This is a genomic window from Microbacterium sp. NPDC079356, assembly GCF_049545465.1.
Classification (GTDB): domain Bacteria; phylum Actinomycetota; class Actinomycetes; order Actinomycetales; family Microbacteriaceae; genus Microbacterium; species Microbacterium gawkjiense.
This window is the reverse complement of record NZ_JBMWDN010000003.1, coordinates 111,927-222,220: the sequence shown is the minus strand read 5'-3', so window position 1 is coordinate 222,220 and position 110,294 is coordinate 111,927. Positions and strand designations below refer to the sequence as shown.

Here is a 110,294-nt window from a genome sequence, read left to right as displayed (position 1 = left end):
GCCGGCACGAAGGTCACCGTGCACGACACGTTCGGGATCTGGCGCGCCGTCACCGCGGGGTCGACGAAGGGCTGGATGCGGGACTCCGAGCTGAAGAAGCTGAGCGCGTCTCCCGCAACGAGTGTCAAGACCACCACCGCAGCGCTCAACCTCCGCGATCAGCCGTCCACCTCGGGCAAGATCCTCGTCGTGATCCCGAAGGGGACCAAGGTCACCACCACCGCATCCTCGGGGATCTGGCGGAAGACGTCGTTCCAGGGCAAGACCGGCTGGGTAAGCAGCGACTTCCTGCGCTGACGCGACACGACCCCGCCGGAGGTCGTTCAGGAACCGTCGGATAGGATGATCGACGGCCTGAACGGCACCCGCCTTCGCAAGGAAACCCGTGACACAGATCGATTACAGCGCCTTCGACACGCCTGGACGTGGACGCGGCATCCTCGACGTCTTCGAGTACCGCTACCTTCTCCGGCTGCTGATCGGCAAGAGCACGTCCCTGCGATACCGCAACTCGGTGCTCGGGTGGTTCTGGTCCTATGTCCGACCCACGGTCCAGTTCCTCGTCTACTTCCTCGTGGTCGGGCAGATTTTGGGGCTCCACAGGAGCGTGCCGGCGTTCCCGCTGTACCTCTTCAGCGGTCTCGTCCTCGTCAACCTGTTCAACGAGACGCTGGGGGCGGCGACGCAGTCGATCGTCAGCAACCGCGCCCTCGTCCGCAAGATCTACCTGCCGCGCGAGCTGTTCCCCCTCGCCGCCATCATCGGTGCCTTCACCCACTTCCTCCCGCAGCTCGCCGTCCTCATCATCGTGAGCCTGCTGTTCGGGTGGCTGCCGAGCTTCGCCTCGGTCGGGTTGGTCCTCCTCGGGATGCTGCTGGTCCTCCTCTTCGTGACGGGCCTGGGGCTCTTCTTCGCCGCCCTCAACGTGCGCTTCCGCGACGCGAGCAACACCGTCGACATCATCCGGACGATCGCGACGTGGTCGGTCCCCGTCCTCTACACCTGGGCCATGGTCTACGAGCGCACCGAAGGTTTCCGGTGGCTGTTCCACGTCTGGATCTCGAACCCCCTCGCGGTGGCCGTCGAGATGTTCCACCACGCGTTCTGGGGCGCGCTGCCCGTGGTGAACGAGGCCTCGCCCGCGCCCGCCAACCTCGGCTGGCCGCCGGAGTTCGGGTGGCACGTCGCGGCATCCGCCGGCGTCATCCTCGTCACCCTGGTCATCGGCCAGCTCGTCTTCCGCCGCGCCGAGCGCACCTTCGCCCAGGATCTGTGATGTCCCGTACCGCCACCGAAGCCCAGCCCCGGATCATCGTCGAGCACGTCTCGAAGTGGTTCAACAAGCGCTCCGCGCGCTCCCTGAAGGACGCCTTCATCAGCGTCATCAAGAGGCAGTCCACGCGCTCGCGCCAGTTCCAGGCGCTCGATGACATCTCGTTCCAGATCGCCGAGGGCGAGTCCGTCGCCATCATGGGGCTGAACGGTTCGGGCAAGTCGACGACGCTCAAGCTCGTCTCCGGCGTCCTCGAGCCCGACGAAGGCCGTGTCTTCACGCGCGGCCGTGTCGCCGGTCTCATCGAGGTCGGTGCCGGCTTCCACCCCGACCTCACCGGCCGCGAGAACGTCTTCCTCAACGCCGCCATCCTCGGGATGACCGAGAAGGAGACGAAAGCCCGTTACGACGAGATCGTCGAGTTCAGCGGCATCGGCGACTTCATCGACCAGGAGGTCAAGCACTACTCCTCGGGCATGTTCATGCGTCTCGCGTTCAGCGTCGCGATCCATGTCGAACTCGACGTGCTGCTCGTCGACGAGGTCCTCTCGGTGGGTGACGCACCCTTCCGTGCGAAGTGCGACGCGAAGCTGCGCGAGCTCGCCGACAAGGGTGTGACGATGATGATCGTCAGCCACAGCAAGAACATCGTGAAGAGCCTGTGCTCGCGGGGCGTCGTCATCCGCAAGGGCAAGGTCGTCTTCGACGGACCGATCGACGATGCCCTCGAGGTGCTCGAGAAGGGCTGAGCGTTCCGCTCGCCCCGCGCGCTCAGCCGAGGTGGTCGCGCAGCGACTCCCGCCAGTCGCGCGGGGAGTACCCCGTCGCCTCGATCTTGCCGAGGTCGAGGACCGACCACCGCGGGCGCGGCGCGACGGGGGCGGTCGCGTTCGCGAAGTACTGCTCGGTGCTGACTCCCGAAACCGCCGTGCGGTCGTGGCCGGTGAGCTCGTAGACCTCGGCGGCGATGTCCGCCCATGACGCCGGAGCGCCCCCGCCGGTGAGGTTGTAGGTCCCGTAGGGCGCGGCGCTGGTGAGCAGGTGACGGATGCCGCCGGCGATGTCGTCCGTGAACGTGAGCCGACCGATCTGATCGTCGACGACCGAGGGCGCGACGCCGCGCTCGGCCAGGGAGGCCATCGTGCCGACGAAGTTCTTGCCCTCGCCGATCACCCAGGACGTGCGGACGATGTAGTGGCGCGGGACGGTCGCGACGATCGCGTCGGCGGCGGCCTTCGTCTGCCCGTAGACACCGAGGGGAGCGACCGGCTCGTCCTCGGTGTACGGCGTCGTGGCCGTTCCGTCGAAGACGTAGTCGCTCGAGACGTGGACGAGGGTGAGGCCGTTCTCGGCCGCGATCCGCGCCAGCTGGGCGACCGCGGTGACGTTCCCCGCCCACGCGCCGGCGCGGTCGGTCTCGGCGGCATCGACGGCCGTGTAGGCCGCGGCGTTCACGATCGTGCCGTAGTCGCGCCACCGGCGAGCGGCGTGCAGATCGCCGGTGAGGTCGAGCTCCTGCCGGCCGGCGAACTCGACGCTCTCGTCCTCGCCGTAGGCGGCGCGCAGGGCGCGTCCGAGCTGTCCGTTCGCCCCCACCACCAGGGTCTTCTTCGGCGGGATCGGCACGACGTCGGCCAACCGCGGGTGGGCCAGGTCCTTCGCCGAGATCTCGACGTCGGCCAGCGGGATCGGCCAGTCGATCGCCGCCGTCTCATCGGCCAGGTTCAGGAAGGAGTACGACGCGTCGGGGGACCAGTGGTCGTTGACGAGGTACGTGTAGGCGGTGTCGGGCTCGAGCGTCTGGTAGGAGTTTCCGACACCGCGCGGCACGAAGATCGCGCGCGACGGGTCGAGCTCGGCCGTGAAGACCGTGCCGAACGTCGGGCCTTCGCGCAGGTCCACCCACGCACCGAAGATCCGGCCCGTCGCGACCGAGACCCACTTGTCCCAGGGTTCCGCGTGGATGCCGCGCGTCGTCCCGACCGCGTCGTTGAACGAGATGTTGTTCTGCACGGGACCGAAGTCCGCGAGCCCCGCCGCGGTCATCTTCTCCCGCTGCCAGTTCTCCTTGAACCAGCCGCGGCTGTCCCCGTGGACGGGGAGGTCCCAGACGACGAGACCGGGGATCCCGGTCTCGGTGGCCGACAGCGCCTTACCGAAATCCGTCACTCTCACTGGCCCTTCGAGGCGTAGAAGGCTTCGACGCCGTCCTTGGCGGGGGCCCACCAGGCTTCGTTGCGGCGGTACCAGTCGATGGTGGCGGCGAGGCCGGCTTCGAAGTCCTGGTAGCTCGGGGTCCAGCCGAGTTCGGTGCGGAGTTTGGTGGAGTCGATCGCGTAGCGCAGGTCGTGCCCGGCGCGATCGGTGACGTGGTCGTAGGCGTCGGGGGACTGGCCCATGAGCTCGAGGATGAGTTCGACGACGGTCTTGTTGTCCTTCTCCCCGTCGGCGCCGATGAGGTAGGTCTCGCCGATCTCGCCCTTGTCGAGGATGGTGAGGACGGCCGAGGAGTGGTCGTCGGCGTGGATCCAATCGCGGACGTTCTCGCCCTTGCCGTACAGCTTGGGACGGATGCCGCGGATCACGTTGGTGATCTGGCGGGGGATGAACTTCTCCACGTGCTGGTACGGGCCGTAGTTGTTGGAGCAGTTGCTGATCGTGGCGCGCACCCCGAACGAGCGGACCCAGGCGCGCACGAGCAGGTCGCTGCCGGCCTTGGTCGACGAGTACGGCGAGGACGGGTTGTAGGGGGTGTGCTCGGTGAACCGGGCGGGGTCGTCGAGTTCCAGGTCGCCGTACACCTCGTCGGTGGAGATGTGGTGCAGCCGGGTGTCGTGGCGGCGTGCCGCCTCGAGCAGCGTGTACGTGCCGATGATGTTCGTGTCCAGGAACGGACGCGGGTCGTGCAGCGAGTTGTCGTTGTGGGACTCCGCCGCGTAGTGGACGACGGCATCCGCCTTCTGGAACAGGGTGTCGACCAGTTCCGCATCGGCGATGTCCCCGACGACCAGGTCGACCCGGTCTTCAGGGAGACCGGCGAGGGATGCTTCGTTGCCGGCGTAGGTGAGCTTGTCGAGCACCGTCACGGTGTGGTCGGTGTGCCCGATCACGTGGTGGACGAAGTTCGACCCGATGAAACCGGCGCCGCCGGTCACGAGAAGGTGTGCCATGGTCACAGGCCCCTGTTCAGGATGTCGAGAAGGTACGTGCCGTACCCGGATTTGACGAGCTTCTCGGCCCGTTCGCGGAGCTGATCGTCGGTGAGGAACCCCTGCCGCCACGCGACCTCCTCGGGCACCCCGATCTTCAAGCCGGTGCGGCGTTCGATGGTGCGGACGTACTCACCGGCATCCAGCATCTGATCGAACGTGCCCGTGTCCAGCCACGCCGTTCCGCGCGGCAGCACCTGCACCTGCAGGGAGCCCGCCGACAGGTACGCCTTGTTCACGTCCGTGATCTCGTACTCCCCACGCGGGGACGGCTTCAGGTCGCGGGCGATCTGGACGACGTCGTTGTCGTAGAAGTACAGACCCGGCACCGCGTAGTTGCTCTTGGGCTGCGCCGGCTTCTCCTCCAGGGAGATCGCACGACCGTCGGCGTCGAACTCCACCACGCCGTACGCCTCGGGCTCGCCGACGTAGTACGCGAACACCGCGCCCCCGTCGACATCCCGGAACCGTGCCAGCTGCGACCCCAGCCCCGGCCCGTACAGCAGGTTGTCACCCAGGACCAGAGCGACCTTGTCGCCGCCGATGTGGTCCGCCCCGATCGTGAACGCCTGCGCGAGACCATCGGGTGAGGGCTGCTGCGCGAACGACAACGACACCCCGAACTGCGACCCGTCCCCCAGCAACCGCTCGAAGTGCTCCGCATCATGCGGAGTCGTGATGATGAGGATGTCGCGGATGCCGGCGAGCATCAACGTCGACAACGGGTAGTAGATCATCGGCTTGTCGTACACCGGGATCAACTGCTTCGACACACCGAGCGTGATCGGGTGCAACCGCGTCCCCGAACCCCCCGCGAGAATGATGCCCTTCATGGCTCCCATCGTTCCACAAGCGGTGTCGTGCGCCCGACGCCGAAATCCTGCGAGCCGTGGGACCGCGCCCGTAACATGGCCTGGTGATCAAGGTCTCGGTCGTCGTGCCCACCTACCAGACACCTCCCGAGGGACTGACCCGGCTCGTCGGGTCGCTCGATCGGCAGACCCTGCCGACGTCGGAGTTCGAAGTGATCTTCGTCGACGACGGCTCGCCGGACGACACCCTGCAACGGCTCCGCGGACTCCAGTCCACGCACCGCAACGTGCGGGTCGAGGCGATCGAAAATTCCGGATGGCCGTCGAAGCCCCGGAATGTGGGCATCGACCTCGCTCGGGGCGAGTACGTCGCTTTCATGGACCACGACGACGAGCTCTACCCGGATGCGCTCCGAGCGGCGTACGAGTTCGCCGCAGCCCATCGCGCAGACGTCGTCAGCGGCAAGGAGTCGCGAACCACCGATCCCGGGTGGGCGCTCGGAAGTTACGACGTGGATCGCCCCCAGGCGAAGGGGCGCGAGGACGTGCACCCGCTCCTCCCGATGAATCCCCACAAGCTCTACCGGAAGGCGTTCCTCGACCAGCACGGAATCCGTTTCCCCGAGGGGAGGCGGGTGCTGTGGGAGGACATCTTCTTCAACCTCCAGGTCGCCCGGGACGCGAAGGTGGTGTCCTCGCTCGCCAGCGTCCCGTACTACCACTGGGTGACGACCGAGGGCAGCGGGTCCACCACGTTCCTGAAGTCCAACGACGACTACTGGGAGTGGCTGCGTCGCGTCTGCTCCGCCACCGTCGAGACGCTGCCCGGCGAAGAGAACCGGATGCAGCGCGAACAGCTCGAGTTGCATCAGTACAACTCGCGCGTGGTCGGCGCTTTCGACCTCAAGTTCACCGAGCGATCCGAGCGCAACAAGAAGTTCATCTTCGAGCACGCGGCTGCCCTGCAGGCCGATTACGGCTACCGGCGTCTGGACAGTCGGCTCGCCGTATCGCGTCGGTTGCGCGCTGAGCTGCTCCATGCGGGTCGTCAGGATCTAATCGAGACGGTGTGCGCGCTGGATGCCGCTGTGCCCGGATGGGGGAGTGCCGACGCGGTGCAGTGGCGCGATGGCGTCCTCCACGTCGAGGGGGTCGTCGAGTGGGCCGATTCCTCGGGCCGTCGCCCCGCTCTGCGGCGCATGGGCAGCCGGATCGTCAAGGATCTTCCCCAGGAGGTCCTCGATGCGGTCTCCAGCGACGCGATCGACGTGACCCGGGAGATCGACGCGATCGAGCTCACGGCATTCGGTCACTCGCGACAGTCGCGGGTGGCCTGGGCCCTTGAGACGACCTCGGAGGTGAGCGTCGAGGATCGCCCCGACGGCACGGTCGGGATTGCCGGCCGGATGAGGTTCTCGATCGATCCGCGCCGCGCCGCGTTCGGTCGTCCTCTCGATAGCGGATCCCACTGGGACATCCGCCTGCATACGAGGTTCGGCAGCGCGACGACTGCACGCGCCGTCAAGTCCGCGATCCCCGCGTCCGTCTCGGTCGCCGACGGCCACCTTCACCTCGTCTACCCGAACGACGGCGGAGCCGCCACTCTCATCCCGGACGGCCAACAGGAAGCCGTTCGGCGGCTCAGCCCGACGGCTGCTTCTCTGGAGGGTGGCGATCTCGTGATCAGCCTCGATGGCCGACACGACGGCTCGGGGTCCGTCGACGCATCCGTGGGCGAGTGGAAGGCCGGCGCCGCCGGACCGCGAGCGACGGCGGCGACGCTGACGGTGAAGGACGGGCACGCTCTCCTCCGCATCCCCGGACCGCACCCCGACGTTCGTGAGCTCCGCATCGGAGACCGTGCTCCCGGAGGCGCCACATCGTGGTCCTTCCGGCGGCGGCCCGGCGGTGTCGACATGGCGCGCACGGCGCGTACGGCGCAGAGCGCGCGTCCCACGGCGAAGCCCGCGGCGCCGACCCTCCGCCGCAAGGTCGGCAAGGTGCTGCGCAAACTCGGGCTCCGTTGAGACGGCCCGGCGCTCAGGGCGATCGCGAACCGGTGCCGTAGAATCGGCAAAATGCCTGAACACACACCCCGTGGCGATGGAACGACCGCGACGGCACCCGTCGTCCGCGTGACCGGGAGCGCCGTCATCGACGGCGACATCGCCGAGATCGTCGGGCAGCCGCTCCCGTGGGAGCGGCTCCAGGGTGCCACGGTGCTCGTGACGGGCGCCGCAGGGATGATCCCCTCCTACGCCCTCTACACGCTGCTGGGTCTCAACGACGTTCGGGACGCGGGCATCACCGTGATCGCGCTCGTGCGCGACCTCGACAAGGCACGGGCTCTTCTCGGCTCGGTGACCGACCGGGACGACGTCGTCCTGGTGAAGGGGGACGTCCGCGAAAGGATCGAGCTCGACCGCACGGTGGACCTGGTGATCCACGGCGCCTCTCCCGCACGCCCCGCGTTGCACGCAGCGAATCCCGTCGACTCCATCCGCGCGAACGTCAACGGCGCTTTCGGACTGCTCGACCTCTGCGTCGCCTCGGGGGGAGCGCGCTTCGTGCTGATGTCGTCGGCGGAGGTCTACGGCCAGCGCGCCGACGACGGATCCCTCGTCGGCGAGTCCGATTACGGCGCGGTCGACATCCTGACGCCCCGGGCGTCCTACATCGAAGGCAAGCGTGCGGCCGAGACGATCGCGGTGAGCTACCACGCACAGCACGGTGTCCCGATCACGATCGGCCGTTTCGGTCACATCTACGGACCGGTCATGGCTCTCGACGACGGCCGCGTCCAAGCCGATTTCGCTTCGGACGTCCTCGCGGGGCGCGACATCACGCTCAACAGCGACGGCAGCGCCCGCCGCACCTACACCTACCTCGCGGATGCCGTGTCCGGAATGTTCGCGGCGATCCTCCTGGGGGAGGACACCGCGTACAACATCTCCGATCGCGACGGGTTCATCAGCATCCGGGAGCTCGCCGAGGCGTTCACGCAGGCGCGACCCGAGAAGGGGCTCAGCGTGCGGTTCGCGGAGGGCGTCGACCTCAGCCGCTACAACGCCGTCAAGGGTCAGGGACTCGACGACGCGCGGCTCCGGGGCCTCGGGTGGGCCCCGCACGTCGGTCTGCAGCGGGGGCTCGACCGCACGCTGGCGTGGCACGAGGAGCGCGAAACGGGGTCCGGGTCGTGACGGATGCCGCTGTGCCTCCGGCATCCGTCGTCCCGGTGAGCGAGGCGGAGATCATCCGGCCTCTGCCGCCGTTCGACGTCACCGTCGACGAGCTCAGCTGGGAGAGGGCGAAGCTCACGATCCGCCTGTCGGTCGTCCAGGTGGGGGACTGGACGCCGCTGCCCCCTGAGCGGGGCGAGGTGCCCCCGCCCGCCGTCGACTTCCGACTCATCGACGGCAAGCGGCGCATCCCGGTGCCTTTCACCGCGGTCGGACCCGGCTCGTTCGAACTGCATGTCGACGTCCCGACGTTCCGGGACCGTCAGGCGATCCCCAACGGCACCTGGCGCATCGTGATGTTCGCGCACGGGGAACGGGTCGCGCCGGCGCGTTTCGACGGACGTTCGCTGCTCGAACTCGACGAGGGGTCCCGCGTCTTCCTGTACGACGGCAACCGCGCCGTCACGACCGTCTCGTTCGGCATCGCCGAGAACGCGGTCGACCTGGAACGGCTCGACTTCCTCATGCGGAGCTACCACCTCTTCCGCTCCCGACCGAAGCCGAAGAAGTTCCGTCCGATGAAGCGCCTCAAAGCGTTCTTCCTCGGCGCCCCCGCGAAGCAGCGGTACGCGGGACTCATCTACCAGCTGATCACCCGCACGGTCGGGGTGAAGCCCGGCCGCATCCTCTTCGCGTCCGATCAGCGTCTGCGCATCGAGGGCAACCTCCGTCGCGTCCAGGAGCGGATCGTCGAGCGCGGTCTGCAGGACCGCTTCGACATGAAGTACTCCTTCCGCCTGCCGCGCTCGGGCGGCTGGGGCACGACGCTCCGGATCATCTACCTGCTCGCGACGAGCGAGATCGTGCTGCTCGACGACTACTTCGGCATCCTCAAGAGTCTGCGGATGGACCCGCGCACCAAGGTCATCCAGCTCTGGCATGCCGGCAGCGGATTCAAGTCGGTCGGATACAGCCGCTTCGGCAACCTGGGGTCGCCCAAGCTCTGGCACCCGCACCGGCAGTACACCTTCGCCATCACGGGCTCGGAGCACCTGCGTCACGTCTACGCGGAAGCGTTCGGCATCGAGGAGGCCGCCGTCATCCCGACGGGCCTGCCGCGCGTCGACTGGTTCCTCGACACCACCTTGCGCGACCGGTTCCTTACGACGTTCGCCACCGAGTATCCGCAGATCGCCGGGAAGAAGGTCGTGCTGTTCGCGCCGACGTTCCGCGGACGGTCGATCTACACGGCGTTCTACGACTACAGCCAGATCGACTTCGACGCCCTCTACGAGGTGTGCGGCGACGACACCGTCGTCCTGTTCCGGATGCACCACTTCGTGAAGAACCCGATCGAGATCCCCGAGCAGTACCAGGATCGCTTCTTCGACTTCACGCACTACCCGGACGGGCTCAACCTGCTGCACGCGACGGATGTGCTCATCACCGACTACTCGTCGATCATCTACGAGTTCTCGTTGCTCGATCGCCCGATGCTGTTCTTCGCGCCCGACAAGGTGAACTACGCCGCGACGCGAGGCTTCCACCGCGACTACGACGAGACCGCTCCGGGCCGCGTCGCCGACACCTTCGACGACGTCATCGACGCGCTCCGCACCGGCGAGTTCGAGCAGGAGAAGGTCGCGCAGTTCCGTCGCCTCAACTTCGACCGCGTCGACACCGGGGCCGCCGACCGCGTCATCGACTGGCTGATCCTGGGCAACCCCGACACCGAGAAGATCACCGAGAGCCCGGTCCCGACCGAGCGTTCCGATGCGAACACCACCGAGTCCAGTGAGAAGGACGTCCCAGAAGAGGAGATCGCGTGAACATCGCCATCATTTTCGCCGGCGGGATCGGATCCCGGATGACGTCGGCGACCCTGCCGAAGCAGTTCCTCGAGATCCACGGAACACCGCTGATCGTCCACACGCTGCAGCACTTCCAGGACCACCCCGAGATCGACCGCATCGCCGTGTCGATCCTGCCGGAGTGGCGCGACCGTTTCGCGCGTCTGGTCGCCCGGTACGAGCTGACCAAGGTGAACTGGATCGTCGACGGCGGCGCGACCGGTCAGGAGTCCCGCCACCGCGCGCTGCGGGCCGTCGCCAACGAGGCTCCCGGTGACACCGTCGTCCTCCTGCACGACGGGGTGCGTCCCCTCATCAACGCGAACGTGATCTCGGCGAACATCGAGACCGTCCGCTCGCAGGGGCCCGCCATCACCAGCACGAAGTTCAACGAGACGATCATCTCCTCGGCCGCGGGCGCCGTCGACGAGGTCATCCCGCGCGACCACCTGTACGTCGCGCAGGCGCCGCAGAGCGGCCGTCTCGACACCGTCCTCGGCGTCTACGACCAGGCCGTCGCCGACGGCGAGAGCGACTCGATCGACACCTGCAGCCTGCTGCGCCGGTACGGGCACACCCTGTACCGCGTCGACGGTCCGCGTTCGAACATCAAGATCACGACGGCAGAGGACTACTACGTCTGCCGCGCGTTCTTCGACGTCATCGAGCGCAACCAGATCGGCGGCTGAGGCGCGGGCTCAGCCCGCGGCGTTGCGCATCGCGGCGACGTTGACCGTGACGATCTGACCGGTGAGGTCGGACGCCGCCACGTTCAGAGTGACGCGCGCGACGTCGGCCGGGTCGAGCAGGCTGTCGACCGGCTCGTCGCCGAAGGCCTGCGTCCGCATCGGGGTGCGGGTGCGCTGCGGGTTGATGCAGTTGATGCGCACCCGGGACGCCTCCCACTCCTCGGCGAGGGCCTGCGTGAGGTTCACGACACCCGCCTTGGTCGCCGAATAGGCGCTGTAGCCGGCCCGTCCGCGGGTGTATGAGCTCGAGGTGAACAGCACGACCTGCCCCGCCGTCTCGGCGAGGTAGGGGTGCGACTCGCGAGCCACGACAGCCGGCGCGATCAGGTTCACCTGGATCGTGTCCTTCAGGTCGCGCTTGCGGCTCTCCACCAGCGGAGCGATGCGCAGCACGCCCGCGGTCACGATGACGACGTCGATACGACCGCTCCGGGAGTGCGCCTCGGCGAGGGCGGCGCGCACGGCCTTGGCGGAGCGGATGTCGGTACCCGTCGACGACCGGCTGAACTCGTGGACCGTGGCCCCGGCATCCGTCGCCTGCTGGACGATGCTCTCACCGATCCCGTAGCTGCCGCCGAACACGACGACGGACTTCCCCGACAGGTCGGGGACCGTCGTCATGCTCTCGAGCGACAGGCTCGCGGACTGCAGCTGGAAGAGCTTGTCGGCGATGTGGACGTCGATGGGCTCCGTCACCTTCATGTTCTCGGCGGTGCCGTCGACGACGTAGATGGGGACGTCGGGCAGGTAGGTGAAGACGACGCCGCAGTCGTCGGTCGCGCGGAAGTGCGGATCGGTCGCGGCGATCTCGTACGCCTTGCGGATCGTGCCGAGACGGAAGGCCTGCGGCGTCTGTCCACGACGGAGCAGGGAGCGGTCCGGGATGCCGGTGATCAGCCGATCCGCGTCGACCTGGATGATCGTGTCCGCCGAGGGGATGGCGGTGTCGACGGCCTCGTAGGTGTCGAGGGCGCGCACGCAGTCCTCGATGATGCGGTCGTCGATGAAGGGACGGACCGCGTCGTGGAAGAGGACCTTCGTGTCGTCGCCCTCGAGCGCGGCGATGGCCAGCTGGGTCGTGTCGTTGCGGGTCTCGCCGCCGGGGAGGATGCGGCTGAGCTTCGTGAACCGGCCGGTGTCGAGCAGGTGGTCGAGCTCGCCGATCGCGGCCGCGTTCATCATGATGATGATCTCGTCGATGCGGGGGCTGGCCTCGAGCGCCTCGAGCGTGTGCTCGACGATCGCCTTGCCGGCGATCTTGATGAGCTGCTTGGGGATGCCGAGACCCACCCGGACTCCGATGCCACCCGCGAGGACGACGGCGACGGTACGGGCTGTGGTCACGGCGAGGGCTCCTCGTGAGTCGGTGCGGGCGTGCGCTGGCACGTCCGCACCATCCTATGCGAGGGGCTCTGCGGGCCCCCTGCCGGCCACGCGGTCGAGCACGAGTCGCGCGATCCGTTCCGTGCACGGGTGCCCGGTGGCGGCGCCCGTCTCGGCGACCCAGCGTGCGGCGAACGCCGCGGCATCCGTCGTCGTCGCGGTCTCGGCCTCGACGGCGGCCGCGAGCTCCCCGACGGTGGTGCATACGGGGCCGGGCAGGTCGCGCCGGTAGTCGAGGTAGAAGTCGCGGGTCGCCAGGTACTCGTCGAGGTCCGGAGCGAGGAAGTAGGTCGGGATGCCGCGCACGGCCGCCTCGAACAGCGTCGAGGAGTAGTCGGTGATGAAGACGTCGGCGACGGTCAGCATCTCCTGCGTCGAGAAGCCGTCGGCGGTGTCGACGGCGCTCCCGCGGAGCGTCATCAGGGGGTGGAGCTTCACGACCACGTGGACCCCGATCGCCGCGAGGGCGGCGACGACGTCGTCGGGGGCGGACATGGCGGTGTCCTCGATCCGGAACGTCGGGGCGAACACGGCCACACGCGCGTCCCGCAGATGCGGATGCCGGCGGTAGATGCGCTCGCGCGTGCGACGGGTGAGCTCCTCGTCGCGCAGGCGGTCCACGCGGGGCAGGGGAGCCACCACGATCCGGCTCTCGTCGGTGCCGAACGCCTCGGCGTACGGCGCGCGGCACACCTCGCCGCTGGCCAGCACGAGGTCGTACCCCGCATGCATCCGCATGGCCTGCGCGAGGCGCGCATCGCGTCCTTCGCCGGTGCCGAGGATGCTGAGACCGAACTTCTTGAAGGCTCCGAGAGCGTGCCAGATCTGGATGACGCTCAGTTCGTCCTTATGCCGCAGCATGCTGGCGACCATCGAGTAGGTGTCGACGACCAGGACGCGCGCGGTGGCGACGTGGTACATCTGCACCAGCAGGTGCCCGGCGTAGCCGATCTTGCGGAGGAGGCCGGGCGGGACCATCCGCACGAGCGACACGACCGAGACGGACGGGTCCATGGCGGCGATCGCGGTGCGCAGGTCGATGAAGTCGTCGGTCTCCTCGGGGTGCTCCCGGCTGATCATCACCACCTTGCGTCGGGTGGGCAGCAGCTTGAGCGGCGCGTAGCAGACCCCGAGCACCGTCCGCGCGACGCGGGCCGCGAACACGTGCCGGCCGACCGGGCCGTCGATGCGGGTCGGCGCGACGGGGGGTGCGTCGAGCATCGCGGGGCGGTCGTGGACCTCACGGGGAGTGAGGATCATCTCGCGCACGATGCGCTCGGTCGATCGGCCGTCGCACGCCGACATGAACCGCTCCCGGAACGCGGCGAGGTCCGCGCCGGCGCGCGCGTCCCGGATGGCGCCGGCGAGGTCGGCGCCGTCGGTCACGAGGGGACCGGCGAGGTAGTCCTCGAACGGGTGGTAGAACGAGCGCTCCGCGGCGTAGACCTCGACGTCGGGGCAGAAGAAGACCATCGGGCGGCCGAGCAGGGAGAACTCGAAGATCGCCGAGGAGTAGTCCGTGATGAGGACGTCGGCCGCCATGAGCAGATCGTTGAGCTCGCGTTCCGCGGAGACGTCGAGGATCCGCTCGTGCGACGGGATTCCGGCGGTGGCGCGCGCGACGAACGGGTGCAGCTTGACGAGGACCACCCATTCCTCGCCCAACTCCTCGACGAGCCGGAGCCACGGCACCCAGTCCACGTCGTAGTGCGCGCTCAGCTGGCCGTTGCCCCGGAAGGTCGGCGCGAACACGGCGATGCGCTGCTCGGGTCGGATGCCGAGGCGGGTGCGGACCTCGGTGGCGCTGCGCGCGATCAGGTCGGTGTCGAAGAAGACGTCGGTGCGCGGCACGCCCAGCGCGTGGACCCGCGCGACGTCCATGTCGAACGCCTCCGCGTAATCGGGACGGATCGCCTCCGAGCTCACCGTGGCATCCGTGTAGTTGCGGTGCGCGACCGACCCGGGGAGGGGGCCGCCGGGAAGGCCCGCGCGGCTCCAGCCGACCTTCTTGTAGGCACCGGCGGCGTGCCAGACCTGCAGCAGACGCGTCTCGGGACGCAGCTGCAACGGGTAGATCATCGGGTAGTAGTCGTCGAGGACGATGGTCTGCGCGCGGGCGAGCTCCCAGGGCAGCCGCAGCGAGTCGCGGAGGGGGCGCCGCTCGGCGAGGCTTCCCTTGAAGATGCCGACGACCTTCGCCTCCGGCCGCTGACGTCGGATCTCGTCGCGGAGGAAGGCGATGTTGCCCGAGAAGCCCCGGCGGGAGTCCGAGAGGAAGAGGGTGCGTCCCTGCTGGACGCGCGCGATCCGCGAGGCGAGGGCATAGAGGGCGATCCACAGCCCGAAGCGCCACCTCTGCAGGAAGGCGTTCCCTCGCAGACGCCGGCGAAGTGATCGCACGGTGGAACCTCCTGGATCGTGGCGGGTGTCGCTCGATTCTAAGCCGGTGCTCCGAGCCCGAACGTGTCGGGACGCTCCGACGCATCCGGGGGCAGGGGGCGCTCGCGCCGCCAGCCGCGCACGAGGGACGCCTGCGTGGCGCACAGCACGAGGAGGAACCACCCGAAGCCGCCGAGGGGGGAGCTCGTCACGACGGAGTCGGTGAGGAGCACGATGATGACGAGGGCCGGCCACACGTAGACGGTCGAGCGCCGCTCGCTCGCCGTCGCCCACGCGCGGGCGAGGGCGAGGCCGACGAAGGCGACGAGGAGCACGACCCCCACGGCGCCCGCCTGCAGCAGGACGTCCATCCAGACGTCGAGGGCCGAGGCATGCGAGCGGCCGGTGACGAGGCGGATGTACGTGAAGGGGGAGAGGTGGTCGGGCCAGGTGCCGACCCACCCCCATCCCTGGACCGGACGCAGCGCCGACATGTCGAGGATCACGTTCCACAGGCGGGAGCGGGTGAAGAAGTCGGGTTCCGCGTTGAGCCAGTAGACCAGCGGTCGGCGGAAGATGTAGACGAGCACCAGCCCCACGGCGACCGCGCCGGCCAGGACCCCTTGCAGGACCGGGCGGACGTGGAGGGGGACGCGACGAAGGACGGCCAGCGCGCCCGTCGCGGCGCCCGAGACGAGGACCATCCCCAGGACGATGGGGGACGCGGTGAACATCGCCAGGACGGCCGCGAGCGAGACGGACCCGATCGCGACGCCCGCACTCACCGATCGCGTGCGCCATTCGACGAGGAAGGTCACGAGGGCGATGATCGTGACCACCCCGAGGACGGTGCGCGTGCCGAAGATCCCCTGGACGGGACCCCCGTCGGCGAGGTTGCCGGCGATGCCGAGGAAGGCGATGGGCAGGTCGAGCAGGATGCCGCTCAGGATCTCGAGTCCGAGCGAGACGCCGAGGAGCACGCGCAGGACGTCGCCGGTGGCGCGCACGGTCTGGAGCGTGTCGCGGAACTGGGCGACGACGACGGCGAGGAAGGTCGGGGCGCCCAGTTGCAGCCACCCCGTCAGGGTCGCCGAGGGCGACGCGGACCACCCCGCCGTGATGATGAGCCAGAGCAGGAGCATCAGGAGCGTGGTCGGGATGAGGTGGATGAGGCGGAGCTCCGCGCGGCGGGCGATCATCATCCCCGCGCCGATCAGGCAGAGACCGCTGAGGACGGCGCCATACCCCGCGTTGCCCATGAGTTGGCGCAGCGCATGGGTGGAGAAGAGGGCGCCGACGGTGACGAGGGTGTAGGCGGCGGCGACGTCGGGGGTCTGCAGCGCGGCGATGAGCCGGGGGAGCGCGCGCACGGTCCTCATCGCTCGGTCGGCCTGTCGCCCTGTTCGCCGATGAGGCGCTCCTCGGACGGTCCGCGGCCGACCAGCGGCGCCTGCTTGATCTTGAACGCGAAGAGAATGAGCAGGAACCATCCCCAGTTCAGCAGTGGCGTCGACTCGGCGAGGCCCTGCACGAGGAGGATCGCGCCCGTGAGGGTCGGGAGCAGCGTCAGCGCGGTGTACGGCCGATCCGCCACGAGGTCCCACCGGGGGCGGTCGACGGCGAAGAACCACGACCGCCAGACGAACGCGACGTACGCGGCGCTGATGAGGACGACACCGACGGCGCCGAGCTGCAGGAAGACATCCGCCCACATGTTGTGCGCCTGCATGACGGTCTGACCGTGGTCCACGATCCAGCGGTCGAAGGCCGGCTCGGTCGGGATCCAGGGCGTGGAGAAGCCCCAGCCGATCACGGGGTGCTCGACCGCCCGCTCGAGGACCTTCTCCCAGATCGACTCGCGGCCGGTGAGGTCGCTCGAACGCCCGAGCGCCGAGAAGACGCGGTCTCGCAGCGCCCAGATCGCGAGCAGTCCGCCCACCGCGACGATCGCGTAGACGAGGTAGTAGCGGGTGCGCTCGCCGGCCCGGGTCGTCGTGCGCATCATCAGCACGGTGATGAGCACGACCACGACGGCGACGGCCGACACGGTCGCGGTCGCGGACCCCGCCCGGACGAAGAGGTACACCGCGAGGAGGATCCACAGCACGAGGACCGGGCGCCGAGGCGCGCGGGAGGCGATCCGGATGGCGAAGACGACGATGGCGAGGAGCGCGACGTAGGCGAGCGCGTTGGCGTTGCCGAAGACGCCCTGGATCCGCCCGCCGTCGAGCAGGTTGTCGCGAGACCACAGCACGATCGGATCGTCGACGGGGCCGTCGGGGCGGACGAAGTGCGGCAGGATCGGGCCGTTCCAGACGAAGCTGACCCAGAGCTCGAAGAGGATCGACAGTGCCAGCATCCACTTTAGAGCGGATGCCAGGGCGCGCACGACCTCGCGCCAGGTGAGCACGGCGCCCACGAACAGGGCGCCGACCGTCGTCACGATGAGGAGGGCGACGGTGGCGAGGGTCGCGTCCGGCCAGTGCGACCAGAAGAGGGAGAGGACGGCGAAGGCGAGGTAGGCGAGCGCGTACCACGGCAGTCGGCGCCACTGCACGCGCGGGCGGATCGTCACCCACAGCACGACCGAGACGAGGAAGCTCACGATCCCGATGCCCGCGGCGACCTCTATACCGAAGGCGAGGGGGAGGGCCGTGCCTGACAGGGTGATGACGAGCAGGAGGATGCACCAACCCCGCAGGAGGATGTGGCTCGTCCGCTCGCGCGGCGGGGCGGCCGGCGGCGCCGAGACCGGGTGCGAGGAATGGACGGCCATGGTGACAGAAGGGTATCGCGCGGCCCTGTGCTTCCTGCTGCCTTGTGCTTCCTGCTGCCTGGTCGTTCCTCCGCACGCCCTAGGCTGATCGCGTGCTGGAGACCCTCTCGAACGAGCCCCGCGACTACGCCTGGGGATCCCCGTCCGCGATCGCCGACCTGCAGGGGCGGGTGCCGACCGGCGACCCCGAGGCCGAGGTGTGGTTCGGCGACCATCCTGGCAGCCCCGCCCGCCTGGGGGACGGGCGGTCCCTGCCCGAGGCGCGCGCGGCGGCCGGAGAGCCGCCGCTGCCCTTTCTCCTGAAGATCCTCGCCGCCTCGTCATCGCTGTCGATCCAGGCCCACCCCGACCTCGCGCAGGCGAAGGCGGGCTTCGCCGCCGAGGAGGCCGCCGGGGTGCCGCGCGACGCCGGCGACCGCATCTACCGCGACGACAACCACAAGCCCGAGGTCATCGTGGCGCTGAGCGATCCGTTCCGCGCGCTCGTCGGTCTCCGCCCCGTCGCGGACACCCTCCGGCTCCTCGACGGGCTGGGGGATGCCGCCGGGGTCGACCGTCTGCGCTCCGCCCTGACGGCGACCGACGCGTCCGCCGCCCTGCGCGGGGTGATCGAGGAGGTGCTCACCGGACGCGCCGAGGACGTCGTCCGCGACGTGTCGGATGCCGTGGCGGATGCGGTCGTGCCCGGCTTCGCGCAGGAGCTCGACGTCCTCCGCGCGATCGTCCGCGACTTCCCCGGGGACGCGGGCATCGTCGTGGCCCTCCTCATGAATCTCGTCGTCCTGCGCCGGGGGGAGGCCGTCTTCGCTCCGGCGGGTGTGCTGCACGCCTACCAGGACGGTCTCGGCGTCGAGTTGATGGCCGCGAGCGACAACGTCCTGCGGGGCGGTCTCACCCCGAAGCACATCGACGTCCCCGAGCTCCTGCGGATCGTCGACACCGAACCGGGACCCGCGCCGCTGCTGACACCCGTGCCGGAGGGTGAGGGCGAGGTGTTCGACGCCGGCGTCCCCGACTTCCTGCTCACGCGTCACGTCCTCGCCGGCGCGCCGGTGCAGGCGCCCCTCAGCGGTCCCGCGATCGTCCTGGTCGTGTCGGGGGAGGTCACCGTCGGGGCCGCGGAGCGCGAGGTGACGCTCACGCCGGGGACGGCGGCGTACGCCCAGGACGAAACGTCGATCGCCCTGTCCGGCGACGGGGTCGCCTACCTCGCTCAGCCCGGCCGACCCGCCTGACGCGGCGACACGCCGGGAGCGTCAAGAAGATTCAATCACGGGTTGAGGGTTTACGATTTGCGACTTGACCGGAGCGAATCACACGGGTGTAATTAGGCATCGGCCGCACCGCGGCGAGTGTCTACAGGTGGGAGAGCAAGATGACGGGTTACCGTTCCGGCGTTCCCGAGAATTGGTTCGTCGACCCGGTGAACCTCGGGGTGCCCGGTGTCCGCCGGCGTGTCGAGACCGACGAGGACACCGCGCTCGCGTGGCAGGCCGATTCGCTCTGCGCACAGACCGACCCCGAGGCGTTCTTCCCCGAGAAGGGCGGCTCGACGCGTGACGCCAAGCGGATCTGCACGTCGTGCGACGTCCGCGGCGAATGCCTCGAGTACGCGCTCCAGAACGACGAGCGCTTCGGCATCTGGGGCGGACTGAGCGAGCGCGAGCGCCGCAAGCTCAAGCGTCGCGCGTCCTGACACGATCCGCGCCACCCCGTCCGTCCTCCCCGAGTCGGGCGGGTCGCGACCTAGGCTGACCTGGTCATGCCCCCCCGAGTACACGCGATCCTCGTCGTCCGCCCCCACGGACGAGGCCCCACGGATCTCCATCTGAGCCGCACGCTGCGCGCGCTCGCCGCCCAGACGCGGCGAGCCGACGTGCTCACCGTGGTCCTCTGCGGACCCGACGAGACCCTCACCCGCCTCGCCTCCGAGTCCGGTGCGGAGGCGGTGATCGTCGCGGGCCGGAACACCGGCTTCGCGGAGGCCCTGCGTCTGGCCGGCCGTCGCATCTCGGGCGACGCGGTGTGGCTGCTCGCGCAGGACACCGCCCCCGCCCCCGATGCCCTCGCCCGGCTGGCCGGTGCTCTCGAGACCGCGCCGTCCGTCGCCCTCGCGGCGCCCAAGCTCGTCTCCTGGGACGATCCGACCCGCATCGTCTCGCTCGGCGTCACCCTGACGCGGACGGGGCGCACCGTCGGACTCGCCGACGGCGAACTCGACCAGGGCCAGCACGACGCCGGCGAGGACGTCCTCGGCTCCGACATCCGCGGCGTCCTCGTCCGTGCCCAGGTGTGGCAGGCGCTGGGGGGCGTCGACCCGGGGCTCGCCGGCGCGGACGAAGGTCTCGACCTCGGCATCCGCGCCCGATTGGCCGGCGGGCGCGTCGCTCTCGCACCGACCGCGATCGTCGCCGTCGCAGGAGACGGTGTCGCCGGTACCCCCACGGGGCGCTCCGCGGGTGCGCGCGGCCGGCGGCTCTACGCGGTGCGCAAAGCGCAACTGCACCGCCGGCTCGTCTACGCCCCCGCCCCGGTCGTCCCTCTGCACTGGCTGTCACTCCTGCCACTGGCCCTGTGGCGCACCCTCGGTCATCTCGTCGCGAAGAACCCGGGCAGGATCGGTCCGGAGTGGGCGGCATCCGTCTCGGTCCTGGTCGGACTCGCGTCCGTCATCCGGGCGCGCCGCACGATCCGCCGGACCCGCACGACGTCGTGGCTGTCCCTCGCGCAGCTGCGCATCGGTCGACGGGACCTGCGCGAACGCCTCGAAGACGAAGCGGATGCCGCCACCGCGCCGCGCGAGGAGCTCCGGTTCTTCAGCGGCGGCGGGGCGTGGGTCGTGCTGGGCGCCCTGGCCACGTCGCTCCTCTCCTTCAGTGCCCTGCTGGCGTGGCCGGTCCTCGGCGGCGGCGGACTCGCGCCGCTGCGCAGCGGCGTCCTCGCGCTCTGGACCGACGCCGCCTACGGGCCGCGTGCGCTCGGATGGGACACCGTCGGGCCCGCCGATCCGTTCGCGGCGGTCGTCGCGCTCATCGGCTCGCTCTCGCCGCTCGCGCCCTCGCGCGCTCTCGTGATCCTGTGGCTGCTCGCGCTGCCTCTGGCCGCCCTCGGCGGCTGGTTCGCGGCCACCCGCGTGACCGAGCGCTCGGTGCTGCGCTGCACGGTCGCGTTCGCCTGGGCGGTCGCCCCGACCTTCCTCGTCGCGCTCGTCGAGGGGCGGCCGGCGGCCGTCATCCTCCATCTCGCGCTGCCGTGGCTCGTCTACACGGCGACCGCGGCGCGTCGTTCCTGGAGCAGCGCGGGTCTCGCCTCGATCCTCCTCGTCATCGTCGTCGCGTGCGCGCCGTCGCTCGCCCCCGCGCTCGGTGCGCTGTGGCTCGTCGCCCTCATCCTCGCGATCGTCGCGCGGCGGGGCCGCGGGGCGGGCCGCATCATCTGGCTCGTGATCCCCTCTATCGCCGTCTTCCTCCCCCTCGTCTGGTACCACCTGACGAGGGGCGACCCGTTGGCCGTGTTCGCCGACCCTGGGCGCCCGCTGGCCGTCGCCGGCAACCCCGACGGACTGCTGCCGAAGATCCTCTTCGCCTTCGGCTACCCGTCGACCGACGGCGCCGGCTGGCTGCAGTTCCTCGGCGAGGACGGCCGGGCATGGTGGGTCGCGGCCTTCACCGCACCCGTGCTCGTGCTGGCGCTGCTGGGCCCGGCCCTCGGCCGGCTCCTCCCCGCCTCGCTCGCGCTCGTGGCGGCCGGCCTCGGCGTCGCGACCGCGGTCCTGGCCTCCGGCATCGCGCTGACGGCAGGCAGCTCCGGACCGGTCGCGATCTGGCCGGGGAGCGCGCTCTCGCTCGCGTGGGCGGGCCTGCTTCTCGCCGCCGTCGCCGGGCTCGACGGGTTCCGCCGCGTCGACGCGCTCGTGCCGGTGGCGGCATCCCTCGTCATCGCGTTCCTCGCCATCGGCGCCGTCCCGGCCCTGACCGCGGTGATCCGCGGCGACGCGGCCCTCACGGACGGGCCCGCCAGCACGCTCCCCGCCTACGTGCAGACGGCGGGCAGCGAAGGGGAGCGGGACGGCGAGCAGACGGCGACGCTGGTCCTCACGGTCCAGGCGGATGCCGCCTACTCGGCCGCCGTCGTCTGGGGAGCGAGCGAGACCCTCGGCGGTCAGACGACCGTTCAGTCCACGCGCCCCGCGCTCACCGCCGGTGACCGCGAGCTCGCCCACGTGACCGCCGACCTGGTCTCCACCGCGACGGGTGACGTCGTGGCGGACCTCGCCCGGCACGGCATCGCGTACGTGCTCCTCGAGGAGGCGCCGGGGGAGAGCGACGTCGCGCGCGCGGCCCGCCTCGGCGCGCAGAACCTGCTCAATCAGCGAGCCGACCTCGTCAGCGTCGGCGAGACGGCGCGCGGGGCGCTGTGGAGCGTCGACGGGACGATCTCCGAGCGCACCGTGGACGACGCCTCAGGTCCGCATTCGATCCGCGTCGCCCTCCTGCAGCTCGGTGTCATCGTGGTCGCGCTCCTGCTCGCCGTCCCGACCCGCGCCAGCCTGCGCGCCGGGCGCCGGCATCCGCGCATCATCGGCGAAGGGGTCCGGCTGTGATCGCGGCGCGGACCGTCCGCCGCGGGGTCGGGGCGATCGTGAGCCTCGCCGTCGTGGCCGGCGCGTTCCTCGTCATCACGACGCCGTGGCAGGGCGTCGAGCGCTCGACGCTGTCGATCACGACACGACCCGAGCCCGCGACCTCCGTCCTCTCCTGCGACGGTCCGCTCGTCGCGGTCGGGCGTGACGTCGAGGACCCGGGTGCCCTGCAGGTCGCCGCGAGCGCGAGGATCGTGTCGGGCACGGCCGCCGGGTCGCCCGAACCGGTCCCCGGCGAGATCGCCTCGGCGATCGAGGGCGCCGACCCGATCCCGTCGTTCTCCGCCGGGCCCGTCGACCGCGTCCGCGCGGACCTGGCCGCCGCGCAGTCCGCCCGGGTCGCAGCCGACGACCTCGCCGGCTTCGCCGCGTCGACGTGCGCCCCGCCCGCCATGGAGACCTGGCTCGCCGCCGGCAGCGGTCTCACCGGCGCCGCCGACCTGGTGGTGATCGCCAACCCCGGCGACGTCGCGTCGCGGGTCGATCTCACGGTGTTCGGCGCCGAGGGCCGCACCGCCCCGGAGGCCGGCACGAACATTCTCGTCCCCGCGGGGGAGCAGCGGATCGTCCCCCTCGCGGCGCTCGCCCTGAACGAGGCGAGCCCCGTCGTCCTCGTCTCCGCGAGCCAGGCACCGGTGCAGGCCGCCCTCCAGTCGATGCTCACCCGGACGCTCGTCCCCGTCGGCGTCGACCAGGGCGGCGCCACCGGACTGCCGCGCATGCAGCAGACGATCCCGGCGTTCTCGGCGGTGGGCGGCGGCGACGAACACACCGACACGACGATCCGTCTGCTGGCGCCGTCCGACGACACGACGGCATCCGTCACCGTCACCCCCGTGGGCGGGTCGATGACGGCCGCGTCGTTCACCGACCTCGCGCTCACCGCGGGGGTGCCGATCGAGGTCGACCTCGAGACGCTCCCCGAGGGGCGCTACCGCGTCGAGGTGCAGGCGGGTGCTCCCGTCGTCGCCGCCGCGCACACCTCCACGGGAGCGGATGCCGGGTCGGACTTCGCGTGGTACGGCACCGCCGACGACGTCCGCGTCCCCACACTGGTCGCGGTCTCGGACGGCCCCCGTCCGCAGCTCGCGCTCGTGAACCCGGGCCCGCAGGAGGTCGCCGCGGTGCTCGCGGACGGCGCCGGGGCGGGCGAGCCGCGCGAGGTCCGCGTGCCCGCCGGCGGGTCGGTGTCCGTCGACCTCGCCGCCGGGGAGCTCTACCGCCTGGATCCGGCGGGCGGGACGCTGCGGGCGAGCGTGACCTTCACCGCCTCCGACGCGATCGCGGGCTACGCGGTCGTGCCAGCCGACGCGGCGGCCGCACCCGTCGAGGTCCGGCCGCGCTGACGGGATCGCGGGTCAGAACCGGAAGCGGTCGGGACCGAGGTCCCAGGGATCGCGGTCGAGGTATTCCGCGGCCGCGCGGAACACGCAGCTCTCGATCATCATGCGCCGGTGCAGCTCGTCGTTGCGGTGCAGCCGCGCGAGGCGCTCGATGGGCAGGCGGAACAGCACGATCCGCTTCTGCTCGGACTGCACCACCCAGCGCGGGATGCCGTCGTCGTCGGCGGCGTCCGGCATCCATCCGATGTCGAAGCGGACCTCACGCAGTTCGGGCCAGGCGCTGCGCAGGAACTCGACGGCCGTCGTGACGGTCAGGTCGAACTTCTCGGCGCGCGTCTCGATGGCCGGCAGCGGTGGCCGGACGACCGGGCTGCGGTCGAGGCGTCCGTGCCGGCCGTGGCGGTCGGGGCGTGCGGTCGTGCGGGCGCGACGCCTCACGAATCCCCCTTGCAGCGCATGACGCCATCCTAGGCGCCCGGTGCCGCCGCGTCGGGCGCTCGCCCGATGTCCGCGCGCCAGGGGGCGATGCCGCGGGCGATCAGCGCGAGCGCGGCCTCGAAGGCGTCCGGTGCCGGTGCGGCGGCCGACTCCGGTGAGAGGGCGACCGTGGATGCCGCGGTGCCCCAGGCATCCGCCGCTCGCCGCTGCTGCTCGTGGAAGGTGACGCCCACGACGTAGTGGGTGACCGCGTCGGCGACGACGTCCGCAGCGGGGGAGTCGTCGATCGTGCGGAGCCCGTCGTGCACCGGGGAGGCGACCAGTCCGAGGGCGAGCGAGCTCGAGACGACCTCCGCGCCGTCGCGGTGCGCGAGCAGGCGGTCGTGCAGGCGGCGCCCGAGCGTCACCGCGGCCCGCTCGAGATCATCGGGGTCGCCGTCGCGGAGCGCGACCGGGGCGAGGATGCGGGCGCTCACCTGAGCCAGCAGCTCCTGCTTGCTCGCGACGTGCCAGTAGAGCGCGCTGGGCTGCACCCCGAGCTCCTCGCCGAGGCGGCGCATCGACAGGTCGGGCAGGCCGACACGGTCGAGCAGGACGAGGGCCGCGTCGACGACGTCGTCCTTCGACCGCCGGGCGCCGCGGGGGTTTGGATCGCGCGGAGACATGCCGCTACCCTACCTGAACGGTGTTCACGTGAACGCTGTTCAGGAGGATGAGATGACCCACGACCACCCCGCCCGCACCCCGCGGCTCGACACGACCGACCTGGCCCGCGCCGCCGTCTTCGCCGGTGTCATCGCGATCCTGGGGCTGCCGGGGTCGTTCTCCGTCTTCGGCGGGGTGCCGATCACGGCGCAGACCCTCGGCGTCATGCTCGCCGGCGCCGTCCTGGGACCGCTCGTGGGCGCCGTCTCGGTCGGCACGCTGCTCGTGCTCGTCGCCGTCGGCCTGCCGCTGCTCGCGGGCGGACGCGGGGGAGCAGGTGTCTTCGTCGGCCCCACCGCGGGATACCTGGTCGGCTGGCTCGTCGGTGTCGTCGTGATCGGCCTCATCGTGCACCTGGGCGGCCGGCGGCCAGTGTGGTGGCGGACCCTCGCGGGCGTCGTGATCGGCGGGGTGGTCGTGGTCTACGCGTGCGGCATCCCGATCCAGAGCCTCGTCATGCGCATCGGAGTGGACCAGGCCCTCCTCGCGAACCTCGCGTTCGTCCCGGGCGACCTCGCGAAGGCCGTCGTCGCGACGGTCGTCGTCGGCGCGCTCGTGCGCGGCTATCCGCGCGCGTTCCGACGGACGTGGGCGCGCGCGGCCGCCCCGCGTGAGGCGGCGCCGGTCCGGTGACGAGCGCGCTCCGCCTCGCCGACGTGTCGGTGCGGCTGGCCGACACCGACGTCCTGCGGGGGATCGACCTCGCCGTGGATGCGCGGACCGTCGCGATCGTCGGCGACAACGGGTCCGGCAAGTCGACCCTCGCGCGGCTGATCGGCGGGCTCGTCCCTCCGACGAGGGGCCGCGTCGAGGTGCTGGGGCTCGACGCGGCGAGGGATGCGGCGGCCCTCCGACGTCGCGTGGCGGTCGTCTTCAGCAATCCCGACGCCCAGATCCTCATGCCGACGGTGGCCGAGGACGTCGCCTTCTCGTTGCGTGCGGACCGCCTGCCGCGGGCGGAGCGCGACGCCCGCGTCGCCGCCGCGCTGGAGCGTTTCGGGCTCACCCCGCTCGCGGACCGGCCCGCGTTCGAGCTGTCGGGCGGGCAGAAGCAGCTCCTCGCCCTGTGCGGCGCGTTCGTGCGGACGCCGGATCTCGTCGTGGCGGACGAGCCGACCGCGTTCCTCGACGGTCGCAACGCCCACCTCGTCGCGGGTCACCTGCTCGCCGACACCGGCCACCGCCTCGTCGTCGTGACGCACGACCTCGAGCTCGCCGCGCGATGCGACGTCGCGGTGCGGGTCGACGACGGACGCATCGCCCAGGTGGGGGAGGCGCCGGACGTGGTCGCCGCGCACACCGCGAGGTGGCGGTGCTGACGCTGTACCGCTCCGGCAACGGCCCGTGGCACCGGATGCCCGCCGGACGCAAGACCGTGCTGCTGCTCATCCTCGTCCTCGCCGTCTCGCTGCTGCCTCCCGTCTGGCCTACGGCGGTGGCGGCGTCCGCGCTGTGCGTCGCGTGCTACGCGACACCGGGCGTCGGGGTGCGGGAGCTCGGGCGGCAGATCTGGGCGCTCCGCTGGCTCGTCGTGGTGGCCTTCGGCATCCCGTGCTTCTTCCTGGGTGTCGAGGCCGCCGCCGTCGGCACGGTCCGCATCGTCGCCGCGGTCGCCCTCGCGGGCCTGCTGTCGCTGACGACGCCGGTCGCGGTCCTCCTCGACGTCGTCGAGCGGGCGCTGCGACCGCTGCACCGCGTGGGGGTGGATGCCGCCCGCACGGCCCTCCTGCTCGTCGTCGCGCTCGGCACGGTGCCCACCCTGGCCCGTCTCGCGCGCGAGGTGCGCAGCGCGCAGCACGCGCGCGGCGCCCGCGGCATCCGGGCGTTCGTCGTCCCGTTCCTCGTCCTGGCGCTCCGCCACGCGGACGACCTGGGCGACGCCCTGACGGCGCGCGGCGTCCGCTGAACCCGGCGCGGCATCCCGATGGCGGGGGAGGCGCCGGATAGCGTGGACGCGATGCTCGACAGACTCTGCTCCAAGGTGGGCTGCGCCCGCGAGGCCGTGACGACCCTGACCTACGACTACGGCGACCAGATGGCCGTCCTCGGTCCGCTCGGCGCCGGGAACGACCCGCACGCGCACGACCTGTGCGCCATCCACACCACTCGGATGTCGGTGCCCAAGGGCTGGGTCGTCGTGCGTCACGAGACCCTCCGCGTCTGAGCCGGCGTGGGAGAATGGGCGCGTGCCCACTCCCGTGAAGACCCTCGAACACGTCGTCGCCGACCTCTCGCTCGCCGACGCCGGCCGTCACCAGATCCGTCTCGCCGAGAACGAGATGCCGGGTCTCATGGCCCTGCGCGAGGAGTACGGCCCCTCGCAGCCCCTCGCCGGCGCTCGCATCGCCGGCTCGCTCCACATGACCGTCCAGACCGCGGTGCTCATCGAGACCCTCGTCGCCCTCGGCGCCCAGGTCCGCTGGGCCAGCTGCAACATCTTCTCGACGCAGGACGAGGCCGCCGCCGCCGTCGTCGTGGGACCCTCCGGCACCGTCGCCGAGCCCGCGGGGGTGCCGGTGTTCGCCTTCAAGGGCGAGACGCTCGAGCAGTACTGGGAGCTCGCCGACCGCATCTTCGACTGGTCGGAGGAGGGCTTCGACGGCCCCAACCTCATCCTCGACGACGGGGGTGACGCGACGCTCCTCGTCCACAAGGGCGCCGAGTTCGAAGCCGCGGGCGCCGTGCCCGAGGCGGGCCCCACCGACCCCGCCGAGTACCGCATCGTGCTCGAGACGCTCCGGCGCTCGCTCGCGCGCGACCCGCAGCGCTTCACGCGCATCGCGGCCGGTCTCCTCGGGGTGACGGAGGAGACCACGACCGGCGTGCACCGCCTCTACGAGCTCCACGCCGCGGGCAAGCTCCTGTTCCCCGGCATCAACGTCAACGACTCCGTCACGAAGTCGAAGTTCGACAACAAGTACGGCATCCGTCACTCGCTCCCCGACGGCATCAACCGGGCCACCGACGTCCTGATCGGCGGCAAGGTCGCGTTCGTCGTCGGGTACGGCGACGTGGGCAAGGGGGCCGCCGAGGCGCTGCGCGGCCAGGGCGCGCGCGTCATCGTGAGCGAAGTCGACCCGATCTGCGCCCTGCAGGCCGCGATGGACGGCTACCAGGTCGCCCGGCTCGAGGACGTCGCCGAGCAGGTCGACATCGTCATCACGGGGACGGGCAACACCCGTGTCGTGACCGTCGACCACCTGCTCTCCCTCAAGCACCTCGCCATCGTCGGCAACGTCGGTCACTTCGACGACGAGATCGACATGGCCGCGCTCGAGTCGCTGCCCGGTGTCGAGAAGATCGAGATCAAGCCGCAGGTGCACGAGTACCGGCTCCCGACCGGGCGCAGCATCCTGGTCCTGTCCGAGGGGCGTCTGCTGAACCTCGGCAACGCGACCGGACACCCGTCCTTCGTCATGAGCGCGTCGTTCACCAACCAGGTGCTCGCCCAGATCGAGCTGTACACGAAGCTCGACGAGTACCCGACGGGGGTCTACGTCCTGCCGAAGGCGCTCGACGAGAAGGTGGCGCGGCTGCACCTGCCGGCCCTGGGCGTGCAGCTGACGCAGCTCACCGACGAGCAGGCCGCCTACATCGGAGTGCCCGTCGACGGACCCTACAAGCTCGATCACTACCGCTACTGACCACGCGACACGCCCGGCTCGACTCTCTTTTGATCTGATCAAAAAAGAACTAGACTGAGGGCATGACCGATCCCGCCCCGAACCCCGACATCGCGCTCCGCGACGCCGGTCTGCGGGTGACGGAGTCGCGTCGTGCCGTCTTCGCCGCGCTCGCCGCCCACCCGCACGCCAGCGCGGAGGCGCTCTACGCCGCCGTGGCGGACGAGCTTCCCAAAGCGAGCCGGCAGTCGGTGTACAACGCGTTGCACGACTTCGCGGATGCGGCCCTCGTCCGCCGCATCGAGCCGGCCGGGCAGCCGATGCTCTTCGAACTCCGGGTCGACGACAACCACCACCACCTCGTCTGCACGTCGTGCGGGCGTGTGGAGGATGTGGACTGCGCCGTCGGCGCCGCTCCGTGCCTGCATCCCTCCGACGACCGCGGGTTCCGCATCGCGTCCGCCGAAGTCACCTACTGGGGTCTCTGCGCCGACTGCGCCGCCGAGACCGCCGCCTGACCATCCCCTCTCCCACACCCCGAACGGAAGGATCACCATGAGCGACCGTGACCCCCAGGCCGAGCCCCTCGGCGCCGAGGCCACCGACGTCGACCAGGCCGTCACCCCCATCGACACGCCGGTCGACGAGCGCGCCGACGGCGAGGACCGTCCGCGTTCCAACCAGGCCGACGGATGCCCCGTCTTCCACGGCGCGCCCGGTGCCGACCGCGAGAACCACGGCGCACAGCCGCACCCGACCGTGGGGTCTGCGAACCAGGTCTGGTGGCCGAACCAGCTGAACCTCCGCATCCTGAAGAAGAACCCCGCCGTCGGAAACCCCGTCGGCGAGGACTTCGACTACAAGGCCGCGTTCGAGAGCCTCGACCTGGCCGCCGTGAAGGCGGACATCGCCGAGGTCCTCACCACCTCGCAGGACTGGTGGCCCGCCGACTTCGGCAACTACGGACCGCTCATGATCCGCATGGCGTGGCACTCCGCCGGCACCTACCGTGCGACCGACGGTCGCGGCGGCGGCGGCACCGGCCAGCAGCGTTTCGCGCCGCTGAACAGCTGGCCCGACAACGTCAACCTCGACAAGGCCCGCCGACTCCTCTGGCCCGTCAAGAAGAAGTACGGCCAGTCGCTGTCGTGGGGCGACCTCATGATCCTCGCCGGCAACGTCGCGCTCGAGACCATGGGCTTCGAGACGTTCGGCTTCGGCGGCGGCCGCCCCGACGTGTGGGAGCCGGACGACGACGTGTACTGGGGACCCGAGACGACGTGGCTCGCCGACGAGCGCTACAGCGGCGACCGCAACCTCGAGAAGCCGCTCGCGGCGGTCCAGATGGGTCTCATCTACGTCAACCCCGAGGGCCCGAACGGCGAGCCCGACCCGCTGAAGTCGGCCCGCGACATCCGTGAGACCTTCGGGCGGATGGGGATGGACGACGAGGAGACCGTCGCGCTCATCGCCGGTGGTCACACGTTCGGCAAGACCCACGGCGCCGCGCCTGACACGAACGTCGAGGCGAACCCCGAGGCCGCCGGCATCGAGCAGCAGGGCCTCGGCTGGAAGAACAACCACGGCACCGGGAAAGGCGACGACACCATCACGTCGGGCCTCGAGGTCACGTGGACCTACCACCCGACCCGGTGGGACAACGAGTTCTTCCACATCCTCTACGCCTACGAGTGGGAGCTCATGCGCAGCCCCGGCGGGGGGCACCAGTGGCGGCCGAAGAACGGTGCCGGCGCCGACATGGTCCCGCTCGCGCACTCCGACGGCCGCCGCGAGCCCCGCATGCTCACGAGCGACCTGGCGCTGCGCACCGACCCGGCGTACGACGCGGTCTCGCGCCGCTTCAAGGACGACCCGGTCGCGTTCGGCGACGCGTTCGCCCGCGCCTGGTTCAAGCTGACCCACCGCGACATGGGCCCCGTGGTTCGCTACCTCGGACCCGAGGTGCCGCAGGAGGAGCTCATCTGGCAGGACCCCGTGCCCGCGGTGGACCACCCGCTGATCGACGAGGCCGCCGCCGCCGACCTGAAGCAGCGCATCCTCGCGACCGGCCTGACGGTGTCGCAGCTCGTCTCGACGACGTGGGCCGCGGCATCCACCTTCCGCGGCAGCGACAAGCGCGGCGGCGTGAACGGCGCCCGCATCCGTCTGGCTCCGCAGAAGGACTGGGAGGTCAACAACCCCGCCCAGCTGCAGACGGTCCTCGCCGCCCTCGAGGGCGTCAAGGCCGCCTTCGACGCCGAGCAGACGGACGGCACGAAGGTCTCGCTCGCCGACCTCATCGTGCTGGCAGGCAACGCCGGCGTCGAGAAGGCCGCGAAGGATGCCGGGGTCGAGGTCACCGTGCCGTTCCACCCCGGTCGTACCGACGCGTCGCAGGAACAGACCGACGAATTGTCGTTCGGCTACCTGGAGCCGGCGGCCGACGGGTTCCGCAACTACTACGGACCGAACGCGTTCCTGCCCGCCGAGCACCACCTCATCGACAAGGCGAACCTGCTGACCCTGAGCGCGCCCGAGACGACCGTCCTCGTCGGCGGCCTCCGCGCCCTGGGGGCGAACTGGGACGGCTCGTCGCACGGCGTGTTCACCGACCGGCCCGGCGTCCTCACGAACGACGTGTTCGTGAACCTGCTCGACCTCGGCGCCACGTGGAAGCCGCTCGACCCCGGATCGCACGCGTTCCGCGGCACGGCGGCGGACGGTTCCGAGATCGGTGTCGGCACCCGCGTCGACCTCGTCTTCAGCGCGAACTCCGAACTGCGCGCGCTCGCCGAGGTCTACGCCTCGGACGACGCCGCGGAGAAGTTCGTCCGCGACTTCGTCGCCGCGTGGACGAAGGTCACCGAGCTCGACCGGTTCGACCTCCACGCCTGACCCCCGCCGGTCACCCGCACGGCCCGTCCCTCCGGGGCGGGCCGTGCGTCGTCCCGCCGGGCAGGTCACGGTTCGGTTACTGTGGACTCACCCGTGGGCGGAGCACCGGCATCCGCTGACCCCGAAGGACGACATCGGCCCTATGACATCGCGCATCCTGGTTGTCGACGACGACACCGCTCTCGCAGAGATGATCGGCATCGTGCTGCGCACCGAAGGCTTCGACGTCGCCTTCTGCGCCGACGGCGGCACCGCGGTCGACGCGTGGCGGGACGAGCGTCCGGATCTGATCCTGCTCGACCTCATGCTGCCGGGGATGGACGGGATCGAGGTGTGCACGCGGGTGCGCGCCGAGTCCGGCGTCCCGATCATCATGCTGACGGCCCGCACCGACACCGCCGACGTCGTTCGCGGGCTCGAATCCGGCGCCGACGACTACATCGTCAAGCCCTTCAACCCGAAGGAGCTCGTCGCGCGGATCAAGACCCGGCTGCGCCCCACGGCCGAGGCGCGCTCCGAGAGTCTGCGCATCGGGGACCTCACCGTCGACGTCGCGGCCCACGAGGTGCGCCGCGGGGATTCCCCGATCGCCCTCACGCCGCTCGAGTTCGAGCTCCTCGTCGCGCTCGCGTCCAAGCCGCAGCAGGTCTTCACCCGCGAGATGCTGCTCGAGCAGGTCTGGGGTTATCACTACAAGGCCGACACGCGCCTCGTGAACGTGCACGTCCAGCGCCTGCGGGCGAAGGTCGAGCGCGACCCCGACAACCCGCAGATCGTGACCACGGTGCGCGGCGTGGGCTATCGCGCCGGCGCCGCGGTGTGACCACCGGGAGCCCCCCGCCGTGTCGGTGACCGCCCGCACCGGCACGCACACCGTCGTCCCGCCGTGGCGCGACTGGCGGTCCTGGCAGCGCCGCGTGCAGTACGCCTGGCGTCGCTCGCTGCGCTTCCGCACCCTGTCGGTGACCCTCACCCTCACGGCGCTGACGATCCTCGTCGCGCTCGTCTGGATGTCGCTCGCGATCCTCACCGACCTCTACGAGTCGCGCGCCGAACAGGTGCAGGATGCCGCGCAGCGCGCGACGCAGGCGGCGCAGAGCACGTTCGACGCGGCGGTCGTCGACAGCGACGAGGTCGCCCTTCAGGTGCTGATGGACGAGGTCCGGCGCGAGATCCTGTCGCGGCAGGCCGGGACGACGATGCTCGCGGTCTTCCGCATCGACGACGAGCCGTCGGCGATCGCGCCGCAGAACTTCGAGGCGGGCGGTCTCGAGGAGTCGATGATCTCTCCCGAGCTGCGCGAGGGCGTCCGCCTCACGGGGGACCGGCAGTGGTGGCAGTCGATCGGGCTGCCCGAGGCCGACGGGGGCGAGACGCCCGGGATCGTCGTCGGTCAGCAACTGGTGCTGCCCGAAGCGGGGGCCTACGAGGTGTACTTCGCCTACGACCTCGGGTCCGAGGCGCAGACCCTGCAGTTCGTCCAGGTGACGCTGTGGGTCGTCGGTGTCGCCCTGCTCGTCCTCATCAGCGGGATCTCGCTCTTCGTGCTGCGTTCGGTGACCGTCCCGATCGCCCAGGCCGCCGAGACGAGCGCGAAGCTCGCGGCGGGGGACCTGGGCGTCCGGCTGCCGGTGCGCGGCGAGGACGAGTTCGCGACCCTGGGCCGGTCGTTCAACGCGATGGCCGACAGCATCGAGGGGCAGATCAAGGAGCTCGCCGAGCTCTCGCTCGTCCAGCAGCGGTTCGTGTCGGACGTCTCGCACGAACTGCGGACGCCCCTGACGACCATCCGACTCGCGGCCGACATGATCAACGATCAGCGCGACGAGTTCGACGCGTCGACCGCGCGTGCCGCAGAGCTCCTGCACGCGCAGGTGCAGCGGTTCGAGGTGCTCCTCGCCGACCTCCTGGAGATCAGCCGCTACGACGCCGGCTCGGTGCAGCTCGAACTCGAACCGACGAGCCTCGCACACCTGGCGGAGGACGTCATCGAGTCGATGGCGCAGCTCGCCGAGCAGCACGGCAGCGACGTGCGACTGGTCGCCCCCGGAGGCTACTCGCCCGTCGACATGGACCCGCGCCGCATCCGCCGTATCGTCCGGAACCTCCTCGGCAACGCGATCGAGCACGGCGAGGGCCGGCCGATCGTCGTGACCGTCGACAGCGACCAGCGCGCCGTGGCCCTCGGCGTCCGCGACTACGGTCTCGGGATGAGCGAGGCCGACGCCGAGCGGGTCTTCGACCGGTTCTGGCGCGCCGACCCGTCGCGTCGACGCACGATCGGCGGGACGGGTCTCGGACTCTCGATCGCCCTCGGCGACGCGCGACTGCACGGCGGCACGCTCGAGGTCTGGTCCGAGCTGGGCGGCGGCAGCCATTTCGTCCTCACCCTGCCGCGGCGGGCGGGAGAGCACCTCTCGGGCCCGTCGCCCATCGAACTCGATCCCCGGGACGACGCCGCCCTCGGCGACCTCGGCCTCACCCAGCCCATCTCCCTGCCGCCCCGGGAGGAGAACCCGTGACCGTCCGTCGTCCGCTCGGTGCCGCCGTCCTGGTGGTCGTCGCCCTCGTCCTCTCGGCCTGCGCCGGGCTGCCCCTCGGGGGTCCCGTCCACGTCGGCAAGGCGATCGACGAGGTCGAGGGTCCGCCCGACTTCGCGTTCGTCCCGGACGGTCCGGTGAAGGATGCCACGCCCCAGCAGATCGTCGAGGGGTTCGTCGCGGCCGGTTCCGGCCCCCGCGGCAACTGGGAGGTCGCGCAGGAGTTCCTCACGACCCCGTTCCGTCAGCAGTGGCAGCCGCAGGCGAACGTCACCGTCTATCGTCCGGGGGAGAGCTCGATCTCCTCGCCCGCCGAGAACGAGATCGTCTTCACGGTCGACCCGGTCGCCAACGTCGACGCCACCGGATCGTACGAGCCGGCCGAGCAGGGCCGCATCCCGTTCGCCTTCTCCCTCGCGCAGGAGGACGGGCAGTGGCGCATCTCCCAGGCGCCCGACGGCATCGTCCTCGACGCCAACCGCTTCGCCTCGGTCTTCCAGAGCTACGATCTCGCCTACTTCGACCGGGGGTGGGACACGGTGATCCCCGACGTCCGCTGGTTCCCGTCGACCAACCCCGCCACGCGCATCACCGCCGCGCTCGTGTCGGGCACGCCGAGCCCGTGGCTGGCCGAGTCCGTGCGCACCGCGTTCACGGGCGAGGTGGGTCTCGCGCAGCCGTCGGTGCCCGTCGAGGCGGGGGTCGCGCGCATCTCGTTCGACCCGGCGATCCGCGACCTCGGCCGCGAGACGATCGCGCGCATGAAGACCCAGCTCGGCGCGAGCCTGGCGGGCGCCGGCATCCTCGACGTGCAGCTGCTCGTCGGGGACGAACCGTTGGACGTGACCGCCGTCCCGACCCGCTCGACCGCGGTCGACGCGCGCCCGCTCGTCCTCCAGGACGGCAGGTTCGGGTTCCTCTCGGGCAACGACCTCGACGAGGTCGACGGCTTCGGGGAGGCCTTGCAGAGTCTCGACGCCCGGGCCGTCGAAACGGATGCCGCACGCCGGACGGCGGCGGTCCGGACGGGCTCCGGCGCGATCCTCCGCGTGCCCGCGAACGGCGAGTACACCGAGCTCGACACCCGCTCGGGCATGACGAAGCCGTCGATCGACACCGAAGGCTACATCTGGACGGTGCCTCGGGACCAGCCGGAGGAGGTCGTCGCGTACGGTCCCGACGGTACCGCGCAGACCATCCCGTCCGGCTGGGTGGGCGCAAGCGAGGTGAGCGCGATGCGGGTCTCCCGCGACGGTGCCCGGATCGCCGCGCTCGTGCGCAGCGGAGGCGGGTCGGCCGTCTGGGTGGCCGGCATCGTCCGGGACGAGAACGGGGCGCCGGTGTCGCTCGGCCAGCCGCTGCTCGTGGCGAACCTCGCCGGTCGCGGTGTCGACCTCGCGTGGGTCGACGGCGCGACGATCGCCCTCGTCTTCGTCGACGGCGATCAGCGCGTCGTCCGTGAGCAGACGATCGGCGGGCAGGGCACGGAGGTGCGCGCGCCCGACGACGTCGTCGCGATCGCCGCCGGCAACCAGAGCGGCAGCGCGCGGCTGCTGACCTCCGACGGCAGCCTCTACGTGCAGCGCGGCTCCTGGCAGGTGATCGCCTCCGACGTGTCGGCCCTCGCCGTCCAGCAGGGTCTCCCCGGGTGAGTCCTCCTCCCCACCCGCCGCGGTGGGGAGGCCCTCCTCGTTCTGCGCTGCCCGCGGGTGGGCGGGCGTGCCGGGGCGGCAGGCTGAGCGGATGCCGCCTCCCGCCGCCCCCGTCGTCGCCGTGCGCCGCGCCGTCGCCGACGCGCTCGCCGTCGTCTTCCCGGTCGCCTGCGCCGGATGCGACGAGGCGGATCGCGACCTCTGCGGCGCGTGCCGGCGCCTGCTGAGCCCGACGCCGATCGTCCGCCGCCTGCCGAGCGGTCTCGAGGTCCGGAGCGGTCTCGTCTTCGAGGGGGTGCCGGCCCGCGTCATCCGTTCGTTCAAGGAGGACGGGCGCACCTCGCAGGCCCGGGCGCTGGCCGCTGCGCTGGCGGCGGCGTGGCCCCTCGACGTCGACGCCGTCCCCGTCCCGGTGCCGGCGAGCCCGGCGTCGCTCCGCCGCCGCGGGTACGCGCCCGTCGAGCTGCTCTGTCGGCGCGCGGGATGGCGGCCGCACCGGCTCCTGCGTGTCGCGCGGCGCACCGCCGATCAGCGTTCTCTCGCGAAGGAGCAGCGCGCCGCGAACCTCGCCGGCGCGCTCGCCGTCCGTCCTCGGGCGCATCGCCTCCTGGGGGATCTGCGCGTCGTCCTCGTCGACGACGTCGTGACCACGGGAGCGACCCTCGAGGAGGCGGCGCGTGCCCTCCGTGCGGCCGGGATCCCGGTGGTCGGCGCCGTCACGGTCGCGGCCACGCCCCGGCGGGCGGGCTCAGGGGATTCATCGTGATCGGGTCGTGACACGAGCGGTGACCGGCACTACGGTGGGGGGACACAAGGCGAACCGAGGTCCGCCCTTGACCGGGTGGACCGGAACAAGGAGGTCAGGGATGGAGATCAACATCGTCGGTGTGGGCGTGAGCGTCAGCGATCGTTTCCGCACAGTCGTCGAGGAGAAGTCCGCCCGCATCGAGCACCTTGCCCCTCGAGCCCAACGGCTCGACATCAAGGTGACGCATCGCACCTACCACAACGGGGGCCGCGAGGACGAGACCGTCGAGGTCACCCTCACCGGCAAGGGACCCGTCGTCCGCGCCGAGGCGGTGGACGGCGACAAGTTCGCCGCCCTCGATCTCGCGATCACCAAGCTCGCCGAACAGATCCGCCGCGCGAAGGAGAAGCGCGTCGACGCGCGCAACCACCCGCGCGGCGCCAAGCTCGAGAAGGGCACCGGCACGCTGCAGGGCATCGACGTGCAGCCCGCGTCCGTCGACGTCATCCGCGCCGTCGCGACCGGCGAGGTGCCCATCATGACCGGCGCCGAGGACGAGGAGGACTACACCCCCGTGGTCATCCGCACCAAGCGGTTCGACCCCGAGTGGATGACCGTCGAGGACGCCGTGGACCGGATGGAACTCGTCGGTCACGACTTCTTCCTCTTCATCGACGCCCGCACCGACCAGCCGAGCGTCGTCTACCGCCGCAAGGGCTGGGACTACGGCGTGATCTCGCTCACGACCACCGCCGCACCCGCGGAGCTCGTCTCCTGACCGACGAGCGGTGACGAGGAGGGCGGATGCCGCACGGCATCCGCCCTCTTCCGTGTCCGGCGTGCGACTCAGCGTGCCGCGAGGGCTCCGAGGACCGCGTCGCTGAAGGGTGGCCAAGCCTCGGCCGCCCATTCACCGAAAGGCCGGTCGGTGAGGGCGACGAGGGCTCCGCCCGCCCGCGGGTCGACCCAGAGGAAGGTGCCGGACTGGCCGAAGTGGCCGAAGGTCTCGGGGGAGTTGTGCGCCCCGGTCCAGTGCGGGCTCTTCGTGCCGCGGATCTCCAGACCCAGGCCCCAGTCGTTCTCGCGCTGCAGACCGAAGCCGGGGAGGACGCCCCGCAGACCCGGGAAGGCCACACCGGTCGCTGCGGCGAGCGTCGCGGGGGCCAGCAACCTCGGCCGCTGCAGCTCCGCCGCGAACCGGGCCAGATCGGTGCACGAGGACGCCCCGCCCGCCGCGGCGGAACCGCCGATCGTGGTGGACGTCATCCCGAGCGGGGCGAAGACCGCCTCGTGCGCGTACGCATCGAAGCCGATGCCGGTCTCCGATTCGAGCAGGTCCGCGAGCACCTCGAATCCGGTGTTCGAGTAGAGGCGCCGCTCCCCGGGCTCCGCGCGGAGCGTCGACGTCGAGAAGTCGTACCCGGCCGTGTGGGCGAGCAGATGGGCGACCGTCGCCCCGGGCGGGCCCGCGGGCTGGTCGAGGGAGAGGGCGCCCTCCTCGACCGCGACGAGGGTGGCATAGGCGCTGAGGAGCTTGGTGACCGAGGCGAGTCGGTAGACGCGGTCCTGGTCCCCGGCGGACGCCGCCGCAGTGCCGTCCGCCGTCACGACGACGGCGGAGGCGTGGGGGACGCCCCAGGTCTGCGACAGGGCGAGCGCGTCGTCGAGGGCGGCCATCAGTCGAACATGCCGTCCAGCAGACCGCCGATGACGAGTCCGCCGAGCAGGCCGCCGGCCAGGCTGCCGCCGCCCATCCCACCGCCCATCCCTCGACCGCCGTATCCGCCGTTCCCCCAGTCGTTCGGCCGGGACGAGTCGATGTCGCGCTGCGCCAACTGGAGCGCCTCGCCCGCCAGGTGCGCGGCGCGACGGGCGAGACCCATCGCCTCCTCGCGGTCGTCCTCGCCGATCGGGCCCGAGAATCGCAGCAGGTCGCCGCGGATGCGCTCGGCCTCGGCGAGCCGGGTGCGGGCGTCGGCGCCGATCCACCCGCGGTGGCCCGAGATCACACTGCGCGCGACCCCGATCTGGCGGTCGGCGTCGTCGATCGCGTGGCGCACGTGCTCCTCGGACGGCACCGGACGCTCGGCGCGTTCCCGCGCCTTGGCGACGGCCGCGTCGAGCGCGGCGTTGGCGGCGCGCAGACGGGTCAGTTCGGCGAAGGGGTCGGGCTTGCTGCCCGCGGGGGTGAGCGAAGCGAGCGCGGCCTCGAGCTCGGCGGCGGCGGCCGCGACGGCCGGGGTGCCCAGCATCGGCTGCGCGACGATCAGGTCGTCGCGCGAATCGTCGACGATGGCCGCCAGGGTCGACTCCGCCCGTAGCGCCTCGATCTCGAACGTGTCGACGGCCTCGACGAGCGTCCCCGCCCGCCGCGAGGCCTCGATCGCGGTCTCGAGGGCGAGGTTCGCCTGCTCGCGCTGACCGCTGTCGCGGCGGCGCTCCGAGACCTCGGCGCTGTGCTCGGCGAAATCCAGCAGCTGGGCCGCTTCGGCCGCATTGCCCAGCACGGTGCGCATCGCGGCATCCGAGTACCGCGTGGACAGTCGCTCGAGGCTCGCGTTCAGTGCGGGGAGGCGCTCCCGCAGGCGCGTCACGTCCGCGCGGATGCCGGCGATGATCTCGGGCGCGCGCCGGGCACGGGCGATCGCCTCGGCGAGGGACTCGGTGCGGTCGTCGAGCAGGTCCTGGGCCCATTCGCACAGCTGGACGATGCGCGCATTGCGCGTGCGCAGCTCCTCGGGGGTGTCGGGGATCTCGTCGTGGTTCAGCTGGTGCAGCTGGAACGCCTCGCCGAGGTGCTGCCGCACCGCCGCGAGCGCCTCGCGCAGCGGAGCGGTCGCCTCGCGCCCGAGCTCGATCTCGGCGTAGGACAGCTCGTCGTCCGTCACGCGGATGCGTTCGTCGGCCGAGACGAGCGCCGCCCCCGCCTTGCGGCTGAGCTCGGCGTCCTGTGCCTCGATCTCCGCGTCCTCGCGCTTGCGTCTTCCCCAGAAACCGGCCATGGGCCGATCTTACGGGCCGACGGATGCCGCCGGTCGACGCGCGGGGGAGAGGCCGGATGCCCCCAGCAACCTCGTAGGTCACAGGCGGATAACATGGCGGTGTATGTCTGCGCGTCCCGCGCACCGGCATCCCGACATCGCACGTCGGGGTGGCGAATCGACAGATGGAGATCCTCCGTGGCGAACCCCCTCGAGAAACTGCTTCGTGCCGGTGAAGGCCGCGTCCTGCGCAGGCTGCAGCAGGTCGTGAAGGCCGTGTCGGCCCTCGAAGAGGACTATGCGCACCTCACCGACGAGGAGCTGCGCGGCGAGACCGCCGAACTCCGCGCCCGCTACGAGGCGGGTGAGAGTCTCGACAAGCTCATGCCCGAGGCCTTCGCCGCCGTCCGCGAAGCCGCGAGCCGCACCCTCGGCCAGCGCCCCTACGACGTGCAGGTGATGGGTGGGGCCGCCCTCCATCTCGGCAACATCGCCGAGATGAAGACCGGTGAGGGCAAGACCCTGACCGCCGCCCTCCCGGCGTACCTCAACGCGATCGCGGGCAAGGGCGTCCACGTCATCACGGTCAACGACTTCCTCGCCTCGTACCAGTCCGAGCTCATGGGTCGCGTCTACCGCGCGCTCGGGATGACCACCGGCACTGTCGTCTCGGGTCAGAACCCCGAGGTGCGCCGGCAGCAGTACGAAGCCGACATCACCTACGGCACCAACAACGAGTTCGGCTTCGACTACCTGCGCGACAACATGGCGTGGCGCCGTGAGGACCTCGTGCAGCGGGGTCACTTCTACTGCATCGTCGACGAGGTGGACTCGATCCTCATCGACGAGGCGCGGACGCCGCTCATCATCTCGGGCCCGTCCTCGGGTGAGGCGAACCGCTGGTTCACCGAGTTCGCGAAGATCGCCCGCACCCTCGAGGCCGGTGTCGACTTCGAGGTCGACGAGAAGAAGCGCACGATCGGTGTGCTCGAGCCCGGTATCGAGAAGGTCGAGGACTACCTCGGCATCGACAACCTCTACGAGTCGGCGAACACCCCGCTCATCTCCTTCCTCAACAACTCGATCAAGGCGTTCGCCCTGTTCAAGCGCGACACCGACTACGTCGTGATGAACGGCGAGGTGATGATCGTCGATGAGCACACCGGCCGCATCCTCGTGGGGCGTCGCTACAACGAGGGCATCCACCAGGCGATCGAGGCGAAGGAGGGTGTCGCGGTGAAGGCCGAGAACCAGACCCTCGCCACCGTGACCCTGCAGAACTACTTCCGCCTCTACGAGAAGCTCTCCGGCATGACCGGTACCGCCGAGACCGAGGCGGCGGAGTTCATGTCGACGTACAAGCTCGGTGTCGTCCCGATCCCGACGAACAAGCCGATGATCCGCAAGGACCAGTCCGACCTCGTCTACAAGAACGAGCAGGCGAAGTTCGCGCAGGTCGTGGAGGACATCGCCGAGCGTCACGCCTCCGGTCAGCCGGTCCTCGTCGGAACCGTGAGCGTCGAGAAGAGCGAGTACCTCTCCCGCCTGCTGGCGAAGAAAGGCATCAAGCATGAGGTCCTCAACGCGAAGAACCACGCGCGCGAGGCCGAGATCGTCGCCCGCGCCGGTCGCTACGGCGCCGTGACGGTCGCCACGAACATGGCCGGTCGAGGCACCGACATCATGCTCGGCGGCAACGCCGAGTTCCTCGCCGTCTCGGAGATGAGGGCCAAGGGGCTCGACCCCGTTGAGACGCCGGACGAGTACGAGGCCGCGTGGGAAGAGGTCTACGCCGCTGTCAAGGAGAAGGTGCAGGAGGAGGCCGACCGCGTCGTCGAGGCGGGGGGACTCTACGTCCTCGGCACCGAACGACACGAGTCACGCCGTATCGACAACCAGCTCCGCGGTCGCTCGGGCCGTCAGGGCGACCCCGGTGAGAGCCGGTTCTACCTGTCGCTCACGGATGACCTCATGCGGCTGTTCCAGTCGGGTGCGGCCGAGGCGATCCTGGCCCGCACCAACTTCCCTGATGACGTGGCCATCGAGTCCTCGATGGTCTCGCGCGCGATCAAGAGCGCTCAGGCGCAGGTGGAGGCGCGCAACGCCGAGATCCGCAAGAACGTCCTCAAGTACGACGACGTCCTCAACCGGCAGCGCGAGGCGATCTACGCCGACCGCCGGCACATGCTCGAGGGCGACGACCTCTCGGAGCGCATCGAGCATTTCCTCGAGGACACCATCGCCGCGATCATCGACGAGCACACCGGTTCCGGCCACAACGAGAGCTGGGACTTCGATGCGATGTGGGCCGAGCTCGGCACCCTCTACCCGGTCGGCGTGACGATCGACGAGGTCGTCGCCGAGAGCGGCAGCAAGGGCAAGGTGACCCCTGAACTGCTCAAGCGCGAGCTGCTCTCTGACGCCAAGATCGCCTACCGCAACCGTGAGGAGAAGCTCGGAGCGCCCGCCATGCGCGAGCTCGAGCGTCGCGTCGTGCTGCAGGTCCTCGACCGTCGCTGGCGCGACCACCTCTACGAGATGGACTACCTCAAGGACGGCATCGGCCTGCGCGCCATGGCGCAGCGCGACCCGCTCATCGAGTACCAGCGCGAGGGGTACCAGATGTTCCAGTCGATGATGGCCCAGATCAAGGAGGAGTCGGTCGGCTTCCTCTTCAACCTCGAGGTCGAGGTCCGTCAGACCGAGGGGGGCGACATCGAGGCGAAGGGCCTCGCCGCGCCCGAGATCGACGCGCAGAAGCTGCAGTACACCGCCCCGAACGACGCGGGCGAGGTCGAGGTGCGCAACGAGCGCGGCCAGGTCCAGCAGGCGGCGACCAGCAAGGCACGCCAGCGTGAGGCCGAGCAGGAGGCCCCCGCCGACGCCCCTCGCGGCTCCTTCGGGCAGCAGGTGCAGGCACCGGCCGAGGCGGGCAACCGCGCGCAGCGACGGGCGTCCGGTAAGAAGAAGTGATGTCGGTCCGACGGTGTCGGCCGGGCCACCGGACCGCCATTGGCCCCGTCGGGTCCCCGATATCCTGAACCGATGAGCCCGCGCACCTTCGACCAGTCATCCAAACTCAAGGACGTCCTGTACGAGATCCGCGGAGCCGCCCTGGTCGAGGCCGACCGGCTGCAGGACGAGGGTCACACGATCCTCAAGCTCAACACCGGCAACCCCGCGATCTTCGGATTCGAGGCGCCGTTCCAGATCGTCCGCGACATGATCGAGGCGGTCCCGCAGGCGCACGGCTACTCCGACTCCCGCGGCATCATGTCCGCGCGGCGGGCGATCGTCTCGCGGTACGAGGAGGAGCCGGGCTTCCCGAAGTTCGACCCCGATGACGTCTACCTCGGCAACGGTGTGTCCGAGCTCATCACGATGACGATGCAGGCGCTGCTCGACGAGGGCGACGAGGTCCTCATCCCCGCACCGGACTACCCGCTGTGGACCGCCATGACGAGCCTCGCCGGCGGCACCCCGGTGCACTACCTCGCCGACAGCGAGAACGGCTGGCAGCCCGACCTCGAGGACATCCGGGCCAAGGTGACGCCGCGCACCAAGGCGATCGTCGTGATCAACCCGAACAACCCGACCGGCGCCGTCTACACCCGCGAGGTGCTGCAGGGGATCGTGGAGATCGCCCGCGAGCATCAGCTCCTCTTGCTCTCCGACGAGATCTACGATCGCATCCTCTTCGACGGCGCTCGGCACATCCCGCTCGCGACCCTCGCGCCGGACCTGCTCTGCCTGACCTACAACGGACTGTCGAAGACTTACCGCGTCGCCGGGTACCGCTCGGGGTGGATGGTCATCACGGGACCGAAGAAGCACGCTGCGGGCTTCCTCGAGGGCATCCAGCTGCTCGCCTCGACACGTCTGTGCCCCAACGTCCCCGCGCAGTTCGCCGTCCAGGCGGCGTTGTCTGGTGTCCAATCCATCGATGCGCTCATCGCACCGACAGGTCGGCTCCATGAGCAGCGGGATGCCGCCTGGGCCGGCCTCACCGCCATCCCCGGCGTCACCTGCGTCAAGCCCGAGGGCGCCCTGTACGCCTTCCCCCGGCTCGACCCCGAGGTTCATGACATCCACGACGACGCCAAGTTCGTCTATGACTTCCTCGTCGCCGAGCACGTGCTTCTCGTGCAGGGGACCGGGTTCAACTGGCCGACGCCGGATCACTTCCGCATCGTCACGCTGCCCGAGGCGCGGGTGCTCACCGAGGCGATCGAGCGCCTGGGCAACTTCCTCGCGTCGTACAAGCAGTAAGGGGCCGCGAGGTCAGAGCAGGGCGAGGGAGGTCGCGCGCCAGCGCCCGTCCCAGCCCTCGAGGCGCATCGCGACGGCACGTGTGCGGATCGGACCGCCGACGACCACGACCGCCTCGAGCACGCCGTCGGCGGGTTCGCAGGTGCGATCGCTCAGGATGCGGTGCGCCGGCCGGACGGCGGCGACGCCGCGTGCGCTCCGCGCGCGGGCCGACAGGTTCGCTCGGGTGACGAGCGCCCGGTACGCGTCCTCGCCGAGCCAGCGCGCCAGCTGATCGACGTCGCGCACGCCGGCCAGCACCTCGAGGACGCCGATCGTGAGGTTCTTCACGAGGGGGAGCGGGTCGGGCAGATCGGCCGTCGAGGTGCGCTGCGGTGCGAAGTACTCGGCGACCTCGAGGGCGCTCCCCGAACGCGGTATCCGGCTGTCTTCGGTGGCGGTGAGGGCCATGTCGGTTCCTCTCGGGCGACAGGTGTCTGCGGGTCGATGAACGCCACGAGTACAGCACAGGGTGACGAGAGGGTGGATGAGAATACTCCAACCTGTGGACAAACCCCGCGGTGCCGGCGGGTGGTCCTCTACATTCGCGATCGTGCGCTGGGATCGATTCTTCGAGGATCTCGAAGACCAATTGGACTCCGAATGGGAGGCCGAGCGCGCGGCGCTCGACACCGAAGCCGAGCGGCTGCGACTGGCCCGGCTGTCGCTGTTCCAGCGGTTGCATGCCCTGGTGGGTGCCGTCGAGGACGCCATCACCCTGGATCTCGTAGGCGGCGCCGCCGTGACCGGCGTACCCGTCGCGGTCGGACCGGATTGGCTCGCGGTGGACGACGGCGGCGCGCGGGGTGCCCTGATCGTCCCCCTGGCCGCCCTCGTCGCGGTGGGGCCGACGCACGCCGACCTGCTTCGCAGCGCCCGGGGGAGTGAGCCCGGGCGGCTCCGCGAGCGGATGACGCTCGGCTTCCTCCTGCGCGACCTCGCGCGGCGGCGTGTCCCCGTGACGCTGTACGCCGTCGACGGGCGGGAGTACTGCGGCACGATCGACCGTGCGGCATCCGATCATCTCGATCTCGCCCTGCACGACCGCGGTTCACCCCGTCGCGCCGACCTCGTGAGCGGATACCGCATCGTGCCGCTGTCGGCGGTCACGGCCGTGCGGCTGGAAGCGCCGGCCTCGCTCGCGTGAGCGCGGCGCGATCAGGCCGTGATCATTCGCCGCCGCGGCGGCCGCGCCCCCAAAGCTCGGGGAAGCTCGCGGCGTTGGACTCGCGCCAGAGCGCGTGGAGTCGCGCGTCCTCCGCCTGTTCGTCCAGGTAGTCCTCGACGCTGTCCGCCTCGATGCGCCACGCGAGCGGGGAGCCGAGCCGAGCCCCCCGCAGACGTCCGTCGAGGATGAGAGCCACGACCTCGTCGACCTCCAGTTGCAGCATCTCCGCGACCTGGGCGGGCGTGAGCATACGCAGGGGGGACGCATCGGGCATGAGGCCATTATGGGCCCGCGTACCGGTCGCATCGGTTGCATCGCCGGCTTGTGGATAATCGCGGTGGCACCGCCGCGGGCTCGGTCACCATGGCGTCATGACCACTCCCGACACCGTCCGGCCCGCGCCGCGTGCGTTCTGGGCCGACGCGCGATTCCTCCTCGGTATCGCGCTGATCATCGCGTCCGTTGCGGGCGTTTGGCTCGTCGTCGCCTCTGCGCGTCAGACCGCGCCGGTGTTCGCCGCCGCCCGCACGATCGTCCCCGGTCAGACCGTGACGGCGGACGACCTGCGGGTGGTCGACGTCGCCCTGGGGTCCGCGGGTGACACGTACGTCTCGCCCGCCTCGCTCGAGCCCGGCGTCATCGCGACCCGCACGATCCTGGCGGGCGAACTCGTCCCGCACGCGGCCGTGGACGAGGCGGATGCCGCGACCACGACGAGCGTGGTGATCCGGACGGCCGGAGACGTGTCCGACGCCGTCACCTCGGGTTCGGTCGTGGAGGTCTGGGCGGCACCGGCCGAGGAGGGCGGCGAGGTCGGCGAGCCGCGGATCCTCGTGCCCTCGGCGACGGTGGTCACGGTGACGAAGGACGACGCCGTCGTCTCGGGCGAGGACGTGTCGCTCGAGATCGTCATCCCCCGCGCCGATGTCGCCGCGACGCTCGCCGCGGTGTCCGACGACTCCCTCCTGTCGGTCGTGCCCGTGGCGGGGGAGTCCCGGTGAGGGTCGTCGTCGCGGCGGACGGTCCCCGCGCGGACACCCTCGCCGCGCGACTGCGCCACGAGGACGCCGACGTGCGCGCGGTGGTGGCGGCATCCGCCCCCGCTGCCGCCGCGCTCGATGCGATGGCCGCGCCCGAGGCGGCGGAGCTCCTCGCCGAGCTGGCCCGGGCGGACCTCCTGATCGTCGAGGGGCGGGCGGCGACCCTGACCGCCGAGCTCGTCGCCGCCTGCGACCGTCTGTCGGTGCGCATCGTGCCGCTGTGCGCTCGAACCTCGGATCGGCGCCTCGCCGCATCGCTCGGGCTCGCGGCCCACGATCCGGACGCACCGGCGGCCGAGCTCCTCGCGAGCCCTCCGTCGTCCCTCCCCGCCGAGCCCACCCGCGGCCGTGTGATCACCGTGTGGGGCGCACAGGGAGCGCCCGGGCGGACGACCCTCGCCATCGAGATCGCCTGCGCACTTTCGAGTGCCGACCACCGCGTCGCGCTCGTCGACGCGGACTCCCACGCGCCCTCGCTCGCCCTCGCGACCGGCCTCGCCGACGAGGGCCCCGGGTTCGCCGCCGCATGCCGGCAGGCCGAACGCGGCACGCTCACGGTGGCCGAGCTCAGCCGCATCGCGTCGACGCTGGCCGACGTGGACGTGCTCACCGGCCTCAATCGGCCGGGACGGTGGCCCGAGCTGTCCCATGCCCGCGTGCTGGCCGCGCTCGAGGCGTGTCGCGGATGGGTGGATGACACCGTCGTCGACACCGCGGCATCCCTCGAACGCGACGAGGAGATCGTGAGCGACCTCGTCGACGGTCCCCGCCGTAACGCCGCGACGCTCGCGGCCGTCGAAGCGGCCGACGTCGTCCTCGCCGTCGTCGCCGCCGATCCCGTCGGGGTGTCCCGTTTCGTGCGGAACTGGCCCGAGCTCCGCGCGGCGGCGGGCACCGCCCCCGTGCGGGTGGTGGTCAACAAGATCCGCGCCGGCGCCCTCGGTGTCGACGCCCGCGGACAGGTGCGGCGCACACTCGAGCGCTACACGGGCGTGACGGACGTGTCCTTCGTCCCGTGGGACGCCCGGGGGACGGATGCCGCGCTCCTCGCCGCGCGCCCGATCGCCCACGTCGCACCGCGCTCGGCGGTGCCGACCGCGGTGCGACGCCTCGTGGCCGAATCGCTCGCCCCGCGGCGTGCCGCGGAGGCCGCGACCCGGCACTCGCTGCGCCGTCTGGCCCGGAGCGCGTAGAGCGCGGGAAGCCCCCGGGAGGAGGATCTAGGGTGGAGGCGTGTCCACCCTCAGCGACCTCGTCTACGCCCAAGGCCGATCCACCGCGGAGGATGTGGAGTGGCTCCACCGCCTGGCCGGTGACGGTCAGCTCCTCGCCGACCTGGCCTTCGCGGACATCGTCATCTGGGTGCCGACGTCGGACGACTCGTTCATCGCCGTCGCCCACACCCGGCCGAGCGGCGCCGCGACCCTGTTCTACCGCGACATCGTCGGCGATGCCGTGCGACCGCAATGGCGCACGCAGGTCACGGACGCGTTCACGCAGGTGCGCGTCGTGGATTCGTCCTCGCCGGACTGGTTCGAGGAGACGCCGACCCGCGTGCGGGCCGTGCCGATCGTGCGCGAGCGCGCGGCGGAGGGACGCGAGAGCCGGGTGATCGGCGTGCTGACCCGGCACACCAACCTCGGTGAGGCCCGTACCCCGTCGCGTCAGCAGATCACCTTCAACGACTGCGCGGACGACCTGTTCGGGATGATCGCATCGGCGGACTTCCCCGACCTCACGGCGCCGACCTCGCCGCGCCGGGGCGCCCCTCGCGCCTCGGACGGCCTCATCCGTCTCGACGTCGACGGGATCACGACGTTCGCGAGCCCGAACGCCCTGTCGGCCTTCAACCGGCTCGGCTTCGACGACGAGCTCGAAGGCGAATCGCTCATGGAAGTGGCGACGAAGATCATGCCGGCGTCGCGCCAGTTCGACGAGTCGCTGCCGATCGTGATGGCCGGTCGTGCGCCGTGGCGTGCGGACGTCGAGGCGCGGGGCGTGACCGTCTCGCTCCGGACGATCCCCCTGCGCGAGAACGGCACCCGCATCGGCGCCATCGTCCTGTGCCGCGACGTGAGCGAGATCCGCCACCAGGAGCAGGAGCTCATCACGAAGGATGCGACGATCCGCGAAATCCACCATCGCGTCAAGAACAACCTGCAGACCGTCGCGTCGCTCCTGCGCATCCAGGCGCGGCGAACCCATTCCGACGAGGGTCGGGACGCCCTGACGCAGGCCATGCGCCGGGTGAGCGCGATCGCTGTCGTCCACGACACCCTGTCGGAGGGGCTCACGCAGAGCGTGGACTTCGACGACGTGTTCGAGCGCGTCCTCAAGCTCGTCGCCGAGGTCGCGGCGGCGCCCAACACGCGCGCGCGCACGGTCAAGACCGGCACGTTCGGGACGCTGCCGAGCGAGTACGCGACGCCCCTCGCCCTCGCGCTCACCGAGCTCGTGACGAACGCCGTCGAACACGGTCTGGCCGACAAGGAGGGCGAGGTCGAGATCATCGCCGAGCGCGACGAGGACCGGCTCGCGGTCCGCGTCCGCGACACCGGTGTCGGCCTGCCCGAGGGTCAGGTCGGTCGGGGTCTCGGCACGCAGATCGTGAGGACGCTCATCCAGGGTGAGCTGAGCGGGACGATCGACTGGCACACCCTCATGGGCAGCGGGACCGAGGTGACGATCGAGATCCCGATGCGGTACATCGAGCGCGCGCGGGCCTGAGGCCCGCGCGCGGCGGTGTCAGGACGCGCGGCGGGCGCGGGCGGCGCGGCGCTTGAGGGCGCGGCGCTCGTCTTCGGAGAGACCGCCCCAGACACCCGAGTCCTGGCCGGTTTCGAGGGCGTACTGCAGGCAGAGTTCGGTGACGGTGCACCGGGCGCAGACGGACTTCGCCTTCTCGATCTGGTCGACGGCGGGCCCGGTGTTCCCCACGGGGAAGAACAGTTCGGGGTCGACGGTCAGGCAGGCGGCTTTGTCGCGCCAATCCATAGCGGTGCTCCTTGTGGGGGATCGGAAGTCGGGATGCGACGCCGGGCGACGTCGACTAACCTGAGTGGTGTGCGAGCTGATGCTCGCCCCACGCCGCTGTGGGAGCACACTTGCCCGTCAATATTCCCATGCCCGGGCATGGGAATCAAGGGTTATGTGAATCACGGGTTAACGGACTATTTCGGCGCCTCGCCGTGCCCCGGGCGCCCAGGAGGAGCGGTGAACGTGCGTACCACCTGCGTCGAGCGGATCGCGGCCGGTTGGCTCGCCCTCGAGGCGATCGGCGTCCTGGCCCTCGCCGCGTGGGAGCTGGTCGCGCTGGTCCGCGGCGACAGCGAGAGCGTGCCGAGCTCGCTGGCCCTCCTCGCCCTGACGGTGATCGGCGCGGTCGCCGTCGCAGGCTTCGCCGTCGCCGTGTGGCGCGGCGGGTCGTGGGGACGCTCCGGCGGCGTCGTCATGCAGTTGCTCGTCCTGTCCGTCGCGCTCGGGACCCTCACGGGGGAGGGAGCCGACACGCGCCTCGCCGCGACGATCGCGGTCCCCGCCGTCGTGGGGCTCGTCCTCCTGATCGCGGCCGCTCGGGCGGCGGGCGCGCGATCGCGGAGCGAGGCCGACGAGGTCTGATCAGACTTCGAGCAGGCTCCGGATCCGCGCGACGTGGCCGGTGGCCTTCACGTTGTAGAGCGCGTGCGCGACCGTGCCGTCCTCGTCGATGACGAAGGTCGAGCGGATGACGCCCTCGACGACCTTGCCGTAGTTCATCTTCTCGCCCCACGCGCCGTAGGCCTCGTGGACGCTGTGGTCGGGATCGCTCAGGAGGGCATAGGGGAGGGCGTCGCGCTCACGGAATTCGCGCAGCTTCGCCGGCTCGTCGCGGGAGATCCCCACCACGGTGTACCCGGCCGCCTGCAGCGGCGCGACGCTGTCGCGGAAATCGCAGGCCTCGGTCGTGCAGCCCGGCGTCATGGCGGCGGGGTAGAAGAAGGCGATGAGGCGCCCGCCGCGGAAGTCGCTCAGCGAGACGGTCCCACCGTCCTGGTCGACGAGGGTGAAGTCGGGGGCGGGGGATCCGGTGTTCAGGCGCGGCATCCCCTCATTTTAGTCGGCCGCTCAGGTCGCGAAGGTGGCGAGGAGTCGCTGCAACGAGTCCAGTCGCGCAGGACCGCGCTCGCCCAGCCGACCCTCCGCCACGGCCTCGACGATCGCGCAGTCAGGGGCGTCGGGCAGGTGCGTGCACCCCCGCGGGCACTCCTCGACGACGGCGGCGAGATCGGTGTAGGCGCGGAGGATGTTGGCGGGGTCCACGTGGCCCAGACCGAACGACCGGACGCCGGGGGTGTCGATCACCCAGCCGCGACCCCGGTCGCCGACGTAGCGGAGCGAGACGGCCGAGCTCGACGTGTGGCGGCCGCGCCCGGTCACCTCGTTGACGTGTCCGGTCGCGCGCGCGGCGTCGGGGACGAGGGCGTTGACGAGGGTCGACTTGCCGACACCGGAATGGCCGACGAACACGGTGGCGTGCCCGGCGAGGCGTTCGCCGATCTCGGCGACCGGCATCGCGCCCGTCCCGCTGGTGAACACCTCCAGGTCGTCGAGGCCCTCGAAGTGCGCGAGGAAGGATGCCGGATCGGCGAGATCGGTCTTGGTGACGACGAGCAGCGGGTGCATGCCGGCATCCAGCGCCGCGATGAGGTAGCGGTCGACGAGGCGCGGCCGGGGTTCGGGGTCGGCGGCGGCCACGACGATGAGCAGCTGATCGGCGTTGGCGACGATGATGCGCTCGACCTGGTCGGTGTCGTCCGCGCTGCGGCGCAGCAGCGAGGTGCGCTCCTCGATGCCGACGATGCGCGCGAGGGTGCCGTCGTCGCCGGAGGTGTCGCCGACGACGCGGGCGCGGTCGCCGTTGACGATCGGCTGCTTGCGGAGTTCGCGGGCGCGTGTCGCGAGGATCTGGCGCTCGTCCGGGCCGTCCTCGTCGATCAGGACCGTGTAGCGGCCGCGGTCCACGCCGAGCACGCGGGCGGTCTGCGCATCCGCGTGCGCGGGGCGGCGCTTGGTGCGGGGGCGGTTGGCCTTGGGATTCGGCCGGACGCGGATGTCGGCCTCGTCGTAGTCGAGGTCGTCGTCGTCGCCGTCGTCGTCGAGCCAGCTCACGCGAGCATGCCCGCCCACAGCTGGGGGAACTCGGGCATCGTCTTGGCCGTCGTTCCGATGTCGTCGACGACCACCCCGGGCGCCCGCAGGCCGATGACCGCGCCCGCCGTCGCCATGCGGTGGTCGTGGTGGGCGCGCCACACCCCGCCGTGCAGGGGCCTCGGGACGATGTGGATGCCGTCCTCCCGCTCCTCCGCCTCGCCGCCGAGCGCGCGGAGGTTCTCCACGAGGGCCGCGATCCGATCCGTCTCGTGGCCCCGGATGTGACCGATGCCGTGGAAGGTCGTGGGGGCGTCGGCGAACGCGGCGAGCGCGAACAGCGTCGGGGTGAGCTCGCTCGCCGCCGACAGGTCGAGGTCGAGGCCGGCGATGCGGTCGCCCGCGGTGACGGTGAGCGCTCCCGCGCGGCGGGTGACGTGCGCTCCCATGACGGGCAGGATGTCGGCCAGCAGCGCGCCGGGCTGGGTGGAGTGCGCGGGCCAGCCGGGGACCGTCACCGACCCGCCGGTGAGGACGGCGGCGGCGAGGAACGGAGCGGCGTTGGAGAGGTCGGGTTCGATCGCGATCTCCTTGCCGCGCACCGGCCCCGCGGGCACGAGCCACTCGTTCGGTGTGGGGTGCTCGACATGCACCCCGCGGCGGGCGAGTGCCTCGACCGTCATCTCGATGTGGGGGAGGCTCGGCAGGCGCTCGCCGTCGTGGATGAGACGCAGGCCGACGTCGAAGCGCGCCGCGGCCAGGAGCAGTCCGGAGACGAACTGACTGGACTGGCTCGCGTCGATCGTGACCTCGCCGCCGCGGAGGTGCCCGTGGCCGCGCACGTCGAAGGGGAGCGACCAGCTGCCGGCGTCGTCGATGTCCGCCCCGATGTCACGCAGCGCGTGGATCATCGCCCCCATCGGGCGGTGCAGAGCGGTGGGGTGGGCGGTCACGTGCACGTCGCCCACGGCGAGGCCGGCGATCGGGGAGACGAATCGCATGACGGTGCCGGCCTGACCGCAGTCGATCGTGGTGCCGCCGGTGAAGCGGGACGGCGGGGTGACCTCGAGGTCCGGACCGAAGGGGGAGTCGCCGGCGACCGGCTCGATCCTCACGCCGAGGCGACGGAGGGCGTCGATCATGCGCGCGGAGTCGTCCGAGTGGAGCGCGCCGGTCAGCAGGCTCGGTCCGTCGGCGATGGCGGAGAGGACGAGTTCGCGGTTGGTGAGCGACTTCGACCCGGGCACCGTCACGTGCGCGTGGACCGGCTCGCCCGGCGTGGGCGCCGGCCACGACCCGCCGGGGATCTCGTCGGCGGTGGCGGGGGAGGAAGGGGCGTCGCTCATCGCTCCCAGCCTACTGATGACACGGAATCCGTTCACCCGTTCCCGAGCCCTGAGCCGCGGCATCCGCGAACCTGGGAATAGGCCCCGCCCTTCGTCCGTTGACCCCTCTGTCGACACCGTGCATGCCAGGGGAGAGGAGCGCGATGATCGCGACAGCTGATGCGCCCGTGCTCGCCGAAGGGGCCGACGTAGACTGGCCTGCGATGAACGATCAGGCGGTCGACGACCCGCGTACCCAGTTCGAGGAGCAGGCGCTCCCCTTCATGGACCAGCTCTACGCTGCGGCCATGCGGATGACCCGCAACCCGGCCGACGCGTCGGATCTGGTCCAGGAGACCTTCGTGAAGGCGTTCGCCGCGTGGGCGTCGTTCACGCAGGGCACCAACCTGAAGGCGTGGCTGTACCGCATCCTCACGAACACGTACATCAACACGTACCGGAAGAAGCAGCGCGAGCCCTACCAGGGCACGATCGACGACCTGGAGGACTGGCAGCTCGGCGGGGCCGAGTCGACCACGGCGTCGTCGGCGCGATCGGCCGAGGCCGAGGCGATCGACCACATGCCGGCATCCGTCGTGAAGGACGCGTTGCAGGCGCTTCCGGAGGACTTCCGACTGGCCGTGTACCTCGCGGACGTCGAAGGATTCGCGTACCAGGAGATCGCGGACATCATGAAAACCCCCATCGGCACGGTCATGAGCCGTCTGCACCGTGGCAGACGTCAGCTCCGCGACCTGCTGTCCGAATATGCGAAAGAGCGCGGCATCGATGTGCCCGCCACGAGGAGTGCGAAATGACCGACTGCGGTTGCGACAAAGCCCGGCAGGACCTCGAGGAGTACCTGCGCAACGAGATCTGCCACACGCGCCACTCGGACATCACCGAGCACCTGGAGAACTGCGCCGCGTGCCGTGACGAAGCCTTGGTCGCCACCACCCTGACCGCGGTGGTCGCGCGCGCGTGCAAGGAGGCGGCGCCGGAGGACCTGCGCGATCAGGTGCTCGCGCGGCTGCGCGCGGAGCAGGCGACGCACCACTGACCGGACACCACCCTCCGTCCCACGAAAGAAGAGGCCCCGCCGAAGCGGGGCCTCTTCTTTCGTGAAGGCGCTCAGAAGGTGAGCGCCTTCTCCATGATCGCGGCGTGCTCGCGGGCGTGGACCTTCGGCGAGCCGGTCGCCGTGGAGGCGGCCGAGGAACGCGAGATCCGCTTGATCGTGCGGCCGTGGAGGTGCTTGACGACCTCGAGCGCCATGAACGGCCAGGCGCCCTGGTTCTCGGGCTCTTCCTGGACCCAGAACAGTTCGGCGTTCGGGTAGCTGTCGAGCACCGCGTTCAGCTGGTCGATGGGGGCCGGGTAGTACTGCTCCAGGCGGACGAGCGCGACTTTCTCGTTCGGGTTCTTCTCGAGCTCGGCGGCGAGGTCCCAGTGAATCTTGCCGGAGTGCAGCAGCACCCGGCTGACCGCCTCGCGGTCGAGGGAGCGGCTGTCGTCGATCACCGGCTCGAACCGGCCGTCGAGGAAGTCCTCGACGGGGCTCGTGGCGTTGCGCAGGCGCAGCATCGCCTTCGGCGTGAAGACGACGAGCGGCCGGCGCGGGCGGGCGTACGCCTGACGGCGCAGCAGGTGGAAGTACGACGCCGGCGTCGACGGACGTGCGACGGTCATGTTGTCCTGCGCACACATCTGCAGGTAGCGCTCGATGCGCGCCGACGAGTGGTCGGGTCCCTGGCCCTCGTAGCCGTGGGGGAGCAGGAGCACGACGCCGGACTGCTGGCCCCACTTCTGCTCGGCCGAGGAGATGAACTCGTCGATCACCGACTGGGCGCCGTTGGCGAAGTCGCCGAACTGGGCCTCCCACAGCGTGAGGGTGTCGGCCCGCTCGACCGAGTAGCCGTACTCGAACGCCATCGCGGCGTACTCGCTCAGGAGCGAGTCGTACACGTAGAAACGGCCCTGGTTGTCGCTCAGGTTCGCCAGCGGCAGCCACTCCTGACCGTTCGCACGGTCGTGCATGACGGCGTGACGCGTCACGAACGTGCCGCGTCGGACGTCCTGACCGGCGAGGCGGACGTTCGAGCCCTCGACCAGCAGCGAACCGAACGCGAGCAGCTCGCCGAAGCCCCAGTCGATCTTGCCGTTGCGGCTCATGTCGTGCCGCTTCTCGAGCAGCTGCTGCAGCTTGGTGTGGACCGTGAAGCCCTCGGGCTTGTTGACGAACGCGTCCCCGATGCGCTCGATGACGTCGCGGGGGACCCCGGTGGTCTCGGGCTCGCCGACGGCCGTGTCGGCCGGTGCGTCCGCCGCGACGACCGGCGAGGTACCGGTCTGGGCGGCGTGCGTTTCGGCGAAGGCGATCTCGAGGCGGTTCTGGAAGTCCTGCTTGGCCTTCTCGTACTCCTCCTCGGTGATGTCGCCGCGACCGACGAGCGCCTCGGTGTAGAGCTTGCGCACCGAGCGCTTGGCCTCGATCAGGTTCGTCATGAGCGGCTGCGTCATCGAGGGGTCGTCGCCCTCGTTGTGACCGCGGCGCCGGTAGCAGACGAGGTCGATCACGACATCCCGGTTGAACTCCTGCCGGTAGCGGAAGGCGAGCTCGGCGACGTGGACGACGGCCTCGGGGTCGTCGCCGTTCACGTGGAAGATCGGCGCCTGGATCGTCTTGGCGACGTCGGTCGCGTAGATCGACGTGCGGGCGTCGAGGGGGAGCGTCGTGAAACCGACCTGGTTGTTGACGACGACGTGCACCGTGCCGCCCGTGCGGTAGCCGCGCAGACGCGACATCTGCAGGGTCTCCATCACGACGCCCTGGCCGGCGAAGGCCGCGTCGCCGTGGACGAGGATCGGCAGCCACGAGAACGAGCCGATGGGGAGGCGGTCCTGCTTGGCGCGGACGATGCCCTCGAGGACACCGTCGACCGTCTCGAGGTGCGAGGGGTTCGCCGCGAGGTAGACGGGGAGCTCCTCGCCGCCGTCGGCGACGAAGGTGCCCTGGGTGCCGAGGTGGTACTTGACGTCGCCCGAACCGCTCTTCGAGCCGACGGCGACGGAGCCCTCGAACTCGCGGAAGATCTGGCTGTAGGTCTTGCCGGCGACGTTCGTGAGGACGTTGAGGCGACCGCGGTGGGCCATGGCGATGGCGGCGCCGTCGAGGCCCTCGGCCGCCGCGCCCTGCAGGATCTGGTCGAGCAGGGGCACGAGCGACTCGCCGCCCTCGAGGCTGAACCGCTTCTGGCCGACGAATTTCGTCTGCAGGAAGGTCTCGAACGCCTCGGCCTCGTTGAGCTTGCCGAGGACGCGCAGCTGCTCGTCGTGGCCGGGCTTCTGGTACTTGACCTCGAGGTTGTCCTGGAACCACTTGCGCTGCGTCGGGTCCTGGATGTGCATGTACTCGACGCCGATGGTGCGGCAGTACGAGTCGCGCAGGATGCCCAGGATGTCGCGCAGCTTCATCGTGCGCTTGCCGCCGAAGCCGTTCGTGACGAACTCGCGGTCGAGGTCCCAGAAGGTCAGGCCGTGGTTCTCGATCTCGAGGTCAGGGTGCGTGCGCTGCACGTACTCGAGCGGGTCGATGTCGGCCATCATGTGGCCGCGGACGCGGTAGGAGTTGATGAGCTCCTGTACGCGAGCCGTCTTGTCGACGCGCTCGGCGACGTCGACCTTGATGTCGCTCGACCAGCGGATGGGGGAGTAGGGGATGCGGAGGGCCGCGAAGATGTCGTCGTAGAACCCCTCCTGGCCGATCAGCAGCTGGTGCACGATCTTCAGGAACTCGCCCGAGCCGGCACCCTGGATGACGCGGTGGTCGTAGGTGCTCGTGAGCGTGATGGTCTTGCCGATGCCGAGCTCGCCGAGCGTCTTCTCGCTCGCGCCCTGGAACTCGGCCGGGTAGTCGAGGGCGCCGGCGCCGATGATGCAGCCCTGGCCCTTCATGAGGCGCGGGACGGAGTGGACCGTGCCGATGCCGCCGGGGTTGGTCAGCGAGACCGTCGTCCCCTGGAAGTCCGCCGCGGTGAGCTTGTTCTTGCGGGCGCGCTGGACGAGGTCCTCATAAGCGGTGAGGTACTCGCCGAACGTCAGCGTCTCGGCCTGCTTGATGCTCGGCACCATGAGGGCGCGCGTGCCGTCGGGCTTCGGCAGGTCGATCGCGATGCCGAGGTTGATGTGGGCGGGCGCGACGACGGACGGCTTGCCGTCGACCTCGGCGTAGTACACGTTCTGGGTCGGGAAGGCCTTCAGGGCCTGGATGAGCGCCCACCCGATGATGTGGGTGAAGCTCACCTTCCCGCCGCGCGTGCGGGACATGTGGTTGTTGATGACGATGCGGTTGTCGATCATCAGCTTCGCCGGGATCGTCCGCACGCTCGTCGCGGTCGGGACGGTGAGGGACTCGTCCATGTTGGCCGCGAGGGTCTTCGGCAGTCCGCGCAGCGGCGTGACGGTGTCCTCGAGGACGGCCTTGTCGGCGGCGGGTGCGGCCTTGGGAGCCTCGGCGGGAATCGGCTGCGGAGCGGCCGGACGCGCGGTCGTCCGGGCGACGGGCGGGGCGCCGGCCGCGGCGGGACGGTTCTCCGCTGCGGGGGCCGCCGGAGCGGAAGCCGGTGCGGCGGATCCGGCCGGTGCGGATGCCGCCGGTGCAGATGCCGTCGCGGGTGCGCCGGAGGCTCCGTCGGGGGTGTAGGCCTCGAGGATCGGCCACCACTCCTTGTCCACCGAGTTCTTGTCGCGGCTGTACTGCTCGTACAGTTCCGCGACGAGCCATTCGTTGGCTCCGAACTCCCCGTCGCTCGTAGTTCCCACGCCGGTCGCCTGACTGGACACGGTTCCGCCTGCTTTCGTCGTCGACGTTCGAAATGTGCGGTGCCCGCGCGGCCTCGCGCACAGAGATCAAGGGTATCCCAGGTTCGCGTCCGCCCGACCCGCTCACGCCGTCCGGCGCGGGGGCTCGACGGTCGCCTAGCGTGGGAGTATGCACTTCTCCGGTGAGCGGCCCGCAGGCGACCTGACCTACTCCGACGTGTTCCTCGTCCCGCGACGGTCGGACGTGACGAGTCGCCTCGACGTCGACCTCTCACCCGGCGACGGGACGAGTGCGACGATTCCGCTCGTCGCCTCCAACATGAACTCCGTCACGGGACCGCGCCTGGCGGCGACCCTGGCCCGTCGCGGCGGGCTCGCGGTGCTGCCCCAGGACATGCCGTTGCAAGAGGTCGACGCGGCGATCCGGTGGGTCAAGGATCAGCCGGTGCGCTGGGACACCCCGCTCGTCCTGCCGCCGGAGGCGCTCGTGTCGGAGGCCGCCGCACTCCTGCCTCCGGCCGCGGGGCACGGGATCGTCGTCGCGACGTCGGCGCACAGTGCGGGCGCACCGTGGGTGCACGTCGACGACATCCTCGGCATCGTTCCCGCCGAGCGGCTCGGGACGGCCCTGCCGGACGCGCGGCTCGGCGACCTCGTGCGGGGGCGGGCGGCATCCATCGACGCCGACGACGTGGACACTGCGCGGGCGGCCTTCGACCTCCTGGTCGCGGCGGATGCCGACATCGTCACGGTCCTGCAGCACGGCCACCTCGTGGGCACGCTGTCGCAGCGGACGGCCCTGCGCTCCTCGCTGTACCGTCCGGCGGTCGACGCGGACGGACGCCTCATCGTCGCCGCAGCCGTCGGGATCAACGGCGACGTCGCGGCGAAGGCGCGCGCCCTTGCGGCCGCCGGTGTCGACGCGCTCGTCGTCGACACCGCGCACGGTCACCAGGAGAGCATGATCCGGGCGCTCCGCGCCGTCCACGCCGAGGGGCTCGACCTGCCCATCGTCGCCGGCAACGTGGTCACCGCCGAGGGGGTCCGCGACCTCGTCGAGGCGGGCGCCACGATCCTGAAGGTCGGCGTCGGCCCGGGCGCCATGTGCACGACCCGCATGATGACGGCCGTCGGCCGTCCGCAGTTCTCCGCCGTGCTCGAGACCGCCGAAGCGGCGACCGCCGCCGGTGCCCACGTCTGGGCGGACGGGGGTGTCCGCTACCCCCGGGACGTCGCCCTGGCCCTCGCGGCGGGCGCGGCATCCGTCATGATCGGCTCGTGGTTCGCCGGCACGATCGAGTCGCCCGGCGAACTGCGGGTCGACGCCGACGGGCGGGTCTTCAAGGAGTCGTGGGGCATGGCGTCGACCAAAGCGGTACAGGGGCGCTTCGGTCGCCTCGACCCGTTCGAGCGCGCCCGGAAGGAGCTCTTCGCCGAAGGCATCTCGTCGTCGCGCATCTACCTCGACCCGCTGCGCCCGAGCGTCGAGGACCTGCTCGACATGATCACCTCGGGTGTGCGTTCGTCGTTCACGTACGCCGGAGCCGCGACGGTCGCCGACTTCCACGAGCGGGCGACGGTCGGTTTCCAGTCGGCGGCCGGATACGAGGAGGGCAAGGCCCTGCCCGTCAGCTGGTGAGCCGCCGCCCCCGGGTGGGGGCGGGCGTGCCGTAGAATCGTCCGCACAATGGACGACCCTCCCAGTAGACCCTCGCCCCACCGACCCTGCTCCCCGATGATCGGGGGTGACGTGTGATGGACTACGTCATGTTGGGCGTGGGGCTGCTCCTGACCGTGGGAACCGGTCTGTTCGTCGCGAGCGAGTTCGCCCTCGTGAACCTCGACCGCGCCGACCTCGAGGCGCGCCGCGCCGCCGGCGAGACCCGTCTGTCGCTGACGATCAACGCGCTGCGGATCACCTCGACGCACCTGTCGAGCGCGCAGCTCGGCATCACGCTGACGACGCTCCTGACCGGTTACACGATGGAACCGGCGCTGTCGAACCTGCTGAACCCGGTCTTCGCCCTCTGGGGCGTGCCGGAGGCGGCATCCCGTCCCATCGCGACCGTCGTGGCGATCACGGTCGCGACCGTCTTCTCGATGATCATCGGCGAGCTCGTCCCGAAGAACTTCGCGCTCGCCGTCCCGCGGCAGACTGCGAAGCTCGTGATCGGGTTCCAAACGGTCTTCACGACGGTCTTCCGCCCCGCGATCCTCCTCCTCAACGGCAGCGCCAACGCGGTGCTGCGTGCCATGGGCGTCGAGCCCAAGGAGGAGCTGTCGGGTGCCCGCACCGCCGAGGAGCTGTCGAGCCTCGTGCGGCGCTCCGCGAGCGCCGGCGTCCTCGAGGAGGACACCGCGTCGCTGCTCGATCGCACCCTGACCTTCTCGCGGCTCACGACCGCCGACGTCATGACGCCCCGGCCGAGCGTCCACGCCGTCGCCGCCGACGACAGCGTCGAGGAGATCGTGCAGCTCGCGCGCCGCACCGGCCACAGCCGGTTCCCCGTCTACGGCGAGTCGATGGACGACATCATCGGCATCGTCCACCTCAAGCAGGCCGTGTCGGTGCCGCGCGAGCGTCGCGCCGACGTCCCCGCCGCCGCGATCGCGCAGGAGCCCCTGCGCGTCCCCGAGGCGGTCCACCTCGACGGCCTCATGTCCGAGCTGCGCTCCCGCGGGTACCAGATGGCGATCGTCGTCGACGAGTACGGCGGCACGGCGGGTGTCGTGACGCTCGAGGATCTCGTCGAGGAGATCGTGGGCGAGGTCCTCGACGAGCACGACCGCAGCCGCGCGGGCGTCGTGCGGGCCAAGGGGTCGATCATCTTCCCCGGCGACCTGCGTCCCGACGAGGTGCTCGACCGCACCGGCATCCGCGTCCCCGAGGGCGACGTGTACGACACCGTCGGCGGCTTCATCATGGCCACGCTCGAGCGCATCCCGGCGGTCGGCGATCAGATCACCCTCGAGGACGGGACCATCACCGTGCAGCGGATGGACGGTCGCCGCGTCGACCGCGTCAAGTTCGTGCCCGCTCCCGTGCCGGTCGGCGCCGAGACCGAAGGGGGTGAGCGCCGATGAGCGACTGGGCCGGAATCGCCTGGCTGGTCGTCCTCCTCGTGGCCAACGCCTTCTTCGTCGGCGCGGAGTTCGCCGTCATCTCGGCGCGACGCTCGCAGATCGAGCCTCTCGCCGAGAAGGGGTCCCGCTCGGCGAAGACCGCGCTGTGGGCGATGGAGCACGCCACGCTCATGCTCGCCACGTGCCAGCTCGGCATCACGATCTGCTCGCTGCTGATCCTGAACGTCTCGGAGCCGGCGATCCACCACCTGCTGGCCGTGCCGCTGGAGGCGATCGGGCTGCCGTACGCGGTCGTCGACGTCACCGGGTTCGTCATCGCGCTGCTGCTCGTGTCGTACCTGCACGTCGTGTTCGGCGAGATGGTGCCGAAGAACCTCGCGTTCTCGCTGCCGGACCGCGCGGTCCTGCTGCTCGCGCCGCCCCTCGTGTTCGTCTCGCGGGTCTTCCACCCGGTGATCGTCGCGCTCAACTGGATCGCGAACCACGTCGTCCGGCTGTTCCGCGTCGAGCCGAAGGACGAGGCCGCCTCGACCTTCACCCTCGACGAGGTCGCCACGATCGTGAACCAGTCGCGCATCGAGGGGGTGCTCGACGACGCGTCGGGCGCCGTCGCCATGGCGGTCGAGTTCACCGACAAGAAGGCGAAGGATGTCGCGGTTCCGCTCTCGGAGCTCGTCACCCTGCCCGAGCACACGACGCCCGATGAGATCGAGCGGGCCGTGGCCCGTCACGGGTTCTCGCGCTACGTGATCGTCGACGACGAGGGGATGCCGCTCGGTTACGTCCACCTCAAGGACGTGCTGCGCGCGGCGGAGGGACCGGATGCCGAGGCGACGGTCGACGCCCCGATCAAGCCGAAGCGCATCCACCACATGATCCCGATCGGCGAGGCCACCGACCTCGAGGACGCGCTCGCGCTCATGCGGCGTTCGAGCCGCCACCTCGCGCAGGTGCGCGATTCGGCGGGAGAGACGACGGCGGTGCTGTTCCTCGAGGACATCATCGAGGAGCTCGTCGGCGAGGTGCACGACGCGACGCGGCGCCTCTGAGGTCGCCGGCGACGCGGCGCGGGGCGGCTCAGTGCCGGCGGGCGCGGAGGTACTGCGGCGGCCACAGCGTCGCGGCCTCCGCGTCGCCGAGCTCGTCGGCGGCGCGCAGGGCGAAGTGGGGGTCGCGGAGCCAACCGCGACCGACCATGACGGCGTCGGCGAGCCCGTCCTGCAGGATCGTCTCGGCCTGCGCGCCGTCGAGGATCTCGCCCACCGCCGTGACGAGGAGTCCGGTGCGCTCGCGCACCGTGGCCGCGAACGGCACCTGGTAGCCGGGACCGGTCGTGATGCGCTGGTGCGCGACGAGGCCGCCGGTGGAGATGTCGATGACGCTCGCGCCCCGCTCACCGACCCACGCGGCGACCGTCGCCGTCTCTTCGACGCCCCAGCCGCCGTCGGCCCAGTCGGTGGCCGAGAACCGGACGGCGATCACCCGGCTCGGTGCGGCCTCGCGGACGGCGGCCACGACGCGCAGCAGCAGGCGCGCGCGGTTCTCGAGCGATCCGCCGTAGGCGTCGGTGCGCTCGTTCGACAGCGGCGAGAGGAACTGGTGCAGCAGGTAGCCGTGGGCGGCGTGGACTTCGAGGAGATCGAACCCGGCCTCGTCGGCGCGGCGGGCGGCCTGCGCGAAGGCGTCGACGAGGGTGTCGATGTCGCCGTCGGTCATCGCGACCGGTGGCGCGTAGCCGTCGAACGCGATCGCCGAGGGGGCCATCGTCGTCCAGCCGCCCTCCGCGGGGGCGACGGAGCCGCGGGCGTCGTCCCACGGCCGGTGGGTCGAGGCCTTGCGGCCCGCGTGCGCGAGCTGCACTCCGGCGAGGGCGCCGCGGGCGTGGATCGCGGCGACGATCGGAGCCCAGGCGTCCCGCTGCGCGTCGTTCCAGAGCCCCGCGTCGTGCGGGGTGATCCGCCCCTCCGGGGTGACGGCGGATGCCTCGGCGATGACCACGCCCGCACCGCCGGTCGCGAACTGGGCGAGGTGCACGTGGTGCCAGTCGTTCGGCACGCCGTCCACCGCCGAGTACTGGCACATCGGCGAGACCCACAGGCGGTTGCGCGCGGTGGCGCCGGCCAGTTCGAGGGGGCGGAACAGCAGGGTCATGGGCGGACTCCGTCGCAGTAGGGTGGGCGCCATGGCGGCGCGGGGATGGACGAGGGCGGACACGGCCGAGGTCGTCTTCGGGCCAACGGCGGACGACGACAAGTATTCCCGCGGTGTGGTCGGCCTGCGGACCGGATCGACGGCCTTCCCCGGTGCGGCGGTGCTCGGCGTCGAAGCCGCCTGGCGGACGGGCGTCGGCATGGTGCGCTATCTCGGACCGCAGCGCGCGGCGGACCTCGTGCTCGCCCGACGCCCGGAGACGGTGACCGCGGACGGTCGCGTGCAGGCGTGGGTGGTCGGGTCGGGGACGGATGCCGCGCACCGCTCCGCGCGCGAGCGCGCCGCGCTCGGCGGCATCCTCTCGGGGGAGGTCCCCGTCGTGGTCGACGCCGGCGCCCTGGATCTCGCCCCGGCGGCGGCTGCGCCGGTCGTGGCGACACCGCACGGCCGCGAGCACGAGCGGCTGCGGCGGATGCTGGGGCTCGACCCGGACGTGGACGATGCGTCCGAGACGGCGGCCGTCCTCGGCGGTGTGGTGGTGCGCAAGGGCGCGACGACGGTGGTCGCCGCGCCCGGCGAAGAGGCGATCGGGATCACGGCTCCCACCTCCTGGCTCGCGACGGCCGGCACCGGCGACGTCCTCGCCGGGACGGTCGGTGCCGTGATCGCCGGGGTCGTCGGGCGGGGCGGGGCGCCGGGCGACCTGGGCGCGCTGCAGCGGGCCGCGGCATCCGCTGTCTGGCTGCACGGCCACGCGGCGGCGCTCGCCGTCGCCGCCCACCGCGGCGGACCGATCGCGGCGCTCGACGTCGCGGAGCACCTGCCATTGACGGTCGCCGAGGTGCTGGCCGGCTGACACGCGTCGGTCGGCGGCGCCCGTAGGCTGGGCGCGTGACGAACCGCGTGCTGCTGTGGACCGTGTTCGTCCTCGTCCACGCGGGTGTCGGCCTGCTGGGGTTCGTCCTGCCGAACGAGCCCATGGGCGACGTGTACCGCGTGTACGAGCCGTGGTCGCGCGCGGTGTTCTCGGGCGGCGGCGTCGTGGGCGTGACGCAGGACTGGGTCTACCCCCAGCTCGCGCTGCTGCCCATGCTGCTCGCCCATCTGCCCGCCGGCCTCGTGGGCGACTACACGGTCGGCTGGGCCGTGCTCGTGACGCTGGTCGACGCGGTCGCCTTCGGTGTGCTCGTCGGCCGCGGACGCTCCCGCGGGCGCGTCGTCGCCGCCGTCTTCTGGCTCGCGGCGATCGTCTGCCTCGGCCCCGTCGGCCTGTATCGGATCGATGCGGTCTCGGTACCGCTGGCGATCCTCGGATGCCTGTGGCTGCTGCGCCGGCCCGCGCTCGCCGCCGCGCTCCTCGCGGCCGCGACCTGGATCAAGGTGTGGCCCGCCGCCCTCCTCGCGGCGGCCGTCGTCGCGGTGCGCCGCCGCGCGAGGGTGATCGCCGCCGCAGCGCTCGTGAGCGTCGCGGTGCTGGGTGTCGTCGTCGCCGCCGGCGGAGCGGACCACGCGCTGGGATTCGTCACCGGGCAGACCGGACGCGGACTGCAGGTCGAGGCGCCCGTGAGCGCGCCGTACGTCTGGGGTGCGCTGCTGGGCGCCGACGGGTCGGCGGTGTACTACGACCAGGGCCTGCTCACCTTCCAGGTCACCGGCCCGCAGGTCGACCTCGTCGTCGCCGCGATGACGCCACTGCTCGCCCTCGCGGCCGCCGGCGTCCTCCTGCTCGGGACCTGGCAGGTGCGTCGCGGAGTGCCGTTCGTGCGCCTGTTCCCCGTCCTCGCGCTCGCCCTCGTGCTCGTCCTCATTGTCGCCAACAAGGTCGGGTCGCCGCAGTTCCACACCTGGCTGTTCGCCCCCACCGTCCTGGGCCTCGTGATCGACCGGCGCCGATGGGCGGCACCGGCCGCCCTCGTGCTCACGGCCGCCGCGCTCACCCAGCTCGTGTATCCCGTCCTCTACGGCGGCATCATCACACCGGCGGTCCTGCCCGTCGCGGTCCTCACGCTCCGCAACCTCGTGCTGGTGGGGCTCCTCGTGTGGATGGTCGCGCGCCTCGTCCGCCTTCCCGCATCCGTGTCCGCTCCCGTCCGCGTCGCCCCCTGATCCCGGAGGTCCTCCCATGCTCGTCGCCTTCTCCGTCGCCCCCTCCGGTGACGGCAACCCGGACGGTTCCGTCCACGACGCGGTCGCCGCGGCCGTCACGGTCGTCCGCGCGTCGGGGCTGCCCCACCGCACCACCAGCATGTTCACCGAGATCGAGGGGGAGTGGGACGAGGTGATGGCCGTCGTCAAGGGCGCCGTCGACGCCGTGCAGCCCTTCGGTTCCCGTGTCTCGCTCGTGCTGAAGGCCGACATCCGCCCGGGGTACACCGGCGAGATCGACGGCAAGATCGCCCGGTTGGAGACGGCGATCGAATCGATTCGTGGCGAGCAGGGGAGCGGGACTACGATCTCGGAGTGATCTCCGCCCCCACGCGTCCCCGCCGCGCCCTCCTCGCGCTCGCCGTCGGCAGCTTCGGCATCGGCATGACCGAGTTCGTCGTGATGGGGCTGCTCCCCGAGATCGCGCGCGAGCTGCTGCCCGCCGCGTGGGCGAGCTCGCAGGAGGACGCGATCGCACAGGCGGGGTGGCTCATCACGCTCTACGCGCTCGGGGTGGTCATCGGAGCGCCGACGATCGCGGCATCCGTCGCCAAGTACCCGCGTCACCGCGTCATGATCCTGCTCGCGGCGGCGCTGACGCTGTTCAACGCGCTGACCCTCGTGCTGCCGACGTTCGAGCTCGTCGCGGCATCGCGCCTCCTGGCGGGACTGCCCCACGGCGCGTACTTCGGCATCGGCGCGCTCGTGGCCGCCGACGTCATGGGTCCGGGGAACCGGGCCAAGGGGGTCGCCTTCGTGCTGACCGGTCTGACGGTCGCGAACGTCGTCGGCGTGCCGGTCGGCACCTTCCTCGGGCAGAACCTGGGCTGGCGGTGGGCGTTCGTGCTCGTCGTCGCCATCTTCGCCGCTGCGACCGCCGCGATCGCCGTGACGGTGCCGCGCCGGGCGGGGGAGCCTTCGCGCACCCTCCGCGCCGAGCTCGGGGTCTTCCGCATCGGACAGGTCTGGTTCGCGCTCGGGATCGGCGCCATCGGCTTCGGCGGCTTCTTCGCCGTCTACACGTACGTGTCGCCGCTCGTGACCGAGGCCGCCGGGTCGCCCGCGTGGGTCGTCCCGATCACGCTCGTGATCCTCGGGATCGGGATGACGGTGGGCAACCTCGTCGGCGGGCACCTCGCCGACGTCGACCTCATCCGCGCGATGTTCGGGCTGCTCGGCCTGCTGGCGCTGTCGCTGCTGCTGCTCGCCCTGACCTCGGGGTGGATCGTGACGGTCGTGATCTTCGTCTTCGCGGTCGCCTTCGCCGCGTCGGCGGTGAGTCCCACCATCCAGACCCGCCTCATGGACGTCGCCGGCGACAACCAGTCGATCGCCGCCGCGCTCAACCACTCCGCCCTCAACACCGGCAACGCCATGGGAGCGGCCCTGGGCGGTGCCGTCATCGCCGCGGGGTTCGGCTTCGCGGCGCCCGTGTGGGTCGGCTTCCTCCTCGCGCTCGCCGGGCTCGGCATCGCCGCGCTCAGCGTCACCCTCGAGCGGCGGCACGCCCGCACACCCGCCCTGGTCTGACACGCCGCAGCGGGCGGCGCAACCCCGTCTACGACCGAGCCCGTGACTCGCTAGCGTCGAGCCATGTCCCGTAACTCGCGCCGGTTCGCCTGCACACCCGACGACGTGTTCGCCGTCCTCGCGGACGGCTGGCTGTTCCCGTCATGGGTGGTCGGCGCGTCCCGCATGCGCGAGGTCGCCGACACGTGGCCGCAGGTGGGCTCCCGGCTGCACCACTCGTTCGGCGTCTGGCCGGTGCTCATCGACGACGCGACCGAGGTGCTCGTCTACGACCCGCCCCGCCACGTGCTGCTGCGGGCGAAGGGATGGCCGATGGGCGAGGCCCAGGTCGACATCCAGGTCAAGCCGCACCGGGACGGCTGCATCGTTCGCATCCAGGAGGAGGCCGTCGCGGGGCCGGGAAGCCTCGTGCCGCAGCCGCTCCTCGATGTCGTCCTGCAGCTGCGCAACCACGAGACGCTGCACCGGCTCGCGTACCTCGCCGAGGGGCGCGCCGCGCGGCCGACCGACGAGACGACCGCCGAGGACGAGGGCGTCGCCGAATGAGCGACCTCGACGCCGTCGTCGTGGGGGCGGGCCCCAACGGCCTCGCCGCGGCCGTCGCCCTCGCCCGTGCGGGCTTGGCCGTCCGCGTCTACGAGAAGGGCGCGACGATCGGCGGCGGAGCCCGGACGACCGAGATGACCCTCCCCGGGTACCACCACGACGTCTGCTCCGCCGTGCATCCGCTCGCGTTCGAGAGCCGCTTCTTCCGCGAGTTCGGCCTCGGCCGGCGCGTCGCGTTCGTCGTCCCGGAGGCGTCGTTCGCGCATCCGCTCGACGGCGGTCGCGCGGGCGTCGCCTACCGTGACCTCGACCGCACCGCCGACGGCCTGGGCCGCGACGGCGACGCCTACGCGCGGCTCCTGCGCCCCCTCGTCGACCGTGCCTCGGAGGTCGCCGACTTCACGGGGCATCCGCTGCTGCGCATGCCCCGGCATCCGCTCGCGGCGGGCTGGTTCGGCGCCCGCACCCTGGAGCAGGGGAGTCCGCTGTGGAACGCCCGGTTCCGAGAGGATGCCGCGCCGGCGCTGCTCACGGGGGTCGCCGCGCACACGATCCTGCCGCTGCCGAGCCTCGCCGGCGCGGGGGCCGGCCTCGCCCTGACGACCTACGCCCACGCCCGCGGCTGGCCGATCCCGGTCGGCGGCAGCCAGGCGATCGTCGACGCGATGGCCGACGACCTGCGCGCCCACGGCGGCGAGATCGTGACCGACCACGAGGTCACCTCGCTCGCCGAACTGCCGCCGGCGCGCGCCGTGCTGCTCGACGTCATCCCGCGCGCGTTCCTGCGGATGGCGGGCGACGCCGTGCCCGCGGGGTACCGCGGTGCGCTCGAACGGTTCCGATACGGCGGGGCGGTCGCGAAGGTCGACTTCGCCCTGTCGGGACCGGTGCCGTGGGCGAATCCCGAGGTCGCGGCGGCCGGCACAGTGCACGTCGGGGGCACGCGCGCCGAGGTCGCGGCATCCGAGACCCTCATCGCGCACGGCGGCCTTCCGGACGCGCCCTACGTGCTCGTCGCGCAGCCCTCGTCGTTCGACGCGTCGCGCGCGCCGGCGGGCGGCCACACCCTGTGGACGTACACGCACGTCCCCGCGGGGAGCACGGCCGACCGGGCCGAGGCCGTCATCCGGCAGATCGAGCGCTTCGCCCCCGGCTTCCGCGACCTGATCCTCGCCGTCAACTCGCGGAACGCCGTCGAGGTCGAGGCGGAGAACCCCAACTACCCCGGCGGCGACATCGCCGCGGGCGCCCCGGCGCTCTGGCAGCTGCTGAAGCGACCCGTCGTCTCGCCCGAGCCGTGGCGGACGCCTCTCGAGGGCGTCTACCTCTGCTCCGCGTCGACGAGTCCCGGGCCTGGGGTGCACGGGCTCGCGGGCTGGCACGCGGCGCGGTCGGCGCTGCGGCACACCTTCGGGACGCGGATCGCCCCGGATCTGTCGCCCCGCTGAACGTCAGCTCTCGAGCAGACGGCGCAGGTGACGACCGACGGGCTCGGTCTCGATGAGGAACCCGTCGTGGCCGAAGTCGCTGTGCAGCACGACGGTGTCGTCGTCGATGGTGGTGCGGATGCCGCGGCTGATGCGGTGCTGGCCTTCCACGGGGAACAGCCGGTCGCTGTCGATGCCCAGCACGAGCGTGCGCGCCGTGACGCGTGCCAGGGCGTCCTCGACGCCGCCGCGATCGCGCCCGACGTCGTGCGAGTTCATCGCCTCGACGAGGGTCAGGTACGAGTTCGCGTCGAAGCGGCGCGTGAAGCGGTTGCCGTGGAAGTCGAGGTAGCTCTCCACGGCGTACCGGCCGCCCTCGCCGAACGGACTCTTGTCGGACTGCCACGACCGCTGGAACCGCTGGTTCAGTTCGGTGGGCGTGCGGTAGTTCAGCAGGGCCATGCGGCGCGCGAGCGACAGGCCGCGATGCGGACCGTCGCCGTCGGGTGCGTCGTAGTAGTGGCCGCCGGCGAACCGGGGGTCCATCTGGATCGCCGCGAGCTGCACGGAGTTGAGCGCGACCTGGTCGGCGGTCGTCGTCGGCGGGGAGCACAGCACGCCGAGCCGCTCGACCCGCTCGGGATGCGTGACCGCCCACTCGAGCGCGTGCATGCCGCCCATCGAGCCGCCGACCACTCCCGCCCACACGTCGACACCGAGGGCGTCGGCGAGCATGACCTGCGCGGCGACCTGGTCGCGGATCGTGAGGAAGGGGAACCGCGACGCCCACTCGTAGCCGTCGGGGGCGATGCTCGCGGGGCCGGTCGACCCCTGGCATCCCCCCAGGATGTTCGGTGCGATGACGAACCACCGGTCGGTGTCGATCGGGGCGCCCGGGCCGACGATCTCACCCCACCAGCCGTCGGTCGCGTGGCCGGGACCCGCCTCGCCGCGCACGTGGCTGTCGCCCGTGAGGGCGTGCAGGATCAGCACGGCGTTGTCGCGGGCGGGGGACAGCTCGCCCCAGGTCTCGTAGGCGAGACGGATGCCGGGGAGGCTTGCCCCGCTCTCGGTGGTGAACGCGCCGAACCGCGCGAACCTGCGCTCCCCGATCGGGTCGCCGTCGCGCCAGGCGCCGGTCGCCGGTGGGCGCCCGAGGAGCGACCGGGCGTCTGCCTCGGTCACCGGAGCCGAGGGCACCGTGTCTTCCGAGGCCTGCCAGTCCATACGACCATTCTCCCGGCCGATGGGGAGGGTCAGCGCAGTGTTACGGGGGGCACGGACACCTTCGAAAGTTTCCGCCGAAAGGCGGGCGCGGCACCTTCGGACCCGTCGTTAGCGTCGGGGAGATCACCATTCTGTGACCTGATCGCTCCACCGGAAGAGACCCTGATGACACGTTCCTGGCGCCGCACCGCCTCCCTCACGATGGTTACAGCGCTCCTGGCGTCGACCATCGTGGCATTCCCCTCCATCGCATCGGCGGACGACGAGGTCGACGCGGCCTCGATCGCCGTCGCTGCGCAATCACTGGCGAATCTGGATGAGTCACTGCTCCTTGCTGCATCCGATGGAGCCGGGACCGGGACGGTGCAGACCAGCCAGGGCACCATCGGTGTCCCGTCGCGGTTGACGGACGGGGTGTCTATACACTCTCCCGGGCGGTCGCCCTTGACGATCGATCTCCCCGAGGCGGACGCGGCGGGCGATGCCGTCCTCCTCCAGGGTGGGGCGGTGACCTACCCGGGTGAGTCCCTGACCAATTCTGTGATCGTCGGTGACGCGGGTGTGCAGATGCTGACGACGATCACTTCCGCCGACGCGCCGGAGCATCTCGAGTACGACGTCGACCTCGGCGTCGGCGAGTCGTTGCGATCGACCGAGGACGGCGCCGCGGTCGTCGCCGCTGACGGCACTGTCCTCGCCGTGGTCGCGGATGCCTGGGCACTCGACGCGGACGGCGACCCTGTCGCGACGCACTACGAGATCGAGGGCTCCACGCTCATCCAGGTCGTCGATCACCGCGCGGCGGGGGTCGCCTACCCGGTGGTGGCGGATCCGATCTGGATCGCTCCGTGGGTGTTCAAGTGCCTCCTGGGCCTCGGGCTCAAAGGGCCGCAGATCACGCAGGCCTTCGCCACCGGCACGATCTGGGGTGGCCTCGGCGCGTCCGCGCTCGCCTGCGCACTGGGCAAGTGATCGCCGTGCAACCTGAGGAGCTGGCACGGAGGATCGCGAAGGTCGATTCTCAGATCGCGGCGCACCCGCTGTCCAGCGAACGCGTGACGCAGGCGCATGCCGTCATCGAGGCGCACGGGGGCACGGACGACTCCGATGCGATCTCGCGCGAGTTGGCCTCTCGAGGGCTCCCGAGTCTGGTGGAGCTCGGCCGTATCCAGGCGCGGAGCTCGTTCAGCTGGTGGCGGCTCCACCGCAAGCGGCGAGCACTGCTCCGTCGCGCGGATCGCTAGGCGACCCGCGCGCGGCGGACCGAGGAGACGATCGAGTCCAGCACAGCGTTCGACTGACGCAGCAGCGGGCGGGACGCGGCATCCTCGACCAGACGGTCCATGAGCAGCTGGGTCCTCGACACGATGGGATGCCAGTAACCGCCGGGGTGGTGCCGGTCCAGATCCAGGCGCAGAGACCGGTGGTCCGTCGTGAGCACGGCGGTGCCGGGCGCCAGGTCGAGGTCCGGGTCGGTCTGCGTGATCATGACCAGGACGGAACTCCACAGGCCCGAGAACGCGCCGGGGAACGGGAACCGTGTGGTCCTCAGGTCCAGGGTGGCACCCCGGATCTCGGTCCAGTCGACCTGCTGCGTCACGGCGGGTCCATCTCGGTGACTGATGGTGTCCACGCCGAGGACGAGGTGACGCCGACCGGGATCGCCGATCGCGAGCCCGTCAGGCACAGCGTGAAGAGGTCCGTAGCGTTTCATCGTCTTCCCTCGAGCGTATCGGGCCGGACGCGCGACACCCCGCCGCGGTGACCCGGGCGGGGTGTCGGTCTCCTGAGGAGGGGAGGTCAGGCGCGGGCGGCCTCCGAGAGGCGGCGCGCGGCGGCGAGGGCCTGGTCGAGGTCGGCCTTCAGGTCGTCGATGTTCTCGAGGCCGACCGAGAGGCGGACGAGGCCGGGCGTGACGCCCGAGGTGAGCTGCTGCTCCGGGGTCAGCTGCGAGTGCGTCGTGGATGCCGGGTGGATGACGAGCGAGCGCACGTCGCCGATGTTCGCGAGGTGGCTGAACAGGGTGAGCGCGTTGACGAACTCGCGACCTGCGGCGACGCCGCCCTTCAGCTCGAACGACAGCACCGCGCCGACGCCCTTGGGGGCGTAGCGGTTCGCCGCGGCGTACCAGGGCGAGGTGGGCAGACCCGAGTAGTTCACCGAGGCGACGTCGGGGTGGTTCTCGAGCCACTCCGCGATCTCCTGCGCGTTCTGCACGTGGCGCTCGATGCGCAGCGACAGCGTCTCGACGCCCTGGATGAGGTTCCACGCGCTCTGCGGCGAGATGGCCGAGCCGAGGTCGCGCAGCAGCTGCACGCGCGCCTTGATGATGTAGGCGAGGGCGTCGCCGACCGCTGCGGTGTAGACGGCGCCGTGGTACGACTCGTCGGGCGTGGTCAGGCCGGGGAAGCGCTCGGAGTGCTCCGACCAGGGGAACGAGCCGCCGTCGACGATGACGCCGCCGATGGTCGTGCCGTGGCCGCCGAGGAACTTGGTCACCGAGTGGACGACGATGTCGGCGCCGTGCTCGAACGGGCGGATCAGGTACGGGGTCGCGATGGTGTTGTCGACGATGAGCGGCACACCGGAGGCGTGGGCGACGTCGGCGACCGTCCGGATGTCGAGGACGTTGATCTGCGGGTTGCCGATCGTCTCGGCGAAGAAGAGCTTCGTGTTCGGGCGGACCGCGCGACGCCATTCTTCGGCGTCGTCCTGGTTCTCGACGAACGTCGTCTCGATGCCGAGCTTGGCGAGCGTGTACTTGAAGAGGTTGTAGGTGCCGCCGTAGATCGAGCTCGACGAGACGATGTGGTCGCCCGCCTGTGCGATGTTGAGGATGGCGAAGGTGGAGGCCGCCTGGCCGGAAGAGACGAGGAGGGCACCGGTACCGCCCTCGAGGCCCGCGAGACGCTGCTCGAGGACGTCCTGCGTCGGGTTCTGGATGCGCGTGTAGATGTTGCCGAACTCCGCCAGGGCGAACAGGTTCGCGGCGTGGTCGGCGTTGTCGAAGACGTACGACGTCGTCTGGTAGATCGGTGTGGCGCGGGCCTTGGTGACCGGGTCCGGAGCGGCGCCGGTGTGGATCTGCTTGGTCTCGAAGCGCCAGTTCTCGGGTGCGGACATGACGGGCTCCCTGCGTGAGTGGACGATGGATGTGAGGGCCTGCGGACGGATGCCGCGGGCTCGACACCGACGTTACGAGCCGCATCCGGCGAGGACAACGGAACGGACACGCGGCGTAACGTGACGGCGTGCCGGGGGCGGGTCGCGAGTGGCTAGCGTGGACCTCATGGCGAATCGACGTGCAGTGGTGACCGGCGCGAGCTCGGGGATCGGTGAGGCGGTCGTGCGCGACCTCCGCGCGAGGGGCTGGGACGTCGTGGGAGTGGCTCGGCGCGCAGCGCGGCTGGAGGCCCTCGACGCCGAGATCGGGTCGCGCTCGTATGCCGCCGACCTCACGAGCGAGGCGGACGTCGCGGCGCTCGCCGCGCACCTCGCTGACACCGGTCCGGTGCACGCGCTCGTCCACGTCGCGGGCGGCGCCCGCGGGACGCAGCGCGTCGAGGACGGCGACGCCGCCGACTGGCGCTGGATGTTCGAGGCCAACGTCCTGTCGGCGCAGCTGCTGACGGCAGCCCTCCTGCCGCTCCTGCGGCGCGCCGCCGAGGCCGACGGTCACGCCGACACGGTCTACGTCACCTCGACCGCGGCCCAGACCGCCTACCCGGGCGGTGCGGGGTACAACGCGGCGAAGGCGGGCGAGTCGATGCTGGTGCACGCGCTGCGGCTCGAGCTGAACGGCGAGCCGATCCGCGTCGTCGAGATCGCCCCCGGGATGGTGCAGACCGAGGAGTTCTCACTCAACCGCCTCGGCGGCGACCGGGCCGCGGCCGAGAAGGTCTACGACGGCGTCGACGAGCCGCTGACGGCGGCCGACGTCGCCGACGTCATCGGGTACGCGCTCGAGGCGCCGGGACACGTGAACCTCGACCTCGTCACGATGCGACCGGTCGCCCAGTCGGCGCAGCACCTGCTGGCGCGGGGGCGCCTCCGCCCCCGCAGCGACAAGGACTGACCGCGCTCAGCCCGCGGGCGGGGCGTCGGCGAACGCCACCTTCGGCACGAACACCAGCAGCACGGCGGCGAGGAATCCGCCGGCCGCGCAGATCGCCCACACCGTGAGGTAGCCGCCGAGCGAACTCGCCGTCTGACCGACGACGCTGCCGGCGCCGGCGGCGAGGACCACGCCGAACACGGCGGACGAGAACGCGCCGCCGATCGTCTTCGTCGTGTTGGTCAGGCCGGAGGCCTCACCGGTCTTGCCGAGCGGGGCGGCCGCCGCCGCGGCGGCGGGCAGGGCGCCCACGAGCGCGCCGCAGCCGATGCCCGCGATCGACAGATTCAGCAGCACCTGCCACACCTCGAGGTGGAACGGCAGGAAGAGCGCGTACCCGATGCCCACCAGGGCGGCGGCGGCGATGAGCGCGAGGCGCGGGCTGACCCGTCGCGAGGTGACGGCGAACAGCACCGCGCCGACGATCAGCGACACGAGGTACAGCCCGATCACGTACGAGCGCTCGGTCGCATCCAATCCGAGTCCGTAGCCGAGCGAGGAGTCCGTCCCGGCGTAGGTGGACAGCGGGCCCTGCGCACCGAGCAGGCTGATGCCGATGAGGAAAGCGGTCGCCTGCACCGGCCACATGTCGGGTCGGGCGAGGACCTTCACGTCGATCACCGGGGAGGCGTGGCCCCGCTCGTGACGGACGAACCAGACCAGCACGCCGACGCCGACCACGAACAGCCCCACGACCCCCGCCCACGCGACCGGGCCGAGTGCGAGCTCGCCGATGAGCCGCATCCACGCCAATGCACCGGTGACCAGTAGCAGACCCCACGCGAGCAGGACGACGCCCCACGTGTCGAGGCGGCGCTCGCCGCTCGGCGTCGACTCGGGCACGAAGACCCAGATGACGACCGCGATGAGTGAGACCGCGACGGCGGGCACCATGAGGGTGAGGCCGAGGTCGCCCGTCGCCGCGTAGATCCGACCCGCCGCGAGGGCGCCCATGATGGCGCCGGCCTCGAGCCCCACGACCAGCAGGCCGGCGGCGCGCCGGGTCATCGAGACGCCGCGGTTCTGCTGCCGCCCGCGTTCGAAGATCAGCGCGATCTCGAGCGGGAGCCACACGACGTAGAAGCCCTGCAGCGACCAGAACAGCAGGAACGTCCAGAACGAGTCGGCGAAGACGAGACCCCACGAGGCGAGCGCGGTGAGGATCGCCGCGACGAGCAGGATGCGCTTGTGGCCGAACATGTCACCGAGCTTCGCGAGGATCGGCACGACGAGGGCGCTGAGCAGCAGCTGCCCCGCCTCGAACCAGTTGACGTCGGCGTCGCGGATCCCGAGCTGGATCACGATGTCGCTGAACAGGGGCACGTAGAACCCCTGCAGGATGCCGCTGACGATCTCGACGAGGATGAACCACCCGATGAGCCCGGCGGTGATCCCCGCGGCCGAGGAACGCAGCGCGGACGATTGCAGGGCCGAGGAGCGCGCGGAGCCGGTCACGAGCGCGAGCCTAGCGCCGGAGGAGCCCGCGACCGCGAAGGCGCCCTCCCCGCAGGCCGTAGTCTGGGACCGCATGGACGAAGGGATGCCGGTGGCCGCCGAACGCGAGACGTTGACCTGGGACGATTTCGGCGGGGCGACCCGCGACCTCGCGCGCTTGATCATCGCCGACGGGTTCGCTCCCGACATCGTCGTCGCCATCGCCCGCGGGGGACTGCTGCCCGCCGGAGCGATCGCGTACGGCTTGGGGGTGAAGAGCTGCGGTGCGTTGAACGTCGAGTTCTACACCGGCATCGGCACGGTGCTCGACGCCCCCGCGCTCCTGCCGCCCGACCTCGACCTCGGCGCCCTGCCCGGCAAGCGCGTGCTCCTCGTCGACGACGTCGCCGACAGCGGCCGCACCCTCGCGCTCGCCGTGAAGATGCTGCGGGAGGCCGGCGCCGACGTCCGCTCGGTGTGCATCTACACGAAGCCCGGGTCGATCGCGATGCCCGACTACTCGTGGCGCGAGACCGACCTCTGGATCGACTTCCCCTGGTCGTTCCGGGGAACCGTGGTCCAGGAGGACCAGGGGCTCCCCGCCGGCGCATGACCGCCCGCTCGCTCGACGACCTGGCCGCCGACGGTCTGCTCGACCCGGAATGGGCGCAGGCGCTCGGGCCCGTGGCATCCGACATCGCGGCCCTCGGCGACCGCCTGCGCGCCGACGAGCGCGGCTACCTGCCCGAGGGACGCCACGTCCTGCGCGCCTTCGCGCAGCCGCTGTCGCGGGTGCGGGTGCTCATCGTCGGTCAGGACCCGTACCCCACCCCGGGGCATCCGATCGGCCTCTCGTTCGCCGTCGAGCGCCACGTGCGTCCGCTGCCGCGCAGCCTCGCCAACATCTACGCCGAGCTCTCGGCCGATCTCGGCATCCCCCCGGCCCCCCACGGCGACCTGTCGGCGTGGACCGAGCAGGGCGTCCTGCTCCTCAACCGCGTCCTCACCGTCGCGCCCGGGGAGGCGGGCTCCCACCGCGGCTGGGGGTGGGAACGCGTCACCGAGCACGCGATCCGCACCCTCGTCGACCGGACCGGTCCGCTCGTCGCGGTGCTGTGGGGGAGGGATGCCGCAGGCCTCATCCCCATGCTGGGTGACACCCCGCGCGTCGAGTCGGCGCATCCGTCCCCCCTCTCGGCGCGGCGTGGCTTCTTCGGGTCGCGGCCGTTCTCCCGGGTGAACGCGCTGCTCGAGGCGCAGGGGGCGGCCCCCGTCGACTGGCGACTGCCCGACTGACGGGACGGGCCGCCGGTGAGCCGTATGCTGGCGGCATGCTGGAGGACGAGTACGAGCGCGATCGTCGTCGCCTGCCCCGTCACCTCCGCCGCCGGCCCGAGCCCGAGCGCGAGTTCTCCTTCGAGCTGCGCCCCGCCGTGCGCACCGACATGCCGGACGTCCGGGAGATCTACAACTACTACGTCACCAACTCGGTCGTGACCTTCGACGAGAAGCGCTGGACGCACGCGCAGTGGGTGGAGAAGTTCGACCACCTGACGAAGCTCGGGCTGCCGTTCCTCGTCGCCGTCTCGCCGACCGGGCAGATCCTCGGCTACGGCCTGGTCTCGCCGTGGACGGGCAAGAGCGGCTTCCGCTACACGGTCGAGAACTCGATCTACCTGGGTCAGGCTGCCACCGGCAAGGGGCTCGGCACGGCGCTGCTGCAGGCCCTCATCGCCGCGTGCGAGGAGAAGGGCATCCGCGAGATGGTCGCCGTCATCAGCGACAAGGGTGCCGAGGGCTCGCTCGCCCTGCACGAGCGGCTCGGTTTCGTCGAGGTGGGCCGGATGGGCCGCGTCGGGTACAAGTTCGGGCGATCGCTCGGCACGATCTACCTGCAGAAGCACCTGAACCCGAAGAAGAAGGAATCGATCCTCTCGCGCATCCGCGCGCGCTGAGTCAGGGAGCCGGCACCGTCGCGCCGTCGGCCTGCACCCGGTCGATCAGGTCGCGCCAGGGGCCGGCGGCGTCGCCGTCGCCGAGCGACGCACGGCGGTCGCACGAGCCTCCGGCCACGGCGACCTCCCACGAGAACCGGTCGGCGCCGGGAGCGGATGCCGGTGGCTCCTCCCACGGGCACGCATCGATGAGCGGCATCCACCCGTCCGCCTCCTCGGGAGCGACCTCGACGCGCCACGCCCGGCGCAGCCCCGCGAAGCCGCCGGTGCGCACCACGACGATCGTCATCGGGTCAGCGGGTTCGGGCATCCTCCACGACTCCGACGCTCGCCCACGCGGTGCGGACGGCGACGGCCTCCTCCGAGTCCTCACCGTACTCCCGCGCCGCGGTGTCCGCGGTCGCCGTCGCGAACTGCGCGAAGGTGGCGGTGGGGCTGAGGGAACCCGCGGTGAGGGTGAGGTACCAGATGCGTCCCGCGCGCTCCCAGGCGTAGCCGCCGAGCGCCGTGGCGACGAGGTGGAACGCCTTGTTCGGGATGCCGGAATTGATGTGCACGCCGCCGTTGTCGCCCGAGGTCTCGACGAAATCGCGCATGTGCGAGGGCTGCGGGTCCTTGCCGAGCACGTCGTCGTCGTAGGCGGTGCCCGGGGCGGCGAGCGAGCGCAGCGCCGATCCGGTGACGGCGTCGGTGAAGATCTCGGCGCCGATGAGCCAGGTCGCGGCATCCGCCGTCTGGCCGCGGTGGTGTTGGTCGGTGAGCGCCCCGAAGACGTCGGCGATCGATTCGTTGAGCGCGCCGGACTGCCCCGAGTAGTCGAGGCCGCCGGCGCTCTCGATGACGCCGTGCCCGAGCTCGTGCGCGATGACGCTGAGCGAACGGGTGAACCCGGCGAACACCTCGCCGTCGCCGTCGCCGAACACCATGCGCTCGCCGTCCCAGAACGCGTTGTCGTACGCCCGGCCGTAGTGCACGGTGGCGGCGAGAGCGCCGCTGCGGCCGTCGAGACCGACCCGCTCGAAGGCGTCCCAGAAGAAGCTGAAGGTCGCGCCGAGCCCGTCGTACGCCTCGTCGACCGCCGGGTCGCCGGTGGGGGCGGCGCCCTCGGCGCGGGCGGGGGTGCCCGGCAGCTCCTCGCGGTTCTGCGCGTCGGAGATCAGCCGGTCGGGGTCGGGCGCCGCCGAGACGACGAGGGCGTCGCCGTCGACCGACAGGTCGAGGTGCGCGCGCATCGGCGCGTACGCCCGCGGGACGGCGAGGGTCGCGCGTGCGGCGGCGACGGCGTGCGGGAATCGTTCGGCCGGAGCGGCCGCGAGGCGGGCGAGCAGGTACGGCGGGACGATGGCGTGCATGCCGCCACGCTAGTGCCCGGCGCCGACACCCGGGCCGTCGGTCAGCGCTCGCGCGGGTCGATGACGGGGATCGACGCGAGCAGGCGACGGGTGTAGGCGACCTGCGGATCGAGCAGGACCTTCTCGGTCGGGCCCTCCTCGGCGACACGGCCCTCGGTCATGACGACGACGTCGTCGCAGAGGTTCTGCACCACGCCGATGTCGTGTGAGACCATCACCAGGGCCAGGCCGTCCCGCTGCCGCAGGCCCCGGATGAGGTCGAGGATCTGCGCCCGGACGGTCACGTCGAGCGCCGACAGCGGCTCGTCGCCGACGAGGACGTCGGGACGGTGCACGAGGGCGCGGGCGAGGGCGATGCGCTGCCGCTGACCGCCCGAGAACTCGTGGGGGAACCGCTCCGCGGTGTCGGCGGGCAGGCCGACGTCGTCCAGCACCTCCCGCACGCGCGCGCGGTGGTCGCCCGGGATCTCGAGCGCCGACAGCGGCTCGCCGACGATGCGTCCGACGCTCATCCGCGGGTCGAGCGACCCGTACGGGTCCTGGAAGACGATGCCGGTCCGCCGCCGCAGCCAGTGCAGGGAGCGAGCGGGTGCGCTCCCGTCGACGGGACGCCCGTCGAACTCGACGGTGCCGGCGGTCGCCGTGTCGAGGCCGAGCAGCAGGCGCACGAGCGTGGACTTGCCCGAGCCGGACTCGCCGATGATGCCGAGGGCGCTGTGGGCGCGGACATCGACGTCCACGTCGTCGAGCGCCGTCGTCCACCGTTTCGGTGCGAAGGCGCCGGCCCGCGGCATCCGGTACCGCCGCGTGAGTCCGCGCGCACGGATCAGTTCGCTCATGCGTCCCCCCTCGGTCGCCACAGGGTCGCCGTCGCGTCCCGCAGCAGGGCCTGCGTGACGGGGGAGGCGGGGGAGCGCAGCAGCGTGCGCAGCGGTCCCTGCTCGACGACGCGTCCGGTGTCGAGGACGACGGCGTCCGTCGCGATCTGCGAGAGCACCGCGAGGTCGTGCGTGATGAACACGAGCGACATCCCGTCCTCGTCGACGAGCTGGTGCAGCAGGTCGAGGATCTCGGCCTGGATCGTCACGTCGAGCGCCGTCGTGGGCTCGTCGGCGATGAGCAGGCGCGGCCGGCAGGCGAGAGCCATGGCGATCGCGACGCGCTGACGCTGCCCGCCCGAGAGCTGGTGCGGGTAGCGGCGGACGATCGACTCCGGGTCGGGCAGGCGCACCCGGCGCGCCTCCTCGACCGCCCGCGCCCACGCGTCGGCGCGGGAGACGCCCCGATGGTGGATGCGGATCGACTCGGCGATCTGTCGCCCCACCGTGCGGATCGGGTTGAGCGCCGTCTGGGGCTCCTGGAACACCATGCCGATCTCGTCCCCGCGCAGCTGCGCGAGGTCGCGGTCCCGCATCCCGACGAGCTCCCGCCCGTCCCAGCGGATGCTGCCGCCGACCTCCGCGCCGTCGGGGAGGAGTCCGAGGATCGCGAGCGCCGTGAGGGACTTGCCCGACCCCGACTCGCCGATGAGGCCGACGCGGTCGCCGTCGCCCACCTCGAGGTCGATGCCGTCGACGACGCGGCGACCGCCGACGTCGATCGTGAGTCCCGCCACCGAGAGCGTCATGCCGTCACCGCCGCGGGCGGTTCCGCGCCGACCGGGCCGACACGGCGCGACAGCGTGGGGTCGGTGGCGTCGCGCAGGGCGTCGCCGAGCAGGTTGAAACCGAGCACCGTCAGGGTGATCGCGAGCCCCGGCCACACCACCGAGAGCGGGTGGACACTGATGAACCGCTGCAGGTCGGCGAGCAGCAGCCCCCACGACGGCTCCGTCACGGGGGCGCCGAACCCGAGGTAGGACAGTCCCGCCTCGGCGAGGACGGCGACGGCCATGCCCCAGGACAGCTGCACGATGAACACCGGCGCGACGTTCGGCAGCAGGTGGCGCCACAGGTTCTGCCAGGGGGTCATGCCCGAGGCGCGGCCGGCGAGCACGAAGTCGCTGTGCAGCACCCGGCGGAGTTCGGGTCGGGTCACCCGGGCGATGTTGACCCCGAACCCGATGCCGACCGAGACGACGACCACGAGGAGCGAGCCGCCCCACACGGCCGAGATCATCATCGCGATGAGCAGCACGGGGAAGGCGATGAGGACGTCGACGAGCACCGTGACGGCCTCGCGGACGGGCCGCGGGGTGAGCGCCCCGAGAGCCGCGAGCACGAGCCCGATGACGGTCGCGATGACGCCGGCGCCGACGGCGACGAGGACCGTCGTGCGCGCGCCGGCCATCAGCAGGCTGAGGATGTCGCGGCCCGAACCGTCGGTGCCGAGCAGGTGCGCGGCATCCGGTCCGGACCACCGGTTCGCGATGTCGACGCGCTGCGGATCGAACGGCGTCCAGACCAGCGAGACGGCGGCGACGACGAGGATGACGAGAACGACGACGACGCCGAACCGTCCCGTGCCCGACCCCCAGAGCCGCTGCGCCCACGCGAACCGCCGCATCACTCGGCCTCTCGCTGACGCGGGTCGAGGAGGCGGTGCACGAGGTCGACCGCGAAACCGATGACGAGGACGAGCCCGGTGAGCACGAGCAGCTCGCCCTGCACCTTCACGAGGTCCCGGTTGCCGGTGTCCTCCACGAGCATGCGGCCGATGCCGGGGAGGCTGAAGAGCTGCTCGATCACGACGGCGCCGACCATGATGCCGGCGACCTGGACGCCCAAGACGGTGACGACCGACAGGCCCACGCTCGGCAGGCCGTGCCGCAGGAGCGCCTGCGTACGGGTGAGTCCCTTCGCGGCCGCCGTCCGCACGAAGTCCTGCCCCATCGCCTGCAGGGTCGCCGAGCGCACGAACCGGAGCAGGACCGCGCCCTCGACGACGCCGATCGTGAGGGCCGGCAGGAGCAGGGCGCGGACGGCCGCGCCGGGGTCGGACCACCCGGCCCGCGGGAAGCCCTGGGCGGGCAGCCAGCCGAGCGACACGGCGAAGACGACGACGAGCATCATCCCCGCCCAGACGACGGGGACGGCGGCGAGGGCCTGCGCGCCGACCGAGACGAGGACGCCGTCCGGTCGGCGGCGCCGGACCGCGGCGTGCACGCCGAACGGGACCGCGACGATGAGGGCGATGACGAAGGAGAGGATGCCGAGGGGCACCGTGACCTCCGCCTTCTGCAGCAGCTCCGAGGCCACCGGTGTGCCGGTCAGTTGCGAACGTCCCAGGTCGCCCGTGAGGATGCCGGCGATCCAGTCGCCGTACTGCACGGGCAGGGGCCGGCCGAGTCCCAGGCGCTCGCGGATCCCCGCGATCTGCTCGGGGGTGGAATTGACGCCCGCGATCAGTTGCGCGACGTCACCGGGGAGGATGCGCAGGGTCGTGAAGATCAGCGCACTGGCGACGAACAGGCCCAGCACCAGCAGGGCCAGTCGCGTCAGCGCGTAACGGATCACCCCTCGCTCTTGGCCAGGTCTGCGACGTTCAGTCGCTCGTTGACGTTGACCGTCGGCATCCCGCTCACGTTCGAGCCGACCGCGACGACGGACGCACCGTTGTAGAGCCAATCGGCGGCGTCGTCCTCGGACACGATGCGCGCGGCCTGCTTCAGGAGGTCAGCGGCGGCGGCGTCGTCCGTTGCGGCGACCGACTGCGCGTACAGCGCCTGCACCTCGGGGTTGTCGTAGGTGAAGTAGTAGTCGGGGTTCGCCCAGTTCTCGAAGTCGCGCGCCTCGGTGTGCAGCACGAAGCTCAGCTCGTAGTCCTTGTTGACGTACACGTCGTTGATCCACGCCGGGAACTCGACGGGGTTCACCTGGAGGGTGATCCCCACGTCGCGCAGGTTGGAGACGAGGATCTGCGGGACCGTGGTGCCGTAGGCCGAGGGGATCGTGAGCGTGAGGGTGAGGTCTTCGGCGCCCGCCTCGGCGAGCAGGGCGCGCGCGGCCTCCGGGTCGAACGGGGCGACGTCGGCGAGGTCCTCGTAGCCCGGGTCGAGCGACGGGATCGGGCCGTACATCGTCGTGCCGGCGCCGAGCGCCTCGACGATCGACGCGTTGTCGATCGCCTGGCGGATCGCCTGGCGCACGCGGTCGTCGGCGAGCGGACCGGAGGTCTGGTTGAACGCGAGCGTGCCCTTGTCCGTGGACTCGCCGTTCTCGAGCGAGAAGTCGCCGTTCGCCTCGATCTGGTCCTTCAGGTTCGCGTCGAACCCGGTGAGCACGTCGAACTCGCCGGCCAGCGCGCCGCTGAGGGCGGCCTGGTTGTCGCCCACGTAGGAGAAGACGACCTCGGCCGCGGCGGCCGGGGTGCCCCAGTAGTCGGCGAAGCGCTCGAAGACGATGCTGTCGCCCTCGCGCCATTCGGTGAGACGGAAGGGGCCGGTGCCGTTCGCCGCGGTCTTGCGGTCGATCGTGTCGCCCTCCTTCAGGACGAGCCCGGCGCGACCGGTGAGGCTCCACAGGAGCGTCGAATCGGGCGCCGTCAGCGTGAGGGTCACGGTCTGCCCGTCGGCGGCGATGTCCGCGACGTTCGCGAGCCGCGCGGAGTCACGGAAGGTCGGGGTGTCGCGCACCTGCGTCAGCGACCACACGACGTCCTGGGGGGTGAGCGGCTGACCGTCGTGGAAGGTGACGCCCTCGCGCACCGTGAAGGTGTAGGTCAGCTTGTCGTCGGAGACCTCGTAGTCGCTCGCGAGCGCCGGGACGATCTCCTGGTCGGGGGTGCGGGCGACGAGGCCCTGGTAGACGTTGTCGACGAGGATCTGGTCGAGGGCCGAACCGGCCGTCTCGCGGATGTCGAGGTTGCCCGGCTCGAGCACGAGACGCACGTCGACGGATGCGTCGGGGTCGGGGGTGCCTGCCGAGGCGGAGGGACCGGGCTGGGAGCCGGTGCAGCCGGACAGGAGCAGGGCGCCGGCAGCGACGAGCGCGGCGGCGGCCAGGGCGGTGCGGCGAAGCATGTGCGTGGGGGATCCTTTCGGCACGATGGGGGTCGTCACTGCGGCCGCGCCATCGGAGTGCTCGGGTGCGCGTTACAGCCTAGAGTCCCGCGCGCGCAGTTCGGTCACCGGCCGTCATGTGCCGCGCGCACGGCCGCGGCGAGCTCGACGGGGCGCTCCTCCTGCACGTTGTGCCCCGACTCCAGCTCGAGATGGCGTGCGGCCGGCATCCGCTCCCGGAACTCGCGCCGGTCCGACTCGGTGAGGAAGCCCCGCGTGCCGGTGACGAGGGTGACGGGGGCGGTGACCGCGGCGAGGTGGTCCCATCCCGCGGCGGAAAGGACACCGGCATCCGCTCGCTGCGCGGCGTCGACCGCTGCGGCGGCCCCCGGGTCCGCCGCGAGCCGGTTCGCGAGGTGCGCGTAGTGGTGCTTCCACTCGACGCGGCCGTCGGGGCGGATGCGGGAGTTCAGCGACACCCCTCGCGTGGCCGCCTCGCGCGACCCGCCGAGGCCGAACGAGAGTGCGCGGTCGACGAGCTCGTCGCGGCTCGCCCAGTCGGTGGGACCGGCGAAGAAGGCGCGGATCGAGGCGGCGGCGCCGTTCGGGTCGATGCCGGGGGAGATGTCGACGAGGACGAGGGCCGCGACGAGGTCGGGATGCCGCGCCGCGAGGGCCGCGGCGGTGAGCCCGCCGAGCGAGTGCCCGACGAGGGTCTGCGGGCGGCCGCCGGTCCAGGCGGTGACGGCGGGCGCGATGTCGGCGGCGAGGGGGTCACCGGTGTACTGCGCGTCGCTGCGCCACGACGAGTCGCCGTGCCCCGGCAGGTCCAGCACGAGCGCCGGGAGACCGGCGGCGAGGACCGTCGTGTCCCACGTGTGGGCGTTCAGTCCGGCGCCGTGGAGGAACGTGACCTCGGGCGCGAGGTCCGGGTCGCCGAACCGCAGGGCGCTCACCGTCCGTCCGTCCGGCAGCCGGTGCGTCAGGCGGCGCACCGGCGGGACGGGGACCCCGAGGGCGTCGCCCTGCGCGGGGAGGTAGGAGAACTCGTCGAACGCGTCGTCGCTCACGTTCCTCATTGTCGCCGATCCCGGGTGGCGGGGACGCGGCTACGGTGGACGGCATGAGCGATCCCCACCGCGTGCACCTGGCCCGCGCGAGCCGGCCGGCCTACGACGCCCTCGAGGCGTTCGCCAAGACCGTCGGCGACCTCGCCGCCGAGGCGGGGATCGACGCCCGCCTGCGGGAGATCGCCCTCATCCATTCCTCGCAGCTGAACGGATGCGCCTACTGCGTGCGCGTGCACGTCGATCGTGCCGCCAAGGCGGGGCTCACGATGGACGTCGTCGCCCAGATCGCCGTCTGGCGCGAATCGGGCGTCTTCACCGAGCGGGAGCGCGCGGCGCTCGAGCTCACGGAGGCCTACGTCTTCATCCACGAGGAGGGCGTCCCCGACGAGGTCTACGACCGGGTCGGCGGCATCTTCTCCGAGGAGGAGTACGTCGCGCTCAGCTGGCTGCTCGTCTCGATCAACGCCTTCAACCGCATCGCGATCGCGGGGCGCTACCCGGTGCCCGAGCGCCCGGCGCCGCCGACACCGTGACGGTCCACGACGTCCCCGGCGTCTTCAACGTCCGCGACGTCGGCGGGCTGCCCGCGGACGGCGGCCGCACGAGGGACGGCGTCCTGTTCCGGTCGGGGCACCTGGCGCGGCTGACCTCGGAGGGCCGCGAGCGGCTCGCGGCGTTCGGCATCCGTCGCATCGTCGATCTCCGCGACGAGCAGGAGCGACGCGACGAACCGTCCCGCATCGACGGTCTCGGCGTCGAGACCGTGTTCCTGCCGATGTTCGCCGGGTCGGCCGCCTCGTTCTTCGACGACGACCTCTCGCTCGACGACCTGTACCGGGCGCTCGTCGATGGTTCGGCGTCGCGGCTGGTCGAGGTGGTGCGCGCCGTGCTGGCGGCGCAGCCGGTGCTCGTCCACTGCACGGTCGGCAAGGACCGCACCGGGCTGTCCGTCGCCCTCGTCCTCGCCGCCGCGGGGGTCGACGAGGACGCCGTCGTCGCCGACTACGCGCGCACCGAGCACCTGCTGCCGGAGGCCCGCAACGACGCCGTCCTGCGCTTCCTCCGCGCCCGCTACCCGCACGCGCGACACCTCGAGGACCTCGCGACGCGCTCGCCGGCAGAGGCGATGCGCGCCGTCTTCGAGGACCTGCGGCTGCGCTACGGCGGTCCGGTCGACTACCTGCGGGCGTACGGACTGCGCGACGACGAGATCGCCGAGCTCCGCCGCATCCTCATCGCGTGACGCCCCTCAGCGGCGCGGCACGTAGCGGCCGTCCTCCAGCCCCGCCTCGATCTCGAACCGGTTGGTGAGGGGGTCGCGGCCGGCGAACAGGTACAGCAGCGGCATGAGCATGCCGTAGCGCCGCCACTGCTCCCGGTGCACCGCTTCATGGGCGAGCAGCCGGTCGTCGACGGGGCCCGTGCCCGTGAGGAAGCAGCCGCCGACGCAGACGCCACCGCGTCCGAACGTCGCCTCGGGCATGCCGCGGAACACCCAGAGTCCGCCGCGGCGTTCGACCCGCCCCGTCGACCAGAGCGACCCCCACACGAACCCGAAGGCGGTGCCGGCCAGGTACCCGAGGCGGCTGAGGGGGGAGTCGAGCAGGATGCCGGGGATCCACCGGTCCCACCGTCGCCCGCGGTCGAGGGCACGCTCCGCGCGCTGCTCCCATCCGGGCGGAGGGAGCGGACTCACGCGAGGGCCCCCAGCAGGCGGAGGATCGTGCCGAGGTCCTCGACCGCGGCGTCCCGGCTCGCGGGGGCGAAACCCGCGACGGAGGCGCCGACCAGCGGCATCCGCTCTCGCAGTCGTCCGATCGCGGCGACGACCTGGGCGGGCTGGGCGCCGAACGGCACCGGTTCGAGCACGCCCGTGATCGTGGCCGGGTCGAGGACGTCGAGGTCGATGTGGACGTACACCGCGTCGGCGCCGGTCGCGGCGACGGCGTCCGCGAGGGCCGCGGGGTCTGCGAGGGCGTCGGCGGCGAGCATCGTGACCGGCGAGGAGTCGAGCACGTCGGCCTCGCCGTCGTCCAGCGCGCGCGCCCCGACGAGGACGGTGCGCGCAGCGGCGGCGGGGGGCGCGTCCGTGAACGGGCCCGGCGCGATCGCGGCGCGCAGGGCCATGCCGGCGAGGGCGCCCGAGGGCGAGGACGCGGGGGTGTGCAGGTCGCCGTGCGCGTCGAACCAGACGACGGCGAGGGAGGGATGCCGCGCGGCCGCCGCCGCGATCCCGGGCACCGCGACAGCGCAGTCGCCGCCCACGACGACGGCGGTCTCGTCGGCGCCGTCGAGCGCTTCGGCGATCGCATCGCGCACGCGGGTGAGGGTGCTGAACCGACGGATGCCGGTGCCGAGCGCCTCACCTGCTTCGGCGGGGACCTCGATCCGCGTGAGCGCGGACCGGGGGAGGTCGTCGGCGATCGCCTCGGCGCCGTCGATGAGACGCATCGCGCGGGCGGACGGCGAGCCCTGCCACTGCGGGGCGACGACGAAACGGGTCATGGACACCTCCGGGGAGCAGGACGGCGCCGGACCCGAGGGCCCGGCGCCGTCCGTGCGGATGATTTACTGCTCGATCGCGCCGGCGTTGCCGCCGGTCTTGAGCGCGGCCAGGCGCGCCTCGACCTCGGTCAGCTCGCCGATGTCCTCGAGCTGGTTGAACTGCGCGTCGATCGACGACGCCGCGATCTCGGCCTTGCCGGCGGCGAGGGCCTCCTGGCGACGGACCTTGTCCTCGAAGCGGCCGAGCTCGCTCGTCGGGTCGAGCACGTCGATCGACTTGACGGCGTCGTGCACCTTGTTCTGCGCCTCGGCGGTCTTGGCGCGCGCCAGCAGCTCGGAGCGCTTCGAGCGCAGCTGGTCGAGCTTCTGCTTCATGCCGTTGAGGCCGTCCTTGAGCTTCTCGACGACCTCGGTCTGCGCGGCGATCGAGGGGGCGATGGCGCGGGCCTCGTTCTCCTCGCTGATCTGGCGCTGCAGGGCGATCTTGGCGAGGTTGTCGAACTTGTCGGCATCCGTCGTGTTCCCGGCGGCGCGCAGCTCGTCGGCCTTGCGGCTGGCGGCGATGGCCTTGTTGCCCCACTCGGCGGCGGCCTTGACGTCCTCATCGTGGTCGCGCTCGAGCAGACGCAGGTTGCCGATGGTCTCGGCGATGGCCGTCTCGGCGTCGGCGATGTTGTTCGTGTAGTCGCGGACGAGCTGGTCGAGCATCTTCTGCGGGTCCTCGGCGGAGTCGAGGAGGGCGTTGATGTTCGCCTTCACCAGAGTCGAGATGCGGCCGAAGATGGACTGCTTTGCCATCGTGTTTCCTTTCCTAGCGGGAGGTCGTGAGGTCGAGGTCGGTGGGGAGGTCGTGGCCCTGCGGCGTCGGAAGATCAGAAGCGACCGCCTCCTCTGCGGGATCGGGAGCCGCCGCTGGAGCGTCCGATGGATCCGCCGCTGCGCCGGGAGGAGCCGCCGCCGAACCCGCCGAACCCGCCGGAGGAGCGACGGGACCCGCCGCCGCTGAGGAGGGATCCCATGATGATGCCGCCCAGCATGCCGCCGAAGTCGCCTCCGCCGCCAGCGTTTCCGCCGCCGGCGAACGACCCCACGTCGCTCTGCGCGCGCCGTGTCGCCTCCTCCGCCAGGCTCGCGGCGCGCTGCGCCAGGGCGAGCGCCCGTTCCGGGTCGCCGTCCTGCGCCTGCGTGGCCTGCACCAGCGTGGCTCCGGCCTCGGCGAGCCGGGTGCGCGCGGTCGCTCCTACGGCGCCGCGACGGGCGGTGATGAAGTCTTCCGCGGCGGAGATCTGCGCCCTCGCCTGCAGCAGGGTCTGCGAGAGCACGCTGCGAGCGCGGTCGGCGCGCTGCTGCGCTTCGCGGACCTGGCCGAGCGCACCGTCGATCGCGGTGTTCGCGCGCTCGAGCAGGGTGAGGGCCGAGAGCGGGTCGCGATGCGCGCCCGTGAGATCCTCGCGCGCCGCGTCGAGGTTCTGCCGCGTGGCGGCGATGACGGGGGCGAGGCGGGCGTCGGGATCGGGTGTCGCCGCCGCGGCCGCGAGATCCGCTTCGAGCTCGGTGACGAGGGCGGCGCCGTCGCGTTCCGCGGCCTCGAGGTCGGCGGCGAGCTTCGTCATCGCGTCCTGCAGTTGGGCCGCCTGCGCGACGGCCTGCTCGGCCGCGCGGATGCCGACGGCCGCCGCAGCGCCGTCGCCCGCCGCGACCTCGCGTTGCGCCTCGGCGAGTCGTGCGTCGGCGAAGGTCAGCCGATCGCGCGCCTGCTCGGGGTTGTCGGCGACGGCGCTCAGCGCCTCCGCGCGGTAGGCCGCGCGGAGCTGCGTGAGCCGGGCGTCCGATTCCGCGGCCCGCGCGCCGACCTCGGCGCGGCGCTGCTGCACGCGGGCGAGCGCCTCGGGGGCGTTCGCGGCGAGGTCCCGCAGGGCTTCGAACGCGCCCGCCTTCTCGGCCAGGGCCGCTTCGGCGGCGCGGGAGCGCTCGAGGATCTCCTCGTACCAGGCGCGGCGCTGCTCGGGGGCGTCGGGCGTCTCGTCATCCATCTTCTGCTGCAGGGCGAACGCCTGCTGCAGCGAGGCGCGCGCCGCGGCGATCGCCTGTTCGAACTCGCCCGTCGCGGCATCTCCGAACTCCGCCTTCGCGAAGCCGAGCTCCTGCGTGCTCGTCGAGATGGCGTCGTCGGTGCGGACCAGGGCGGCGGCGGCCTGTCGCTCGAGCTCTTCCAGTGGGACCTGTGCCTTGCCGGATGCCGCGCCCGCCCCGCGGCGCCGACGCCGCACGAGCGCCCACACGACGAGTGCCGCCAGCGCAGCCACGACGATGACCACGACCCAGACGAGCCCGCCGCCACCGCCCCCGGACCGGGCCTCCTGGAGCCCGTCGGCCGCGGCGGTGCCGGCGCCCGCCCAATCGCCGTCGCTCAGGGCGGGGAGCACGCGTTCCTGCTCGATGCGTGCGACGGCGTCCGGGGAGATCGGGCCGCTCGAGTCGGCGGAGAGGTAGTACGCGCGCCCCTCGGTCGCGACCGCGAGGAGGTACTGGTTCGGACCGAGGTTGTTGCGTTCGGCGGTCGCGTACGCCCAGTCCTCGGCGCTCGACGGATCGGTGAAGTCGTCGACGTAGACGACCCATAGGCCGAGGCCGGTGTCGTCCTGCAGCTGCGCGAGACGGGTGTCGAGGCGGGCTTCCTGCGCGTCCGTGAGGACGTCGGATGCGTCGAGCACTCGGGTCTCGTCGAGGGTGACCGGCTCGGTCGCGGCGGCCGGTGCGGCGACGGCGGCGCCGAAGAGGACCGCGAGCGACACCGCCACGACGGACGTCAGGCGGGATCGCATCGTCCAGACCTCCGGGAGTCGCTCGAGTGCGGTCGGAACCGCCTGTCGCGAGTCTATGCCGCGACCCGTATGCCTCGGTACCGGCATCCGACCGGAGCGCCTGTGCGTTCGCTCTGTGTTCCTCCTCTAGGCTTCCCGGTTCGGAGGTGCCGATGGACGACCGGTATGGAAGCGACGTGCTCGCCGCGGGATGGCGCGACAAGGGGCGGACCACGGTGGCGACGGTCCCCGCCGAGCGGGGTCTCGTCGTCGAGGTCGCGCTGGACGACTTCGTGGGTGCCGTCACCGGCGTGACGGCGGGCCACGTCGAGCTCGAGGACCGGCACGGCCGTGTGCGGCTGTTCCCGATCGGCGGCGGGTTCCTCGTCGACGGTCGGCCCGTTCAGCTCGTCCCGCCGCGCGCCGCAGCCCCCGCAGGACGGACCCGCACGGCATCCGGGTCCTTCGCAGACCCGCAGGCGCGGGCGCGCGTCGCCCGGGCCTCGCGCATCCTCGTCGAGGGTCGCCACGACGCCGAACTCGTCGAGAAGGTCTGGGGCGACGACCTCCGCATCGAGGGGGTCGTGGTCGAGTACCTGCAGGGAGTCGACCTGCTGGAGGATCTGCTCCGTGCCGAGCCGCCGAGTGCGGAGCGTCGCTACGGCGTGCTCGTCGACCACCTCGTCCCGGGGTCGAAGGAGACGCGCATCGCCGAGCAGATCCTGCGGGGTCCGCACGGACCGTTCCTGAAGATCGTCGGACATCCCCACATCGACGTCTGGCAGTGCGTGCTGCCGCGCGCGGTCGGCATCGCCGCCTGGCCGGAGGTGCCGCGGGGGATCGAGTGGAAGAAGGGCGTCAGCCGCGCCCTCGGCTGGCCGGCCGAGGACCAGACCGACATCGCCCACAACTGGCAGCGCATCCTCGGGTCCGTCACGACCTACCGCGACCTGGACCCCGCCCTCCTCGGCCGCGTCGAGGAACTCATCGACTTCGTGACCGCATGAGCGGGCGACGCAAGGGCCGGCCCGCGGGGGCGCGGGACACCGCGGGATACCCTGGTCGCATGCCCGACCCCGATGCGCCCGAGGCCGCGCCGCGCTTCCGTGACAAGCCGGTGTCGTTCGTGCGGCGCAGCGGCCGCATGAGCGATGCACAGGAGCGCGCGTGGGACGAGCTCTCGGGCACGTACCTGCTCGAGGTCGAGCGGGATGCCGCGGCCACCAGCATCCGCCCCGGTTCCACGATCGACCCCGCCGCAGAGTTCGGCCGCGCGGCCCGGCTCGTCGTCGAGATCGGCTCCGGGCAGGGGCACGCGATCGTGCACGCCGCGGCGGCCGACCCCGCCACCGACTTCATCGCCGTCGAGGTGTTCCGCGCCGGGCTCGCCCGCACGATGCTCGACGCCGACCGTGAGGGCGTGCGGAACCTGCGGCTCGTCGAGGCGAACGCGCCCGAAGTCCTCGAGCACCTGCTGCCCGAGGCATCCGTCGACGAGGTGTGGATCTTCTTCCCCGACCCGTGGCACAAGACCAAGCACAACAAGCGCCGGCTCATCGCCGACGGATTCCCCGCGCTCGCCGCCCGCGCGCTGCGGGACGGCGGGGTGCTGCGGCTCGCGACCGACTGGGAGGACTACGCGCTGCAGATGCGCGAGGTCCTCGCCGGCGCCGACGAGTTCGAGGCGGCGTTCGACGGGGAGTGGGCGGCGCGGTTCGAGGGGCGCATCATGACCGCGTTCGAGCGCAAGGGCATCGCCAAGGGGCGCGACATCCGCGACCTGACGTACCGCCGCCGGCCGCGGACGCCGTGACGGTGCGCGCCCACGCAGGAGCACGTCCGCTCGTCGGTGTGCGCCTCGTGCCGGCGCTGCTCGTCTGCCTTGCGGCACCGGCGTTCTTCGTGCTGCTGACGCCCTGGCTCGGGTGGATTCTGCTCGCCGCGGGGCTCGGAACCGCTGCGCTGCTCGATCGCGGGGGTGGTGGTGGTGAGGTCGTCTCGGTGGGGTCGACCCTCGAGTCGTCCACGCAGGTGGGCGTCGCCCGGACCCCGTCGCTCACGCGCGACCTCTCGCTCATCGCGATCGGGATGCTGATCGTCAGCGTCATCCCGTTGAAGGCCGAGCTCGACGACGCGGCGATGGTGCGCTTCACCCTGGCGCTGGGCGGCGCGGTCCTCGTGCCCTACCTCGTGTCGCGGTTCGTCTACCGGGACCATGCGATCCGGTTCCCCTGGCGCGGCGGCGGGCGGTGGACGCTCTGGCAGTGGGCCTGGCTGATCGCGGTGCTCGTGCTCGGCTGGCTGATCCTGCCGTTCTACTTCATCACGTCGGGCGTCTACGAGAACTGGCCCGTCGTGGACACACCCGACCTCATCGCGCGCCTGTTCGTCGGTGTCGGCGCGGTCGGCATCTGGGACGAGCTGTTCTTCATCTGCACGTGCTTCGCCCTGCTGCGCCGTCACTTCGCGGATGCGACGGCGAACGTGCTGCAGGCGATCGTGTTCGTCTCGTTCCTGTGGGAGCTGGGATACCGCGCATGGGGTCCCGTGCTGACGATCCCGTTCGCGCTGCTGCAGGCCGTCATCTTCCTGCGGACGAAGTCGCTCGCCTACGTCGTGACGGTGCACCTGCTGTTCGATGCGGTGGTGTTCGGTGTGCTCGTCCACGCCCACAACCCGGGACTGCTCGACGCGGTCTTCCTCGTTCCGGCGCCCTGACCCGGGCCGTCAGGCGGGAGAAGCGGATGCCGTCGCGCGCACCGACGTCGCGTGCGCGACACCCCAGACGACCAGGGCCATCGCCGCGACGGCGCTCGCCGCCATCAGCACGGCGCCGCCGGGGGCGTGATCGCCGCCGCCGATCATGAACGTGTCGGCGAGCGACATCCCGGGCCCGAACGAGGCCATGACGTACGCGGGCGCGCCGCCGACGATGATCGCGAGGTAGGAGGCGGCGACGGCGCGGGTCGAGGCGTGACGGACGATGAGGGCCGGGACCAGGACGAGGAGCGCGAGGCCGACACCGACCGCGGCGAACACCCAGGGGACGGGGGTGAACACGGTCTCGCCGCGGGCTGCCGCCGTCTCGCGGATCTCGTCGAGGGTGAGTCCGGGTGCGGCTGCCAACGGGTTCCAGACGGCGATCTGGAGGACGAACACGGCGGCGTACGCCGTGACGGCCACGGTCCCGAGGATCGCGAGGAGGGTGCGGAACGAGCGCGGCGTCATGGCCCGAGCCTGGCATGGGTCGGGCGGCGGCGGTACCTCGTGTCGTGCATCCGATGGAGGGTGTCAAGCCCTGCGATCGCGTCGCGCCCCGGTGCGAGCCTGGCGGAAAGACGAAGGAGGGCCTCATGGCCGATGAGAAGGATCCGCACGCGACACTGATCGACCTGCTGCCGAAGTTCCGCTTCGCGATGGTCACCACGATGAACGAGGACGGTGCCCACACGGCGCGGCCGTTGACGGTCCAGGATCGCGAGTTCGACGGCGACCTGTGGTTCATCGTCGGTCGTGACTCGTCCGTCGTCGCGCATGTCGCCGCCCGTCCTCAGGTCGGCGTCGCGCTGAGCACGAACGACGCGTGGGTGTCGATCGCGGGCAACGCCGAGGTGGTCGACGACCTCGCGCGACTGCGCGAGTACTGGTCGCCCGCGGTCGAGGCGTGGTTCCCCGACGGCCCCGAGGACCCGAACGTCACGATGCTGAAGATCGATGCGGTGTCGGGGGAGTACTGGAGCAGCCCGGGAGGGGTCGTCGCCTCGGTGGTCAGCCTCGTCAAGTCGAAGATCACGGGTGAGCCGTACGAGGGGCGCAACGCGACCGTCGACCTCTGAGCGTCCCCGGCGGATCGGGTCTGTCAAGGCCCTGAGCGGGACGCGGGCGGCTGCGTAGCGTCGCCGACACGTGACCGACAACGACCGGAAGGACTGCGATGAGCGACACGAACGGCTCGGACGAGCACAACACGCAGGGTGTCCCCGAAGAGGGCGCCGACGCTGACACCGCGTCCGGCGGATCGCCCGACGAGAACCCGCCCGTCACGACGGACGAGGACGGTACCCCCATCGAGAACCCGTCGGGTGGCTGAGTCCGCCCGACGCGAGGCCTGCCGTCGCACGAGGATGTCCGTCTTCGTGCGACGGCAGTTCCGTGTGCGGGCATCGCTGAGCCGGTGCGGATGCCGCACCCTGCCGCGCCTGGTGTCAGAACCGGGCGAGCAGGGACGCGCCGAAGGTCACCAGGAGGGCGACGGGGACCACGAGCAGACCGATCGCCGCGATGCCGATGGCGACGATCGTGCCGAGCACCGACAGCACGGCCGCCGAGGCCGCGCCACCCGCGCGGGCGACGGAATGCGAGCGTGTGGAGAGGGTCGCGGTAGCCATACTCCGACGCTACGAACCGGCGCTCGCCGGCGCGTCCTTCGCGAGGGTGGCCGGGGTCATCCTCGGGGATGATGTTGGCCGTCAGAACGGTGGTGGTCCGGGTGGGTCGGTGGTGAATTGCGGGATGCGGCGTTCGGGCCTCACGAGGTAGACCCGGCCGGCGGGTGAGGTCCATTCGAGTGCGCCGCCGGGTTTCGCTTTGACCTGCCAGTCGGAGTGGTGTTTGAGGGTGTGGTGGCCGCGGCACAGCGGTGCGAGGTTGTCGGCGGCGGTGGTCCCGCCGTGGTGCCAGTCGACGGTGTGGTCGAGGTCGCACCGGTCGGCGGGGATGCCGCAGCCGGGTGCCATGCACCGGGCGGCCCGCCAGGTGACCAGCCGTCGCAGGTCGGCCGGTGGCCGGTACTGCTCGCGCCCGACGGAGAGGACGACACCGGTTTCGGGGTGGGTGAGCACCCGCATCCACCCGGATGCCGCCCCGCACAGCTCCCGCGCGCGGTCGAGGGGGATCGGACCGACACCGTCGACCTGCGCGGCCGGGCCGTCGCCGGTGAGGAGCGTCAGGGCGGGGACGGTGACCGCCACCGTCGGCCGGATCCCGCGCGCGGAGTCGGGGAGCGCGTCGGTTTCGCCGTCGAGGAGGAGGTCCCCGAACACATCCGCACGTTTCTGATCCAGGGTGCGCTCATCGTCGGCGGAGTCGAGCGTCTTCGCGATCGCGGTGAGACGCCCATCGATCGCGTGCGCTTCCACCGCGGGCAGGTGCGCGGTCAACCACGCCATCCCATCCACCCCCGCATCCACCCGCACATGCCGGTGCGCGACGGCCGCGGCGTGCTGTTCGGCGAGGGTCGCTTCCTGCTCCCGGTCGACGATCCGTTTCATTGCACGCCGGAACGGACCCGTCGGGAGCTCTTCCGCGAGCGACAGCACCTCCGCAACCAGCCCCGCGGTGACGTCGTCGAGCTGATCGAGCCCGTCGACGATGGTCGTCGCGTGGGTGTCGGTGATGTCCGCGCGGCTCATCGCCTCCCACACCTGCGGGTACCGACGCAGCAGCGCGTGCCCCACACCCATCAACCTGCCCGCGGCGTGCTCGGTGATCCGCAACGCGGCGGCGACCTCGAGCCGCACCGACCGTTCCACGAACGCGACCGGTTCCTCCCGACGGCGGGCGTCGGCGATCGCGTCATCCCACAGTTCGACGATGCACGCGTACCGCTGCGCGGCATGCACGGTGGCCATGTCGGCGCACATCACCACCCAGTCCAGGGTCGTCGGGATCCCCTCCGGGACCTCATCGCGACGATCGGCTGAACTGGACATAGTCCCAGACTAGGAGGGGGTTCCGACATCGATTCCGGCACGGTGCCACCCCCCCGGCGTGGAAGGATGCGGGGCATGCAGACGCCTCTGGGGATCGATGGGTTGGCCAACGCAAGAGACCTCGGTGGGCTCGAACGGATCGACGGTTCCCGCACGCCGACCGGCGTTTTCATCCGGGCTGAGACGCTCGACCGTGTGACCGACGCCGGGTGGGATCGCCTCCGAGCGCATGGCTTGGGAACCATCGTCGACCTCCGCCGTCCGAGTGAACGAACGGCGTCCGTCCCCCGCGACATCGCCGTCCGGCATGTCGATCTCGACGGGAACGAACGGCACTTCTGGGAATCTCGGGAGAAGGACGGGCAGTGGGGAACTCCGCTGTACTACCTGGACCACGTCGGGGAGCTGCCGCATCGGCTCGCGGGTGCCCTCGAGGAGATCGCGCGAGCCCCTACGGGCGGCATCCTTTTCCACTGTGGCGCAGGCTGGGATCGGACCGGCCTGCTGGCTGCGGTCCTGCTGAAGGCCGCCGGTGTGACCGAGGATGCCGCGACCCGCGACTACCTCTCGTCGTTCGCCAACGCCGTGGCCATGGCGGAGCTCCACAGCCGTTCGTTCGACGTCGCTGAGCGTCTGAGCGTCCTCGACCGCTTCGGGCATACGCCGGAGTCCGCCTTCCGCGACATGTACCGCCGGCTCGATCTCGACGCGTGGCTGAGCTCGTACGTCGACGGCGACACCGCCAGGGCCATCACGACGTGGCGCAGCGCCATCGCCTCTGCACCGGGTCTGCACAGGCAGCCTCGATAGACTCGGCGGCGGGCCCCGACCAGGCCCCCGGACGAGGGTTCAGTACCCGGTGAGCGACAAGACTGGCCAGGAGGTCAGTGATGTTGTCGTGGATCGTTCTCATCGTCGCCGGGATGCTCGAAGCCGTGTGGGCCACCGCGCTCGGGCGCTCCGAAGGCTTCACGAAGCTGTGGCCGACGGTCACCTTCGGTGTCGCGCTCGTCGCCAGCATGGGCGGTCTCGCCTTCGCGCTGCGCGAGATCCCCACGGGGACGGGGTACGCCGTGTGGGTCGGCATCGGGGCATCCCTCACCGTGGTCTGGGCGATGGTGACGGGCGCCGAGTCGGTCTCCGTGGTGAAGATCCTGCTCATCCTCGGCCTCGTCGCGTGCATCGTCGGGCTCAAGCTCGTCTCGGATTGACGCGCCGCGCTGTCAACCCCGGGCATCCGCGCGAGCGTCGCGTTAGCGTCACGTCCACAGACGACACCGACCGACGGAGGGCGACATGACCGGCGACGACCGCAGCACCGACGACAACGCGTACGAGGGGCCGGATGTGGAGCTCCCCACCCACGACGGCGCGGTACCGGGCGGCGTGCCGCCCTTCGGCCACCCCGCCCACCCGGACGAGGACCAGGACGCGCGCGAGGACTGAGGTCCCGTGGAACGACGAAGGGGACCCGGCGCGATGCCGAGTCCCCTTCGCTTCCGTGTGCCCCCGGAGGGATTCGAACCCCCGACTTCTGGTACCGGAAACCAACGCTCTATCCCCTGAGCTACGGAGGCGTACCGATCGAGACTATCACCGGTGCGGCCGCTCCCGCGCGCACGTCCGCGCCGTCGCCTAGCCTGAAGCGATGACCTCTTCCGCTCCCGCCCCGACCGCGCGGGAGCAGCTCGTCGGCCTCGTCGAATCCGTCGCGAGCGGCGCCGCCCAGCCGGGTTTCGAGGTGCTGCGTTCGATGCCGGAGGCGCCGGGTGCCCGACCGGCGGCGGTGCTCATCCTGTTCGGCGTCCTCGACGACGTGCCGGCCGACCGCGACGCGGCCGAAAGTGCCGTCTCCCGCGATCTGGACGTGCTGCTGCTGTCCCGCGCCGAGACGCTCCGCGCCCACCCGGGACAGGTCGCGTTCCCCGGCGGACGCGTCGATCCGGGGGATGCGGATGCCGTCGCGGCATCCCTCCGCGAAGCGTGGGAGGAGACGGGGCTCGAAATCGACGGGGTCGACGTCCTCGGCACTCTCGAGCCGATCCCGCTCGAGTTCTCCCGCCACCTCGTGACACCCGTGATCGCGTGGTGGCGCCGCCCCTCACCCGTGCGCGTCGTGGACGAGGCCGAGTCGGCGGACGTGTTCCGCGCTCCCGTCGCCGATCTGCTCGACCCCGCCCACCGGGGCGTCACCGTCGTGCGGAGCGACCGGGGCGAGTTCCGAGGGCCCGCGTTCCTCATCCCGACACCCCGCGGCGACCGTCTCGTATGGGGGTTCACCGCCATGATCCTGGCGGGCCTGTTCACCCGGCTCGGCTGGGAGGAGCCGTGGGATGCGGGCCGTGTCATCCCCCTGCCGGGTCAGAACGCGTAGAAGTTCGCGTAGTCCGACAGCAGCAGGTCGGTCGCATCCTCCGGGACGAGGTAGGCGACGAGCCCCTCGACCGTCTCGCCCTCGGCGATCGTGCCCTGGTCGACCAGCAGCGTCGTGTCGTCAGGCGGCACGACGTACGCACTCGGGTAGCTCATCCCGTCCGGGGTCGCGACCGACAGGTCGTACGACGCGTACGACGCCTCGATGCCCTCGGGATCGAGTCCCGTCACCGTCATCTCGACGAGGACGTACCGCATGCCGGTGATGTCCCTCTCGTTGTAGGCGTTCCACCCCAGGATCTCGTCGGTGGCGTCCTCGTCGACGAGCCGGACGTCGGCACGGTACTCGTCGCGCGACGACGGACCCGCCACGTACGGCAGGGGGAGCGGGTCCTCCAGGGACCCGGGACCGGTCTCGGGGGCGTACGGCTCGAAGCCGCGGTCCGAGGGGGATGCCTCGGGTGCCGGTGCCGCGCCCGCATCGGGATCGCTGTACGACGGGCTCGGTGCCCAGATCAGGGAGCCGATCGAGATCGACACGATGAGCGCCCACGCCAGTCCGAGGCCGGAGAGGACCGTGCCCGTCACCGCGAGCGCCTTGCGCTGCCGGCGGACGAGGGCGATCACGCCGATGACGGCGCCGGTCAGGGCGATGAGGAGTCCGAGGAACGGGATCCACGCCGACAAGAAGGCCGCGATGCCGAGCACGAGTGCCGCGACCGCCCACCCCTGCGGCGCGCTCGGCGCCAGGACGGGGCCGCCGTACGGTGCGTACCCCGCCGGCGGCGCTCCGTGTGGTGCCGGCGGCGCTCCGTAGGGCGCGTGCGGCGGCACCGGGCCGTACGCCGGCACGGGACCCTGCGCCGGAGGAACGGCGGCGGCGTCGGCGGGGAGGAACGGGGGAGCGGCGTGCCACGCCGCGCCGTCCCAGTAGCGGAGTTCGTTGCCGGCGTGCGGAGCCGGATACCACCCGGGAGGCGTCGTCTCGCTCACGTCCGTGTTCCCCCTCGTCGATGCATCGGGAGCCCACCGGCCCCTTCCACGTCGAGCGTACAAGCGCAAGGGGACGCGCCTCCGGGGCTGTCCACCGTAGCGTCGAGGCGGTAGGAAGGGAGCCCACATGGCACGCATCACGATCATCGGGGGACACGGGAAGGTCGCGCTGCTGCTTGCGCCGCTCCTGGTCGAGGCCGGACACGACGTCACGTCCGTCATCCGCAACCCGGAGCACGAGCAGGACGTCGCCCGCACGGGCGCCCGCCCGGTCGTCGCCGACGTCGCGGCATCCGATCTCGACGCCCTCACCGATCTGCTGGCCGACAGCGACGCGGTCGTCTGGTCCGCCGGCGCCGGTGGCGGCTCGCCCGAGCGCACCTACGCGGTGGATCGGGATGCCGCGATCCGATCGATCGACGCGGCCGTCGCCGCTGAGGCGCGCCGCTACGTCATGGTGTCCTACTTCGGCGCCGGGCCGGATCACGGGGTCGACCCGTCGGACGGCTTCTACGCGTACGCCGAGGCGAAGGCGGCGGCGGACGAACACCTGCGGGGCGCCGACCTCGACTGGACGATCCTCGCGCCGTCGGCGCTGACCCTGGACGAGCCGACGGGGAGGATCGACGCCCGCTCCGACGAGGGGACCTCGGTCCCGCGTGCGGACGTCGCCGCCGTGATCGCGGCGGTGCTGGCGGAACCGGCCACGATCGGACGGACCGTCTCGTTCAACACCGGCGACGTGCCGATCGCCGAGGCCATCCGGCCGTGAGCGGTCAGGGCCGGACGGGCGCCGACTCGTCCTCGGCCGGGGCGACGGCGTCGGTGCTCGCGCTGCGGTCGACGAGCGCCTGCTGAAGCCGCTCGGCGAGGTACGCGTGACCCCGGTCCGAGGGATGCCGCTTGCCGGCGCCGACGTCGATCACGTCGAGGTAGTTGGCGGGGGTGACCCACTGCTCCTGGAGCGGCGAGATGTACCACCAGTGCCGGTCGGCGGCCGCCTTCTGGAGGTCGCGGTCGATGCGGGCGGTGCCCTCGTCGATCGGGAACTGGTGCGGGGTCGGCCCGAAGATCACGATCTGCGCGTGCGGGTACAGCCGGGCGAAGACGTCCCAGGTGGCGTCGACGGCCTCGCGGTAGCCGCGCTCGCCCTGCTGACGGTCGTTGATCGAGCCCTGGATGATGATCAGGTCGTAGTCGGCGGCCGGGTCGAGCCACTTCGCCCGCGTGCGGAAGTCGGGACCATCCCACCCGGGCTTCATGTACCCCGAGCCGCGGACGCCGTCGACGGTCACGTCCCATCCGGTGAGTCGCCCGAGGCGGTACGCGTAGCCGTCGGTGGGGACGGTCGCTGCCGCGCCGTAGGTCCAGGAGTCGCCGAAGACGAGCACGTCGGGGTCGGCCGGGAGCGAGAGCGGCTCGACGGCGGAGACGCCGTCCGATGAGGATGCGGCGTCGACGGCGGAGATGCTGCGCCACGGCTGCCACGCAGCGAGCGCGACGATGGCGGCGACTCCGACGGCGATGATCCCCAGTCCCCACCCCCGAGTGCGTCGTTCAGAGGTCATGCGACGAGGGTAAGCGATGGTCCCCGAACTCGCCGAGCACGATCTTCACCGTGGGAGGATTGCTCGGTGCAGCGTGTCGTCACGGCGGAACTCGACCTCGACCTCGAGGGCGAGCTCGACCTCATCCTCTCCGTCGCCGTGGCCGCCGGCACTCCGCTCGCCCACGAGTCCCTCCGCATCCTGCGGAACGGCGAGGATCTGCCCGCCGTGACGGTGACGGATGCCGTGGGCACGCGGCTGCACCGACTCCGCGTCGGGGCGGGCCCCGTGCGGGTGCGGTACGACGCACGCGTCGAAGGGCCGCTCGCCGTGGCCCCGGCCTCCGACCTCGACACCGCCGTCTACCTCCGGCCGAGCCGCTACGCCCCGTCGGACTCCGTCTTCGCGCAGGCGCGCCGCCAGTTCGGGGGGCTCCGCGGCACCGACCTCCTCGCCGCCGTCGAGTCCTTCGTCGCCGAGACCGTGACCTATTCGCCCGGTCTGTCGCTCGGCACCGACTCGGCCGTCACGACGCTCGCCACGGGGCAGGGCGTCTGCCGCGATTACGCGCACCTCGTCATCGCGCTCCTGCGGGCGATGGACGTCCCCGCCCGCTACGTCGCGTGCTACGCACCGGGTCTCGTCCCGATGGACTTCCACGCGGTCGCCGAGGCGTGGATCGACGGGCGCTGGCTCGTCGTCGACGCGACCCGGCTGTCGAACCGTCGCGGGCTGGTGCGCATCGCCACGGGGCGGGATGCCGCGGACTGCGCCTTCCTCAGCTATTACGGGGCGAACCTGGCGCTTCGACGGCTCGTCGTGGACGCGCGCGTCGATGCCGACGACGCGGTCGCCGCCGCGGCATCCGATCCGCAGCGGGACGATCGGGCAGCGCTGGTCTCGATCGGGTGATTAGGGTGATGCGTAGGACATCGGGGAGGTGCGGGTGAAGACCGCAGATGACGCCATTCGGCGAGCGATCATCGAGGACTACCGCGTGCTGGGCGAGGCCCCGGAAGCGGACCTCCAGGGCCTGGTGCAGCTGGCCGCCACCGTGTGCGGCGTCCCCACCGCGGTCATCAACCTCATCGACGATCGGTTCCAGCATCAGATCGCGGCGGTCGGTATCGAGCCGGCTGTCTGCAGCCGCGAGGACTCGATGTGCGCGGTCGTGTTCCGCAAGCCGGGTCACACCGTCGTCACCGACGCGAGCCTCGACGAGCGATTCGCGGGCAATCCGTTCGTGACCGGGGAGGTCGCGAACGTCAAGTTCTACGCCTCGAGCCCGCTCATCACCCCGATGGGGGTGCCCATCGGCACCATCTGCATCTTCGACGAGATTCCGCGTGAGCTCCCCGAGGACGAGAGCGCGGCGCTCGCCCTCATCGCGCGCCAGATCGTCGACGTGCTCGAACTGCGACGCATCACGCGGGAGCTGGGGGAGTCGAACGAGCAGCTCGAGAACTTCGCGGCGCAGGTCGCGCACGACCTCCGCAACCCGCTGACCGCGCTCACCGGATACATCGAGCTCGCCGCGGACGTCCCCGAGGTCGCCGGTCTCCCTGCGGCGTCGCGCGCGCTCGCCCGCGCCGAATCGGTCGCCGACAGGATGTCGGGGATGATCGCGCGGCTGCTGGACTACGCGCGCATCGGCGGATCGCCCATCCGTCGCACCGCGGTCGACGTCGAACCGCTCGTCGCCTCGACGATGGAGGACCTCCGCAGCGCGGGCGAGGACAACGGCGCCGAGGTGACGGTCGAGGCATCCGTCCCCGTCCAGGCCGACCCGACCCTGGCAAGCGTCCTCGTGCAGAACCTCGTCGGGAACGCGGTCAAGTTCGCCGGGACCGGCGGTCGCCTCCCGCAGGTCGTCGTCTCGGTCGGAACGGTCGCGTCCGGCGTGCGCATCGTCGTCGACGACAACGGCCCGGGCGTCCCGGTCGCCGAGCGGGAGCTCGTGCTCGAGCCGCTCGAGCGCGGATCGAACGCCGAGGCCCCCGGCTTCGGCATCGGCCTCGCGACGTGCCGTCGCATCGTCGAGTCCCACGGCGGCCGCCTCGGGATCGACGATTCGCCGCTCGGGGGAGCCCGCATCTGGGTCGTCCTGCCGTCGGCGTGAGGGTCTCCCGACCGTAGACTTGTCGGGTTATGACTCCCGACGCCCTCTCCGCCGCCCTCCTCGCCGTCGTCCTCCCGCTCGTCGAGGCGCGACGACCGGGCGCCGGTGAGGCGCTCACCGTCGCGGACTTCCCGGTCGAGCGGCCGAAGAACCGCGATCACGGCGACTGGGCCTCCAACGCCGCTCTGAAGCTCGCGAAGCAGGTCGGGGCGAACCCGCGCGAGTTCGCGGCCGAGGTTGCCGACGCGCTCGCCGCCGTCGACGGCATCGCCTCGGTCGAGGTCGCCGGTCCCGGGTTCATCAACATCCGACTGGATGCCGCCGCCGCCGGCGCGCTCGCGAAGACGATCGTCGACGCCGGTGCGAGCTTCGGACACGGGCGCACGCAGGAGGGCAACACGATCAACCTCGAGTTCGTCAGCGCGAACCCGACCGGTCCCATGCACATCGGCCACACGCGGTGGGCGGCGCTCGGCGACGCGATCGCGCGTCTGCTGCTGGCCAGCGGCGCGACCCTCGTGCGCGAGTTCTACATCAACGACGCCGGCGCGCAGATGGATCGCTTCGGCCGCTCGGTCCTCGCCCGCATCGAGGGCAAGCCGACGCCCGAGGACGGGTACGCCGGCGCGTACATCGACGACCTCGCGACCCGGGTCGCCGCCGCCGAGCCGGGTCTGGGCGACCTGCCTGAGGCCGAGCGCGTTGCTGTGGCCCGCGACAAGGCCTACGAGCTGCAGCTCGCGGAGCTCCAGGCATCCCTCGAGAAGTTCAACGTGCACTTCGACGTCTTCTTCAGCGAGCGCACGCTCCACGCGAAGAAGCCGGACGGCGGCCCGAGCCTCGTCGACGAGGCCGTCGACCGCCTCCGCGCGCAGGGCCACGTGTTCGACGCCGAGGGTGCGGTCTGGGTGCGCACGACCGATTTCGGCGACGACAAGGACCGCGTCATCCGTCGGTCCAACGGCGAGTACACCTACTTCGCCGCCGACGCCGCCTACTACCTGAACAAAGGCGACCGCGGCTTCGCGCACAAGATCTACCTGCTCGGCGCCGACCACCACGGGTACGTGCACCGCCTCAAGGCGCTCGCAGGGGCTGCCGGCGACGACCCGGAGAAGGACATCGAGGTGCTCATCGGGCAGCTCGTGTCGGTCAACGGCGCGCGCCTGTCCAAGCGCGCGGGCAACATCATCGAGCTCGACGACCTGCGTGAGTGGCTCGGCACGGACGCGCTGCGGTACTCGCTCGCGCGCTACCCGGCCGATTCGCCGCTGACGCTCGATCCCGAGATCCTGCAGAAGCGCACGAACGACAACCCGGTGTTCTACGTGCAGTACGCCCACGCGCGGACGCACAACGTCGCCCGGAACGCCGCGGACTCCGGCGTCTCGCGCGACGCGTTCGCCCCCGAGCTGCTCACGCACGAGACCGAGTCCGCTCTCCTCGGCGCCCTGCAGGAGTTCCCGCGCCTGGTCGCCTTCGCGGCCGAGCTGCGTGAGCCGCACCGCATCGCGCGCTACCTCGAGGAGCTCGCGAGCCTCTACCACCGCTGGTACGACTCCTGCCGTGTGACGCCCCTCGGCGACGAGGAGGTCACCGACCTGCACCGCACGCGCCTGTGGCTCAACGACGCCACCGGCCAGGTGCTGCGCAACGGTCTCGACCTGCTCGGCGTGAGCGCGCCCGAGCGGATGTGACATGACGACCGTCACGGCGCCCCGCCGACGTCGCCGCGGCTGGGTCGTGGTGATCGTCGTCGTCGCGGTGCTCGCCGCCCTGGTGGTCGCGGCGGAGTTCGCGGCGCGGGCGATCGTGCCGCAGGTCGTCCGCTCGCAGCTGATCGAGAACCTCGGCCTGCCTGCGGACCAGGCGATCGACGTCGAGATCCCCGGGCTCGTCCTGCCCCAGCTCGCCGTCGGCAGCATCGCTCAGATGAGCGTGTCCGCTGACGACGTCGACGTCGAGGGGATCTCGGGCGACGTCCGGGTCGACATCCAGGATGCCCCGGTCCGGGGCGGCGACTGGAGCAGCGCCCGCGCCGTCGTCGTGCTGGACGAGGACCAGGTGCGCACGATCCTGTCGCGGGTGGACGGTTTCCCGGTGGACGCCTTCCGCCTCGCGCCCCCCGAGGTCGCCCTCGACACGGAACTGAACCTGTTCGGGGCCGCCATCCCGCTGGGTGTGCGCCTGTCCGCAGCCGCGGAGGACGGCGACCTCGTCCTCTCGCCGACGACCTTCCGGCTCGGCGACGTGGACGTGAGCGCCGACGCGCTCCGCGAGCAGGTCGGGCCGCTCGTGGGGTCCTTCGCGCAGAGCTGGCCGGTGTGCCTCGCGCAGTACCTGCCGCGGGCGCTCACCCTGACGGGCGTCGCCGTCGAGGAGCGCGGGGTCGTCGCGACGTTCGACATCGACAGCGCGATCCTGCGCGACGAGACCGCGCAGCAGCCCGGTTCCTGCTCCGACGCCTCGTAGCGTCACGGGGCCGGGGGCGGCGGCCGGGGTGCCCTAGACTGTGGGCACCGTCGGGGCGTGGCCACACCGCCCGACGATCCCGTTCCCACCCGATTGGTGCCCCTGCGTGTCCACCGCCTCCGACCGTCCCGCCGTGCCCGAGTGGCTCTCGAAGCCGGATGATGCGAATGCGCTCGTCGAGGCCGTCTGGCCCGCCGGCGCGACGCGCGACGACACCGGCGCGCTCGTCCTCGGTGGCGTGCCGGTGACCGAGCTGGCCGAGCGGTTCGGCACGCCGCTCTACGTCGTCGACGAGGACCTCGTCCGCGCCCGCGCCCGCGAGGTGCTGACGGCGTTCCGGGATGCCGCGGCCCGCCACGGCGGCAGGGCGCGGGTCTACTACGCGGGCAAGGCGTTCCTCACAACCGACGTCGTGCGCTGGGTGACCGCGGAGGGCCTCGGCGTCGATGTCGCCAGCGGCGGCGAGCTGGCGGTCGCCCTGGCCGCGGGCGCGGACCCGAGCCGTCTCGGACTCCATGGCAACAACAAGCTCCTGCCCGAGATCGCCCGCGCCGTGCGCGCGGGCGTCGGCTCGATCGTCATCGACTCGCTCGTCGAGATCGAGCGGATCGCGGCCGAGGCCGCCTCCCAGGGCGTCGTGCAGACCGTCCTCGTCCGCGTCAACAGCGGCGTCCACGCCGAGACGCACGACTTCCTGGCGACCGCCCACGAGGATCAGAAGTTCGGCTTCGCCCTGACGGATGCCGAGGCGGCGGTCGCCCGCATCCGCGAGCTGCCTTCGCTGCGCTTCGCGGGGCTGCACTGCCACATCGGCTCGCAGATCTTCGGCACGGCCGGGTTCGCCGAGTCCGCCGCCCGCGTCGTCGAGGTCCACGCGCGGCTGCGCGAGGGCGGCGAGGTCCCGTTGCTGAACCTCGGCGGCGGCTTCGGCATCGCCTACACGTCGAAGGACGACCCCACCCCTATCGCGGAGCTCGCCGAGGGGATCGTCGCGGCGGTCGCCCGCGAGTGCGGGAGCCGCGGCATCCCTCTTCCCGAACTCGCGTTCGAGCCGGGACGGGCGATCGTCGGCCGCGCCGGCGTGACCCTGTATTCGGTCGGCACGGTGAAGCCCGTGCGCGTCTCGGACGACCTCGAGCGGCTGTACGTGAGCGTCGACGGCGGCATGAGCGACAACGCGCGGACGGCGCTGTACGGCGCCGACTACAGCGCCCGCATCGCGAGCCGTCGCAGCGACGCGGACGCCGCGCTCGCGCGCGTCGTCGGTCGGCACTGCGAGGCGGGCGACATCGTCGTCGGCGCGGAGTACCTTCCGGGCGACGTGGCCCCGGGCGACCTGCTGGCCGTCGCGGCGACCGGCGCGTACTGCTTCTCGCTCGCGAGCAACTACAACTACCTGACGCGCCCTCCTGTGGTCGCCGTCGGCGGCGGTGCCGCCCGGCTGATCGTCCGCGGAGAGGACGAGAACGACCTGCTGGCGCGCGACCTCGGCGTCGCACCGGCCGCATCCCGCACCACCGAGGAGTCCGCATGATCGAACCCCGCCGCCTGCGCGTCGCGCTGCTGGGAGCCGGCGCCGTCGGATCCCAGGTCGCCCGCCTGCTGCTGACCCACGCCGACGAGCTCGCCGACCGGGCCGGTGCGCCGCTCGACCTCGTCGGGATCGCCGTCCGCGACGTGGATGCGCCGCGCGAGGCCGACCTGCCGCGCGACCTGTTCACGACCGACGCCGACACCCTCATCGCCGGCGCCGACATCGTGATCGAGGTCACCGGCGGTCTCGAGCCGGCGCGCACCCGGATCCTCCACGCCCTGTCCTCCGGCGCCGACGTCGTCACCGCCAACAAGGCGCTGCTGGCCACCCACGGCAGTGAGATCTTCGACGCCGCCGACCAGGTCGGTGCGACCGTCGCCTACGAGGCCGCCGTCGCCGGCGCCATCCCGATCATCCGTCCGCTGCGCGACTCGCTCGCCGGCGACCGCGTCCGCCGCATCATGGGCATCGTCAACGGGACGACGAACTACATCCTCGACCGTATGGACCGCGAGGGCCTCGGCTTCGACGAGGTGCTCGCCGAGGCGCAGCGGCTCGGGTACGCCGAGGCCGACCCGACGGCGGATGTCGAGGGCTACGACGCGGCGCAGAAGGCCGCCATCCTCGCGAGCCTCGCCTTCCACACGACCGTCCCGCTCGAGGCCGTGCACCGCGAGGGCATCACGGCGGTGGATGCCGGTGTCATCGAGGCCGCCCGCAAGGCGGGCTACGTCGTGAAGCTGCTCGCCGTCTGCGAGCGTCTCGTCGACCAGCCCGACGCTGCGCCCACGGGCGAGGCCATCTCGGTGCGCGTCTACCCGGCGCTGGTCCCGCGCGAGCACCCGCTGGCGTCCGTCCACGGCGCCAACAACGCCGTGTTCGTCGAGGCCGAGGCCGCCGGCGACCTCATGTTCTACGGCGCCGGCGCCGGGGGAGTGCAGACCGCGTCGGCCGTGCTCGGCGACGTCGTCTCGGCCGCGCGTCGTCACGTCGCCGGGGGGCCGGGTGTCGGCGAGTCGACGCGGGCCGGACTTGCGATCGTGCCGATCGGCCGCATCCGCACCAGCTGCCAGATCACGCTCGAGGTCGACGACCGACCGGGCGTCCTGGCCACCGTCGCGGGGATCCTCAGCGACGGGGACGTGTCCATCGCGACCGTCGAACAGACCACCTCGGGCGACGCCGTCGTCCGGGACGGCGGGGATGCCGTCGCGCACCTCGTCATCGGAACCCACACGGCCCGGGAGCAGGACCTGGCCGACACCGTCGAGCGGCTGGCTGCCACCAGCGCCGTGCGCCGGGTGATCTCGGTCCTGCGCGTAGAAGGAGACTGACATGGCACACGTCTGGCGCGGAGTCCTCCGCGAGTACGCCGATCGACTGGGCGTCACCGACGCCTCGACCGTCGTGACGCTCGGCGAGGGCGGCACCCCGCTCATCCCGGCGGCATCGCTGTCGCGCATCACGGGTGCCGACGTCTACATCAAGTTCGAGGGCATGAACCCGACGGGCTCCTTCAAGGACCGCGGCATGACGGTCGCCCTGTCCCGCGCCGTCGAGCACGGGGCCGAGGCCGTCATCTGCGCCTCGACGGGCAACACCTCGGCATCCGCTGCCGCCTACGCGGCGCACGCCGGCATCACGGCGGCCGTCCTCGTCCCCGAGGGCAAGATCGCGATGGGCAAGCTCAGCCAGGCCGTCGCCCACAATGGCAAGCTCATCCAGATCCGCGGCAACTTCGACGACTGCCTCGAGATCGCGCGCGAGCTCGCCGTCGGCTACAAGGTGCACCTCGTCAATTCGGTCAACCCGGACCGCATCGAGGGGCAGAAGACCGCCGCCTACGAGGTCGTCAGCCAGCTCGGCGACGCCCCCGACTTCCACTTCATCCCGGTCGGCAACGCCGGCAACTACACCGCCTACTCCCGCGGGTACCGCGAGGAGGCCGAGCGCGGCGTCGCGACGCGGGTGCCCCGCATGTTCGGCTTCCAGGCCGAGGGCTCCGCACCGCTCGTGCGCGGCGAGGTCGTCAAGAATCCCGAGACGATCGCCTCGGCCATCCGCATCGGCAACCCCGCGTCGTGGGACCTCGCTCTCGAGGCCCGCGCGGCGACCGACGGGTGGTTCGGCGCGATCGACGACGAGCGCATCCTCGCGGCGCAGAAGCTGCTCGCCGGGACCGTCGGCGTCTTCGTCGAGCCGGCCTCCGCGATCAGCGTCGCGGGTCTGCTCGATCGTGCCGAGGCCGGCGTCATCCCGAACGGCGCCAAGGTCGTGCTGACCGTCACCGGCCACGGCCTGAAGGACCCGCAGTGGGCGCTGCGCAACGCCGACGGCTCGCAGGTCGAGCCGCTCGTCGTGGATGCCGCGACCAGCGAGGTCGCGTCCGCGCTCGACCTCACGCGCGTGGCGGGATGACGCTCGCCGGGCGCAGCGTCGCCGTCCGCGTGCCGGCCACGAGCGCCAACCTGGGCCCGGGCTTCGACACGCTGGGCCTCGCCCTGAGCGTCCACGACGAGCTCGTCGTGACGGCGCTCGACGCGCCAGGGCTCGAGATCGAGGTCACCGGCGAGGGTTCCGCGGACGTGCCGACGGACGCCTCGCACCTCGTCGTGAAATCGATGGCGTACGCGTTCGAGGCCGTCGGCAGGCCGATGCCCGGCATCCGACTGCGCGCGCACAACGTGATCCCGCACGGCCGGGGCATGGGATCGTCGGGGGCCGCCGTGGTCGCGGGCCTCCTCGCGGCGCAGGGACTGCTCGAGGGGGACGTCACCCTCGGGCCCGAGACCCTGCTGCGCCTCGCCACCGAACTCGAAGGGCACCCCGACAACGTCGCCCCGGCGCTCTTCGGCGGTCTGACGATCGCGTGGATGGACCAGGACGGTCCGCAGCACAAGAAGCTCGCGGTCCACCGCGGTGTCTCGCCCCTCGTGTTCGTTCCCGAGTTCACGATGTCGACGTCGGTCGCGCGGGGACTCGCGCCGCTCCACGTCACCCGCGAGGACGCCGTCTTCAACGTCTCGCGGTCTGCGCTGCTGATCGCGGCGCTCACGCAGAGCCCCGAGCTGCTGATGGCGGCGACCGAGGACAAGCTGCACCAGTCGTACCGGGCGCAGGCGATGCCCGCGACCGACGCGCTCGTGCAGTCGCTCCGGGGCGCCGGCTTCGCCGCCGTCGTCTCGGGCGCCGGCCCCAGCGTGCTCGTCCTGGCCGACGGCCCCGGACGCCGCCTCGAGGCGGTCGAGTTCGCGGCGCGGTCCACGGACACGCCATGGAAACCCCTGCTGCTGGCCGTCGATGTCCGGGGTGGTACAGTGAAGGACCATACGGAGGATGCCACGTAATCACGTGAATCTGCCCTCCATCGCAATCTGCGAACCACCGCACACCCCCTTCTGACGGGCCTGCGCAACTTCTGTGCCTGCGCGAACACCCCGCTGAGGAACCGGATCTGTCGTGGACGGAACCACCTGCGGTTATGACTTTCCACATCTGAAAGGGAGAACTCGTGGAGTCCATCTCCGAGATCCAGACCGGCGACGACGTCGCCACCGGCGGCACCGTCGCCGACGAGACCGTCGCCGACGCCACCGCCGAGTCGGCCGCGCCCGCGACAGAAGAGACGCCCGTCGAGGAGACCCCCGCGGACGAGGCGCCCGCCGCCGAGGCGCCCGTCGAAGAGGCCCCCACCGCGGACCCCGCCCCCGTCGCCGACGAAGAGGTCGCCGCTGCGCAGCCGGTCGACGAGACCCCGGCCGAGGAGAAGCCCGCCGAGAAGCCGGCGAAGGCGCCGCGCAAGCGCGCTCCGCGTCGCGCGAAGAGCACCGATGTGCCGGCCGCCGATGCCGCCGTCGCTGCCGACGCTGCGGAAGCCCCCGCCGTCGAGGCCCCCACTGCCGAGGCCCCGGCCGCCGACGCCGCCGAGACTCCGGCCGCCGATGCCGCGTCCGCCGTCGAGGCACCCGCGGCCGACGCCGCCCCCGAGACCACCGAGCAGGCCGCGACCACCGAGGCGCCGACGGTTGATGCCGCGGCACCGACGGCATCCGCCGATGACAGCGAGAACGCCGGCGAGGGCAACGGCCGCAGCCGCAGCCGTTCGCGCAGCCGCAGCCGCAACCGCAACAAGGGCGACAACGGCCAGAACGGCAACGCGCAGAACAACAGCGCGCAGAACGGCAACGGCCAGAACGCGCCCGCCGACAAGCCCGCCGTCGAGCAGGCCTCCGACGACGAGCAGGGTCAGGGTCGCGGTCGCCAGCGCAACAAGCGTCGCGGTCAGTCCACGAACGA

The 110,294-nt window shown here is 71.5% G+C and carries 107 protein-coding genes, 1 tRNA gene and 1 riboswitch (1 of these 109 only partly in view); of the genes, 67 read left to right on the top strand and 41 right to left on the bottom strand.

The window, feature by feature from the left end; all coding sequences use genetic code 11:
- The 3 genes from ACPEH0_RS09640 to ACPEH0_RS09630 all read left to right on the top strand — a co-directional run.
- A partial coding sequence (locus tag ACPEH0_RS09640) for an SH3 domain-containing protein (protein WP_423719449.1) occupies positions 1 to 297 on the top strand: 297 nt, incomplete at its 5' end.
- Positions 298 to 385: 88 nt separating this feature from the next.
- Positions 386 to 1,276 (top strand): ABC transporter permease, encoded by an 891-nt coding sequence (locus ACPEH0_RS09635; RefSeq protein ID WP_366214067.1) that lies wholly within the window; start codon positions 386 to 388, stop codon positions 1,274 to 1,276.
- Entirely contained in the window at positions 1,276 to 2,022 is a 747-nt protein-coding gene (locus tag ACPEH0_RS09630; RefSeq protein WP_311862938.1) for an ABC transporter ATP-binding protein, read from the top strand. The genes ACPEH0_RS09635 and ACPEH0_RS09630 overlap by 1 nt, the downstream gene beginning before the upstream one ends.
- 22 nt (positions 2,023 to 2,044) lie before the next feature.
- Here ACPEH0_RS09630 and ACPEH0_RS09625 read toward each other — a convergent pair whose 3' ends face one another.
- Genes ACPEH0_RS09625 through rfbA form a run of 3 tightly spaced genes read right to left on the bottom strand, consistent with a single transcriptional unit; the run spans position 2,045 to position 5,315 of the window.
- Positions 2,045 to 3,448 carry a bifunctional dTDP-4-dehydrorhamnose 3,5-epimerase family protein/NAD(P)-dependent oxidoreductase gene (locus ACPEH0_RS09625; RefSeq protein WP_366214068.1) on the bottom strand — a complete coding sequence of 468 codons (1,404 nt, stop codon included), beginning with the start codon at positions 3,446 to 3,448 and terminating at the stop codon, positions 2,045 to 2,047.
- The gene (gene rfbB / locus ACPEH0_RS09620) at positions 3,445 to 4,443 is read right to left on the bottom strand and encodes a dTDP-glucose 4,6-dehydratase (RefSeq protein WP_311862935.1); all 999 of its coding nucleotides are present in this window, start codon (positions 4,441 to 4,443) and stop codon (positions 3,445 to 3,447) included. The genes ACPEH0_RS09625 and rfbB overlap by 4 nt, the downstream gene beginning before the upstream one ends.
- Positions 4,444 to 4,445: 2 nt before the next feature.
- Positions 4,446 to 5,315, bottom strand: a complete 870-nt coding sequence (gene rfbA / locus ACPEH0_RS09615; protein WP_366214069.1) for a glucose-1-phosphate thymidylyltransferase RfbA — start codon at positions 5,313 to 5,315, stop codon at positions 4,446 to 4,448.
- An 83-nt stretch (positions 5,316 to 5,398) separates the two neighbouring features.
- Between rfbA and ACPEH0_RS09610 the strand changes: the two genes are divergently transcribed.
- From ACPEH0_RS09610 to ACPEH0_RS09595, 4 genes are read left to right on the top strand one after another with little or no spacing between them, the layout of a single operon-like run.
- Complete coding sequence (locus tag ACPEH0_RS09610; protein ID WP_253035213.1) at positions 5,399 to 7,321, top strand: glycosyltransferase; 1,923 nt, start codon at positions 5,399 to 5,401, stop codon at positions 7,319 to 7,321.
- A gap of 51 nt (positions 7,322 to 7,372) precedes the next feature.
- Positions 7,373 to 8,494: an NAD-dependent epimerase/dehydratase family protein gene (locus tag ACPEH0_RS09605; protein ID WP_253035212.1), complete on the top strand. Its 1,122-nt coding sequence runs from the start codon at positions 7,373 to 7,375 to the stop codon at positions 8,492 to 8,494.
- Positions 8,491 to 10,302 carry a CDP-glycerol glycerophosphotransferase family protein gene (locus ACPEH0_RS09600; protein ID WP_366214070.1) on the top strand — a complete coding sequence of 604 codons (1,812 nt, stop codon included), beginning with the start codon at positions 8,491 to 8,493 and terminating at the stop codon, positions 10,300 to 10,302. Before ACPEH0_RS09605 ends, ACPEH0_RS09600 begins: the two co-directional genes overlap by 4 nt.
- Entirely contained in the window at positions 10,299 to 11,012 is a 714-nt protein-coding gene (locus ACPEH0_RS09595) for an IspD/TarI family cytidylyltransferase (protein ID WP_366214071.1), read from the top strand. Before ACPEH0_RS09600 ends, ACPEH0_RS09595 begins: the two co-directional genes overlap by 4 nt.
- A 9-nt stretch (positions 11,013 to 11,021) precedes the next feature.
- On the opposite strand, the gene ACPEH0_RS09590 is transcribed toward ACPEH0_RS09595, so the two are convergent.
- Genes ACPEH0_RS09590 through ACPEH0_RS09575 form a run of 4 tightly spaced genes read right to left on the bottom strand, consistent with a single transcriptional unit; the run spans position 11,022 to position 17,610 of the window.
- Positions 11,022 to 12,416 carry a bifunctional cytidylyltransferase/SDR family oxidoreductase gene (locus ACPEH0_RS09590; RefSeq protein WP_366214072.1) on the bottom strand — a complete coding sequence of 465 codons (1,395 nt, stop codon included), beginning with the start codon at positions 12,414 to 12,416 and terminating at the stop codon, positions 11,022 to 11,024.
- A gap of 54 nt (positions 12,417 to 12,470) precedes the next feature.
- The gene (locus ACPEH0_RS09585) at positions 12,471 to 14,855 is read right to left on the bottom strand and encodes a CDP-glycerol glycerophosphotransferase family protein (RefSeq protein WP_366214074.1); all 2,385 of its coding nucleotides are present in this window, start codon (positions 14,853 to 14,855) and stop codon (positions 12,471 to 12,473) included.
- Between the two features lie 38 nt (positions 14,856 to 14,893).
- Positions 14,894 to 16,213 (bottom strand): O-antigen ligase family protein, encoded by a 1,320-nt coding sequence (locus ACPEH0_RS09580; protein ID WP_366214075.1) that lies wholly within the window; start codon positions 16,211 to 16,213, stop codon positions 14,894 to 14,896.
- Complete coding sequence (locus ACPEH0_RS09575) at positions 16,210 to 17,610, bottom strand: O-antigen ligase family protein (RefSeq protein WP_423719448.1); 1,401 nt, start codon at positions 17,608 to 17,610, stop codon at positions 16,210 to 16,212. The genes ACPEH0_RS09580 and ACPEH0_RS09575 overlap by 4 nt, the downstream gene beginning before the upstream one ends.
- Before the next feature lie 92 nt (positions 17,611 to 17,702).
- On the opposite strand from ACPEH0_RS09575, the gene manA reads away from it, so the two are divergent.
- From manA to ACPEH0_RS09555, 4 genes are all read left to right on the top strand, one after another.
- Entirely contained in the window at positions 17,703 to 18,845 is a 1,143-nt protein-coding gene (gene manA / locus ACPEH0_RS09570; protein WP_366214077.1) for a mannose-6-phosphate isomerase, class I, read from the top strand.
- Between the two features lie 140 nt (positions 18,846 to 18,985).
- Positions 18,986 to 19,306 (top strand): WhiB family transcriptional regulator, encoded by a 321-nt coding sequence (locus ACPEH0_RS09565; RefSeq protein WP_366214078.1) that lies wholly within the window; start codon positions 18,986 to 18,988, stop codon positions 19,304 to 19,306.
- A gap of 66 nt (positions 19,307 to 19,372) precedes the next feature.
- On the top strand, positions 19,373 to 22,213 hold the full coding sequence (locus ACPEH0_RS09560) for a glycosyltransferase (RefSeq protein ID WP_366214079.1): 2,841 nt from the start codon (positions 19,373 to 19,375) through the stop codon (positions 22,211 to 22,213).
- Positions 22,210 to 23,598, top strand: a complete 1,389-nt coding sequence (locus tag ACPEH0_RS09555) for a DUF5719 family protein (protein ID WP_366214080.1) — start codon at positions 22,210 to 22,212, stop codon at positions 23,596 to 23,598. The genes ACPEH0_RS09560 and ACPEH0_RS09555 overlap by 4 nt, the downstream gene beginning before the upstream one ends.
- A gap of 12 nt (positions 23,599 to 23,610) precedes the next feature.
- On the opposite strand, the gene ACPEH0_RS09550 is transcribed toward ACPEH0_RS09555, so the two are convergent.
- Together ACPEH0_RS09550 and ACPEH0_RS09545 are read right to left on the bottom strand one after the other, a co-directional pair.
- The gene (locus ACPEH0_RS09550; protein WP_217531100.1) at positions 23,611 to 24,033 is read right to left on the bottom strand and encodes a metallopeptidase family protein; all 423 of its coding nucleotides are present in this window, start codon (positions 24,031 to 24,033) and stop codon (positions 23,611 to 23,613) included.
- A gap of 29 nt (positions 24,034 to 24,062) precedes the next feature.
- Entirely contained in the window at positions 24,063 to 24,698 is a 636-nt protein-coding gene (locus tag ACPEH0_RS09545) for a TetR family transcriptional regulator (RefSeq protein ID WP_217531101.1), read from the bottom strand.
- Between the two features lie 52 nt (positions 24,699 to 24,750).
- Between ACPEH0_RS09545 and ACPEH0_RS09540 the strand changes: the two genes are divergently transcribed.
- From ACPEH0_RS09540 to hpf, 12 genes are all read left to right on the top strand, one after another.
- The gene (locus tag ACPEH0_RS09540; RefSeq protein ID WP_217531102.1) at positions 24,751 to 25,371 is read left to right on the top strand and encodes a biotin transporter BioY; all 621 of its coding nucleotides are present in this window, start codon (positions 24,751 to 24,753) and stop codon (positions 25,369 to 25,371) included.
- Complete coding sequence (locus tag ACPEH0_RS09535) at positions 25,368 to 26,057, top strand: energy-coupling factor ABC transporter ATP-binding protein (RefSeq protein WP_366214081.1); 690 nt, start codon at positions 25,368 to 25,370, stop codon at positions 26,055 to 26,057. Before ACPEH0_RS09540 ends, ACPEH0_RS09535 begins: the two co-directional genes overlap by 4 nt.
- Positions 26,051 to 26,644: an energy-coupling factor transporter transmembrane component T family protein gene (locus ACPEH0_RS09530; RefSeq protein WP_366214082.1), complete on the top strand. Its 594-nt coding sequence runs from the start codon at positions 26,051 to 26,053 to the stop codon at positions 26,642 to 26,644. The genes ACPEH0_RS09535 and ACPEH0_RS09530 overlap by 7 nt, the downstream gene beginning before the upstream one ends.
- A gap of 51 nt (positions 26,645 to 26,695) precedes the next feature.
- Complete coding sequence (locus ACPEH0_RS09525) at positions 26,696 to 26,902, top strand: DUF3499 family protein (protein ID WP_064002410.1); 207 nt, start codon at positions 26,696 to 26,698, stop codon at positions 26,900 to 26,902.
- A gap of 22 nt (positions 26,903 to 26,924) precedes the next feature.
- The gene (gene ahcY, locus ACPEH0_RS09520; RefSeq protein ID WP_366214083.1) at positions 26,925 to 28,382 is read left to right on the top strand and encodes an adenosylhomocysteinase; all 1,458 of its coding nucleotides are present in this window, start codon (positions 26,925 to 26,927) and stop codon (positions 28,380 to 28,382) included.
- Between the two features lie 62 nt (positions 28,383 to 28,444).
- Positions 28,445 to 28,879 carry a Fur family transcriptional regulator gene (locus ACPEH0_RS09515; protein WP_253035197.1) on the top strand — a complete coding sequence of 145 codons (435 nt, stop codon included), beginning with the start codon at positions 28,445 to 28,447 and terminating at the stop codon, positions 28,877 to 28,879.
- Positions 28,880 to 28,916: 37 nt separating this feature from the next.
- Positions 28,917 to 31,256: a catalase/peroxidase HPI gene (katG, locus tag ACPEH0_RS09510; RefSeq protein WP_366214084.1), complete on the top strand. Its 2,340-nt coding sequence runs from the start codon at positions 28,917 to 28,919 to the stop codon at positions 31,254 to 31,256.
- Between the two features lie 142 nt (positions 31,257 to 31,398).
- On the top strand, positions 31,399 to 32,079 hold the full coding sequence (gene mtrA / locus ACPEH0_RS09505; RefSeq protein WP_217531226.1) for an MtrAB system response regulator MtrA: 681 nt from the start codon (positions 31,399 to 31,401) through the stop codon (positions 32,077 to 32,079).
- Positions 32,080 to 32,098: 19 nt separating this feature from the next.
- The gene (gene mtrB, locus ACPEH0_RS09500; RefSeq protein WP_217531107.1) at positions 32,099 to 33,778 is read left to right on the top strand and encodes an MtrAB system histidine kinase MtrB; all 1,680 of its coding nucleotides are present in this window, start codon (positions 32,099 to 32,101) and stop codon (positions 33,776 to 33,778) included.
- Positions 33,775 to 35,448, top strand: coding sequence for an LpqB family beta-propeller domain-containing protein (locus tag ACPEH0_RS09495; RefSeq protein WP_359918086.1), 1,674 nt, complete (start codon positions 33,775 to 33,777; stop codon positions 35,446 to 35,448). The genes mtrB and ACPEH0_RS09495 overlap by 4 nt, the downstream gene beginning before the upstream one ends.
- A 91-nt stretch (positions 35,449 to 35,539) precedes the next feature.
- Positions 35,540 to 36,214 carry a ComF family protein gene (locus ACPEH0_RS09490; RefSeq protein ID WP_217531227.1) on the top strand — a complete coding sequence of 225 codons (675 nt, stop codon included), beginning with the start codon at positions 35,540 to 35,542 and terminating at the stop codon, positions 36,212 to 36,214.
- A gap of 100 nt (positions 36,215 to 36,314) precedes the next feature.
- A complete protein-coding gene (hpf, locus tag ACPEH0_RS09485; RefSeq protein ID WP_064001411.1) occupies positions 36,315 to 36,974 on the top strand; it encodes a ribosome hibernation-promoting factor, HPF/YfiA family in 660 nt (219 codons plus the stop codon).
- Positions 36,975 to 37,042: 68 nt separating this feature from the next.
- Here hpf and ACPEH0_RS09480 read toward each other — a convergent pair whose 3' ends face one another.
- Positions 37,043 to 37,873 (bottom strand): serine hydrolase domain-containing protein, encoded by an 831-nt coding sequence (locus tag ACPEH0_RS09480; protein ID WP_359918082.1) that lies wholly within the window; start codon positions 37,871 to 37,873, stop codon positions 37,043 to 37,045.
- Positions 37,873 to 39,198 carry a hypothetical protein gene (locus tag ACPEH0_RS09475; RefSeq protein WP_311284289.1) on the bottom strand — a complete coding sequence of 442 codons (1,326 nt, stop codon included), beginning with the start codon at positions 39,196 to 39,198 and terminating at the stop codon, positions 37,873 to 37,875. The genes ACPEH0_RS09480 and ACPEH0_RS09475 overlap by 1 nt, the downstream gene beginning before the upstream one ends.
- Before the next feature lie 177 nt (positions 39,199 to 39,375).
- Here ACPEH0_RS09475 and secA point away from each other — a divergent pair, with 177 nt between their 5' ends.
- Both secA and ACPEH0_RS09465 read left to right on the top strand, forming a co-directional pair.
- On the top strand, positions 39,376 to 42,150 hold the full coding sequence (gene secA, locus ACPEH0_RS09470) for a preprotein translocase subunit SecA (RefSeq protein ID WP_217531111.1): 2,775 nt from the start codon (positions 39,376 to 39,378) through the stop codon (positions 42,148 to 42,150).
- Positions 42,151 to 42,222: 72 nt separating this feature from the next.
- Complete coding sequence (locus tag ACPEH0_RS09465) at positions 42,223 to 43,446, top strand: pyridoxal phosphate-dependent aminotransferase (protein WP_064001415.1); 1,224 nt, start codon at positions 42,223 to 42,225, stop codon at positions 43,444 to 43,446.
- A gap of 12 nt (positions 43,447 to 43,458) precedes the next feature.
- Here the strand turns inward: ACPEH0_RS09465 and ACPEH0_RS09460 are convergent, their stop codons facing one another.
- On the bottom strand, positions 43,459 to 43,896 hold the full coding sequence (locus ACPEH0_RS09460; RefSeq protein ID WP_064001416.1) for an Rv3235 family protein: 438 nt from the start codon (positions 43,894 to 43,896) through the stop codon (positions 43,459 to 43,461).
- Positions 43,897 to 43,990: 94 nt separating this feature from the next.
- On the opposite strand from ACPEH0_RS09460, the gene ACPEH0_RS09455 reads away from it, so the two are divergent.
- The gene (locus ACPEH0_RS09455) at positions 43,991 to 44,632 is read left to right on the top strand and encodes a hypothetical protein (RefSeq protein WP_423719447.1); all 642 of its coding nucleotides are present in this window, start codon (positions 43,991 to 43,993) and stop codon (positions 44,630 to 44,632) included.
- A 22-nt stretch (positions 44,633 to 44,654) separates the two neighbouring features.
- Here the strand turns inward: ACPEH0_RS09455 and ACPEH0_RS09450 are convergent, their stop codons facing one another.
- Complete coding sequence (locus tag ACPEH0_RS09450; protein WP_064001417.1) at positions 44,655 to 44,903, bottom strand: helix-turn-helix domain-containing protein; 249 nt, start codon at positions 44,901 to 44,903, stop codon at positions 44,655 to 44,657.
- Positions 44,904 to 45,024: 121 nt separating this feature from the next.
- Here ACPEH0_RS09450 and ACPEH0_RS09445 point away from each other — a divergent pair, with 121 nt between their 5' ends.
- The 3 genes from ACPEH0_RS09445 to ACPEH0_RS09435 are packed head-to-tail and all read left to right on the top strand — an operon-like array spanning position 45,025 to position 48,420.
- Positions 45,025 to 45,654: an SAF domain-containing protein gene (locus tag ACPEH0_RS09445; protein WP_366214085.1), complete on the top strand. Its 630-nt coding sequence runs from the start codon at positions 45,025 to 45,027 to the stop codon at positions 45,652 to 45,654.
- Entirely contained in the window at positions 45,651 to 46,886 is a 1,236-nt protein-coding gene (locus ACPEH0_RS09440; protein ID WP_366214086.1) for an AAA family ATPase, read from the top strand. The genes ACPEH0_RS09445 and ACPEH0_RS09440 overlap by 4 nt, the downstream gene beginning before the upstream one ends.
- A 40-nt stretch (positions 46,887 to 46,926) precedes the next feature.
- Positions 46,927 to 48,420: a sensor histidine kinase gene (locus ACPEH0_RS09435; protein ID WP_064001420.1), complete on the top strand. Its 1,494-nt coding sequence runs from the start codon at positions 46,927 to 46,929 to the stop codon at positions 48,418 to 48,420.
- Between the two features lie 18 nt (positions 48,421 to 48,438).
- Here ACPEH0_RS09435 and ACPEH0_RS09430 read toward each other — a convergent pair whose 3' ends face one another.
- Positions 48,439 to 48,687: a WhiB family transcriptional regulator gene (locus ACPEH0_RS09430; protein WP_018188706.1), complete on the bottom strand. Its 249-nt coding sequence runs from the start codon at positions 48,685 to 48,687 to the stop codon at positions 48,439 to 48,441.
- A 219-nt stretch (positions 48,688 to 48,906) separates the two neighbouring features.
- On the opposite strand from ACPEH0_RS09430, the gene ACPEH0_RS09425 reads away from it, so the two are divergent.
- The gene (locus ACPEH0_RS09425) at positions 48,907 to 49,311 is read left to right on the top strand and encodes a histidine kinase (RefSeq protein WP_366214087.1); all 405 of its coding nucleotides are present in this window, start codon (positions 48,907 to 48,909) and stop codon (positions 49,309 to 49,311) included.
- Here ACPEH0_RS09425 and bcp read toward each other — a convergent pair whose 3' ends face one another.
- The 3 genes from bcp to aroA are packed head-to-tail and all read right to left on the bottom strand — an operon-like array spanning position 49,312 to position 52,166.
- On the bottom strand, positions 49,312 to 49,776 hold the full coding sequence (gene bcp / locus ACPEH0_RS09420) for a thioredoxin-dependent thiol peroxidase (RefSeq protein ID WP_217531116.1): 465 nt from the start codon (positions 49,774 to 49,776) through the stop codon (positions 49,312 to 49,314).
- A gap of 21 nt (positions 49,777 to 49,797) precedes the next feature.
- Positions 49,798 to 50,841 carry a ribosome small subunit-dependent GTPase A gene (gene rsgA, locus ACPEH0_RS09415; protein ID WP_366214088.1) on the bottom strand — a complete coding sequence of 348 codons (1,044 nt, stop codon included), beginning with the start codon at positions 50,839 to 50,841 and terminating at the stop codon, positions 49,798 to 49,800.
- Complete coding sequence (gene aroA, locus ACPEH0_RS09410; RefSeq protein ID WP_363379193.1) at positions 50,838 to 52,166, bottom strand: 3-phosphoshikimate 1-carboxyvinyltransferase; 1,329 nt, start codon at positions 52,164 to 52,166, stop codon at positions 50,838 to 50,840. The genes rsgA and aroA overlap by 4 nt, the downstream gene beginning before the upstream one ends.
- A gap of 203 nt (positions 52,167 to 52,369) precedes the next feature.
- Between aroA and ACPEH0_RS09405 the strand changes: the two genes are divergently transcribed.
- Both ACPEH0_RS09405 and ACPEH0_RS09400 read left to right on the top strand, forming a co-directional pair.
- The gene (locus ACPEH0_RS09405; RefSeq protein WP_197471557.1) at positions 52,370 to 52,963 is read left to right on the top strand and encodes a sigma-70 family RNA polymerase sigma factor; all 594 of its coding nucleotides are present in this window, start codon (positions 52,370 to 52,372) and stop codon (positions 52,961 to 52,963) included.
- Complete coding sequence (locus tag ACPEH0_RS09400; RefSeq protein WP_064001424.1) at positions 52,960 to 53,205, top strand: hypothetical protein; 246 nt, start codon at positions 52,960 to 52,962, stop codon at positions 53,203 to 53,205. The genes ACPEH0_RS09405 and ACPEH0_RS09400 overlap by 4 nt, the downstream gene beginning before the upstream one ends.
- Before the next feature lie 71 nt (positions 53,206 to 53,276).
- Here the strand turns inward: ACPEH0_RS09400 and ACPEH0_RS09395 are convergent, their stop codons facing one another.
- Entirely contained in the window at positions 53,277 to 56,987 is a 3,711-nt protein-coding gene (locus ACPEH0_RS09395) for a multifunctional oxoglutarate decarboxylase/oxoglutarate dehydrogenase thiamine pyrophosphate-binding subunit/dihydrolipoyllysine-residue succinyltransferase subunit (RefSeq protein ID WP_366214089.1), read from the bottom strand.
- 148 nt (positions 56,988 to 57,135) lie between these two features.
- Here ACPEH0_RS09395 and ACPEH0_RS09390 point away from each other — a divergent pair, with 148 nt between their 5' ends.
- The 3 genes from ACPEH0_RS09390 to ACPEH0_RS09380 all read left to right on the top strand — a co-directional run bounded on the left by ACPEH0_RS09390 (position 57,136) and on the right by ACPEH0_RS09380 (position 61,099).
- A complete protein-coding gene (locus ACPEH0_RS09390) occupies positions 57,136 to 58,605 on the top strand; it encodes a GuaB1 family IMP dehydrogenase-related protein (protein ID WP_366214090.1) in 1,470 nt (489 codons plus the stop codon).
- Between the two features lie 116 nt (positions 58,606 to 58,721).
- Positions 58,722 to 60,050 carry a hemolysin family protein gene (locus tag ACPEH0_RS09385; RefSeq protein WP_217531230.1) on the top strand — a complete coding sequence of 443 codons (1,329 nt, stop codon included), beginning with the start codon at positions 58,722 to 58,724 and terminating at the stop codon, positions 60,048 to 60,050.
- Positions 60,047 to 61,099 (top strand): hemolysin family protein, encoded by a 1,053-nt coding sequence (locus ACPEH0_RS09380; protein ID WP_366214091.1) that lies wholly within the window; start codon positions 60,047 to 60,049, stop codon positions 61,097 to 61,099. The genes ACPEH0_RS09385 and ACPEH0_RS09380 overlap by 4 nt, the downstream gene beginning before the upstream one ends.
- 28 nt (positions 61,100 to 61,127) lie before the next feature.
- Here the strand turns inward: ACPEH0_RS09380 and ACPEH0_RS09375 are convergent, their stop codons facing one another.
- Entirely contained in the window at positions 61,128 to 62,201 is a 1,074-nt protein-coding gene (locus tag ACPEH0_RS09375; RefSeq protein WP_366214092.1) for an NADH:flavin oxidoreductase/NADH oxidase, read from the bottom strand.
- Between the two features lie 22 nt (positions 62,202 to 62,223).
- On the opposite strand from ACPEH0_RS09375, the gene ACPEH0_RS09370 reads away from it, so the two are divergent.
- The 6 genes from ACPEH0_RS09370 to ACPEH0_RS09345 all read left to right on the top strand — a co-directional run bounded on the left by ACPEH0_RS09370 (position 62,224) and on the right by ACPEH0_RS09345 (position 67,870).
- Positions 62,224 to 63,057, top strand: coding sequence for an ADP-dependent NAD(P)H-hydrate dehydratase (locus ACPEH0_RS09370; RefSeq protein WP_253035560.1), 834 nt, complete (start codon positions 62,224 to 62,226; stop codon positions 63,055 to 63,057).
- A gap of 35 nt (positions 63,058 to 63,092) precedes the next feature.
- A complete protein-coding gene (locus ACPEH0_RS09365; protein WP_366214093.1) occupies positions 63,093 to 64,307 on the top strand; it encodes a hypothetical protein in 1,215 nt (404 codons plus the stop codon).
- 16 nt (positions 64,308 to 64,323) lie between these two features.
- Positions 64,324 to 64,665, top strand: a complete 342-nt coding sequence (locus ACPEH0_RS09360) for a thiamine-binding protein (RefSeq protein ID WP_064001432.1) — start codon at positions 64,324 to 64,326, stop codon at positions 64,663 to 64,665.
- Entirely contained in the window at positions 64,662 to 65,876 is a 1,215-nt protein-coding gene (locus ACPEH0_RS09355) for an MFS transporter (RefSeq protein ID WP_366214094.1), read from the top strand. Before ACPEH0_RS09360 ends, ACPEH0_RS09355 begins: the two co-directional genes overlap by 4 nt.
- Before the next feature lie 63 nt (positions 65,877 to 65,939).
- Positions 65,940 to 66,422, top strand: coding sequence for an SRPBCC family protein (locus ACPEH0_RS09350; protein ID WP_064001434.1), 483 nt, complete (start codon positions 65,940 to 65,942; stop codon positions 66,420 to 66,422).
- Entirely contained in the window at positions 66,419 to 67,870 is a 1,452-nt protein-coding gene (locus ACPEH0_RS09345; protein WP_366214095.1) for a phytoene desaturase family protein, read from the top strand. Before ACPEH0_RS09350 ends, ACPEH0_RS09345 begins: the two co-directional genes overlap by 4 nt.
- Before the next feature lie 3 nt (positions 67,871 to 67,873).
- Here ACPEH0_RS09345 and metX read toward each other — a convergent pair whose 3' ends face one another.
- Complete coding sequence (gene metX / locus ACPEH0_RS09340; protein ID WP_366214096.1) at positions 67,874 to 69,076, bottom strand: homoserine O-acetyltransferase MetX; 1,203 nt, start codon at positions 69,074 to 69,076, stop codon at positions 67,874 to 67,876.
- Positions 69,077 to 69,241: 165 nt separating this feature from the next.
- On the opposite strand from metX, the gene ACPEH0_RS09335 reads away from it, so the two are divergent.
- Positions 69,242 to 70,048 carry a hypothetical protein gene (locus ACPEH0_RS09335; protein ID WP_366214097.1) on the top strand — a complete coding sequence of 269 codons (807 nt, stop codon included), beginning with the start codon at positions 69,242 to 69,244 and terminating at the stop codon, positions 70,046 to 70,048.
- 268 nt (positions 70,049 to 70,316) lie between these two features.
- Here ACPEH0_RS09335 and ACPEH0_RS09330 read toward each other — a convergent pair whose 3' ends face one another.
- Both ACPEH0_RS09330 and ACPEH0_RS09325 read right to left on the bottom strand, forming a co-directional pair.
- Positions 70,317 to 70,676: a hypothetical protein gene (locus ACPEH0_RS09330; protein ID WP_359918049.1), complete on the bottom strand. Its 360-nt coding sequence runs from the start codon at positions 70,674 to 70,676 to the stop codon at positions 70,317 to 70,319.
- 200 nt (positions 70,677 to 70,876) lie between these two features.
- Positions 70,877 to 72,199, bottom strand: coding sequence for a bifunctional o-acetylhomoserine/o-acetylserine sulfhydrylase (locus ACPEH0_RS09325; RefSeq protein ID WP_366214098.1), 1,323 nt, complete (start codon positions 72,197 to 72,199; stop codon positions 70,877 to 70,879).
- A 166-nt stretch (positions 72,200 to 72,365) separates the two neighbouring features.
- On the opposite strand from ACPEH0_RS09325, the gene ACPEH0_RS09320 reads away from it, so the two are divergent.
- Positions 72,366 to 73,151, top strand: a complete 786-nt coding sequence (locus ACPEH0_RS09320) for an SDR family oxidoreductase (protein WP_217531135.1) — start codon at positions 72,366 to 72,368, stop codon at positions 73,149 to 73,151.
- 6 nt (positions 73,152 to 73,157) lie between these two features.
- Here ACPEH0_RS09320 and ACPEH0_RS09315 read toward each other — a convergent pair whose 3' ends face one another.
- Positions 73,158 to 74,603: an MFS transporter gene (locus tag ACPEH0_RS09315; RefSeq protein WP_366214201.1), complete on the bottom strand. Its 1,446-nt coding sequence runs from the start codon at positions 74,601 to 74,603 to the stop codon at positions 73,158 to 73,160.
- A gap of 115 nt (positions 74,604 to 74,718) precedes the next feature.
- On the opposite strand from ACPEH0_RS09315, the gene ACPEH0_RS09310 reads away from it, so the two are divergent.
- The 3 genes from ACPEH0_RS09310 to ACPEH0_RS09300 are packed head-to-tail and all read left to right on the top strand — an operon-like array spanning position 74,719 to position 76,579.
- Entirely contained in the window at positions 74,719 to 75,237 is a 519-nt protein-coding gene (locus tag ACPEH0_RS09310) for a phosphoribosyltransferase (RefSeq protein WP_366214099.1), read from the top strand.
- A complete protein-coding gene (locus tag ACPEH0_RS09305) occupies positions 75,234 to 75,920 on the top strand; it encodes a uracil-DNA glycosylase (protein ID WP_366214100.1) in 687 nt (228 codons plus the stop codon). The genes ACPEH0_RS09310 and ACPEH0_RS09305 overlap by 4 nt, the downstream gene beginning before the upstream one ends.
- Positions 75,921 to 75,955: 35 nt before the next feature.
- On the top strand, positions 75,956 to 76,579 hold the full coding sequence (locus tag ACPEH0_RS09300; protein WP_217531138.1) for a GNAT family N-acetyltransferase: 624 nt from the start codon (positions 75,956 to 75,958) through the stop codon (positions 76,577 to 76,579).
- A 1-nt stretch (position 76,580) separates the two neighbouring features.
- Here the strand turns inward: ACPEH0_RS09300 and ACPEH0_RS09295 are convergent, their stop codons facing one another.
- The 8 genes from ACPEH0_RS09295 to ACPEH0_RS09260 all read right to left on the bottom strand — a co-directional run bounded on the left by ACPEH0_RS09295 (position 76,581) and on the right by ACPEH0_RS09260 (position 83,949).
- On the bottom strand, positions 76,581 to 76,889 hold the full coding sequence (locus tag ACPEH0_RS09295) for a protealysin inhibitor emfourin (RefSeq protein WP_217531139.1): 309 nt from the start codon (positions 76,887 to 76,889) through the stop codon (positions 76,581 to 76,583).
- Positions 76,873 to 77,931 (bottom strand): M4 family metallopeptidase, encoded by a 1,059-nt coding sequence (locus tag ACPEH0_RS09290; RefSeq protein ID WP_366214101.1) that lies wholly within the window; start codon positions 77,929 to 77,931, stop codon positions 76,873 to 76,875. Before ACPEH0_RS09290 ends, ACPEH0_RS09295 begins: the two co-directional genes overlap by 17 nt.
- Before the next feature lie 41 nt (positions 77,932 to 77,972).
- Positions 77,973 to 78,770: an ABC transporter ATP-binding protein gene (locus ACPEH0_RS09285; RefSeq protein WP_366214102.1), complete on the bottom strand. Its 798-nt coding sequence runs from the start codon at positions 78,768 to 78,770 to the stop codon at positions 77,973 to 77,975.
- Complete coding sequence (locus tag ACPEH0_RS09280) at positions 78,767 to 79,558, bottom strand: ABC transporter ATP-binding protein (RefSeq protein WP_366214103.1); 792 nt, start codon at positions 79,556 to 79,558, stop codon at positions 78,767 to 78,769. The genes ACPEH0_RS09285 and ACPEH0_RS09280 overlap by 4 nt, the downstream gene beginning before the upstream one ends.
- On the bottom strand, positions 79,555 to 80,436 hold the full coding sequence (locus ACPEH0_RS09275) for an ABC transporter permease (protein ID WP_366214104.1): 882 nt from the start codon (positions 80,434 to 80,436) through the stop codon (positions 79,555 to 79,557). The genes ACPEH0_RS09280 and ACPEH0_RS09275 overlap by 4 nt, the downstream gene beginning before the upstream one ends.
- Positions 80,436 to 81,386, bottom strand: a complete 951-nt coding sequence (locus ACPEH0_RS09270; RefSeq protein ID WP_366214105.1) for an ABC transporter permease — start codon at positions 81,384 to 81,386, stop codon at positions 80,436 to 80,438. The genes ACPEH0_RS09275 and ACPEH0_RS09270 overlap by 1 nt, the downstream gene beginning before the upstream one ends.
- Entirely contained in the window at positions 81,383 to 82,891 is a 1,509-nt protein-coding gene (locus ACPEH0_RS09265; protein ID WP_366214106.1) for an ABC transporter substrate-binding protein, read from the bottom strand. The genes ACPEH0_RS09270 and ACPEH0_RS09265 overlap by 4 nt, the downstream gene beginning before the upstream one ends.
- A 104-nt stretch (positions 82,892 to 82,995) precedes the next feature.
- The gene (locus tag ACPEH0_RS09260) at positions 82,996 to 83,949 is read right to left on the bottom strand and encodes an alpha/beta fold hydrolase (protein WP_366214107.1); all 954 of its coding nucleotides are present in this window, start codon (positions 83,947 to 83,949) and stop codon (positions 82,996 to 82,998) included.
- Positions 83,950 to 83,993: 44 nt separating this feature from the next.
- On the opposite strand from ACPEH0_RS09260, the gene ACPEH0_RS09255 reads away from it, so the two are divergent.
- Both ACPEH0_RS09255 and ACPEH0_RS09250 read left to right on the top strand, forming a co-directional pair.
- Positions 83,994 to 84,473, top strand: coding sequence for a carboxymuconolactone decarboxylase family protein (locus ACPEH0_RS09255; protein ID WP_423719446.1), 480 nt, complete (start codon positions 83,994 to 83,996; stop codon positions 84,471 to 84,473).
- Positions 84,470 to 85,183, top strand: a complete 714-nt coding sequence (locus ACPEH0_RS09250; protein WP_366214109.1) for a tyrosine-protein phosphatase — start codon at positions 84,470 to 84,472, stop codon at positions 85,181 to 85,183. The genes ACPEH0_RS09255 and ACPEH0_RS09250 overlap by 4 nt, the downstream gene beginning before the upstream one ends.
- A 6-nt stretch (positions 85,184 to 85,189) precedes the next feature.
- Here ACPEH0_RS09250 and ACPEH0_RS09245 read toward each other — a convergent pair whose 3' ends face one another.
- The 4 genes from ACPEH0_RS09245 to ACPEH0_RS09230 form a co-directional block, all read right to left on the bottom strand.
- Positions 85,190 to 85,636 carry a Fe-S oxidoreductase gene (locus ACPEH0_RS09245; protein WP_366214110.1) on the bottom strand — a complete coding sequence of 149 codons (447 nt, stop codon included), beginning with the start codon at positions 85,634 to 85,636 and terminating at the stop codon, positions 85,190 to 85,192.
- A complete protein-coding gene (locus tag ACPEH0_RS09240) occupies positions 85,633 to 86,445 on the bottom strand; it encodes an arginase family protein (protein ID WP_366214111.1) in 813 nt (270 codons plus the stop codon). The genes ACPEH0_RS09245 and ACPEH0_RS09240 overlap by 4 nt, the downstream gene beginning before the upstream one ends.
- A gap of 63 nt (positions 86,446 to 86,508) precedes the next feature.
- Complete coding sequence (locus ACPEH0_RS09235; RefSeq protein WP_217531150.1) at positions 86,509 to 87,243, bottom strand: PspA/IM30 family protein; 735 nt, start codon at positions 87,241 to 87,243, stop codon at positions 86,509 to 86,511.
- 74 nt (positions 87,244 to 87,317) lie between these two features.
- Positions 87,318 to 89,270 (bottom strand): TPM domain-containing protein, encoded by a 1,953-nt coding sequence (locus ACPEH0_RS09230; protein WP_366214112.1) that lies wholly within the window; start codon positions 89,268 to 89,270, stop codon positions 87,318 to 87,320.
- Between the two features lie 152 nt (positions 89,271 to 89,422).
- Here ACPEH0_RS09230 and ACPEH0_RS09225 point away from each other — a divergent pair, with 152 nt between their 5' ends.
- Genes ACPEH0_RS09225 through ACPEH0_RS09215 form a run of 3 tightly spaced genes read left to right on the top strand, consistent with a single transcriptional unit; the run spans position 89,423 to position 91,967 of the window.
- Entirely contained in the window at positions 89,423 to 90,256 is an 834-nt protein-coding gene (locus tag ACPEH0_RS09225) for a DUF3097 family protein (protein ID WP_366214113.1), read from the top strand.
- 59 nt (positions 90,257 to 90,315) lie between these two features.
- Positions 90,316 to 91,062: a tRNA (guanosine(46)-N7)-methyltransferase TrmB gene (gene trmB / locus ACPEH0_RS09220; RefSeq protein WP_366214114.1), complete on the top strand. Its 747-nt coding sequence runs from the start codon at positions 90,316 to 90,318 to the stop codon at positions 91,060 to 91,062.
- Positions 91,063 to 91,064: 2 nt separating this feature from the next.
- A complete protein-coding gene (locus ACPEH0_RS09215; RefSeq protein ID WP_366214115.1) occupies positions 91,065 to 91,967 on the top strand; it encodes a CPBP family intramembrane glutamic endopeptidase in 903 nt (300 codons plus the stop codon).
- A gap of 9 nt (positions 91,968 to 91,976) precedes the next feature.
- Here ACPEH0_RS09215 and ACPEH0_RS09210 read toward each other — a convergent pair whose 3' ends face one another.
- Entirely contained in the window at positions 91,977 to 92,477 is a 501-nt protein-coding gene (locus ACPEH0_RS09210; protein ID WP_217531155.1) for a hypothetical protein, read from the bottom strand.
- Between the two features lie 125 nt (positions 92,478 to 92,602).
- On the opposite strand from ACPEH0_RS09210, the gene ACPEH0_RS09205 reads away from it, so the two are divergent.
- Together ACPEH0_RS09205 and ACPEH0_RS09200 are read left to right on the top strand one after the other, a co-directional pair.
- Complete coding sequence (locus ACPEH0_RS09205; protein WP_217531156.1) at positions 92,603 to 93,085, top strand: pyridoxamine 5'-phosphate oxidase family protein; 483 nt, start codon at positions 92,603 to 92,605, stop codon at positions 93,083 to 93,085.
- 98 nt (positions 93,086 to 93,183) lie between these two features.
- On the top strand, positions 93,184 to 93,339 hold the full coding sequence (locus ACPEH0_RS09200) for a hypothetical protein (RefSeq protein ID WP_217531157.1): 156 nt from the start codon (positions 93,184 to 93,186) through the stop codon (positions 93,337 to 93,339).
- Positions 93,340 to 93,454: 115 nt separating this feature from the next.
- Here ACPEH0_RS09200 and ACPEH0_RS09195 read toward each other — a convergent pair whose 3' ends face one another.
- On the bottom strand, positions 93,455 to 93,637 hold the full coding sequence (locus ACPEH0_RS09195) for a hypothetical protein (protein WP_064001461.1): 183 nt from the start codon (positions 93,635 to 93,637) through the stop codon (positions 93,455 to 93,457).
- An 81-nt stretch (positions 93,638 to 93,718) separates the two neighbouring features.
- Positions 93,719 to 94,960 carry an HNH endonuclease signature motif containing protein gene (locus tag ACPEH0_RS09190; RefSeq protein WP_366214116.1) on the bottom strand — a complete coding sequence of 414 codons (1,242 nt, stop codon included), beginning with the start codon at positions 94,958 to 94,960 and terminating at the stop codon, positions 93,719 to 93,721.
- A 75-nt stretch (positions 94,961 to 95,035) separates the two neighbouring features.
- On the opposite strand from ACPEH0_RS09190, the gene ACPEH0_RS09185 reads away from it, so the two are divergent.
- The 3 genes from ACPEH0_RS09185 to ACPEH0_RS09175 all read left to right on the top strand — a co-directional run bounded on the left by ACPEH0_RS09185 (position 95,036) and on the right by ACPEH0_RS09175 (position 96,406).
- Complete coding sequence (locus ACPEH0_RS09185) at positions 95,036 to 95,770, top strand: tyrosine-protein phosphatase (protein ID WP_217531158.1); 735 nt, start codon at positions 95,036 to 95,038, stop codon at positions 95,768 to 95,770.
- 7 nt (positions 95,771 to 95,777) lie between these two features.
- Positions 95,778 to 95,841, top strand: a riboswitch (guanidine-III (ykkC-III) riboswitch).
- 12 nt (positions 95,842 to 95,853) lie between these two features.
- Positions 95,854 to 96,171: a DMT family transporter gene (locus tag ACPEH0_RS09180; RefSeq protein WP_217531235.1), complete on the top strand. Its 318-nt coding sequence runs from the start codon at positions 95,854 to 95,856 to the stop codon at positions 96,169 to 96,171.
- A gap of 85 nt (positions 96,172 to 96,256) precedes the next feature.
- A complete protein-coding gene (locus tag ACPEH0_RS09175; RefSeq protein ID WP_366214117.1) occupies positions 96,257 to 96,406 on the top strand; it encodes a hypothetical protein in 150 nt (49 codons plus the stop codon).
- 58 nt (positions 96,407 to 96,464) lie between these two features.
- On the opposite strand, the gene ACPEH0_RS09170 is transcribed toward ACPEH0_RS09175, so the two are convergent.
- Positions 96,465 to 96,537, bottom strand: a tRNA-Arg gene (locus tag ACPEH0_RS09170).
- 71 nt (positions 96,538 to 96,608) lie between these two features.
- Here ACPEH0_RS09170 and ACPEH0_RS09165 point away from each other — a divergent pair.
- Positions 96,609 to 97,334 carry an NUDIX hydrolase gene (locus tag ACPEH0_RS09165; RefSeq protein ID WP_366214118.1) on the top strand — a complete coding sequence of 242 codons (726 nt, stop codon included), beginning with the start codon at positions 96,609 to 96,611 and terminating at the stop codon, positions 97,332 to 97,334.
- On the opposite strand, the gene ACPEH0_RS09160 is transcribed toward ACPEH0_RS09165, so the two are convergent.
- Positions 97,322 to 98,326 carry a DUF2510 domain-containing protein gene (locus tag ACPEH0_RS09160; protein WP_366214119.1) on the bottom strand — a complete coding sequence of 335 codons (1,005 nt, stop codon included), beginning with the start codon at positions 98,324 to 98,326 and terminating at the stop codon, positions 97,322 to 97,324. The two genes, ACPEH0_RS09165 and ACPEH0_RS09160, sit on opposite strands and share 13 nt — an antisense overlap.
- Positions 98,327 to 98,453: 127 nt before the next feature.
- On the opposite strand from ACPEH0_RS09160, the gene ACPEH0_RS09155 reads away from it, so the two are divergent.
- On the top strand, positions 98,454 to 99,098 hold the full coding sequence (locus ACPEH0_RS09155) for an NAD(P)-dependent oxidoreductase (protein WP_366214120.1): 645 nt from the start codon (positions 98,454 to 98,456) through the stop codon (positions 99,096 to 99,098).
- Positions 99,099 to 99,102: 4 nt separating this feature from the next.
- Here the strand turns inward: ACPEH0_RS09155 and ACPEH0_RS09150 are convergent, their stop codons facing one another.
- Positions 99,103 to 99,894, bottom strand: coding sequence for an SGNH/GDSL hydrolase family protein (locus ACPEH0_RS09150; RefSeq protein WP_217531162.1), 792 nt, complete (start codon positions 99,892 to 99,894; stop codon positions 99,103 to 99,105).
- Between the two features lie 66 nt (positions 99,895 to 99,960).
- Between ACPEH0_RS09150 and ACPEH0_RS09145 the strand changes: the two genes are divergently transcribed.
- The 9 genes from ACPEH0_RS09145 to rho all read left to right on the top strand — a co-directional run.
- Positions 99,961 to 100,785: a transglutaminase-like domain-containing protein gene (locus ACPEH0_RS09145; RefSeq protein WP_366214121.1), complete on the top strand. Its 825-nt coding sequence runs from the start codon at positions 99,961 to 99,963 to the stop codon at positions 100,783 to 100,785.
- Positions 100,786 to 100,819: 34 nt separating this feature from the next.
- Positions 100,820 to 101,992, top strand: a complete 1,173-nt coding sequence (locus tag ACPEH0_RS09140) for a sensor histidine kinase (RefSeq protein WP_366214122.1) — start codon at positions 100,820 to 100,822, stop codon at positions 101,990 to 101,992.
- A gap of 29 nt (positions 101,993 to 102,021) precedes the next feature.
- Positions 102,022 to 103,689: an arginine--tRNA ligase gene (locus tag ACPEH0_RS09135; protein WP_366214123.1), complete on the top strand. Its 1,668-nt coding sequence runs from the start codon at positions 102,022 to 102,024 to the stop codon at positions 103,687 to 103,689.
- 1 nt (position 103,690) lies between these two features.
- Complete coding sequence (locus ACPEH0_RS09130) at positions 103,691 to 104,464, top strand: DUF2993 domain-containing protein (protein WP_253035760.1); 774 nt, start codon at positions 103,691 to 103,693, stop codon at positions 104,462 to 104,464.
- Between the two features lie 106 nt (positions 104,465 to 104,570).
- Positions 104,571 to 105,998, top strand: a complete 1,428-nt coding sequence (lysA, locus tag ACPEH0_RS09125; RefSeq protein ID WP_366214124.1) for a diaminopimelate decarboxylase — start codon at positions 104,571 to 104,573, stop codon at positions 105,996 to 105,998.
- Complete coding sequence (locus ACPEH0_RS09120; protein ID WP_217531167.1) at positions 105,995 to 107,332, top strand: homoserine dehydrogenase; 1,338 nt, start codon at positions 105,995 to 105,997, stop codon at positions 107,330 to 107,332. The genes lysA and ACPEH0_RS09120 overlap by 4 nt, the downstream gene beginning before the upstream one ends.
- Position 107,333: 1 nt before the next feature.
- A complete protein-coding gene (gene thrC / locus ACPEH0_RS09115; RefSeq protein ID WP_064001472.1) occupies positions 107,334 to 108,416 on the top strand; it encodes a threonine synthase in 1,083 nt (360 codons plus the stop codon).
- Positions 108,413 to 109,345 (top strand): homoserine kinase, encoded by a 933-nt coding sequence (gene thrB, locus ACPEH0_RS09110; RefSeq protein WP_064001473.1) that lies wholly within the window; start codon positions 108,413 to 108,415, stop codon positions 109,343 to 109,345. The genes thrC and thrB overlap by 4 nt, the downstream gene beginning before the upstream one ends.
- A gap of 164 nt (positions 109,346 to 109,509) precedes the next feature.
- Positions 109,510 to 110,294, top strand: partial view of a transcription termination factor Rho gene (gene rho / locus ACPEH0_RS09105; RefSeq protein ID WP_366214125.1) — the 5' end (the start) only. It continues 1,204 nt past the right edge of the window; only the first 785 of its 1,989 coding nucleotides appear in the window; the start codon lies at positions 109,510 to 109,512; its stop codon lies off the right edge, out of view.

Excerpts from the sequence above, each read along its gene's own strand:
- ACPEH0_RS09630 (WP_311862938.1), top strand. The coding sequence starts at position 1,276 with ATGTCCCGTACCGCCACCGAAGCCCAGCCCCGGATCATCGTCGAGCAC.
- rfbB (WP_311862935.1), bottom strand. The coding sequence starts at position 4,443 with ATGGCACACCTTCTCGTGACCGGCGGCGCCGGTTTCATCGGGTCGAAC.
- rfbA (WP_366214069.1), bottom strand. The coding sequence starts at position 5,315 with ATGAAGGGCATCATTCTCGCGGGGGGTTCGGGGACGCGGTTGCACCCG.
- ACPEH0_RS09605 (WP_253035212.1), top strand. The coding sequence starts at position 7,373 with ATGCCTGAACACACACCCCGTGGCGATGGAACGACCGCGACGGCACCC.
- ACPEH0_RS09580 (WP_366214075.1), bottom strand. The coding sequence starts at position 16,213 with ATGAGGACCGTGCGCGCGCTCCCCCGGCTCATCGCCGCGCTGCAGACC.
- ACPEH0_RS09575 (WP_423719448.1), bottom strand. The coding sequence starts at position 17,610 with ATGGCCGTCCATTCCTCGCACCCGGTCTCGGCGCCGCCGGCCGCCCCG.
- ACPEH0_RS09565 (WP_366214078.1), top strand. The coding sequence starts at position 18,986 with ATGACGGGTTACCGTTCCGGCGTTCCCGAGAATTGGTTCGTCGACCCG.
- ACPEH0_RS09560 (WP_366214079.1), top strand. The coding sequence starts at position 19,373 with ATGCCCCCCCGAGTACACGCGATCCTCGTCGTCCGCCCCCACGGACGA.
- ACPEH0_RS09545 (WP_217531101.1), bottom strand. The coding sequence starts at position 24,698 with ATGTCTCCGCGCGATCCAAACCCCCGCGGCGCCCGGCGGTCGAAGGAC.
- ACPEH0_RS09540 (WP_217531102.1), top strand. The coding sequence starts at position 24,751 with ATGACCCACGACCACCCCGCCCGCACCCCGCGGCTCGACACGACCGAC.
- ACPEH0_RS09525 (WP_064002410.1), top strand. The coding sequence starts at position 26,696 with ATGCTCGACAGACTCTGCTCCAAGGTGGGCTGCGCCCGCGAGGCCGTG.
- ACPEH0_RS09515 (WP_253035197.1), top strand. The coding sequence starts at position 28,445 with ATGACCGATCCCGCCCCGAACCCCGACATCGCGCTCCGCGACGCCGGT.
- katG (WP_366214084.1), top strand. The coding sequence starts at position 28,917 with ATGAGCGACCGTGACCCCCAGGCCGAGCCCCTCGGCGCCGAGGCCACC.
- mtrA (WP_217531226.1), top strand. The coding sequence starts at position 31,399 with ATGACATCGCGCATCCTGGTTGTCGACGACGACACCGCTCTCGCAGAG.
- ACPEH0_RS09490 (WP_217531227.1), top strand. The coding sequence starts at position 35,540 with ATGCCGCCTCCCGCCGCCCCCGTCGTCGCCGTGCGCCGCGCCGTCGCC.
- hpf (WP_064001411.1), top strand. The coding sequence starts at position 36,315 with ATGGAGATCAACATCGTCGGTGTGGGCGTGAGCGTCAGCGATCGTTTC.
- ACPEH0_RS09480 (WP_359918082.1), bottom strand. The coding sequence starts at position 37,873 with ATGGCCGCCCTCGACGACGCGCTCGCCCTGTCGCAGACCTGGGGCGTC.
- ACPEH0_RS09475 (WP_311284289.1), bottom strand. The coding sequence starts at position 39,198 with ATGGCCGGTTTCTGGGGAAGACGCAAGCGCGAGGACGCGGAGATCGAG.
- ACPEH0_RS09465 (WP_064001415.1), top strand. The coding sequence starts at position 42,223 with ATGAGCCCGCGCACCTTCGACCAGTCATCCAAACTCAAGGACGTCCTG.
- ACPEH0_RS09460 (WP_064001416.1), bottom strand. The coding sequence starts at position 43,896 with ATGGCCCTCACCGCCACCGAAGACAGCCGGATACCGCGTTCGGGGAGC.
- ACPEH0_RS09450 (WP_064001417.1), bottom strand. The coding sequence starts at position 44,903 with ATGCTCACGCCCGCCCAGGTCGCGGAGATGCTGCAACTGGAGGTCGAC.
- ACPEH0_RS09445 (WP_366214085.1), top strand. The coding sequence starts at position 45,025 with ATGACCACTCCCGACACCGTCCGGCCCGCGCCGCGTGCGTTCTGGGCC.
- ACPEH0_RS09430 (WP_018188706.1), bottom strand. The coding sequence starts at position 48,687 with ATGGATTGGCGCGACAAAGCCGCCTGCCTGACCGTCGACCCCGAACTG.
- bcp (WP_217531116.1), bottom strand. The coding sequence starts at position 49,776 with ATGCCGCGCCTGAACACCGGATCCCCCGCCCCCGACTTCACCCTCGTC.
- aroA (WP_363379193.1), bottom strand. The coding sequence starts at position 52,166 with ATGAGCGACGCCCCTTCCTCCCCCGCCACCGCCGACGAGATCCCCGGC.
- ACPEH0_RS09405 (WP_197471557.1), top strand. The coding sequence starts at position 52,370 with ATGAACGATCAGGCGGTCGACGACCCGCGTACCCAGTTCGAGGAGCAG.
- ACPEH0_RS09400 (WP_064001424.1), top strand. The coding sequence starts at position 52,960 with ATGACCGACTGCGGTTGCGACAAAGCCCGGCAGGACCTCGAGGAGTAC.
- ACPEH0_RS09390 (WP_366214090.1), top strand. The coding sequence starts at position 57,136 with ATGCACTTCTCCGGTGAGCGGCCCGCAGGCGACCTGACCTACTCCGAC.
- ACPEH0_RS09385 (WP_217531230.1), top strand. The coding sequence starts at position 58,722 with ATGGACTACGTCATGTTGGGCGTGGGGCTGCTCCTGACCGTGGGAACC.
- ACPEH0_RS09380 (WP_366214091.1), top strand. The coding sequence starts at position 60,047 with ATGAGCGACTGGGCCGGAATCGCCTGGCTGGTCGTCCTCCTCGTGGCC.
- ACPEH0_RS09375 (WP_366214092.1), bottom strand. The coding sequence starts at position 62,201 with ATGACCCTGCTGTTCCGCCCCCTCGAACTGGCCGGCGCCACCGCGCGC.
- ACPEH0_RS09360 (WP_064001432.1), top strand. The coding sequence starts at position 64,324 with ATGCTCGTCGCCTTCTCCGTCGCCCCCTCCGGTGACGGCAACCCGGAC.
- ACPEH0_RS09350 (WP_064001434.1), top strand. The coding sequence starts at position 65,940 with ATGTCCCGTAACTCGCGCCGGTTCGCCTGCACACCCGACGACGTGTTC.
- ACPEH0_RS09345 (WP_366214095.1), top strand. The coding sequence starts at position 66,419 with ATGAGCGACCTCGACGCCGTCGTCGTGGGGGCGGGCCCCAACGGCCTC.
- metX (WP_366214096.1), bottom strand. The coding sequence starts at position 69,076 with ATGGACTGGCAGGCCTCGGAAGACACGGTGCCCTCGGCTCCGGTGACC.
- ACPEH0_RS09335 (WP_366214097.1), top strand. The coding sequence starts at position 69,242 with ATGACACGTTCCTGGCGCCGCACCGCCTCCCTCACGATGGTTACAGCG.
- ACPEH0_RS09325 (WP_366214098.1), bottom strand. The coding sequence starts at position 72,199 with ATGTCCGCACCCGAGAACTGGCGCTTCGAGACCAAGCAGATCCACACC.
- ACPEH0_RS09320 (WP_217531135.1), top strand. The coding sequence starts at position 72,366 with ATGGCGAATCGACGTGCAGTGGTGACCGGCGCGAGCTCGGGGATCGGT.
- ACPEH0_RS09310 (WP_366214099.1), top strand. The coding sequence starts at position 74,719 with ATGGACGAAGGGATGCCGGTGGCCGCCGAACGCGAGACGTTGACCTGG.
- ACPEH0_RS09305 (WP_366214100.1), top strand. The coding sequence starts at position 75,234 with ATGACCGCCCGCTCGCTCGACGACCTGGCCGCCGACGGTCTGCTCGAC.
- ACPEH0_RS09300 (WP_217531138.1), top strand. The coding sequence starts at position 75,956 with ATGCTGGAGGACGAGTACGAGCGCGATCGTCGTCGCCTGCCCCGTCAC.
- ACPEH0_RS09295 (WP_217531139.1), bottom strand. The coding sequence starts at position 76,889 with ATGCCCGAACCCGCTGACCCGATGACGATCGTCGTGGTGCGCACCGGC.
- ACPEH0_RS09290 (WP_366214101.1), bottom strand. The coding sequence starts at position 77,931 with ATGCACGCCATCGTCCCGCCGTACCTGCTCGCCCGCCTCGCGGCCGCT.
- ACPEH0_RS09285 (WP_366214102.1), bottom strand. The coding sequence starts at position 78,770 with ATGAGCGAACTGATCCGTGCGCGCGGACTCACGCGGCGGTACCGGATG.
- ACPEH0_RS09280 (WP_366214103.1), bottom strand. The coding sequence starts at position 79,558 with ATGACGCTCTCGGTGGCGGGACTCACGATCGACGTCGGCGGTCGCCGC.
- ACPEH0_RS09275 (WP_366214104.1), bottom strand. The coding sequence starts at position 80,436 with ATGCGGCGGTTCGCGTGGGCGCAGCGGCTCTGGGGGTCGGGCACGGGA.
- ACPEH0_RS09265 (WP_366214106.1), bottom strand. The coding sequence starts at position 82,891 with ATGCTTCGCCGCACCGCCCTGGCCGCCGCCGCGCTCGTCGCTGCCGGC.
- ACPEH0_RS09260 (WP_366214107.1), bottom strand. The coding sequence starts at position 83,949 with ATGAGGAACGTGAGCGACGACGCGTTCGACGAGTTCTCCTACCTCCCC.
- ACPEH0_RS09255 (WP_423719446.1), top strand. The coding sequence starts at position 83,994 with ATGAGCGATCCCCACCGCGTGCACCTGGCCCGCGCGAGCCGGCCGGCC.
- ACPEH0_RS09240 (WP_366214111.1), bottom strand. The coding sequence starts at position 86,445 with ATGACCCGTTTCGTCGTCGCCCCGCAGTGGCAGGGCTCGCCGTCCGCC.
- ACPEH0_RS09235 (WP_217531150.1), bottom strand. The coding sequence starts at position 87,243 with ATGGCAAAGCAGTCCATCTTCGGCCGCATCTCGACTCTGGTGAAGGCG.
- ACPEH0_RS09230 (WP_366214112.1), bottom strand. The coding sequence starts at position 89,270 with ATGCGATCCCGCCTGACGTCCGTCGTGGCGGTGTCGCTCGCGGTCCTC.
- ACPEH0_RS09225 (WP_366214113.1), top strand. The coding sequence starts at position 89,423 with ATGGACGACCGGTATGGAAGCGACGTGCTCGCCGCGGGATGGCGCGAC.
- trmB (WP_366214114.1), top strand. The coding sequence starts at position 90,316 with ATGCCCGACCCCGATGCGCCCGAGGCCGCGCCGCGCTTCCGTGACAAG.
- ACPEH0_RS09210 (WP_217531155.1), bottom strand. The coding sequence starts at position 92,477 with ATGACGCCGCGCTCGTTCCGCACCCTCCTCGCGATCCTCGGGACCGTG.
- ACPEH0_RS09205 (WP_217531156.1), top strand. The coding sequence starts at position 92,603 with ATGGCCGATGAGAAGGATCCGCACGCGACACTGATCGACCTGCTGCCG.
- ACPEH0_RS09200 (WP_217531157.1), top strand. The coding sequence starts at position 93,184 with ATGAGCGACACGAACGGCTCGGACGAGCACAACACGCAGGGTGTCCCC.
- ACPEH0_RS09195 (WP_064001461.1), bottom strand. The coding sequence starts at position 93,637 with ATGGCTACCGCGACCCTCTCCACACGCTCGCATTCCGTCGCCCGCGCG.
- ACPEH0_RS09190 (WP_366214116.1), bottom strand. The coding sequence starts at position 94,960 with ATGTCCAGTTCAGCCGATCGTCGCGATGAGGTCCCGGAGGGGATCCCG.
- ACPEH0_RS09185 (WP_217531158.1), top strand. The coding sequence starts at position 95,036 with ATGCAGACGCCTCTGGGGATCGATGGGTTGGCCAACGCAAGAGACCTC.
- ACPEH0_RS09175 (WP_366214117.1), top strand. The coding sequence starts at position 96,257 with ATGACCGGCGACGACCGCAGCACCGACGACAACGCGTACGAGGGGCCG.
- ACPEH0_RS09165 (WP_366214118.1), top strand. The coding sequence starts at position 96,609 with ATGACCTCTTCCGCTCCCGCCCCGACCGCGCGGGAGCAGCTCGTCGGC.
- ACPEH0_RS09155 (WP_366214120.1), top strand. The coding sequence starts at position 98,454 with ATGGCACGCATCACGATCATCGGGGGACACGGGAAGGTCGCGCTGCTG.
- ACPEH0_RS09150 (WP_217531162.1), bottom strand. The coding sequence starts at position 99,894 with ATGACCTCTGAACGACGCACTCGGGGGTGGGGACTGGGGATCATCGCC.
- ACPEH0_RS09135 (WP_366214123.1), top strand. The coding sequence starts at position 102,022 with ATGACTCCCGACGCCCTCTCCGCCGCCCTCCTCGCCGTCGTCCTCCCG.
- ACPEH0_RS09130 (WP_253035760.1), top strand. The coding sequence starts at position 103,691 with ATGACGACCGTCACGGCGCCCCGCCGACGTCGCCGCGGCTGGGTCGTG.
- ACPEH0_RS09120 (WP_217531167.1), top strand. The coding sequence starts at position 105,995 with ATGATCGAACCCCGCCGCCTGCGCGTCGCGCTGCTGGGAGCCGGCGCC.
- thrC (WP_064001472.1), top strand. The coding sequence starts at position 107,334 with ATGGCACACGTCTGGCGCGGAGTCCTCCGCGAGTACGCCGATCGACTG.
- thrB (WP_064001473.1), top strand. The coding sequence starts at position 108,413 with ATGACGCTCGCCGGGCGCAGCGTCGCCGTCCGCGTGCCGGCCACGAGC.